Genomic DNA, 115343 nt, shown 5'->3' with positions numbered 1-115343 from the left:
CTCCGATTACAGAGATCCCACCTTCTCCCCGTGCCCGCAGTTTGCGCAGATAGTCTTCTGGGTCACCGTCGACGAGCACGCTATTCCAGGGGAGATCTTGGGAAAGCGTCGACGAGACGACATGCTTACGCACCGGATTGATCCACGCACCAAACGGATCCTCAGCCGTGGGCCAGTATTTCGCCCACTCCTGCCAGAGCTGGCGGCCGATCACCACATCGGTGACCGGAGAGATCATCTCCGACATCATCGTCCCTTCGTCGTCACCGAAGGAATCGAACTGCCAGAGATGGGGACTCTCGACTACTCCATTGAGTGAGTGAAAGAGGTGGGCGGTCACAGTGCGGCTCATGGCTACGCCTTTCGACAAGGGCGGTCGAGTGTCGCCCGTCACACCAGTACAGTTGATTCCGCTTCAGAAGGAAAGAGCTGCGCAACATTCCTGCACGTTTCAAGGTGCCCGTCCACTGCGTGACAAATTTTCGCACCGGTGATGACTGAATCAGTGTGTAGATGGCTCGCCGAACAAGGGCAGAGCGAAGGGGATCTTTTTGCCGCTTGGCACGTCAACGCTCGCAAGCGGAAAAGCGTGAGGCCCGGATCCGCACATAGGCGGAATTCCGGGCCTCACAAGGGCGGAGGATAGGGGATTTGAACCCCTGAGGGCGTGAACCCAACACGCGTTCCAGGCGTGCGCCATAGGCCGCTAGGCGAATCCTCCTTGGCGCCCTTGCAGCGCCTCATCAAGGAAACGCATCAAGAGCAGATACCAGCATAGCGGAGATGAAGACCGACACCAAAACTCTGGGCCGGAAGAGACGCACATCTCACCGGCGTCAGCTCACCAGGGCGTTGATCCGCTCAGCGGCCAGCATCTGCTGGGTCACCAGCGCGGAAGCACCCAAGACACCAGCACGCCCGTGCGTGGACGACCCGACGATCCGCAGATGCTGGGTGGCCAGTGGCAGAGAACGCGAGTAGATCTTCTCCCGAATTCCGGCGAGCAACTGATCCCCCGCCAGCGCCATACTTCCGCCGATCACAATGACCGAGGGGTTGAGCAGATTCACACACCCGGCCAGCACGGACCCGATCTGCCGACCGGCATGCCGCACCGCCTGCAGGGCCTTCGGCTCGCCTTCGGCGACCAGGTCCAGCAACTCGGCGTGACCCAACTGGTCGAATCCCTGATCCCGCAGTTTCCGGGCGATTGCCGGCCCGGAGGCGGCCGCTTCCAAACAGCCGACATTACCGCACCGGCAGAGGCTCTCATCGCCGTCGGGAACCGCGATATGCCCGAGGTCGCCTGCGGCACCTTGGGCTCCACGTTGTAATAGTCCGCCGCTGATGAGTCCGGACCCGACACCGGTGGCGACTTTGACGAACATCATGTTCGCCACGTCCGGGTGTACCGCCGCGTGTTCGCCCAGGGCCATGACGTTGACGTCGTTATCGACCAGAATCGGCACGGGGAACCGCTGTCGCAGATAGCCAGGAATGTCGAAGCCGTCCCAGCCGGGCATGATCGGCGGCGATGTCGGTCGACCGGTATCGAACTCCACCGGGCCTGGAACGCCCACACCGACACCCAGCAGCTCTCCGATCTCCCGACCGACCGAGGCGAGCAGTCCTTCTGCGGTCTCTGCGACGGCGTCCAACACGTTTTCTGGGCCGGAGGTGATGTCGAGTTCCTGCTCATGTTGCACCAGGATCCGTCCGTTCAGGTCGGTCACGGCGACCCGGGCATGAGTGACGCCGACGTCGACTGCGAGTACGGAACGGGTTTCGGGATTGAACGCGAAGGTGGCCGGTGGGCGCCCTCCGGTGGACGAGGACGGGCCCGTCGGTGCGATTAAACCAATACCCAGCAGCTCCTCCACCCGGGCGGCAATGGTGGAGCGGGCGAACCCGGTGGCGGCGGCCAGATCGGCACGGGTGCGAGGGCGCCCGTCGCGCAGCAATTGGAACAGTGCACCTGCGCTGCTGGGCGCAACCACCGTGGGAATGACGGAACCTGAAGCCTGCGACAGCTCCCCCGCTTGCTGAACTTCCGCGACCTGAGACATGAAAGCCAGTAAACCATCGCCGCTTCGAACTGTCACGAATCCATAAGTCCGTCGACCGGTTTTCAACTTTTGCTTGACCGCCGTCATAAGTCCCCCTACAGTGTGAGCATGGTCACAGACAGCCACGCCCGTGCTCTGCTGAGCATGACCGGCATCATCAAGCACTTCCCCGGCGCCAAGGCGCTCGATGGGGTCGATCTCGAGGTACGCCCCGGCGAGGTGCACTGCCTGCTGGGCCAAAATGGCGCTGGCAAGTCCACGCTGATCAAGACTCTGGCCGGGATGCATCGGCCCGACGGCGGTGAGGTTCGCTGGCAGGGCGAACTAGTCTCCATCCCCACTCCGACGGCGGCACTGCGTCTCGGCGTCGCCACGATGTACCAGGAACTGGATGTGGTGGACGGGCTCACCGTGGCGGAGAACATTTTCCTCGGCCACGAGCTCGCCTCCGCCGGGGTACTGCACCGCGGGCGCACGATCGCCCAAGCGCGTGAGCTCATGGCGAGGCTGGGGCACCCGGAGATTTCGCCGCACACCACCGTGGGACGCCTACCGGCCGCGGGCAAGCAGGTGGTCTCGATGGCGCGGGCGCTGTCCTACGACGCCCGGCTGATCGTGATGGATGAGCCCTCGGCGGTGCTGGACCCGGAAGAGGTTGAGAACCTGTTCCGCGTGGTACACACACTGCAGGAGCAGGGCGTGGCCGTCGTCTATATTTCGCACCGGCTCGAGGAGATCCGCCGGATCGGGGATCGCATCACGGTGCTCAAGGATGGCCGCACCGTGGCCACCGGATTGAGCGTGGCAGAGACCCCCACGACCGAACTGATTGAGCTGATGACCGGGCACGAGGTGCTCAGCGATTTCGGCGGCGCTCCCACTGGCGCGCTGGGCGAGGAACCGATTCTCGAGGTGGACGGGCTCGCCGTCGACGGTGTTTTCGAGTCGGTGAGCTTCAAGGTACGCCCCGGTGAGGTCGTGGGCCTGGCCGGGCTGGTGGGTGCCGGACGCTCGGAGATTCTGGAGACGGTGTTTGGCGCGCGCAAGGCGAGCAAGGGCGCGGTGAGGGTCCGCGGAAAAGCGCTGCGCCCGGGGTCCATTACTGCCGCGGTGCGCGAAGGCATCGGCCTGGCGCCCGAAGAGCGCAAGAGCCAGGGACTCCTACTCGAGGAGCCCGTGTACCGCAACATCACCCTGTCGACGTTCGCCCGGTTTGCTCGCGGCGGCTGGCTGAGTGAGGCGGCGGAGCGGCGCGCTGCGGCAGAGCAAGCGGCATCGCTGCGACTTTCGCCGCCGAACGTGGACCGGCCTATCCGGACCCTGTCGGGCGGCAACCAGCAGAAAGCCATGCTGGCGCGTTGGCTGGTGCACGGTTGCCGTGTGTTGTTGCTGGACGAGCCCACGCGCGGCGTCGATGTCGGGGCCCGCGCCGAGATTTACACCCTCATACGCCGACTGACCGCCCAGGGCGCAGCGGTGGTGTTGGTGTCCAGCGAGATCGAGGAAGTGCTCGGCCTGGCCGATCAGGTGCTCGTGATTGCCGATGGAACCGTGGTGCACCAGGCACCGGCCGATCAATTGGATGAACACCGGGTGCTGGACCTGGTGATGGAAGGAGCCCGCTCATGAGCACCGCACCCGACGTCGAGCGCGATTTGAGCCCGGCGGGCGCCGAGCACCAACGGCCGCGCCGGTTCCAGTTGAGCCTGGGGCACAGCCTCGGCCTGGTGGTGGCGCTGATCGCGCTGATCGTGATTGGCGCCGTGACCGGCGGCGACCGCTTCCTGAGCACGTCGAACCTGACCACGATTCTCAGCCAGGCTGCCGTCATTGGGGTCATCAGCATCGGCGTCACCTTCGTCATTACCGCAGGCGGCATTGACCTCTCGGTGGGCTCCGTGATGGGGCTGGCCACGGTGTGGGCCACCACCCTGGGAACCCAGGCACTGGCCAATGACGTGCACTGGCTGTTGCTGGTGCTCACCGCGCTGGCCGTCGGCACCGGCGCCGGACTCGTGAACGGCATCATCATCGCCTACGGGAAAGTAGTGCCTTTCATCGCCACCCTGGCCATGTTGGTGGCGGCCCGCGGCTTCGCCGAAGTGATCTCGGGTCGGCAAACCCAGATCGTGGACGTGCCCGGGTTCACCAGCGCGTTCCGGCGCTCCATCCTGGGACTTCCCGTGATCGTCTGGATCTTCATTCTGGTGGCCATCGCCGGCTGGTTCCTGCTAAATCGCACCACCTTCGGACGCCGGACCGTGGCCGTGGGCGGCAACGCCGAGGCAGCGCGCCTGGCCGGCATCAAAGTCGCCCGGCACACCATGTACGTCTTCGCGCTGGCCGGGCTGTGTGCCGGCATCGGCGCGGTGATGATGCTCTCCCGCACCACCGCCGGCGCCTCCACCCACGGCTACCTCTACGAGCTGGACGCCATTGCCGCCGTCGTGATTGGTGGAACTCTGTTGATCGGTGGCCGCGGCACCATCGTGGGCACCGTACTGGGTGTGATCATCTTCGCCGTGCTCTCCAACGTCTTCATTCAGAACAACCTTGACCAGTCCATGCAGTCGCTCGCCAAGGGCGCCATCATCATCGTCGCGGTGCTGCTGCAGCAGCGGTTCTCCCGCGAAGCCAAACGCACCTAACTCATCCACCGCACCACCTTCATCCCCTCTTTACCTTCACCCTCACCCACTGCCACAGGAGGCATCATGTCCCGCGCAACATCCCCCACCCCACGGTGGTGGCTCACCGCAGCCGCCCTCACCTCGGCCACGCTCATGCTCACCGGCTGTCTCTCCAATAACCCGGAAGCCGTGGGCGACGACGACACCAGCACGGCAGACGCCGCACCCGCGGGTGCGAACTCGGAGCCCGGCGAGGACGTCGTGATCGGCTTCTCCGGTCCGGCCGCCGGGCACGGCTGGATGGGTGCGATCACCCAGGCCGCCCAGGAGCAGGGCGACCAGTTCGACGATGTCGAGCTGCGCGTCTCCGAAGGCACCGATGACGTGAACCTGCAGATCAGCCAGGTCGAGCAGTTCATCAACGACGGCGTGGACGCCATCGTGGTGCTGCCCTTCGACGGCGCCGCCCTGACCGAGGTCGCTATCGAGGCCATGGAAGCAGGGATCCCGGTGGTCAACGTGGACCGCGAGTTCTCCTCCGAGTTCGCCGCCCGCACCACCATCCTCGGCGACAACTACGGCATGGGTGTTTCCGCCGGTAACTACATCTGCGAGCGCCTCGGCGATGATCCGGATGCGGTGGTCGCCGAGGTGGCCGGCATTGATTCGCTACCGCTGACCCAGGACCGCAGCCGCGGCTTCTCGGATGCCCTGGCCGAATGTGACCTCGAGGTCTCCCACCGCGTGGACGGCGACTTCACGGTGCAGGGCGGCGAGTCCGCCACCGCGAACCTGCTGCAGGCTGCCCCGGAAATCGACGCGCTGTGGAACCACGACGACGATCAGGGCGTGGGCGTGCTCGCCGCCATTGAGAACGCTAACCGCGATGAGCTGTTCATGGTGGGTGGCGCTGGCTCGGCCAACATGATGCGCGAGATCCAGGATCCGGATTCGGTGGTGGAGGCCACCGTGATCTACCCCTCGACCCAGGCTGCTGACGGTATTCGCCTGGCACGGCTGCTGGCCCAGGGCCGCGGCATGGACGACCTGGTGCAGGTCGAGGTGCCCCGCGAGATTCAGCTCTACGCGCCGGTGGTGACCTCGGACAACGTCGAGGATTACCTGCCGCACGCCTTCGAATCCTGATCAGCTAAGGAGCGCACGCGATGTCGACCACTTCCCCGTCTCCGCTGAGGGTGGCCCTGATCGGGCACGCCTTCATGGGGCGCGTCCATTCCCACGCTTGGCGCACCGCCCCGCGGTTCTTCGAGCTGCCGGTAGCCCCGGAGCTGACCGTGCTGGTGGGCCGCGACGCCGAACGCAGCGCGGCTGCCGCCCGACAGTTGGGTTGGGCGGAATCTGCCACGGATTGGCGCCAGGTCATCGCCCGGGACGACATCGACGTCGTCGATATTTGTACCCCGGGTGACAGCCACGCCGATATTGCGGAGGCAGCGCTGCGGGCGGGCAAGCACGTGCTGGTGGAGAAGCCGATGGCCAACACGGTGGCCGAGGCCGAGCGGATGGCGGTGGCGGCCCGCGAGGCAGCTGGGCGCGGGGTGCGTGCCATGGTGGGGTTCACCTACCGGCGCACCCCCGCGCTGCAGTTGGCGCAGAAGCTGATCCGCACCGGGCGCATCGGCACGGTTCGACAAGTCCGGGCACAGTACCTCCAGGATTGGCTCTCCGACTCGACGAGCCCGCTCACCTGGCGGCTGGACAAGAACCGGGCCGGTTCCGGGGCGCTCGGGGACATCGGGGCGCACCTGATTGATATGACCTGCTTCCTCACCGGGGAACAGTTCGCCGGGGTGTCGGGAGCGCTGCAGACTTTCGTCCCGCAGCGCCCCGTGGCCGAGGCACCGGGCAGCCCGCTGGGCCCGGTCACGGTCGACGACGCCGTCCAGGCGATGGGCACCCTCACCGGCGGCGCCCCCGTGGTGCTGGAAGCATCGCGTGCCGCCTGGGGCCGCAAGAACGCGCTGCGTATCGAGGTCACCGGCAGCACCGGCGCCATCGCGTTCGATTTTGAGGACATGAACGTGTTGCAGGTCTTTGACCCGAACGCGCAGACCGAGGAGATCACCGGATTCACCCGGGTTCAGGTCACCGAGCCCACCCACCCCTACCTGAACGCCTGGTGGCCGCCCGGCCACGGGCTGGGCTACGAGCACGGTTTCACCCACCAGGTGGTGGACTTTGTCGAGTCCATTCACTCAGGCACCCAGCCCACCCCGTCTTTCGACGACGGCCTGCACGTTCAGCGAGTGCTGGACGCCGTGCAGCGCTCCGCCGCCGAGGCCAGCCGATACACTCCGATCACCACCTCTTCTCAGGAGCAGTGAGCACCTATGGCACGTCCCGTCACGTTGTTTACCGGTCAATGGGCTGATTTACCCTTCGAGGAGGTCGCCCGCCTGGCCGGGCAGTGGGGCTATGACGGCCTGGAGATCGCCTGCTGGGGCGACCATCTCGATCCCTGGCGGGCGGCCGAGGACGACGCCTATGTGCGCAACCGGCTCGAGATTCTCGAGCGCAACGGCCTCAGCGTTTACGCCATCTCCAACCATCTCAAAGGTCAGGCAGTGTGCGATGACCCGATCGATGCCCGGCACCGAGACATCCTGCCGGACCACATTTGGGGTGACGGCGCGGCCGAGGGCGTCCGCCAGCGCGCCGCCGAAGAACTCAAAGTCACCGCCAGGGCTGCCGCCCGACTCGGGGTCTCCACCGTCACCGGGTTCACCGGCTCCGCCATCTGGAAATACGTGGCCATGTTTCCGCCGGTCAGCGACGCGCTCATCGAAGCTGGGTACCAAGACTTCGCCGACCGCTGGAACCCCATCATGGACGTCTTTGACCAGGAGGGCGTGCGCTTCGCCCTGGAACCCCACCCCTCCGAAATCGCCTATGACTTCTGGACCACCCAGCGCACCCTGGAGGCGATCGGCCACCGCGAAGCGTTCGGGCTGAACTGGGACCCCTCGCACATGGTGTGGCAGGGCCTCGACCCGGTGAGCTTCCTCTGGGACTTCCGCGACCGCATTTACCACGTGCACTGCAAAGACACGAAGGTGCGGATGAACAATGGTAGAAACGGCCGGCTCGCCTCGCACTTGCCCTGGGCGGATCCGCGCCGCGGCTGGGATTTCATCACCACCGGCCGCGGGGATGTGCCCTGGGACGACGCCTTCCGCATGCTCAACGCCATCGGCTATCAGGGTCCGCTCTCCGTGGAGTGGGAGGACGCTGGCATGGATCGGCTCCTCGGAGCACCGGCCGCCCTGGAGTTTGTACGCGCCAGCGCCGTCGAGTCTGCAGACGCCCGGTTCGATGCGGCATTCTCCCTGCGCGACTGCTAGACTGGTTCGCGGCCCCTCACGTGGTGTCATCTTACTGAACTCCCCCAGGGCAGGAATGCAGCAAGGGTAAGTGAGCTCTGGCAGGTGCGTGAGGGGCTCTTTCGTTATCCCCTCCCCCGATCAGCCACGGCCTTGGGAGCTGACATGAGCGCTGGACGCTACGCACCGAGCCCCACCGGCCAGCTGCATCTGGGCAACCTGCGCACCGCCCTACTCGCCTGGCTCTTCGCCCGCAGCACGGATCGCGAGGTGCTCTTACGCATCGAAGACCTGGACCGGGTGCGATCCGGCGCCGAAGCCCAGCAACTGATTGAACTTCAAGCCATGGGGCTGTCCTGGGATGCTCCTCCCGTGCGCCAATCAGATCGCACCGGGCTCTACGACCAAGCCCTCGCCCTGCTCGACGAGCAGGGTCTCATCTATGAGTGCTATTGCTCGCGCAAAGACATCGCCGAGGCTGCTTCCGCACCGCACCCCGATCCGAGCCTGCCGCCCGGGGCTTACCCGGGCACCTGCCGGAATCTCACCGAAACCGAACGCTCCCAGCGTCGCACCGAGCGTCCCGCCGCACTACGTATCGACGCCGCTCGGGCGGCCGGACCCGCCGCCGGAACCGGCCCCGTCCATGAAGTGACCGATCTGTTGCATGGGCCGGTCAGTGCCACGGTGGACGACTTTGTGGTGCGTCGCAATGATGGCACCTACGCCTACAACCTCGCCGTCGTCGTCGATGACCTCCACCAGGGCGTTGACCAGGTGGTCCGCGGTGATGATCTGCTCACTTCCACGCCCCGCCAGGACTGGCTGGCCCAGCTGTGGTCACGGCTGTCGGGGCTGCCGGGACCGGCCACCGAGTACGCGCACGTGCCGCTGGTGCTCAACGAAGAGGGACAGCGACTGGCCAAACGCGATGGCTCGGTGACCCTGGAGGATCTTGGCGTGATCAACGACGACGCCATCGACACCGAGCGCGCCCACGCCGTGCGGGCTAAGTTGCTGGAGTCTCTCGGCCTGCCCGGTGACTCACTGGAGGCCGCACTCGAAGCCTTCGACCCCAGCGCTCTGCCCCGCGAGCCCTGGATCTTCCGGGGACTGTGACCTCTATTTGAGGTTCCTTAGACCACCTGGGCGGCCTGGTCGAAGGTCAGGCGACCGGCGCGCGGGCGCTGGGCATTTTCGTCCTCAGCGTTCGGTGCCTGGCCGATATTCAGGGCCAGCAGGGTCTTCCAGCCGTTCTCGGTGTGGAACGCCTCGTCGACACCGGCGGCGTTGAAGCCGGCCATCGGACCCACCTGCAGGCCGTGGGCACGCAGCGCCAGCACGAAGTAGCCAATCTGCAACAGCGCGTTGGTGCGGCCCATGGCCTCGCGTGCTTCGGGCTTGCCCTCGAAGTCTTCGCGCAGGCCCTCGCGGTGCGGAGCCAAGTGCGGCATGTGCACGTGCCAGTTCGGGTCGAACGCAGCCACCACGGTCATCGGGGCAGCGGCGGTCTTTTCTTTGTTGCCCTCGGCCATCTGCTCCACCAGGGCTTCACGGGCATCGCCGGCGGGAACCACGGTCAGGCGCAGCGGCTGGATGTTCATCGCCGTCGGCGCCCAGCGCGCATCCTCATACACTCGGGCCACGAGCTCGGCGTCCACCGGCTCATCGCTGAACGCGTAGGTGGTGTAGGCCTCGCCGAAGAGCAGGTTGAGTTCCTGCTCGTCCAACGCTGCCGATGCGTGGTCCACGGTCTGCTGGGTCATGCTGAGTTACTCCTCGATCCAAAAATGGTGCCCCACTCGGGGCGTTCTTCGTGTGCCAACGAGAACGCGCTACAGAAGATTCCCAAGCCCGCACCGATCCCGCCGCGATTGGATCAAGATCACAGTCGCGGAACCACCGCAGTGCCGCCGCATTTCCGCTTCAGTGCCGCCGAATCGACAATGCACCGGGACCCGGAACCCGGTAGGGTTCTGTAGGTGACCACCGCACTGTACCGCCGCTACCGCCCTGACGCCTTCGAGACTGTCATCGGCCAGGAGCACGTCACCGAGCCCCTGATGACGGCGCTGCAGAAGAACCGCGTAAACCACGCCTATCTCTTCTCCGGGCCGCGCGGCTGTGGGAAGACCACCTCCGCCCGCATCCTCGCGCGCTGCCTCAACTGCGCGCAGGGCCCCACTCCGCACCCCTGCGGCACCTGCGAGTCGTGTGTGGAGCTGGCCACCGGCGGTTCCGGCTCCCTCGACGTCATCGAGATCGACGCGGCCTCGCACGGTGGCGTGGATGATGCCCGTGATCTGCGTGAGCGCGCCACCTTCGCCCCGGCACGCGACCGCTACAAGATCTTCATCATCGATGAAGCCCACATGGTCACTTCGGCTGGCTTCAACGCCCTGCTGAAGATCGTGGAGGAACCGCCGGAGCACATCAAATTCATCTTCGCGACGACGGAGCCCGACAAGGTCATCGGCACCATCCGTTCCCGCACCCACCACTACCCGTTCCGACTGGTGCCGCCCGAGCCGCTGATGAACTACCTGGAGCAGCTCTGCGCCCAGGAGAACGTCGAGGTGGCGCCGGGCGTGCTCTCACTCGTGGTCCGTGCCGGTGGTGGCTCCGTGCGTGACACCCTCTCGGTACTGGACCAGCTGATGGCCGGCGCCGGTAACCAGGGCGTGTCCTATGACCTGGCCGTGAACCTGCTCGGCTTCACCCCCGAGTCCCTGCTCGACGACGTCGTCGACGCCGTCACTGCCACCGATTCGGAGACCGTGTTCCGCGTGGTCGACCGTGTGGTCCAATCCGGACAGGATCCGCGTCGCTTTGTTGAGGACCTGCTGGAACGCTTCCGCGATCTGATCATTGCCAAGGCGATGCCGGATTCTGCCCAGGCCGTGCTGCACGGCATTCCGGAAGATCAGTTGCGCCGACTCCACACCCAGGCCTCCCCCTTGGGGCGTGCCGAAATTTCGCGCGCCGCCGACATCACCGCACTCGCCCTCACCGAGATGAGCGGGGCCACCAGCCCGCGACTGCACCTGGAACTACTGATGGCGCGCCTGATGTTGCCGTCGACCGACGAGACCGAACGTGGCCTGGCCGCACGGCTCGACCGTATTGAGCGACGACTCGACTACGGAGGCGCACCCACCAGCGCTCCCGCCGCGTCAACCGGACAAGCACCGGCACCCGCCTCGGCAGCCGACCAGCAAGGACTCTCCGGTGCCGCACTCGCTCGCGCCGCCGTGCGTCGCGACGCTGCCCCGGCCCCCACACCCGAACCAGCACAGCCGGAACCGGCTCAGCAGCAACAACCTCAGCAATCGCAGCCACAGCCGGTTCAGCAGCCGCCAGCGCAGCAGACGCAACCCCAGCAGCCTTCGCAGCCGGCCGCCCCGGCTCCTCAACAACGCGAACAGCCGTCGCCGCAGGAACAGCCGGCTCCCCAGCAACGCGAACGACCGGCACCGACGCCGGAACCACAACGTCCGGCCCAGCCGCAGTCTCCATCGGAACCACAGGCCCAGCCGGAACCGCAGCAACAGCCCGCACCCCAGGCTGAGCCCACGCAGGAGGCCCCGCAGGGCTCCTCCCAGCAGGGTTCTTCGCAGTTGGACATGGTGCGCCGTGCCTGGCCCGAGGTGATCAGTTACCTGGAGCAGAACTCCCGGCTGATCTGGATGACCATCAAGGACAACGCCTCCGTCGCTGGATTCGACGGACAGCTGCTCACCCTGAGCTTCTCCAACGACGGCCCCCGCAAAACCGTGATGGCCCGTGGCGGCGAACAAATCATCTCCGAAGCCCTCAACCAGGTACTCGGCATCCGCCCCCAGCTCGACCTCATCACCGGAGGGTCTGCCCCGGCAGGTGGTTCGGGCCCAAAAGCCGCTAGCCGTCCTGCGGCGGCACCGGCCTCCCCCGCTACCCCATCGCGCCCTGCCGCGGAGCCCACGCCCGCGCCCCAGCCTGAGTCCAAGCCGGAGCCGAAACCCGAGCCGACGCCGGAGCCTCGGCCCGAGCCCACTCCGGCACCTCGGCCCACGTCTGCTCCGGAACCAGCACCGCAATCTGAGCCCGCACCAGCGCCGCAGCAGCACGCGCCGCAACAGCACGCGCCGCAACAGCACGCGCCGCAACAGCAACCCCAGCCCCAGCGTGGGCCGCGCCCGGATGAGGAGCCCTACCCCTTCGAACCACCGGAGGATGAGAGCTGGCTGCCCGAGGACGACGAGTTCCCCGGCATTCCGGACTTCACCCAGACCGAGGAGTTCGCCGCATCCACCGCCGCCGAACAGCAACGCGCCTCAGCCCCACAAGGTCTCAGCGCACCCGACGCGGCACCGGCGGAGCCTGCCCGCGCCACGGATCCCACGCCCCCGGCGGAATCGCCTACCCCTGCCGAGACCCCTTCGCCGGAACCCGAGCCCGTCGCTGAGGACGGCTTCGCCGGGTTCATCCCGCGCACCGATCCTTCGGAAGCGTCCATCCCGGTATTCGCCAAATCCGAGGCCGAACTGCGCGCCGAATTCTCACAGCGCTTCGGCTCCACCATCCCCACCTCAGCTGCGTCGGTCGTCACCGGCGACGGTGCCAACACTCCACCGCGCAGTGAACCCAGCGCCGAGTCGGCTCCAGCGCCCACAGAGGAACCGCAGCATCACTCCCTGGCCACCACGGACGCTCACTCCGCGGCACCAGCACCGGAATCCCCCGTGGTCCCTCGGCCGGCACCCACCTCGCGCCCGGCCCCGGAGCCAACACCCCACACCGAGCCAGCCTCCGAAGCAGCCCCGAACACGGATACCCCGCATCAGCGCAAGGCCAGCCGCTTCCAGCAGATGATGGAGCAGTACCGCACCGGCAACACCGCGTCGGCACAGAATGGCTCCAGCCCCGGTGCACCCACCGCGCCGAACGGTGGCGCGCCCCGGCCCGAAGCCTCCACCGCCGTACACTGGGATGAGGAGATTCCCAGTGACGAGGACGAGACCATCGAGTCATCCGGCCTCGCAGGGCGCGCCGTCGTCGAGCGCCTCCTCAACGCGCGACTCATTGACGAGCGCAACCCCGACGGCTCCCCCAAGATCTAGACGAAAGGCAGCAGCCCACGGTGTACGACGGCTCAGTTCAAGACCTCATCGACGAGCTCGGCCGCCTCCCCGGCATCGGCCCCAAATCGGCCCAGCGCATCGCCTTCCACATCCTCGAATCCGAATCCGAAGACATGCTGCGGCTAGCCGACGCCATCCGCACCGTCAAGGAAAAGGTCACGCTGTGCACCATTTGCTTCAACGTCTCCGAGCACGAGACCTGCAGCATCTGCCGCGATGAAAAGCGCGATCAGGCCCTGCTCTGCGTCGTGGAAGAATCCCAAGACGTAATGGCCATCGAGCGCACCCGCACCTACCGCGGTCGCTACCACGTGCTCGGCGGCGCCATCAACCCCATTGGCGGCATCGGCCCCGACCAGCTCCATATCCGCGAACTGCTCACTCGACTCCAAGACGCCACCATCACCGAAGTCATCATCGCCACCGACCCCAATCTCGAAGGCGAAGCCACCGCCACCTACCTTTCTCGCATGCTGACCACCACCGGCATCACCGTCACCCGGCTGGCCTCCGGGCTGCCCGTCGGAGGCGACCTCGAATACGCCGACGAAGTCACCCTCGGCCGCGCCTTCGAAGGCCGCCGCGCCCTCTAGCTCACCGTTTCCTTTCGCGCAGAGCAAAAACACCGGCATATAACGACCTCTAACTAGCCTGTGCAAAGGCGCACCGTACACTGGAACCCGTCCGTACTGTCAACCACGAGGTGAAACCGGGCATGAGCCTGATCGTCCAGAAATACGGCGGTTCCTCCGTCGCCGACGCCGCTGGCATCAAGCGGGTCGCCGCACGCATCGTCGAAACACAGCAAGCCGGCAACCAGGTGGTCGCCGTGGTCTCCGCCATGGGGGACACCACCGACGAGTTGCTCGACTTGGCCGCCGAAATTACCGATCAGGCCCCTGCGCGTGAGATGGATATCCTCCTCTCCGCCGGTGAGCGCATGTCCATGTCGCTGCTCGCTATGGCCATTGACGCCGCCGGAGCCTCCGCCCAGTCCTTCACCGGTTCCCAGGCCGGCATGTTCACCGACTCCTTGCATGGCCAGGCCCGTATCATCGACGTCTCGCCTAACCGCGTGAAGTCCGCATTGGACCGCGGCCACATCGCCATCGTCGCCGGCTTCCAGGGCATGAGCCCAGAGTCCAAAGACATCACCACCATGGGACGCGGCGGCTCCGACACCACCGCCGTCGCCCTGGCCGCCGCCCTGAAAGCCGACGTCTGCGAAATCTACACGGACGTCGACGGCGTCTACTCCGCCGACCCGCGCGTGGTCTCCTCCGCCCGCAAGATCGACGAGATCACCTCGGAAGAAATGCTGGAAATGGCGGCCTCCGGCTCCAAGATCCTCCACCTGCGCTGCGTCGAATACGCGCGCCGCTTCGGAGTGCCGATCCATGTGCGCTCCTCTTTCTCCCACCACGAAGGCACCTGGGTCATCCCCGACCCGAACGACACGATTCATCTCGAGGAAGGCCAGCCCATGGAACAGCCCATCGTCGCCGGAGTCGCCCACGACCGCTCCGAAGCCAAGGTCACCGTCGCCGGAGTCCCCGACATCCCGGGCAAGGCCGCAGCGATCTTTAATGTCATCGCCGATTCCAACGCCAACATCGACATGATCGTCCAGAACGTCTCCCGCCTGGAGTCCGGCGTCACCGATATCACCTTCACCGTGCCGCTGAGCGAAGGCCCCGCCGCCCTGGAAGCGCTGCGCGCACACCAGGAAGAAATCGGCTTCCAGGACCTGGAGCTGGACAAGGAAATCGGCAAGATTTCGCTGGTGGGCGCGGGCATGCGTTCCAACCCGGGCATCTCCGCCAAGTTCTTCGGCGCCCTGCGCGATGCCGGCGTGAATTCCGAGCTGATCTCCACCTCCGAAATCCGCATCTCCGTCGTCACCCGCGAGTCCATGCTCGACGACGCCGTGCGCGCCGTCCACACGGCATTCGGTCTCGACACCGACGTCGAAGCCACCGTCTACGGCGGCACCGGGCGCTAAAACCGCACCGCACCACCGATCGTCCCCCGGTCTCGGCCACCCACCACGGGTTCCCGAGACCGGGGGACGACTGTGTTAAGACCTCCACCTCGCCTCAGCAAATGATCTACGCCATGGAAAATACCCCCGTGACTCATTCCGATATTAACTGTTTCTAAAGACCTTAGATTCAGCTCATCCCGCTGAGTCTGTGGTCCCTTGAGCGGCTCTTCGGACATCCGGTGGGGGTAGGGCTCGCCGGGTGATGGTTGGCGTGTAGGGGTCGAGGTCCCCGAGGATCAGAAGCGCTAACTCTCTGATCTACCCCGAGGACCTCGACATGCTTCACCCTACTTCGGGGTGCGCTTCGGCGCGCTCTGCTTGCTGTCCGTGTGCCCGCTGTGACCTGCTGGTCGGCCTTCCCGGTGTTCATGTCGAGCACGTCGACCGTCGCGACGGGCTGCTGGTCGTGACGGTCTCGAGCCCCGCCGCGCCTGCCGGGTGCCCGTCGTGCGGTGTCGTCGCGACAGGTCGAGGGCGCCGCCGGCGGGTGCTGCATGACGTGCCCGGAGCGACCCGGGTGCGGATCGTGTGGCGGCAGCGGGTCTGGCGATGCGACGACGAGGGCTGTCTGCGGAAGACGTTCACGGAGCAGCTGCCGTCGCTGGTTGCCCGGCGCGGGTCGATCACGACGCGCGCTATCGGCTGGGCGATCGGGCAGCTGCGTCGCGAGCATGCCACGATCGCGGGCCTGGCCCGGCAGCTCGGGACGTCGTGGAAGACGGTGTGGCGGGCCGTCGAACCCGAACTCGTCAAGCTGGCCGTCGATGAGACCCGGTTCGAGAACGTCACCACGCTCGGCGTCGACGAGCACATCTGGCACCACGTCGACCCCCGCAAGCGCGGCCCGAAGGAGTTGACCGGGATGGTCGACCTCACCCGCGACGAGCACGGAAAGACGCGGGCCCGGCTGCTGGATCTCGTCCCGGGCCGATCGGGGAAGGCGTATGCCTCCTGGCTCGGTGATCGTGGCGACGCGTTCCGGAAGAACGTGCGAGTGGCAGCTCTCGATCCGTTCGCGGGATACAAGACTGCGATCGACGACAAGCTGCAGGACGCCACCGCGGTGCTCGACGCGTTCCACGTCGTCAAGCTCGGCACCGCCGCCGTTGACGAGGTCCGCCGGCGCGTCCAGCAAGACACTCTCGGGCATCGCGGCCGTAAGGGCGACCCGCTCTACGGGATCCAGACCATCCTCCGCGCCGGCGCGGAGAACCTCACCGAGAAACAGCGAGCACGGCTCACCGCCGCGATCGAGGCCGACCCCGCGCACGACGAGGTGTTCGTCGCGTGGCAGTGCGCGCAGCAACTTCGCTCCGCCTACCACCAGAAGGACCTCGCCGCCGGGCGGCGGATCGCCGAGCAGGTCGTCGAGACGTTCCACACCTGCCCGATCCCCGAGATCGCCCGCCTCGGCCGCACCCTCCGCCGCTGGCGGGACGCGTTCGTGGCCTACTTCACCACCGGCCGCGCGAACAACGGCGGCACCGAGGCCGTGAACGGGATCATCGAGCTCCACCGCCGCCTCGCGAGAGGATTCCGCAACCGCGACAACTACCGGCTCCGAATGCTCCTCGCCGCTGGCGGACTCATCCCCTGACCCCACCGGATGTCCGAAGAGCCCCTTGAGCTCTGGAGGTTTCATGGCAGAAGTACTTGACTTGGCAGCATTCGTCACCCAGGCCGATTCGGCGCACTGGATGCAGAACCCATCGTCGCGATCCGAGAACTGCTCGGGGATGTGGGCGGCAGCGAACAGGCCATCGCCATGGCCGGCACCGCGAACAACGCGCTGCGCGTGACCCGCACCGGGGATCTAAGCCACTGAAAGGGCCTCGCCTACCCGGCACGTGTCCAAGGAGGGCTCCTGGTCGGCACTGCTGGCGTCCAAAAGCATGACCGGCCCGGCCCAGGTCGTCGAAGGCAACAATACCTTCAAGCAGTCCATCGGCGGCGATGGTCAGGATGACGGGTAATGAGGTCATGACGTGCTAGGCCAGTGAGCGATTAAAGGTCAAGGACAAACAACGGCTGACCGTAGTAAGGCCCTTTTGCACGGTGCAACGCTGGAATGTCGCTGTCTCGTGGTGCTGCCGCAATCACCTCGTGTGGTGGATATCCCGATTATTGACGTGGGCGGCTCCGCGTAGCGGATGCAGTAGCGCTTCGGCCGCCCATCCTGCCGCGTCCGAGATCTCCGCCGGGTTGTCACCGAATTGTCGGCGCAGCGCTACCCAGGCGCCAGCCGAATCTAGATGCGTCAGGGCCACAACAATGTCGCGGCGCTGACGTTGGGACGTCACCGGGGCTTCGTACTGAATCAGCCGGTCGAAGCGGTCCCGAGAGGCTGCTGGCTCTCCTCCTCCGGATCCACGCATGGCCGCCTCGGCGACCACATGAGCCAATTCGGGACGACGGCTGTACGCCTCCATGGACTGGCGCAGCTGCATCGGGAGATCGAAGATGGAGTTGAGCTCCGGTCGGACGAAGACGGTCTCCTCGATCCAATCCGCCACCGCGAGCAGCAGCTCGACCCGGGTCCGATAGTGCCGGAACACTGTGCGCTCCCCCACCCCGGCGCGTCGTGCGACGAGGCGGAAGGAGACGTCGTCGGTCCCCAGCTCCTCGATCAGCTCTGCGTATCCGGACAGGATCAGCTCCTGGGTGCGGGCGAGGTTCAGCCCGCCACCGGTGCGTGCCCCCGCGCGGTCGACGTCCCTCACGTGTGCACCGACTCGTCGTGCAGATGACTCTGTTCCGGAGCCCGCGGACTCGTTGCCAGGACCCGCGCTCGGGACGCGCGGGAGGAGTCGATGATCTCCTCGCCGTTGAGAGTGAATCCGATCCGACACCGCGCCCAGAATTGGGCTGAGGAGAGATAGCTCAGCGCCGCCACCATCCGTTGCGTGTCCCGACGGTTGAGCCCCGGCATGGTCTGCTCTATCAGCACCTCGATGGCATGGGCGACGAATCCGAGGCCCGTCTCGTCGATCGGAGAAACCGCCTCCGCCCGCGCCACCAGGAAGGCGAAATCGGGCAGTGCGTCGAACTCGCGAAATCGACGGCTGATCGCCGCGTCGAACTCGTGCCAGGTGCTGAAGGCGGCCGTGCGGAAATACTGTGTCTCAAGCCAGGCGGCGACGGCGGCGAGCAGATGCGAACGCGTCGGGAAATGCCGATAGACGGTCCGCTCGGACAGCCGCGTCGCTTCGCCCACGTGACGGTAGGTGATCTCATCAAACGACGAATCCGCCAGCAGACTGGCCACGGCCGCCAGGATCGCCTCCGATGTCTCGCCAGGATCTCTCATCGATCTCTCGTTCCGTCGTCCGTCTCCGCCGGTGTATCCGGGGGCAGCAGGTACGCATCTGACCCGGTGAGCGTCAACGCCAGCGAGGAGATGTACTGGGGCTGGCCGAACGGGCCGGTCTTGGTCGAAGCCAGCATATCGGGGCGCTCGAACAGGTATCCAGTGACATGACATCTCAGCTGTTGCGACGACGGGTTTCCGTCGTCGTCGAGCATCGGAGCGTGGATGCCGTCCGAGGTCCGGCGAAGGTAGAAACGACCTCGCGTGACCAGCGCCATCAGCGGGGTGACTACGGCGGCCGTCGCGATGGCCACGAGCACCGCGAAGGGCTGCAGAGCGTCGCCTAGGATTCCCGCAAAGACCGCCAAGGACAGGGTCGAGGACAGTCCCACCGAGACGAGCCCGACCGGATTCCAGTTCCACAGCATCCCGCGCCGGAACTCGGGCAGCTTCGGGGAGAGCCCCAGCAGGTGCTTGTTCACGACGATGTCGACCGAGACGGTGACCAGCCATGCCATCACGACGTTGGCGTAGAGACTCAACACCAGATACATCAGCGAGAAGACATCGAGCATCATCAGGCCGTAGGCGCCCGCCAGGTGGATGAGGACGAACACCGATCTGCCGGGGTAGCGCCGGGTGATGCGCGAGTACGCGTTCAACCATGCCAGGGACCCCGAGTACCCGTTGGTGACGTTAATCTTCACCTGTGCGGTGACGATGAGCAGCAGCGCCAGCACCAGCGCCAGCCAGTCGGGCATCAGCGCGCCATAGACGGCGAGAAACTGGAGCACCGGCTCGGCCGCGCGCGGCCCCAGATCCGGATCGATGCGCGCGAGAACATAGACGGCCAGGAACACACCCAGCACCTGCTTGATGCCGCTGATGATCACCCAGCCGGGTCCGGCCAGCAGCGTCGAGCCCCACCAGCGATGTCGATTCTCCTTCGTTCGAGCGGGCATGAACCGCAGGTAGTCCAGTTGCTCGGCCAGCTGCGGGGTGAGCGCGAAGCAGACAGCGGCCGACGCCACCACCGCACCCACGCTGACCCCTCCGCCGCCGGCACCGTCGAAGTCCAGAAAGATCTCGACCATCTCGGGCTCGATCACCACGATCCACAGCATCGGCACCAGTGCCAGCACCAGCCACAGTGGTGTGGTCCAGTTCTGGAACCGCTGCAGCGCGCGCATTCCGTAGATGACGATCGGGATGACGATCACCGTGGAGATCAGATATCCCACTGGCAGCGGGATCCCGGTGGCAGCATAGAGGCCCTGCGCCATGATCGCGCCTTCGAGAGCGAAGAAGATGCAGGTGAACCCGGCAAAGATGATCGTGGTGATGATCGACCCCTGATAGCCGAAACCAGAGCCGCGGGCGATCAGATCCACGTCCACGTTGTACCGCGCCGCGTAGTAGGCGATGGGCAGACCGATCACAAAGATCGTGACGGAGGCCACCACGATTCCTAGCATCGCGTTGACCGTTCCGTGTTCAAGGCCGATGCTGGCGCCGATGGCGAAGTCGACGAGAAAGGCGATCGACCCCAGCGCAGTGCCTCCCACCGCCACAGCGCTCCATCGGCGGAATCCGCGCGGCACGTACCGGAAGGCATAGTCCTCCAGGCTGTCGTCGGCCGCGCGGCGCGCATCAGAGGTGTCCGCCACGCGGGATTCCCCAGATCGGATTCGGCTGCACGGTTCTCAGATGGCCATGGCTTCGAGGACGTCGCTCTGCGCGCTCGCTCCGCCGTCGCCCGTCCGGGTGATCTGCCCGGAAGCCAGCACGAAGTAGCGTTCGGCCTCGCTCAGGGCGAATCCGATGTGCTGAATGGCCAGTAGGACGCTGAGTCCCTCACTGCGCGACAGCTCGACGATCGTCCGCTCGATCTCGGCGACCACCGACGGCTGGATCCCCTCCGTCGGCTCGTCCAGAATCAGCAGCTTCGGTTCGGTGATCAGCGCTCGGGCGATCGCCAGCTGTTGCCGCTGCCCACCGGACAGAAGCCCGGCCTTCTTGTGCAGGACCGCCTCCAATGCCGGAAACCGGCCGAGCGCGTCGTCAACCAACATCCTGCGCCGTGCCGCAGCCTTCTGATCGGCCACCACCTGCAGATTCTCCAGCGTGCTGAGCTGCTCGAAGGACTGCTGCCCCTGCGGAACGTACGCCATCCCCCGCGCGACGCGGGCATTCGGCGCCAGGTGGGTGATGTCCTCTCCTAGGAACCGAATGCGTCCGGAGGTAGGGCGCAACAGTCCGATGGCAGTGCGCAGCACGGTGGTCTTGCCGGCCCCGTTGTGCCCGAGCACGGCTGTGATGCCTGATTCAGAGGCGCTGATGTTCACGCCATGCAGCACGCGCGTGCGGTCATAGCCTGCTTCCACATCGGTGATCTCAAGCATGAGCGTACTCCGGTTCGTCGATGTCTTCGGTGGCGCCGAGATACACCTGCTGGACCCGTCGGTCGGCTTGCACCTCATGGATGGATCCGGCCGAGAGCACGCTGCCTTGATGCAGAACAGTCACATAGTCAGCGAAATCGCGGACAAAGTCCATGTCATGCTCGACCACCACGATCGAGCGGCCAGGGGCGATCCGGCGCAGCAGCTCTCCGGTGGCCTGTCGCTCATCAAAGCTCATGCCGGCCACAGGCTCGTCCAGCATCAGCACAGTGGCGTCCTGGACCAACAGCATTCCGATCTCCAGCCACTGCTTCTGTCCGTGAGACAGGACTCCCGCCAGCGTCCCCTGGAGGTCACGCAGCCCAGTGCTGTCCAGTGCCTCCTCGATCCGCTCGTCGACGTGTTTGCGCACCCCGAGAAGACTCAGCCATCGACGATGGAGTCCGGCGGCGATATCGAGATTCTGCAGGACCGAGAGACCCTCGAAGACGCTGGCCGTCTGGAAGGTGCGGCCGAACCCCTGACGGGCGATCTTCTGCACCGGAGTGCCGAGCACCTCACGGCCGTCGTGACGAACCGAACCGGTTGCCTTGGCGAGTCCGGTGATCGCATCGACGCAGGTCGTCTTGCCTGCCCCGTTCGGACCGATCAGGAAGTGAACTTCTCCGCGCCGGGCCTGAAACGATGCCGAGTCGACGGCGACGAAGTCCCCGAAGCGGACGCGAAGATTCTCGACGACCAGCCCCGCGGCGTCGGTGGTGTCTGCATGGATGGTGGAATTCTCCGTGGTCATGATGACCTCCTGTTTCGGTTGAAGCGGAGATAGCTGCGGTAGTTGCGGAGATAGTGCACCACCGAAGCCACGCCGCCGGGCAGCAGCGCGATGACGAGAATCAGCAGCAGCCCCTGGAAGTAGCTCCATCCAGAGGGGAAGGTCTGTGCCAAGCTGGATTCCGCCCAGGCCACGGCCAGCGCCCCGATCACCGGGCCGAACAGCGTGGCCCGACCGCCGATCGCCACACCGATGACGAAGGCGATCGAGGGCACCACCCCGATCTCGGCCGGGGAGATGATCCCGACGATCGGCACGAACAGGGCACCGGCGACGCTCGCCATCACGGCGGCGATGACGAAGGTGATGGTCTTAATCAGCGCGGGATCGTAGCCGAGGAAGCGCACCCGCTCTTCCGAGTCACGGGTTGCCACCAGGAGCTCGCCGAAGCGGCTGCGCATGATCCAGAAAGCGATCAGCACCATCACCAGCAGAACCGCCACCGCCACGTAGTAGAGCAGCCGCCGGTTGGCCGGATCGTAGAGGGAGAGCCCGAACCAGGATTGGAACCCGCTGAGCCCGTTGGATCCGTTCAGGGTCGTCTGCTGGCCCACCAGCAGCACCACGAAGGCCGCCACGAGCGCTTGGTTCAGAATCGCAAAGTAGGCGCCCTTCACCTTCCGCTTGAACACCGAGAATCCCAGTGCGAAGGCCAGCATCGCAGGAAGCAACAGAATCGCGACGAGCGTGAACAGCTCACTACGGAACGGCTCCCACCACCACGGCAGACTCGCCCCGAAGTTGCGCATGAACTGCGGCGCGTCCTCGCCGGCGAATCCGGCGTCGGCCAGCTGCATGTGCATCGCCATCACATAGGCGCCCAGTCCAAAGAACACCCCCTGCCCGAGGGTCAGCATTCCGCCTCGCCCCCAGGCCAGTCCGATGCCGACCGCGACCATGGCGTAGCAGATGAAGCGTCCCAGCTGCCCGAGCTGGAAGTCGGTCATCAGCGCCGGCGCCAGCACGGCGAGACCCAGTCCCAGCAGAATCAGGCCCACCATCGTGCCCTTCGTGCGGGGAACGCCTGGTGCGAGTCCGGCTCGACGTCGGGTGGTCACCGTGGTGCGCTGACGCTCTGGGGTGGTCGTTTCGATGGTCGCCGTCATGCCAGGCTCCTCGTTCGCACGGAGAACAGCCCCTGGGGTCGGAACTGCAGGAACGCGACGACGATCACCAGCACCAGGAACTTGGCGATGGAGGCCGTGGTCGAGTATTCGATGAAGGCCTGGAGCAGTCCCAGGCTGAAGGCCGCGATGACGGCGCCCTTGATCTTGCCGATTCCGCCAGCGACGACCACCAGGAACGCATCGACGATGTAGCTCTGCCCGATGGTCGGGCTGGTCGAGCCGATCAACGTGACCGTGACCCCAGCGATGCCTGCCAGCCCCGATCCCACGAAGAACGTCAAACGGTCAGTGCGCCGTGTGGAGATGCCGGAGGTCTCAGCCAGATCCCGGTTCAGCACGGTCGCCCGGATGCGTCGTCCCAGGCTGGTATACGCCAGCAGCGCCGACAGCCCGGCCACCACCAGGATGACCAATCCCAGAATGAAGATGCGCGACCAAGGCACGGCCGTTCCCAGGATCTCCACGCTTCCGCGCAACCAGGACGGGGTCTGCACATCGACGGCAGGAGCCCCGAAGAGGTCCCGTGCCACCTGCTGCAGTATCAGTCCGACGCCGAACGTCGCCAGCAGTGTGTCCAGCGGACGGTGGTACATGTGGCGGATCAGCGTCTGTTCGAGCACGAGCCCGAGCGCGCCGCCCACCACGAAGGCCACCGGGATGGACACCAGCAGGGAGAGACCGGCATGGCCGAGGACCCCTTGGGTGACGAAGGCGGTGTATGCGCCCACCATGATGAACTCGCCATGAGCCATGTTGATCACGCCCATCTGACCGAAGGTCAGGGACAGGCCGATCGCCGCCAAGAGGAGGATCGACCCGACGCTGAGCCCGGCGACGAGCTGAGGGAGCACGAAGTCCATCAGTCGTCCGACCCTTCATCGGCGTCGTCGCCCTCGCCGGCTTCCTCGGCGAACTCTTCGGCTTCCTCTTCGTCGGCCCAGGAGTAGGTCTCCAGGAAGGGATCGGGCTCGGTGAGCTCGCCCTCCCAGATGGTGTCGATGAGTCCGTCGGCGTTGATCCGGCCGATGCGCGGAGTCTTGGTCACATGCTGGGTCTCGCCATCGATGGTGACCGTGCCTTCGGGTGCATCGAAGGAGATGCCGTCGGCAACGTCGCGGATGTCATCGACGGCGAAGGAGTCAGCTTCCTCCACCATCGCCTTCCACAGGTACAGGCTGTTGTAGGCCGACTGCATCACATCCGAGGTCACCCGGCTGGCACCGTATTCCTCTTGGAATGCCTCGACGAAGGCTTCGTTCTCCGGAGTGTCCAGCGTCTGGTAGTAGTTCCAGCTGGTCAGCTGTCCTTCCAGGTTGCTCGCTCCGATTCCGTCCACTTCCTCCTCGGCGATCGAGACGGAGATGACCGGCATCGTTTCAGCGCTCAGGCCCAGGGAGTTGTACTGCCGGAAGAACGCGACGTTAGAATCACCGTTGAGCGTGTTGAACACGGCATCGGCACCGGATCGGGAGATCTGATTGGCGATGGTGGTGAAGTCCGTGGAGCCCAGCGGCGTGTAGTCCTCGCCGAGAATCTCGACGTCGTTCTCGTCGGCCCACTGTTTGATGATCATGTTGGCCGTCCGAGGAAAGACGTAGTCCGAGCCGACCAGATAGAGCGACTCCACTTCTTCCTCCTCCAGAAGGTAGTCCAGAGCCGGAATGATCTGCTGGTTGGTGGTGGCACCCGTGTAGAAGATGTTGTCCGACGCCTCCAGACCCTCGTACTGGGTGGGGTAGAACAGCAGCGAGTTGTTGCCTTCAAACACCGGAAGCATGGCCTGGCGCGACGCCGACGTCCAGCCGCCGAAGACGGCTGCCACGCATTCCTGCGCGATCAGCCGTTGCGACCTCTCGGCGAAGGTGGCCGGCTCCGAGGCGCCGTCCTCCTCGACGACCTCGAGCTCGTATCCGTTGACGCCTCCGGCCTCGTTGATCTCATCGGCGGCCAGATGCAGCACATCGTTGACCGTGGTCTCGCTGATCGCCATCGTGCCCGACAGGGAATTGATGAAGCCGATCTTGATGGAGTCGCCGCTGACGTCAACACAGGATTCTGACGCAGCGGACGTTTCTTCTCCCACGCGAGCGCCGCAGGCGCTGAGGGCCAGAAGGCTGGTGACAGCGGCCACGGCAGTGCCGGCGCGCAAGGCGATGTGGTGACGCTTGAGGTGATCTCCCATGAGAGGGACTCTCCGATCTCCGAAGGTGGTAGTGAAGGGACAAGCGGAGCTGTCGTCAGCGGGTGACGTTCAACCGTCCGCCTGTCTCAGCATCCTCCGGCGGCATTGCCCTGACGTTGCTCGACTATTTCAAGCGCGTTAATCGCGGGGAAGATCGCGTTACATCGTCGTGAAGTGGCAGAATCCTGTCAGCTCGTGACGCGGGCGAGCCACCTTTCTGTCTCGGGTGATGACGACCTCGGACGCACCGCGGTGATCAGGTGCTGAAGCTGTGGTTCATGACCCGGAACAGCCTCCCTGTGACGGTCGATCTCGTGCAGGGTAGTCAGCGGACGTGCCTGCACCTCGAGGAATCCGGCGTCGCGCATCAGTCGCATCGCCCCGGCCACCGTGTCTGTTTCAGCCAGGGGCAGCCCGTGGCGGACGGCTGCGTGGTAGTGCTGCGCGAAACCGCGCGTCGGGTTCTTCTCCAGTCCGGAGGGAAACCAGCTGGCGTCGGCCATCGCGAGCATTCCGCCCGGGCGCACGATCCGGTACCAGTTCGATATGGCTTCGTGGGGCCGGCACAAGGTCCACAGCAGGTACCGGCTGGTGATGACATCGATGCTGCACTCTGCGGCGTCCGGACGCACGGCATCGCCGTACTCGAATGTCGGCCTCGTCCCCTGCGGCGGCCCCAGCTCGTGCCGCGGACGCGGAATGTGTCCACGTGCCAGACGGAGCATGGACGGGGACAGATCGGTTCCGGTGACCTGATGGCCCAGATCGGCCAGCACCCAGGCTAAGAATCCGCTGCCGGTTCCGAGATCCAACACCCGAGCAGGAGGTTCAGGCAGCACGGCGCGAAACGCCTCCGCCCAGATCCTCCGGTCGTCGTCCCGACGATCGGGGTGCTGTTGGTAGCCGTGATACAGCGGAGCACGCTGATCCCAGTAGCGGGTGATGTCGTTCTGGATGGAGGAACCCGTCATGGTCTGCCCCTCGTCAGCACAAGAACCTCGCCATCCAGCTCCAGGCGTTTCACCGACACCGAATACACCGGCTCCAGATGCTCGGGTCTCGGAACGGTCCCAGCATCGGAGGTCAGGCGGCCGGAGAGCAGACGCAACAGCGTGGTCTTTCCGCTTCTGTTCGGCCCGATCAGCCCCACGACGTCCCCGGGAGCGACGTCGAGGGACACCTCCTTGAGGACCGTCCTGCGACGGTACGAGAAGCACAGCCCGTGCGCAGAGATCATTACGAGAACCTCTCCACGATGCGCTCCAGCCCTTCGACAGCGAGCGGGGTGGCTGGCTCGGTGAGGTTCATCGGCTGTGCCAGCATCTGCTCCGTTCGCACAGCGGCAATGGACTGAGCCCCGGGAAGGTCCGCCACCGCCTCGATGATCTGTTCCGGATCTCCCTGGGAGTACAGCAGAACGAGCACCTCGGGATCGCGCGCGATGAGTTCCTCGGGGCTGACCTCGAAGACGCGCTGATCGACGTCTTCGAACACGTTGGTGAAACCCGCCGCTTCCAGCTGCGGGTGCGCCATCGACCCGGTGCCGTAGGCGTAGGTGGAGCCTCCGCCAACCGTCGGGTAGAGCACGGCCGCCCGGCGAGTCTGTCCCTGTTCTCCGGCGGTAGTGGCCGCCTCCACGCGGTCTTCCAGAGCCGAGATCGCCTCTTCTGCACGGGCTTCGACATTGAAGATCTCCGCATAGACGCGCAGCTGGTCGCTCACACTGTCGAAGGACGGCGTTTCCTCGCCTCCGCTCGAACACAGGGCCGGCTCCTCGATCAACGGGATTCCGAATCGCTCGAGAGAGTCACGCTGCAGACCGTCCACCTCTCCCAGCACCAGATCGGGCTCCTGGGCGAGGACGATATCGCGGGAGATCTGCAGGTGCCCGGTCGGATCCAGCCGCTCCGAGAGCTGCGGGATGTCCTGTAGCTGGGCCACGACGTCGTCGTCATACTGCTCTTCCGGATAGGCACCGGCACGAGCCACGGCTCGGTCCAGCACGCCGAGCTCGTATAGAGCGGGAACGGAGGCGGCCTTCAGCAGCACCAACCGCTCGGGGTCCTCCTCGAACTCGACGGGCTGTCCGCAGTTGCTCACCGCGACGGGATAGTGCTCGACCGATTCCTCCGCCCCGGACCCATGACCCGCCGCCGAGGTCTCCGCGCCGTCTGAACAGCCGACCAGGCTCAGAGCCGCTGCCGTGGCAACCGCCGCTGCCCTGAGTGTGGCTCCGCGTCCGCGCTGGCCTTGAGCCGAGGTGTTCCTCGGGCGTTGGTTTCGTGTCATGTCATCGTCTTTCACGGAGTTCCGTGCGCTGAGATTTCGGTGTTCATCAGGACCGGTGGGCATGCAAGCGTCGAATCAGAATCAGCAGCAGGGGCGCGCCGAGCATCGCCGTCAGGATGCCGATGGGCAGCTCCTGTGGTGCGAGCACCGTGCGCGCCACCAGATCGGCCAGGACCATCAGCAGCGCTCCCATCAGCGCCGCGACGGGGATCACCCGACCATGGTTGACCCCGACGGCTCGTCGCGCCAGATGCGGGATGATGAGTCCGATGAATCCGATTGAACCGGACGCCGCCACGATCAAGCCGATGGTCAGCGAGATCAGCAACAGCAGCACGGTACGGGTCCGGTGCGGTGAGATCCCCAGCGACGCGGCCGTCTCATCGCCGAGCGTCAGCACATCCAGCGTGCGTCCGCGTGCGGTCAGCAGCGTCACCGTGACCACCACGACGATCCCGCAGAGCAGCAGCGGAGTCCCCCATTCCGCGAGCGCCAGCGACCCCAGGAGCCAGAACATCACCGATCGTGCGCCCTCGGCATCACCCGCGGCGAAGATGAGGAAGCTGGTCATCGCATTCAGCGCGTACCCCACGGCCACTCCGGCCAGAAGCAGACGTATCGACGTCAGCTGACCGGAAGTACGGGCCACACCATAGACCACCAGGCTGGCGGCCACGGCCCCCAGAAAGGCCATGGCCTGCAGCGGATGGTCCCCGAGGATGCCGCCGCCCCACCCCAACACGATCGCGGCGGCCGCACCCGTCGATGCCCCCGAGCTGATGCCGAGGATATAGGGCTCCGCCAGCACATTGCGCACCATCGCCTGCAAGGCTGTGCCGCAGACCGCAAGTCCGGCACCGACCGCCACGGCCAACAACACCCGCGGAAGCCGAACCTCCCACACGATCGCCTCGATCGTCGCGCTCCACGGTGGGTCCTCCGGGGGCCCGACCATCCGGGAGACGACGATGCGCAGCGCGTCTGCCGGAGTCACGGGCACGCTGCCAATCATCAGCGCTGAGACCGTGGCGGTCAGCAGGGCCACGCTCAACGCGAGAATCCACGCCAGGGTGGTGATGCGCCGACGCTGCTGGCCCAGGGAATCGGACGGCACTTCAATACTTCCTCAGCCGCAGAGGCGACTGTGCTCGGGTGCGCTGGCGCACCAGGTTGATGATCTGGTCATGCAGGGCGGAGATTTGTCGGGTACGGCAGGCCAGGGACCTGACACACCATCCCCGCATTCCGGCGAGAGCATCGCCGGCGCCGATCAGGCTCACCCCCGAAACGGTCTCCGAGGCGTCGATGAGATCGCAGACGAGAGCGAGCAGATCGTCGTCGAGCCGGGCATCGGCGATCAGCAACTGGCCGGTGTGACTGTGGCCCTCCATGATGCCGATCCCGTGCAGCGCGCCGTCCCGACCGGGAGCCAGGCGCAGATGGTCCACCAACAGCCGCCGCATGCCGCCCGGGGTCCGAACGCGCACCTCGGTGCGCAGCGACAGATCGTCGTAGGCGAACTCGGCACCCTCTGGGTCCCAGCCGGCGGTGATGATTTCGGAGAGCACCAGGGTGGCACTCGGCTCCATGTCGACGACGGTGCGCTGCCGATACGAACCGCCTCGATAGACGATGAGCTGATCGGGAACGTACTCCAGCACCGCCTCGGCGTCGAGCCGCACCCGCATGATCTGCTCGGCTGCTCCCTGGGGTGTGCGATAGACCTTGGTGGCGGACTGGGTGGTCAGCAGGGCCGAGGCCCCGGGGCCAACGGTGACATCCAGCAGGTAGCGATCGGCTCCCAGGTAGGCTCCTCCGGGATTGATCACCGTGTATGCGACCTGACCCGAGTCGTCCAGGTAGTGCGGTCGGAGCACCCGCAGCGCCCCCTCATGGAACTGCTCCGCGGCAAAACACCGTTGCCGCCCGGAACGCACCACGAGGCGCAGTCGCCCCGCCCACGCCGAGTCTGAATCGGGCTTCGTCGTCTCCACTCGCGTCGGCGTCACGTGGCCAGGTCCAGCATCAGAACCTCGTGACGGATCCAGTCCATTACCTGCCCCAGCCCTTCGTCGGTCTTCAGATTAGTGAAGGCGAACGGCTTGTTCTTGCGAAAAGACCGCGAGTCCTCTTCCATCACGGAGAGGTCTGCACCCACGTGGGGGGCGAGGTCCGTCTTGTTGATGATGAACAGGTCGGATTTGATCATCCCCTGTCCAGCTTTGCGAGGAATCTTCTCTCCCTGGGCCACGTCGATGATGTAGATGGAGAAATCCACCAGCTCCGGGCTGAAGGTGGCGGAGAGGTTGTCACCGCCGGATTCCACGAAGATGATCTGCAGGTCGTCGAAGGTCTTCTTCAGCTCGAGGATCGCCGCCTCATTCATGGACGTGTCCTCTCGGATGGCGGTGTGCGGACATCCGCCGGTCTCGATGCCCACGATGCGCTCCAGCGGGAGGACCGAGTTCTGCGCCAGAATCCGGGCGTCTTCGATGGTGTAGATGTCGTTGGTGATGGCGGCCATCGAGATCTCCTCGCTCATGGCCCGGGTCAGCCGTTCGATGAGCTGGGTCTTCCCCGATCCCACGGGGCCGCCGATGCCGATGATGACGGGTTCCATGCTGTTCTTCTCCTTCTGCTCAGCTCATGAAGAGACGAGCTCGTTGTCGTTGGTGCTGCATCTGAGCGATCTCGAGACCCGGGGCAATGGCGCCCAGATCATCGAGATCCAGCTCGCCGGACCGAGCCACAGCCCGCTCCACCCAGGGCTGGGCCTGCCGGATCACCCGTTGCCCCGCCGACTGCCCCAAGGGGATCGCCCGCACGGCGTTCTGGGTCAGCGAGATCACCGTCGCGTACAGATGTGAGGCGACCGCAGCATGGACGGGGACCGTCAGCTGCCGTGCCAGCACTGCCCAAATCGTCGCCTGGTGCCCCGAGAGTCGGCCCTCGTCAATGCCCACCCGGTAGTCCTCGACCCACGGGCCCGGGTAAGACTCCGCTCCGATGGCCAGTAGCCTCCTGCCCATGGTGATCCCGCTGTCACGGATCTGCTGCGGCAGCGCCTGCACGGTCATCAGCTCATCCAGATCCGCCACCTCGTCGAACGTGTCCGCCTGGTAGACCAGCCGAATCGCCAGGGCGTCCGCGGTGGTCAGCGACTGCGCGATGAACATCTCGAGCCACGCCCCGAAGTCGGCTTCTCCCCGGATGGTCTCGCGGTCCATGTAGGTCTCGAACCCGAGAGAATGGCTGAACGCGCCGGTCGGCAGCGCGGAATCGGACAGCTGCATCACCGCCAGCAGCACGCTGAGTTCGTCCACAGGTCTCAATGGGTGTGGGCGGCGTGCCGGAACGGTGTCGGCATCACCCGCTGCTGGCGCTCGTAGTATGCCTGATGATGATCGAGAAAGTCGCGCACCGTGTGATCGTCCTGCACCACCATGACCTCAGAGCCGTATTCGCTGTCCGCGCCGAAGAACTGCGCTTGCAGATGCCGGTTGCCCAGGCTGTGCGCGATGAAGGCCATCTCTACGATCGACTGCGCCGAGATCACCAGCACCTCGGTCGGCAGCACCGAGACGACGATGGCGTGGCCCCGCTCCCCGGCATCGTCCAGATACAGAATGTCGCCGTCGCGCAGATCCTCAGCATCAGCGGGCAGCCTCAGCCCCAGCTCGCGGCCGTGGTCGGTCTCCAGGCGCTGGATGCGCTTAACCAGATCTGCGCTGTCCAGGGCGACCTTCTCGACGTGTCGGTCGCCGATCAGCTGGGCGCCGTCGTCGTGGCGGGTGTTGCCGAGCGTGGTGGTCACGATCATCGTGAACCTGCCTTTCTGCGTGAGTTGTGCTGCGCTGGTGTTGCGCTCGGATCAGAAGAGGAAATATCGCTGCGCCATCGGCAAAACCTCTGCGGGCGCGCAGGTGATGAGCTCGCCGTCGACTCTGACCTCATAGGTCTGGGGATCCACCGTGATCTCCGGTGTTTCGCCGTTGTGCTTCAGATCCTTCTTCCTCAGGTCGCGGATCCCGCCGCAGGCTCGCACCTGCTTGCGCAGGCCGAGCTGTCCGGGAACGTCGGCGTCGAGAGCAGCCTGGGAGACGAAGGTGATGGATCCGGTGCTCACCGCTGCACCGTAGGCGCCGAAGGCTCGACGGTAGGTGCGCGGCTGCGGAGTCGGGATGGAGGCGTTGGGATCGCCCATCACGCCGTGCACCATCTGACCGCCCTTGAGGATCAGATCCGGCTTGACGCCGAAGAACTTCGGCTCCCAGAGCACCAGATCGGCGAACTTGCCCTCCTGGATCGATCCGACGGTGTCCGCGATGCCCTGGGCGAGGGCGGGGTTGATGGTGTACTTCGCGATATAGCGCTTGATCCGGGCGTTGTCCCCGACGCGGTCTTCATCACCGGGCAGCGGGCCGCGCTGCCGCTTCATCGAGTCGGCCGTCTGCCACGTGCGCAGGATGACCTCTCCCACGCGGCCCATCGCCTGCGAATCCGAGGAGGTCATGGAGAAGATGCCACGATCCTGCAGGACATCTTCGGCGGCGATGGTCTCTTCGCGGATGCGCGAATCGGCGAACGCGACGTCCTCCGGGATGTCCGGGTTGAGATGGTGACACACCATGAGCATGTCCAGGTGCTCTTCCAGCGTGTTGCGCGTGAAGGGCAGAGTCGGGTTGGTCGAGGCGGGAAGGATGTTCGGCTCTCCGGCCAGCTCGATGATGTCGGGGGCGTGACCGCCGCCGGCACCCTCGGTGTGGAAGGTGTGGATCACCCGGCCGCCGATGGCCGCACGGGTGTCCTCGACGAATCCCGCCTCGTTGAGGGTGTCGGTGTGGATGGCCACCTGGATGTCGTACTCGTCGGCCACGGTCAGCGCCCGGTCGATGGACGAGGGTGTGGCGCCCCAATCCTCGTGGATCTTCAGGCCGATGGCGCCGGCCCGGATCTGCTCGGCCAGCGGCTCCAGTGCGGACGCGTGTCCCTTGCCCAACAGCCCGAAGTTCATCGGAAACTCCTCGAAGGAGCGCAGCATGTTGTGGATGTTCCACTCGCCCGGGGTGATCGTGGTGGCTTTCGTCGACTCGGAGGGGCCGGTGCCGCCGCCGATCATGGTGGTGATCCCCGAGACCAGCGCCGTCTCGATCTGGTCGGGACTGATGAAGTGGATGTGGGTATCGATGCCGCCGGCCGTGAGGATCTTGCCTTCACCGGCGATGACGTCGGTGGAGGCGCCGATGGTGATCGTCACGCCGTTCATCGTGTCGGGGTTGCCGGCCTTGCCGATGCGGTGAATATGGCCGTCGCGCACCGCCACATCAGCCTTGTAGATCCCGGTCCAGTCGATGATGACGACGTTGGTGATCACTAGGTCGGCCACGTCGTCGTCGCGCACCGCGGTGCCGTGCTGACCCATGCCGGCGCGCACCACCTTGCCTCCGCCGAAGACCGCCTCTTCGCCCGGCGTCGTCAGGTCAGCCTCGATCTCGGCGAAGAGCTCGGTGTCGGCCAGGCGGATAGCATCGCCGGTCGTCGGCCCGTAGAGACTGGCGTATTCCTGGCGGCTGAGGTTGAAGCTCATCGGGGCTCTCTCTGGATGGTGCTGTCTTGGGTGCTGTCATCGTCTGGAAGAATCCGCCGGGTCATGAGCGCTCCAGCTCTCCGTTGACCTGGTCCCGGAAGCCGGAGACGACACGGCGCCCTCCGAAGGGGATGAGCCGGACGGTGGTGGCGTCTCCGGGCTCGAGTCGCACCGCGGTCCCCGCCGGCAGGTCAAGGCGATGCCCCCGGGCGGCCTCGCGGTCGAAATCCAGGGCCGGATTCGTCTCGGCGAAATGGAAATGCGAGCCGACCTGAACCGGACGGTCGCCCCGGTTGGTCACCTCGAGTTCGATGGACTCCCGATCGACATTGCACGTCACGTCGTCCTGAGCGAGGAGGTACTCTCCCGGGATCATGCCGAGACCGCCTCACGGATGGGATGGTGGACCGTGACGAGCTTGGTCCCGTCCGGGAACGTGGCCTCAACCTGGACGTCGGAGATCATCTCCGCGACACCGTCTTGAACGTCATCGACGGTGAGGATCGTGCTCCCCCAGCTCATCAGATCCGCGACCGTTCGACCGTCTCGGGCTCCCTCGACCAGCTCATAGGTGATCACGGCGATGGCTTCGGGGTAGTTCAGCCGCAGTCCTCGGCGCCGTCTCCGGTACGCCAGATCCGCAGCCACCACCACCATGAGCTTGTCGTAGTCCTTGGGTTGCAGGTGCATCGACGGTGCCTCCTCAGGTCTGAACCTCGCTCGCTCCGAGAGGGCGAACTGTCGGTCCACGTTTCCAGCCGCAGATTTCCGTCCGCCGTCGATCTTGTTTCACAGACGTAAACTCGCCCCGCGCGACGCTCGATCGCAGCTTCTAGAATGGAGACCATGGCCCCCACCGATGTCACCGCGTTGCACGCCGAGCATTCCACCGTGCTCTCGGCCGCGCAGTGGCAACCGCGCGCGGAAGCCCATGCGGAGCGCATCGGTGCGTTCACGGATCCGCTGGTCGCCCTGCACGACGACGGCATGAAACATCCGGTGTACGACTTCCTGTTCTCCTACTACTCGCTCTCCCCCGCCGCGCTGAAACGCTGGCACCCGGGACCCGGCGTCGTCGTCGCCAATCGATCCCAGGAGGAACAGGCACCGCACTCCCAGTGGAAGTTCTACCGCCGAGTGGAGCCCGACGCCGCAGCGGGCCTGCCCCACGGTGGCTGGACCGTGGACGTGATGCGGTTCCGCGAAGAGCGGGCCTCGATGATCGATTTTGCTCTGCGGTTGCTGCCAGCGACCCGCGAGCGCACCGCCCGGCTGAGTTGCTTCGGGCTGCACGAGTGGGCGATGGCCTACCGCTCGGATCTCCACGGCATCCGGCATTCGACCGTGCCGCTGCGGTTGGGCGCCTCCGGGACCGACGCGGTGGTGGAGGACCACCAGATCTCCTGCTCGCATTTCGATGCCTTCCGGTTCTATGCGCCGGAAGCCCGCGGGTTCAACCAGCTGCAGCCCACCCGCGCCTCGATGGTGGAGTTGGAGCAGCCCGGCTGCTTGCACGCCAACATGGATCTCTATAAATGGTGTGGCAAATTGCTGCCGCTGGTGGATTCCGAGCTGCTGGCGGAGTGCTTCGAGCTGGCCTGGGAGATCCGCGTGATGGACATGCAAGCGTCGCCTTATGATCTGGCCGACTGGGGATTCGAGCCGATCCGCATCGAGACGCCCGAGGGCAAGGCGGAGTATGTGCGGGCACAGCGGGCGTTCTCCGAGCGCAGCCAGATGCTGCGCGAACGGATGATCGCCGCACTGGAAGTCCATGGAGTCTCCGGTGGCTGAAGCGGAGCGCGGTCGGCGCATTCTGAGTACGGACCGGCTCGAGCTGCGCGAGATGACGGGCGAGGACCTGCCCGCGCTGCGCGGGATCCTGCAGGATGAGACCACGATGACCCACTACGAGGGCGCCTTCAGCGGCGACATGGTGGACGCGTGGCTCACGCGCATGCTTCAGCGCTACCGGAACGACAGGTTCGGGCTGTGGGCCGTGGAGCTGCGAGCGACCGGGGAGATGATCGGCCAGTGCGGGATCACCCGGCAGCCCCAGGCTGAGACCACGGTGGACGAGGTGGGCTATCTCTTCCACCGCGACCACTGGCGCCGTGGCTATGCCACCGAGGCCGCACGGGCCTGCCGGGACTTCGCGTTCAACCAGCTGGGCGTCGAAACGGTGTGGGCGCACGTGCGCGACACCAATCTGGCGTCGATGAATGTGGCCATCCGGCTGGGCATGACGGTACGCACTCGATTCGTGAAGCACTATCGCGGAGTGGAGATGCCGCATCTGGGATTCGCCGTGGACCGCGAGTGCGACTGACCTAGGATGAACTCAGCAGCCCACCACCGCGAAGGATCCACGATGCCCCAGCCCGTGACCGAGGCACCGGAGTCCCCGACCGCTGACACTGACGACGCCGCGGAAGACACGGGCGCCAGCATCCGACCGTTGCCGGAGAACTGGCTGCGCACCGATGTGACGGTGGCCCTCGTCGTCGCCGCGTTCGGCATTCTCACCGGGTTCTTGAGTATTTACTCGCCGTTCTATGTGGAGCTGGAATGGACGAGCATCGATGTGATGATCGGTGCCGGGCTGCTCGCCCTGCCCCTGATTTTTTACCGACGCTACCCGCTGGTGATCGCCCCGCTGACCTGCACCATCTACTTCTGCGCGGGAGCGTTTCTCGGGTTCGAGGCGAACAGCGCACAGGTGGTGCTCTTCCTCTCGATATACGCGCTGGGGGCCTGGGAACACCGCCGTCGGATCGCGTTCTGGATGCGCCTGGTCATCATCATCCTGATGGCCGTGTGGTTGGCCTGGGCCACGCTGGAGTCACTCACCGGAGAGGCCCCGGTGTCGGGTCCGCTGGTGTCCGGGATCCTCGTGCAGTGGCTGATCAACCTGGTGTTCTTCGGTGCCGCCTGGATCTTCGGCGACCGGGCGTGGGATTCCGCCATGGACCGGCTCGAGCTGGAGCGGGCCCACGCGGAGCTGCAGTCGGCCCAGTCGGTGATCGCGGAGCAGGCCGTGGAGTTCGAGCGGCTGCGCATCGCCCGGGAGCTGCACGACGTCGTCGCCCATCACGTCACCGTCATGGGCGTCCATGCTGCCGCCGCCCGGCGGCTGCTCAGCACCGATCCTCCGCGCTCGGAGGCGGCCGCGAGCCAGCTCACCCACGTGGAGGACGCCTCCCAGGAAGCCATCGGCGACCTGCGCACCCTGGTGTACACCCTCCGTGACAGCGCCGGCAGCGCGGGACCGCTGCCCGGGCTCGAAGATCTGGCGGAGCTCACGGAGCGCGCCGACGACACCACCCAGACGGTCACCTATGACCAAGTGGGCGAGGCCGTGCCGGTGGGACGGGCAGTGGAACTGACCCTGTACCGGGTCGCCCAGGAAGCACTGAGCAACGCCCGCAAACACGCCGGCGCCACGGCGAGCGTGCACGTGCGTCTGCGTTACGGCACCGATGCGGTGGAGCTGGAGGTTTCGGACGACGGGCGCGCTCAGCCGCTGCAGCGCCCCGGCACCGGCACCGGGCTGCAGGGCATGCGCGAACGGATCAACGCCATCGGCGCCACCATCCATATCGGACCGAAATCCCGCGGCGGCTGGCTGGTCCGCGCCCGGGTTCCCTACAAGGCACAGGAGAGCGCGTGACCGACACCGAGAACATCCGGGTACTGCTCGTGGATGACCAGCCGCTGATCCGCACCGGGTTCGCCACCATTCTCGACACCGAGCCCGGCATCGAAGTGGTCGGTGAAGCCTCCAACGGGCTGGAAGCGCTCGAAGCCGTGGAGCGACTCGACCCGGACGTGATCTGCCTCGACGTGCAGATGCCGGTGCTCGACGGCATCGAGACCACCCGGCGGCTCACGGCCGAAGACACGCGCGCCGCCATCCTGATCCTGACTACCTTTGATCACGACGAGTTTCTGTTCCAGACCCTGGAAGCCGGGGCTAGCGGGTTCATGCTCAAAACCGCGGGCCCCGAGGAGCTGATCAGTGCGGTGCAGAAGCTCGCCGCCGGAGACTCGCTTCTCGCTCCTGAAGTGACCGGGCGAGTGCTCTCCCGGTTCTTGGGTCGCGACGACGGCGCTGCGGACTCCTTCTCACGGTCGACGCCGGGCGAGTCGGCGGCAACAGCAGACTCCGCCCCGGATCTCTCTCGCTTCACGGAGCGCGAGCGCGACACCCTGGTGCTGGTGGCGCAAGGCAAATCCAACTCCGAGATCGCCGAGGAACTCTTCGTCGCCCCAGCCACCGTGAAGACCCACGTGTCCAACATCCTGATGAAACTCGGGGTCAAAGACCGCCTCCACGCGGTGATCTGGGCCTACGAGCACGGCGTCGTCAACGGGAGCTGATCGGCGAGAATATCCGCCACCCGTCTCCCCCGCAGGGTGGAAGTCAGATCGGCCGGGACTGCCTAGGCTGAAATCATGATTTCACTACGGTCGATCCACAAGAGCTTCGGAGACCATCACGTCCTGAAGAACATCACCTTCGACATCAAGCCGGGTCTGATGACGGGATTCGTCGGCGGCAACGGCGCCGGCAAAACCACCACCATGCGCACCATCCTCGGTGTGCTCACCCCCGATTCCGGGTCCATCGAGGTTAACGGAGCCCCCATCACCGCCGACTATCGGGCGGCCATCGGCTACATGCCCGAGGAGCGCGGACTCTACCCCAAGATGAAGGTCCTGGAGCAGCTGGTATACCTCGCGCAGTTGCACGGCATGCCGGCCGCCGAAGCGAAGCGCCGCGGTGCCGACCTGCTGGAGCGGCTGAACCTGGACCTGCGCGCCAACGACAAGCTCGAGGAGCTCTCTCTGGGCAACCAGCAGCGCGCCCAGATCGCGGCAGCCCTCATCCACGACCCGGTGGCGCTGGTGCTGGATGAGCCTTTTTCCGGGCTGGACCCGCTCGCGGTGGAGACCACCGTGGAGGTGCTGCGTGACACCGCCGATGCGGGTGCCCCCGTGCTCTTCTCCTCCCACCAACTGGACCTGGTCGAGCGGCTCTGCGATGAACTCGTCATCGTCGCCGCCGGCGAGGTGCGCGCCGCCGGAACCCGCGAGGAAATCCTGCGGGCTTCCGCCACACCGGAATGGGAAATCCGCTCTGCCGCTGATGCCGGCTGGATCCGAGAAACCGGCGTCGACGTGTTGGAATTCGATGGCGGCTGGGCCCGCTTCTCCGCCGATTCTCTCGAGCACGCCAACCAGGTGCTCGCCCAGGCGCAGCAACGCGGCACGGTCGAGTATTTCGGCACCGTGAACCACACCCTTCATGACATCTTCAAGGAGACGATCCGATGAGCACCCTGCAGACGTCGACGCCCCGTTCCACCACCCCGCACGGTACCGGTTCGGCACCGGTGCGCGGACGCACCCCGTTCTGGACCGCGGTCCTGGTGATTGCCAAGCGCGAGATCACCACCCGGCTGAAGTCCAAGGGGTTCGTCACCCCCACGCTGATCGTGCTGGCCTTGATCCTGCTGGGCTCCGTGCTCGGCCCGCGCCTGGGCGACATGTTCTCCTCCACTGACCAGGTCGCCGTCACCGCCGAGTCGGAGTCCGCCATCTCCGCCCTCGGGGAGGACTTCGAGACGGTCGCCTTCTCCGGCGTGGACGAAGCGCGTGAAGCAGTGGCCGACGGCGAGGTCGACTACGCCGTCGTCCCGGATGAAGCCAACCCCACCGGGCTACAGGTCATCGCCGACCGCGAGGCACCGAGCGGCGTCATGAACATGCTCTCGGTGTCTCCGGAAGTCGAAATCCTGGATCCGAACGCCCCGAACCCGTTCATCGTGTACCTCATTGGTATCGGGTTCGGGCTGGTCTTCTTCTTCCCGGCCATCACCTTCGGCATGACCATCGCCCAATCCGTGGTCGAGGAGAAGCAGTCGCGCATTGTCGAGATCCTGCTGGCCACCGTGCCAGCGCGCGCCATCCTCTCCGGCAAGGTGCTGGCCTGCTCCGTGTTGGCCTTTGCTCAGGTGACCCTCTACGCTGCAGCAGCCATCATTGGGCTGATGCTCAACGGCCAGCAGCTCAACCTCGAGGGTTTGACCGCACCCATCATCTGGTTCGTGGTGCTGTTCACGCTGGCATTCATCTCGTTGGCCGCCCTCTACGGCGCTGCCGCCTCGCTGGTCTCCCGTCAGGAAGATCTGTCGGCTGCGTCGAGCCCCATCATGATGCTGATCATGTTGCCCTATTTCCTGATCATCGCCTTCTCGAACAACGAGACCGTGCTGGCCGTGATGAGCTACATTCCGTTCTCCGCCCCGGTGGCGGTGCCGATGCGCGTCTACCTCGATAGCTCGGCCATGTGGGAGAACATCGTGGCGGTGGGCATCGTTGCGGTGACTGCGGTGCTGGCCATCATGCTGGCGTCGCTGATCTACGAGCGCTCCGTGCTCAAGATGGGTGCCGCCGTGAAATGGTCGCAGGCGCTGAAGAAGTAATCTCGGCATTCCACAGCAGACGCATCGGGCTCGAACGGATTCTTCCGTTCGAGCCCGATGCGTTGGTGCGTTCTTGGGTGAGGCCCCAGCTATGCCCCGGACCAGAGCGGCGACAGCGCGTTGATCAGCTCGTTGAGGCCCAGGGCCACGAAAATCGCGGCGGTGAGTGCGAGCAGAATGTTGCGGATCCAACCGTTGCGGAACTGCTTCGGCACGAACTTTTTCTGATTGTTCAGGAACAGCAACGTGACCGCCAGGAACGGCATGAACAGTGCACCCAGCGTTCCGTAAAGCAGGATCAGGAAGATCGGCCGATCCAGGAACAGCAGCGCCATCGGCGGGATAGTCAGCCACAGCAGGAAGAACCGGGACTGCTTGGACTTCAGCGACGGGGCGTCGTCCTGGTCCAGCTCGTCGGCGGGACGGCGGAAGTTGGCCCAGAAGTCACCGAACATCAGGGACACGCCGTGCCACACACCCAGTAGCGAGGAGAACGATGCGGCGAAGAAGCCGATGAGGAAGACGGTGGACCAGACCTCGCCATAGCGATCCGCCAACACGGTGGAGACATCCAGCAGGCCTCGGTCCCCGGCAGAAATGGCAATGCCAGCCGAGTGAAGCAGCTCCACGCCCATGATCATGGTGGCGATCACGAAGATACCGGTCAGCACGTAGCTGGTGCCGTTGTCGAAGCGCATGACCTTCATCCACTTGGGCTGGTTCCAGCCCTTCTCACGCAGCCAGTAGCCGTAGGCACCCAGGGTGATCGTGCCGCCCACACCGCCGGCCAGGGCCAGCACGTAGAACATCGCACCATCTTCGGAAGGAATGCGCGGGATGAAGCCGGTCACCAGATCGCCGAGGTTCGGCAGGGTCAGCGCGGCCGAGAGCAACACGGTGACGAACATGACGCCGATGAGCACCGTCATCAGCTTCTCGATGAGGTGGTACTTGTTCAGCCAGACCAGGCCCAGCCCGATGAGTCCGGCGGCGATCGCGAAGATCTTGGCGTCCACCGCTGGGAACATGGCGGCCAGCGGCAGCGCCGTCGAGCTCATCGCGGTGGCGCCGTAAACGAAGCCCCAGATCAGGATGTACGGGCCGAAGTACCAGCTGGTCCAGGAGCCCAGTGTGCGCCAGCCCTGGAAGATGGTCTTACCGGTGGAGAGGTAGTAGCGTCCCACACCTTCGACCAGCACGATCTTCATGATGACGCCAACGACGACAGCCCACAGCAACATGTAGCCATAGCGGGAACCTGCAGTCAGCGTGGCGACAAGGTCGGCGGCACCAACACCCGTGGCGGCGGCGACGATGCCCGGGCCCAGCGAATTCCATTTGGGCTTGACTGCGGTTTCGTTGATTTCAGCATCGGTAAAGCCAACGATGCTGGGGTTGTGAATGTGCGTGCCAGCAGCAGGCACACCCTTCGATGACCGAGACGCACCCGCGTCTGCAGCGCCCGAAGAACCGGACATAGGAAACCTCCTGAGTTGAATGACGCACTTCACAGTAGGGCCTCCATCACACCCGCGCCACTTTGGCGGGAATGTTCTGCCTTGACCATTCCCCTGAAGGCCTGTAAATGCAAGAATGTGGGCATGAATAACGTGGGGAAGATCACGCCGCACCTCTGGTTCAACGGCAACGCCGACGAAGCAGTCCACCTCTACATTGACCTCTTCGGCGCCGATTCCACCATCCTGACCACCACCCATTACCCCACCGAGGGCCTGCTTGATTTTCAGGAGCCCCTGGCAGGAGAGTTACTCAATCACGATTTCACCCTGCGCGGGCACCGTTTTATGGCAGTGAATGCGGGCGACGAATTCCGCCCGAATCCGGCGCTGTCATTCATGGTCAATTTCGACCCGCTGGATTACGACGGCGACGTGGACGCCGCACGCGCCGACCTGGATCAGATCTGGGCCGGTCTCATAGACGGCGGAACAGCATTAATGCCGTTGCAGGAGTACCCGTTCAGCGCCCACTATGGCTGGGTCGAGGACCGTTACGGGGTCTCCTGGCAGCTCATCCTTACCGACCAGGAGGGCGAGCCGCGTCCGTTCATCATGCCGGCGCTCCTCTTCGGAGGCGAGAACCAGAACCGAGCTAAAGATGCCGTTGACTTCTGGACTGCTCTTTTCCCGAACTCAGAAGTCGGCATCCAGGTGCCCTACGGCGAAGACACGGGCCCAGCCACCGCCCGGTCGCTGATGTTCAGCGACTTCACCCTGGACGGCAAGTGGTTCGTAGCATCCGACTCCGGCGTCGATCAGGATTTCACCTTCACCGAGGGCGTCTCGCTCCTCGTTGAATGCGAAGACCAGACCGAGATCGACCACCTTTGGGCGGAACTGTCGGCTCATCCCGAGGCCGAAGCGTGCGGGTGGTGCAAGGACCGGTTCGGCGTCTCCTGGCAGATCAACCCGAAAAACATGGGCGAGCTGATGAAGCGCCCCAACGCCTTTGAAAAAATGCTGGGCATGAAGAAGCTGATCATCGACGACTTCTAAGCCACGCTCCAGCACGATCGCTACCGGTCACGTGACGAGAGCACGCAGAACTCATTGCCCTCCGGGTCGGCCAGCACCGTCCACGTCACCTCGGACCCATCTTGACCGACGTCAACCCGCCGCGCGCCAGCATCGATGAGCCACTGAATCTGCGCGTCTCGATCATCTTCCAGGTGCGGCGCCAGGTCGATGTGCAGCCGATTCTTCACGGTCTTGCCCTCCGGCACCGGCACGAATACTAGTCCCGGCGGCACGTGATGCCAGCGGTGCGCTGGGACAGGTTCTTCCATATCTAGGTCCGCGGGCATGTCATTCGGGATGATGACCGCCTCGTCGTCTGCCTCGAAGATCAACCGCCAATCCAAAACGTCGGCCCACCAGCGCGCTTGCGCAGCGACGTTGTGGCAGTCAATGACGATGCTGTACCAGCGCAATTTCATGACAGCGGCCTCTCCGTTGTGCGGACACCCGGGCAGTACCCACAGGTCCACCCATGGTGACGGACGCCACACCTAGATCTCAAGCGCCCGTGGACCACGGAAAATCAAAAGTAAAAGACACTTGACGTCAAGTATGTTTTACAGTCATGCTGAGGTGACCACGGTTCCCCACGAGAAAGCGAGACAAGATCATGTCTCACACCGACACCTCCACGAAGCATCTCTTCGGGCTCAGCCGCTTCGGCGGCGGCCCGGCAACACTGATCCTCACCAGCCTGCTCGCCGGCCTCGTCACCTCAATGCTCATTGCCGTCGTCGCTGTATGGCTGGATCCCACTGGCACGCGCTCACCGCTGCTTCTCTTCATGGTGGTTACCCTGGCCACCCTCGGACCGGCCAGTGCCGGATGGTGGGTGGCCTTCGTCGACCGCTCCACCCTGCGCGGAGCGACCCCTCGCCCGGAGGAGTCCGTCGAGGGCCTGTGGCTGCAACGATCCCTGGCGGCAGCTTTTGGTATTTGTTTCGCCGTCGTGGGCCTCGGCTCCGGAGTGATCGCCGTGGCGCACTGGAGCGTGCCTTCGGATGTGCTGCTACTCAGTGTCTGCGCTCTGATGATGCTGTCCGCGGCGGGCAGCTACCTTGTCATCCGCGCCAAGGAATCCTGATGCGCAATGACATCCGCGAGTTCCGTGCCCGCACCGGCTGGTCGCAGCAGGCCCTGGCGGATCGGCTCGGCGTCTCGCGCCAGACCGTGATTTCCCTGGAAAAGGGGCGCTTCGACCCATCGCTGCCGCTGGCCTTTCGGTTGGCCGAGACCTTCGATTGCCGCATCGAGGACCTCTTCTTCCCGAACGAAGAAACGGAAGACCAGTGACCGGCATCGCGACCGACAGCGACGCGCAGTCACAGCACCTTCCAAAGCGGGCTAGACTGGTGGCGCAAGCACGCGGAGCACTCGGCAGCTCACCTCATTCTCGGCTCTGACCACACCAGAACAGATCTTGGAACGGGTTCGCTGAGCGTGAGACGGCACCGATGGCACACCGCGCGCAGATCACGTCAGCACCACCGTGTACAGGAGCATCGAATGCCCACCATCGTCGTTGATGTCATGCCCAAGCCAGAGATCCTGGACCCTCAGGGCAAGGCCATCGCCGCCAACCTCCCCCGCCTCGGATTCACCTCGTTTGAGTCCGTTCGCCAGGGCAAGCGCTTCGAGCTCACCGTGTCCGGTGAGGTCACCGAGCAGGTTCTCGCCGAAGCCCGCACCGTCGCCGAGGAGATGCTCTCCAACCCGGTGATCGAAGACGTGGTGAACGTAGCGGTGCTCTCCGACGATGCTGGAGAGGCCTGATGTCCACCACAGCGAACGAGCTGCCCCTGATCGGCGACTACTCTGCGGCTGAAACACCGCTGTCGGGTGCGAAAATCGGCATCGTCACCTTCCCCGGAACCCTCGACGACGGCGACGCCGCGCGAGCGGTGCGCTTGGCCGGTGGCGAGCCTGTGTCCCTGTGGCACGCCGACACTGACGCCGCACGCAGCCTGGCCGGCGTGGACGCCGTCGTCATTCCCGGCGGATTCTCCTACGGCGACTACCTGCGTGCCGGAGCAATCGCCCGCTTCGCCCCCATTATGGAAGCGATTATCAATGCCGCCGGCGGCGACACCGGTGACGGTTCCGAGGTCGCACTGCCCGTGCTGGGCATTTGCAACGGCTTCCAGATCCTCACCGAGTCGCACCTGCTGCCCGGCTCGATGATCAAGAACGACCACCTGCGCTTCATCGCCCGCGATCAGCCGCTGCGCGTGGAAAACATCAACACCGCCTGGACCTCCGGCTTCGCCCAGGACCAGGAGATCACCGTCGTGCTGAAGAACCAGGACGGCCAGTACGTGGCCGACACGAACACCCTGGATGAGCTAGAAGGCGAAGGCCGCGTCGTGTTCCGCTACGTCGGCTGGAACCCGAACGGCTCCCGCAATGACATCGCCGGCATCACCAACGGCGCCGGCAACATCGTCGGCCTCATGCCCCACCCCGAGCACGCCGTGGAAGCCGGATTCGGCCCCGATTCCGCCGCCGGCCTGCGCACCGGCACCGACGGGCTGACCGTGTTCACCTCGGTGCTGTCCGCCGTCGCCCAGACTTCCGGAGGAACCCTGTGACCACCGAGTTCAACATCGACACCGTCGTCAATGCAGCCTCGACCCCTGAGACCGAGCTGCCCTGGGCCGAGCTGGGCCTGAAGGAGAACGAGTTCGAGGAGATCAAGCGTATTCTCGACCGTCGCCCCACCGCGGCCGAGCTGGCCATGTACTCGGTGATGTGGTCGGAGCACTGCTCTTACAAGTCCTCCAAGGTGCACCTGCGCCAGTTCGGTGACAAGCTCACCGAGGAGATGAAGAAGGACCTGATGGTCGGCATCGGCGAGAACGCCGGTGTGACCGATCTCGGCGACGGCTGGGCCGTGACCTTCAAGATCGAGTCCCACAACTCGCCCTCCTACGTGGAGCCCTACCAGGGTGCGGCCACCGGTATCGGCGGCATCGTGCGCGACATCATCTCCATGGGTGCCCGCCCCGTCGCGGTGATGGATCCGCTGCGCTTCGGCGACATCGACCACCCCGACACCGCCCGCGTCATGCACGGCGCCGTGGCCGGCATCGGCGGCTATGGTAACTCGCTGGGCCTGCCGAACATCGGCGGCGAAATGGTCTTTGACTCCACCTACCAGGGCAACCCGCTGGTCAACGCCCTGGCCGTGGGCGTGCTGCGCCACGAGGATCTGCGCCTGGCCAACGCCTCAGGCGTGGGCAACAAGGTGGTGCTCTTCGGTGCCCGCACCGGCGGCGACGGCATCGGTGGCGCCTCCGTGCTGGCCTCGGAGTCGTTCGACGACACCAAGCCCTCGAAGCGCCCCGCCGTGCAGGTGGGTGACCCCTTCTCCGAGAAGGTCCTCATCGAGTGCTGCCTCGAGCTGTTCAAGGGCTCCCTCGTCGAAGGCATCCAGGATCTCGGTGCCGCCGGCATCTCCTGCGCCACCTCCGAGCTGGCCTCCAACGGCGAAGGCGGCATGCACGTCGAACTCACCGACGTGCTGCTGCGCGACCCCACCCTGACCCCGGGCGAAATCCTGATGTCGGAGTCCCAGGAACGCATGATGGCCGTGGTCACCCCCGAGAACGTCGAAGCGTTCGAAGCCGTGATGGCCAAGTGGAACGTCGAGTTCTCCTGGCTGGGCGAGGTCACCGACACCGGCCGGCTGATCATCGACTGGAACGGTGAAACCATCGTCGACGTCGACCCCCGCACCGTGGCCCACGACGGCCCCGTGTACGAGCGCCCCTACGCCCGTCCCTCCACCCAGGATGCCCTCGAGGCGGACACGTTCCGCTCCTCCGAGGCCGCCCAGTCGCTGCCCAGCACCGGCAGTGAACTGCGCGAATCCCTGCTGGAGCTGATGAGCCAGCCGAACCTGGCCGACAAGTCCTGGGTCACCTCCCAGTACGACTCCTACGTGCGCGGCAACACCGCCCTGGCTGCCCCCGACGACGCCGGCGTGATCCGCGTGGACGAGGAAACCGGAATGGGTATCGCCGTCTCCACCGACTGCAACAACCGCTATTCCTATTTGAACCCCTACGTGGGTGCACAGCAGGCGCTGGCGGAGTCCTACCGCAACCTCGCCACTACCGGCGCCGTGCCCAAAGCCGTCTCTGACTGCCTGAACTTCGGTTCCCCGGAAGATCCAGACGTGATGTGGCAGTTCGCCGAAGCCGTGCGTGGCCTCTCCGACGCCTGCCTCGAGCTCGGCATCCCGGTGACCGGCGGCAACGTGTCCCTGTACAACCAGACCGGGGCCACCGCCATCCACCCCACCCCTGTGGTCGCCACCCTGGGCCAGTTCGACGACGTCGCCCGCCGCACACCCTCGGGCTTCCAGCGCGACGCCGATGGCCAGGCCGTGTACCTACTCGGCGTCACCCGCGATGAGCTCGACGGCTCCGAATTCGCCAACATGCGCGGCCACCTCGGCGGCGTGCCCCCGCAGGTGGACCTCGCTCAGGAGCGGCTGCTCGGCGAGCTGCTGATCAACATGTCGCGTGACGGCATGATCGACGCCGCCCACGACCTCTCCGAGGGCGGCCTGGGCGCCGCACTGTCCGAGACGGTGCTGCGCTTCGGCGTCGGCGCCCGGGTGAACCTGGCCGAGCTCACCGAGCGCGACGGCATCGACCCCTTCACCGCACTGTTCTCCGAGTCCCAGGCACGCACCCTGGTCTCAGTGCCCCGCAGCGAAGAGGTCCGGTTCAAGGACATGACCACCGCGCGGAACTTCCCCGTGCTGCGCCTGGGCGTCGTCGACGTCGAGTCCGAAGCACTGGAGATTCAGGACCAGTTCACCCTGCCGATCGCCGAACTCCGCGAGCGCTGGGCCAACACCCTGCCACAGCGCTTCGGCCTGGCTGACCAGGGCTGATCCAACCCCATCTCATCACCACACCAGTCACGGCGGGCGTCTCCACACCGGAGACGCCCGCCGTGGCGATGAGCTACGTCACCATCTCCCCGCACCTCTTGAAGTCGGAGGGTTCCTTCCGTAGGTTCTACCCTGTCGGCTGGAGCGCACCCGGAGCCGATCCGCCCCTGACACGTCGCAGGTTGCTTGTTGCAGCCTGCCTCCTCGAGAGGATCGCCATCCTGCATTCCCCCGCTCCATCCTCTTCCTGCTTCTGGCCTGCCTGCGACCGGCACCCGCACGCACCACAGCCGGGAAACTCCACCTCGTCCTTGGCCACCGGGCAGCGCTCCCGATCCGTGATTCACGTGCGCTGGATAGGGCCCGATGCGGACCTCGATGCCTCATTCAACGTGCTGCAGACGACGGCGCCTGTACACCAGCGCCGGGCCCGGCTCCCCCTGCATGTGCTCTTGCAACGCTGTGCCGCCACGGTGCTGGTGATCACGGGAGTGTCCGTCACCCTCGCCGCTGGCGTACTGATGGTGGCGATGACGTCTGGTGGTCCTCTCTAGCCACGTGGAGCAGGGCATCCTCTCGATAAAAATTTAGACGAAAGTCTAGACCTGGCCACTTTCCATTGCGACGCCACTGAGCTTCAACTTACTGTCGAAGAACACACACCCTCGATCCATGAAGAAGGGCCATTTCATGAGCAAGCACGTCGATGCGAAACAGCAGCGCACCGCCTTGATCATCCTGAGCGCCATGACGGTGGTGCTGCTCTACTGCCTCCATATCGCCGGCGCTTTCAGCGGACCCCTGATGACCGCCATCGTGTGGTTCTTCGGCATGGGCCTCGCTGCGTTCTTGCTTCTCAAGGCCGTTCTGCCGCTCCTGGCAGATCATCGCGGTTAAGTGACTATCCTGACCGCGGAGAACCCGATGCCCCAGCCCAACGTTGCACCCATCCGAGTCGTTGTTGCCGACGACCAGCCGCTGATGTTGCGCGCACTCGCGGAACTGATTGAACGAGCACCACAAATGGAAGTCGTGGGCCGGGCGTCTCATGGTGTCGAAGCGTTGGAGCAGGTGCAGGCAACGGAACCGGATGTCGTCCTGACTGATCTGGACATGCCCGAACGCAATGGGGTCGAACTGATCGAAGATCTTCAGGCCTACCCGGCCATCAAAACCCTTGCGCTCACGACGTTCTCCTCCACCGATTGGGTCATCGCGGCATTGCAGGCCGGAGCTTCCGGCTACCTCGTCAAGGACGCCGCACCCGACGAGATCGTCGATGCTATCCGCCAAGTGCTCACCAACACCATGGTGGTGTCTCCCGCCGTGGTCAAATTGCTCTCCCAGCACGTTATTAATCAGCGCGGAGGGGCGGCGAATCCACCTCCCGGAGGCGTTCCTCAACTCAACGATCGCGAGCAAGCGGTGGTCGAACTTCTCGCCATGGGGATGAGCAACCGCGAGATCGCCGACGAGCTCTTCCTCTCAGAAGGCTCCGTCAAGCTGCAGTTACGCAATGCCTGCCAAAAACTTCACGTCCGCGACCGAGTTCAGCTCCTGGTGCGCGCCGTGGAATGGGGCATCGCTTCACCTCGCCTGGGCAAAGGCCGCCAGCACCTCGCTGGCCGCTTCTAAAGGCCCACCAACACCAGAGAAAAGGCACCACCATGTCACTCACCTCAACTCTCGCTTCCTCCATTGCCGCCGTTACCCTGGCTGCTTCGAGCCTGACCGCTCTGCCAGCCACTGCGGAGGCAAACAATGTCACAGCCAACGTCGCTCCGGCGGCAGTCAACGTGGTGGCTCCCATGTGGATCCATCGGACCGTCTGTCAGTTGCTTCGCCCCATCTACAGGGGCTGCTAAATCTGACCACCAGAAGTGAATAAAATTCGCCGACACAACTGAGGAGTCACACGACTAGAGTTGATCGTGTGATCCTCAAACCTTTTCGAAGCCGCAACGACTTCGCTGAGTGGAACCGTGACACCAGCGCGGGTTCCCTGTCTCCCTGGATCACCATCGTCCTGGCCGTCTTCGCCGCCGTCATGACGACGGATGTATTGAGGGACCGTTCACTGGAAGACCCTGTGGACGCGTTTGTGATTCTTACGACGCTGATTACTTATGCGGCCGCATCTGTAGTCACCCGCCGGCCGTGGACGGGCATGATCATCTTCCTTGCCAGCAGCGTGACCTTGGCGTGGCTCGTCGAGTCCGGAGTTGCGCTTTTACTCGCCTTCGCCGTGACTTTAGCCATGATCTTCATCTGTGGCACCGCTCTGTTGCAGGTCACCACGACGGTGTTGTTCACGGCTTGGCCCTTCGTCGTGTCTCTCTTGGTGCATGATGATCTATCCCTCGTTCACGCTGCCGCAGTCATCGGAGTTCCGGTAGTGTGCATCGGTTACGCTATCGGTCGATTTCGTCGTGCCATGGTTCTCGCAGAGAAGAGGAACCAGGAGCTCGAGGAACAGAAACTGCACATCCGAGCGCGTGAACGCGAATCACTGGCGCGCGATCTGCACGACATCGTTGCGAATCAGCTCACCAGCATGACGCTGGTAGCAGGCAGCCGCGCCCACAGCGATCGGCTCGAAGACCTGCAAGAGGCACTCACCGAAATCAAGGGACTGAGCCGGGAAGCCCTGATCGAGCTACGCAAACTGCTGGATGTCTTGCGCACGAATGAGTCCCCAGCCGGCCCTGGCGACGGCAGCCGTTTGGACTTCCAGGGCATCGAATCTGGACTCCAGCACGTGGTGACTCGCCTCGAAGAGTTCGATTTCACGGTCGAGCTGACCTCGAATCTGTCCCAGAAGTCACCACTGAGTGCATCGACCGTGGACGCGATTCTGCGCATCCTGCAGGAGTGCTCCACTAACGCCATGAAGTACGCACGCTCCTCATCGACGATCCAGGTCTACTTGGAGCGTGACAAGGAAAAGGTGAGCCTGAGCTTCACCTCCGCACTCCCCCAACACATCCGGACTCGGCGCCGAAGCCTTGAGCTGTCTTCGGGCCAGGGGCTCCTCGGCATCCGCGAGCGCGTAGCGCTCCTGGGCGGTGAAGCGAGCATCGGCCCAGTCCATGAAAGATGGGTCGTTGAAGCGTCCTTCCCGGTCTGAGGCATCTGTGAACGCGAACTACCGCTTCGTTTTGTCCTTCCAGTAGCCCGACGAGTACCCGTCGGCTTTCTCCAGTTCCCACGTCTCACGCATCCAGCGCCTCAGTGGTCGGATTGCTGTCGATTCAGCGGCGATCCAGGCGAAGGCCTCCCCCTCAGGACGCGGCAGTTTCATGACCGCTGCACTGAGGTTGTCCTCCCGGCTGAGCCACGTCACGGTCATTCCAGGTGGCGCAGACAGCTGCTGGAACGACCCCGGGCTGGGCGCCTGGACGAAAACATGTCCCTGAGCCGTACTGGGCAATTGCTCAAGCCACCGAGAGACACCGGGCAAGCCGGTCTCGTCGCACACCATCAGGTAGAAGTCGTAGTCATAGGACACGCGGTACCCCGATTTCGGCCCGAGCACATAGGTGGTCTCGCCCGGGAGCACCGAACGGGCCCAATCGGTTCCGGGGCCCTTGTCGTGAAGGGTCACGTTGATTTCGATTGCACCCGATTCTGGCCAGAACTGACGAATCGTGTACTTCCGCGACGGCGGAGCCGGCTTCGCCCACACCGGCCATTCCCCGTGCTTCGTTTCGCGCCACTGGGGTTCCGGAATCTGAGCGGCCCCGCTCGGAGGCACCACCACACGCACGTACTCTCCCACCAGTTGCCGGGATTCCGGACGACGTTCCGGTTCGACCGGTGCCAGCACAATACGTTGCACCGTGGGTGACAGTGGTTCGGTTTCCTGCACCGTCATCGCAGCAATCCCCGAGCGCAAGCCCACCTTGCGGATCGGGCGCGGGCGATCAGAACGGCGAGCCTGTTCTTCCCCATGTTTCGCCTTCTTCAGCTTCTTCGAGGACTTCTTATCTTTCTTGTCGCTCTTGTCTTTTTTCACTGTCGAGCCCTTGCCTACGATGCCGCACCTCCACTACTCGCTGCGGCCGACGTCGTACGACCGGTTTCTCCCATTATCCGCCTGATTTCACCTCACTCGACATTAAGTCGGCCAGGGCCTGGCGACGAGAAGAGCTCGTCTTCAGGAGCGACAACCTGGTAATACTGACCCGTGGACAGTGCATACGGACTTTCGGAGCGACCACTGTGAATCAGACCCCAGCATCTGGCGCGACAACAGCAAACTCGATGGTGCCGACCAGCACAAGACGTCGCGGCACCTTAGTCAGTGTCGGGCTCGGCATGATCTTGTTGCTCGCGGCTGTTGTCTTGATCTTTGCCCCGCCATCGGGTGACGAAGTGGCGGACAGCGACTGGACTATCACTGTCTCCTGTGCCTCCGCAGCCCTTGGCGACGACAGAGTCCAAGGCAACGCCCCTAGCGAGCGGTTCGACGGGCTCTCCACTAACCTGCGAATGACCTGCATGACCGGACGTCAGCAGCACAGCGGAGCAGCACTTCTGCTGACCGTGCTCGGCAGTACATCACTCATCATCGGCGCCACCCGGCGCTCCTGATCAGCTCTCTCCGGCGTCATCGGGCAATACCGACCAACCGTTTAGGACCGTCAGGCGCAGGTAATATCTGCGGCGGCCAGGTAGATTCTTTCCCAGACCTGTCCCACAACAAAGGAGAATCCATGGCTGCTCCCAGCCCCGGCTATTCGATCACCGCCCGTGTGTCGACCCCCGCCACCTTCACTGCCACTTCGGACGTCACCAACGCGATCGCCGCCACCGGCGCCCAGATCACCGCGGTCGACGTCGTGGAATCATCCCACGCAGGACTGACCATTGATGTCTCCTGCAACACCCGCGACCGCGCGCACGGTGATGAGATCCGCGCCGCCGTCGACGCGCTGGACGGCGTCACCGTCGGCAACATCTCCGACCGGACCTTCCTCATGCACCTGGGCGGCAAGCTCGAGACCACCGCACGCGTGCCGCTGCGCAACCGTGACGACCTTTCCCGCGCCTACACCCCCGGCGTGGCCCGCGTCTGCCAGGCCATAGCGAAGAACAAGGCCGACGCCCGCAACCTGACCATCAAGAAGAACACCGTCGCCGTCGTCACCGACGGAACCGCGGTGCTGGGCCTGGGCGACATTGGTCCCGAGGCCGCCATGCCGGTGATGGAAGGCAAGGCTGTGCTGTTCAAGCAGTTCGCCGGCGTCGACGCCTGGCCGGTGGCCCTGGACACCAAGGACACCGAAGAGATCATCGCGATCTGCAAGGCTATTGCGCCCGCCTACGGTGGCATCAACCTGGAGGACATCTCCGCTCCGCGCTGCTTCGAGATTGAAGCGCGCCTGCGCGAAGAGCTCGACATTCCGGTCTTCCACGATGATCAGCACGGCACCGCCATCGTCACCCAGGCCGCCCTGGTGAACGCGCTGAAGGTCGTGGACAAGAAGATCGAAGACATCCGCATCGTGGTGTCCGGGGTGGGCGCGGCAGGCACCGCCATCATCAAGCTGCTGCAGGCCTCCGGCGCGAAGCACATCACTGCGGCGGGTCGCTCCGGTGTGATCGAGCGCGGTTCCGAGCATGCCGATGCTCATCGCAACTGGCTGGCTCAGAACACCAACGAGGAGGGCTTCTCCGGCACTCTGAAGGAGGCCGTGGTGGGAGCTGACGTCTTCATCGGTGTGTCCGCACCGAATCTGCTGGACGCCTCTGACATCGAGAAGATGAACGACGGAGCCATCGTTTTCGCTATGTCCAACCCGGACCCGGAGGTCTCCCCCGAGGCCGCTGCCAAGCATGCTGCTGTGGTGGCCACCGGTCGCTCGGATTTCCCGAACCAGATCAACAACGTGCTGGCCTTCCCCGGATTCTTCCGTGGACTGCTGGATGCCGGCGCCAGCGACATCGTGGACGAGATGCTGGTGGTGGCCGCCGAGGCGATCGCTTCCTGCGTATCCGATGAAGAGCGCAACCCGAGCTTCATCATCCCCTCGGTGTTCGACCCTGAGGTGTCCACCCGCGTGGCAGAAGCTGTGGCCAAGGTCGCCCGCGACCAGGGTGTGGCCACGCTGTAACCACCGAAGCTGCACCCCGCCCCGCCCTGTGCGTGCGGTGCCTCTATTCGTCACTCACATAGAGCGACTCGACGTCGAGAGGGTCCGTCGCCATGCCGTACTTCAACATCAAGTCATAGACCTGCTGAAGAGTCTCCGTCGGCAGATCCGTGTGTGCAGGCTCGAGGCGAATGCGCTGGGCCACAGCCTCGTCCATGTTCAATGACGAGGCGATCGAAGAACGCAGCGCGTCCTCGTCTTCCCAAGCGGCCTCCGTGGATTCCGTCAACGCGTCTGTAAATGCCTGGATCACCTCCGGATTTTCTTCCGCGAAGGCCGACGAGGTGAAGGCGATCGTCAGCGGCATGCTCTCCATGGCCACCTGGTTCGGATGACCCACCACGACATTCTCAGGGTCCTCTAGTGCCATTCCCAAGAACGGATCCGGTATCCACACCGCGTCGACGTTCCCCTCTTCCAGCTGCGGCAGCATGTCAGGGAAAGCCATCTCGTTGAAGCGCACGCTCGACGGATCTCCGCCTTGCTGATCCACGGACTCCAAAATCGAAAGATCACCGAGAGTATGCAGGGCGTTGACGGTGACCACCCGGTTCTCCAGATCGGTGAACTCTTCGATTCCCGAATCCGCACGCGTCACCACGGCGTTGATGTCCTCCCCGGACGCCGACGACCACGAATATCCGGAGATCACCTTTACATCGAGTCCCCGCTCCGCCGCCGTGAGCACTGACATGGGGTTGCCAACCGCGATCGCCAGCGATTGATTCTGCACGGCAGGCAACAGCTCTGCCCCGCCTTGTCCTTCCACCAACTCGACGTCGAGTCCATGCTCGGCGAAGATTCCCTCGCTCACTCCGAACCGCAGCTCGGCTGACGAGGCGATGGGGAGCGTGCCCACCGAGATGGTGGTCAGTTCCTCGGCGCCACTGCCATTCGCAGTCGGGCCATCATCCCCGGACGGAGACCCATCGCCGCATCCCGTCAGGATGACTATCGCACACCCTGCTACGGATCCAAGCAGGAGACGTCGGTGACGGACATCCTTCTCCACTCGGTTGGCCGATTTTCTCATCACTCTCTCCTGTCTCTGCTGATGCGGTCTCATGGCTCAAACCTCGAGCCTGAACACGTCTAGTGCGATGTCTTCGAAGAACGCCTTCTTCTCCGCGCCAGACAGCGGTAGATTGTCCTGCTCGACGACTTCCGCGACGTCGAACTGGTAGGGGTAGTCCATGGCATACATGACGCGATCTGCACCGACCACGCTGCGGACGAACATGATCTGCTCTGTCCAGGGCATGCCGCTGGTGGTGATCCAGATATTCGACCTCAGATACTCCGAGGGTTTCTTCTCCAGTGGCCGAATAGCGTCGTACCGTCCCGAAGCGACTTGTTTCGCGTGCATATGATCGATCCTGGGGGCCCAGAACGGCAGCGCCTCTCCGAGGTGACCAACCACCACGCGAAGTTGCGGCAGGCGATCGAAAAGTCCCGAGGTGATCATCCGGAGAAGGTGGAATCCAGTCTCAACGCCGAAGCCGAAAACGGCTCCGTCCAAGCCGGCCTGATGAAACGGCTCGATCATCGCATTGGGAGGCGTGCTCGGATGCAGATACAACGGGACGTCCAACTCGACGCACCGCTCCAGCACCGGGAAGAAGTCCGGGTGGTCCAAATATCGTCCACGAATGTGCGAGTTGGCGATCAGGCCTTTCAGCCCCAATTCGGTGACGGCGCGCTCCAACTCACCGGCGCCAGCGTCCTCAGACTCGAAGCTCACGGCGGCCAGAGCTGAAAACCGGTCAGGGTGGTCTTGGCATGCCTCAGCGAGTCGATCGTTCGTCAGGGAGGCGATTCGACTGCCTTCGTTGGCATCCAACACCTGAGTTCCCGGTGCGGTCAGCGCTAGCACTTGATGGTCGATTCCAGACTCATCCATATCGCGAATTCGTCGTTCGCCAGCATCCTGGAGTCGAGCGACCACATCGCGCGGCTGCGGATGCTCGCTGCCGAGGAAGTATCCGACCAGGCTATTGAAGCCGAGGTCCGGGTTGGTGCCGTCACGCAACTGCTGGCGGTACAGCTCGTACATCTCGGGCAATGCGTAGGCCTCTTCGGTCGCAATACGCAGATAGCCTCGGTCACCTCCAGCACGCAATTTCTCGGGCGTTGAGGGCGCTGGATCTGTCATGGTGTCTCCCTTGATCACGGTCATGTCCGAACGAGATGTCCGGCTGAACCGAAGTCTAGGGAGACGGCGAATCGAGGAAGTACGTCCGGGTGCAGATTCCTGAATTAGGAAGACTTCTGTCCACCACACCGGGAGAAGTGAGCACGACCCCCTTGATTATCCGTCATCCCAGTGGTCCAATTTCCACAATCAGGAAATGGGGATTCCATGCTTCAAACAGCCGAACGAACGCTCCACACCGTGAAGCTGGTGGCCACGCGAGGTCACATCACGTTGACCCAGCTGGCCCACGAACTCGACATCAGTCCATCGATGGCGCACCGAATACTGTCGACCTGCGTCGCCCAAGGCTTCCTCTCCCAGTCCGGGCGCGGGACCGCGTACGGCGTGGGCTCTGCGCTGCGCCAACTCGCCATCAACGTCGATCGCGGCACAGATCTGACCGCAACATTGGAACCCACGCTACGAAAAGCGGCACGGAAACTGCTGGAAACCTGTCATCTGATGGTCCTGGAAGGAACCGACATTCGGTTCATCCTGTCTGTTGAAGGCTCGCATCTGGTTCGGATCTCCCGCCCCATCCGCCGCACGACACCAGCCCACGCCACTGCAGGGGGCCGCGCCATCCTCGCTGCGCTGCCCGAGGCTGAACTCCGGCGACGATTCTCGAATCACGATTGGAGCGGAGCGCCCCACTCCCACGTCCAGAATCTTGAAGAGCTGGAGGCGGAGCTTGCCCGTGTTCGACGCCGCACATTCGCCCTGCAGGTCGGCGAAGCTCAATCTGGAGTGGCCGCGGTCGCGCTCCCCGTACATGACTGGTCTGCGAACGTCGTTGCGGCTGCCTCCGTGACCGTCCCCTACCAGCGCATGGCTCAACCCACGGATGCTCACAGTCTGATTGAGCAGCTGCGCCCCTTCGTCGCGCGGATGGAGGAACTCCTGAGACCATCCAACATATTGTGACACTCGTCACCATCACGTAAAGTCGTCAACTATGGAGAATGACAACGTTCTGACGCGCACGTTGGTGGACGAGGCCACTGCCGAAGGCTATGGCCAGTACCGAACCCACCTCGCGCTGATGGACCAGGTGATGAAGACCTTCGATTTCAACGACAACGTCCTATTGCGATTCAGCGAGCGCATCAAGGACGCGCTGGATCCAAACTCCATCATGGCTCCGGGCAAATCCGGGATCTGGGGAGCGCGCTACAGCGACGCAACCCACCAACGTCTTTAACCCATCCACCCACTCATTAAGGAGCTTCACCATGGTCGCAATGACACTGCCGTCTCATCTGCAGCACGCCCAGCATTGGATCGACGGCCGCGAAACACCCAGCAGCGGCGCTCAGCGGATCGACGTGATCAACCCGGCGAACCAGTCGGTGATCGCGTCCACACCTGCCGGCACGATTGCCGACGTCGACGCCGCCGTCAGCGCAGCTCAGCGCGCATTCCGTGCCGGTTCTTGGTCTCGGATTTCCGGCCGAGAGCGTGCTGCGGTGCTGTTACGTGCTGCCGCAGCACTACGCCAGCAGGCTGATCAGCTCGCGCAAGTCGAGAGCATGGACGTCGGCAAGCCGATCAGCTTTGCCACCGCCGTTGACGTCAATACCGCGGCGGAAACTTACGAATATGCCGCAGCACTGGCGCAGCAGCTTGACGGCGCCGTCCGGCGCACCCCGTTGCCGGCGCATGCGTACACCCAGCGGGAACCACTGGGCGTCGTCGCCGCCATTACGCCGTTCAATTTTCCGCTGATTCTGTCCACCACCAAGATCGCCTTCGCCCTGGCCGCCGGCAACACGATCGTGCACAAACCCGCGGAAGATACCCCGCTCTCGGCACTGTTCGTGGCTCGCATTCTGACCGAGGCTGGGGTTCCTGACGGGGTCTACAACCTGGTCACCGGCTATGGGCGAGAGATCGGGGAACATCTGGTGACCCATCCGGACGTCGCCAAAGTCGCCTTCACGGGTTCCAGCACCACCGGAGCGCACCTGGCCGAGCTCGCCGGACGCCACCTCCGTCCGCTGACGGCCGAGTTGGGCGGCAACGCAGCCAATATCGTGTTCGCCGATGCCGACGTGGAGCAAGCCATTCAGACCACGATCTCCGCGTTCGTGTTCAACACCGGCCAGTTCTGCATGGGAGGACCTCGCCTTCTGGTTCAGCGGGATCTGCTCGAGCCGATGCTGGAAGCACTAGCCGCGGCGCTGCCTCATGTTCCGCTGGGTGATCCGTCGCAGCCGGAGACGGTTATCGGCCCGGTGGCCACGTCGCGGCAGCGGGAGAAGATCGCGTCTGCGGTGAAGCAGGCGGTCGACGCGGGGGCAACGCTGGTGACCGGCGGCCAAGCGCTGGATCTGGACGGTGGCCTGTACTTCCAGCCCACCGTGCTGACGGGAGTGGATAACTCTGCGGAAGCCGTCCAGGAGGAGATTTTCGGACCGGTACTCACCGTGCAGGCCTTCGACACCGAAGCCGAGGCGATCGAGCTGGCGAACTCCACCCGCTACGGTCTGGCAGCAGGGGTGCAGACCACCGATATCTCACGCGCTCACCGCGTCGCCGACGCCCTGGAGGCCGGCATCGTGTGGGTGAATAGCTGGGCCATGCTCGACCCGGCCATGCCCTTCGGTGGTGTCAAAGACTCTGGGTGGGGACGTGAGAATGGACCAGAGCAGATGGAATCCTATACCCGCACCAAGTCCGTCATCATCGCGCTGGCTCCGGATCCGGAAGCCGAAGCATCGAACTGAGCGTGCTAGAGAACCACGAAGTTTTCGTCGAGATTCACGCCACCGGCCTACGCCACACCGACCTGAGTGTGGCCAGCGGAGGTCAGCCGGTCTTGGTTCCCTCGACCGGGTGACCTTGCTCGCCGCGCTGACTCACCGGAACCGGTTTGTGCGGTCGTGACGCCCGCGTCGATTCAGTCGGCGCGGGCGTTTCCGTCCGCCCTGAACCACGAGGCCCATGATGCAGCACCAGGCGCCCACGGCGGCGAGCCCGCCAAAAATCCATTGCCCGACCGGCCAGTCCGGGGTGAGGAACAATCCCAGGATGCCGACGACGAGCAGGGCGGACCCCAAGCCAACCAGGCGGGACGGTTTCTCGATGAAGGACATACCTTCAGCCTATCCGGCGGGGCGAGGGAATGCTTCCCCTCGCTCCGGGCGTTGTGCTGAAGGTGACCACCTTTGATCGCATCCCCGCCACGGCCCGGGTGCCCCTGTCTCTGCTGGATCGCGCCAACACCCGACGTCGGGGCGGCGTCGCCGTCGAACCCAGCCAGATCCTCGCTGACGTTATCACCCGCGCCCAGGCTGCGGAGGCGCTGGGCTTCCACCGTTTCTGGGTGGCAGAGCATCACGCAGTGCCGGGAATCGCCGGCTCAGCGCCCACCGTGCTGATGGCGGCACTCGCCGCGCGCACGGAACGCATCCGTATCGGCTCCGGCGGCATCATGTTGCCGGACCACCAGCCACTCGTAATGGCTGAACAGATCGCTACCCTGCAAGCCCTCGCCCCCGGCCGCATCGACGCCGGGCTCGGTTCCTCGGTCGGATTCACCGCGCCCGTGCCTCGGGCGCTACGACAGGACGATTCGGCCCGCTTTGACGCCGGCGACCAGGCACGCGAACTGATCGCCTACCTCGATGATCGTCACGACGACGGCGCCGAAGTCACCGCCCAGCCGGCAGATCGGTCACAGACCCCACTGTTTGTTCTGGCGTCATCACGGTCCATCCCGCTCGCCGCGCAACTGGGTACTGGGGTGGTGGTGGGCGGCCCTGGTCTCATGGCAGCTGCACGGGACGCCGACCCGGGGGAACACCATGAGGGCATTGCCACTTACCGGCGAGATTTCGTCCCCTCGGAGCACCGGCGCCAGGCACCGTGGGTGGTGGTGGCCGTCTCGGTCGCCGTCGCCGACAAAGCCGAAGACGCGGCCCAGCTGGCACTGCCGGAAGCCTGGGCACTGACTCGTTCGCGCACCGTCGGTTCTTTCGAGCCGTTGCAACCGGTCGACGAGCTAGACCTCGCCGGCTTGAGTGACCGCGAGCGTCGTCGTCTTCATGAACACCTGGATCAGGTCATCACGGGCACACCCGACCAGGTCCGTGAACAGCTTGAGCGGCTCATCGACTTCGCCGGTGCGGACGAGGTGTTGGTGAGCGGTGGCATGGCGGACCCCGCAGCCCAACGGCGCAGCGACGAACTTCTGGCCCAGGTGTGGGGAGTCTGAGGGGATTCTCACCGTATTCTCAGCGCACCGGTCATTGACCTTTACCGCGGCGACTCGCAAAAATGGGGCAGAGTAACGGGATGGAACAACCCATCTCGTCGTCTGTGCGAAAGATAGAGGTAGACCATGAAGCTTTTCAGCGTCCGTCGACTGTTCACCCTCGGTGCGGGTGCCGCCATCGGCTACTTCGCCGGCTCCCGTGAAGGCCGCCGCAAGGCCGAAGAGATCGCCCGCCAGGCTCAAGATTTCTGGACAGACCCGAAGACCCAGCGTCAGGTCCACGATGTGGCGGAGAAGGCCACCGACGCCGTCAAGGAGAAGGCTCCCCAGTTCGGCGATGCCGCCGAGAAGGCCGCCGGATTCGTGGACAAATCCACCGGCTACTCCTCCGATGACGCTGCAACGGTCGCTGACCCGGACACCGTTTCCGATCCGGCCGAATCCCTGGAAGCAGAAGGCGGCGGCAACCCGGAGGCACCGGGTAAGCACACCGCCGGTAGCTGATCCGGCACACCGTTCATTCAATGGCGGGGGGGGGGGGGGGGGGGGGGGGGGGGGGGGGGGGGGGGGGGGGGGGGGGGTTGGGGGGGGGGGGGGGGGGGGGGGGGGGGGGGGGGGGGGGGGGGGGGGGGGGGGGGGGGGGGCCGCCCCCCCCCCCCCCCCCCCCCCCCCCCCCCCCCCCCCCCCCCCCCCCCCCCCCCCCCCCCCCCGCCATTGGTCTAGCCGTATTTGGGGCGTGATCAGGCGTTCACACGGTTCCGGAGGATGAACTTCGAGGCGTAGTGGTTGTCCTTGAAGTGATCGCCCTCGCCATGCAGCTTGTTGCGCAGCGTACCCTCGGTGTATTCGGTCTTGTAGCGGCCGAGCTTCTGCAGCTCCGGCACCACGTACTCGACGATGTCCTCGAAGGTCCCCGGGGTGATGTGGTACGCCAGGTTGAAGCCGTCGACGTCGGTCTCGTCCTGAATCCGGACCAGCTCCTTGGCGACCGTCTCGCCGGAACCGATGATGACGGGGCCGAATCCGCCCACGCCGCACCATTCGGCCAGCTGACGCACGGTCCACTCGTTGCCTTCATCGCCGGACGCCTTCTTGAAGGTCTCCACGGCCGACTGGATGGCGTTGGATTCGATCTCGCCGATCGGCTCGTCCAGCTCGAATTTGGAGAAGTCGGCGCCCATCCAGCCGCTCATCAGCACCAGGCCACCCAGCGGATCCACGTACTGGGTCAGCTCGCGGTACTTGGCCCAGGCGTCCTCATCGGTGGCACCGGTGACAATGGTCTGCATGGAGAAGATCTTCACGTCGCCGCCATCGCGGCCGGCATCAATAGCAGCCTGGCGGATCTTCTTCACGGTGCCGGAGATCAGCTCGTCCGTGGGCGAGTTGATGAACACGGCCTCGGCGTGCTTACCGGCAAAGGCACGGCCGCGGGTGGAGGCGCCGGCCTGGTAGATCACGGGGGTGCGCTGCGGCGAGGGCTCGGTCACGGCGATGCCAGGGGTCTTGAAGTAGGTGCCCTCGTGCTCGATGTTGTGCACCTTGGTGTGGTCGACGAAGACGCCGGACTCCTTGTCGTAGAGCACCGCGTCGTCCTCCCAGGAGGATTCGAGCAGCTTGTAGACGACGTCGAGGTACTCATCGGCGTGGTTATAGCGCTCGTCGTGCTCCATCTGGTCGTCCTGACCGATGTTCTTCGCCGCCGAGGGCAGATACCCGGTGACCACGTTCCAGCCCACACGGCCTTCGGTGAGGTGATCGAGGGTGGCCAGGCGGCGAGCGAAGGGGTACGGGTGCTCGTAGGCGGTGCCTGCGGTGACGCCGAAGCCGAGGTTCTGGGTGACCGCCGCCATGGCGGAGACCAGCAGAAACGGGTCGTTCACAGGGGTCTGGGCGCCGGAGGTCAGCGCGGCCTCCGAGCTGGAACCGTAGACGTCGTAGGGGCCGAGCACGTCGGCGATGAACAGCCCGTCGAAGAGCCCGCGCTCCAAAATCTGGGCGAGGTTGGTCCAGTAGGACAGCTTGTTGTAGTCGCGGGCGTGGTCATCCGGGTGGCGCCACAGGCCGGGTGACTGGTGGGCCACGCAGTTCATGTCGAAGGCGTTGAAGAGGATCTTGCGCTGATTCGAGGTTGCGTCGGGCATGAGGAATCTCCTTCCATCGGTTCTGGCATGAGCACCTGCCGGACGGTCCGGTGGTTGCTGCGGCGTCGTGGAGCCAGATCTCTCGGCCGCTCTGGATGGGTACTGTCCGATTCCATCACACATGGGTGGGGGCGGAATGCACTGTGTTGCTTCGTGTATCGATCTGAGGATGGGGCTACCGGACTAGTCGGTCTCCTCATCGTCGGTTTCGCCGACGCCGAGAAACGGCACCGGTTCCACTCGGTTGACCTCCCAGTCGCCGATCATCCGGGCCATGAACGCGGCCGGGTCGTGGGAGGCCAGGGTGCGGGCGTTGCGCCAGTGCCGGTCGAGCTGTAGCTCGTTGGAGGTGGCGGAGGCACCCAGGGTGTCGAAGATGCGGGTACAGATGTCGAGCACCAGGCGCGGGATGACCACGTGGGCCCGCTGGGCGGCCAGGCCGGCCTCGCGCAGTAGTTCCGCGCGCTGGGTCGCAGCCTCCTCGCCGGCGGCCTCGGCATCAGCGGCCAGGTCGAGGTCGCGGCCGACAGCGCGCACCAGCTCCTCGACCGTGTGCTGCTGGGCGGAGAGCTCACCGATGATGCCAAGCAGCTGGTCGTCCTCCCGAGCTCGGACCCCTCCGCCGGTGTTGAACACCCGGGATCGGTTGCGGGTGAGTTCGATTCCTTCCTTCAATGCGGCGCGGCCGATTCCGGCCATCAGCGCGAGCAGGGTGATTTCGTGATGGATCGGGACCAGCCCGTTGGGTGGCGGCGGATCGAGGAGGTCTTCCACCCCGGCACCCTTCATTTCGAGGGTGCCGGTGCCGGTGAGGCGTTGGCCGAAGCCGTCCCAGTCGTCTTTCACCTGCACCCGCGGCTGGCGTACTCGCACGAGGGCGAGGGCACGGGCGGCCGAAGCGGAAGTGACCCCGGTGTCGCCGCGACGACGCTGCCGGCGCACGCGGCGTGAGGCCAGCGGCTTGTCGACGAGGGCATTGACGAGGGTCCAGGTGGAGAAGATGGTGCCGGTGGTGTAGTACTTCTCCCCGGTGATGAGCAGGGATCCGGCGTCGTCTTCCCACACTTTGGTGGAGGTGTCGCCGAGCCCGGCGCTGGTCTTCTCGGAGAGGGCGGACCCGCACCATTCACCGTCGATGATGTGGCGGAACCACTTGCGACGCAGCTCGGCGGAGGCCTGCATGCGCACGTGCTCGACGAAGATCAGCTGGCTGCGGGCCAGGTGGGCGGTGTTGGCGTCGAGCTCGGCGAGATCGATCAGCAGGCGCAGCGCCGTCTCGTGACCCGCGCCGGCGCCGCCGTCCTCGGTGTCCACCGTGAGCGCACCGAATCCGCGTGAGCGCAGGGACTCCATCGGCGAGAAGGGCAGGTGGCGTCCGGTTTCGCGGGCGAGCTCGCCGCGGGCGATGTCGTCGAAGATATCACGATACTGCTCGCGCAGGCGACGGTAGTCGTGATCGGCGGGGGACGCGATGCGGGTGGTCATCGGGGTGCTTCGCTCCTTCGAGTGGCTCAGACGTCAGGGGTGGGACGGACTGCTCAGTCGGTGGCTTTCGAGAATTCCGCCCAGCTCTCGGCGGAGCTCTCCACGGTGATCGAGCCTTCGTAGGTGACCACGCCGCCGCCCAGGTACTCGTCGTACCACTGCTGAACTTCTTCGGATTGGTAAGCCTCCTGCAGCACCTGAGCTGCTTCGGTGTCGCGGAACTCGGGCTGGGCGGCCACCACCACGGTGAAGGGCACCTTCACTTCGGGGTCTTCTTCGAGCAGCAGCACGGTGTCGTCGATGTCGTAGCCGGCGTCAGCGATGGAGCGGATGAAGCCGAACCCGGCGTCGACGTCGGGCAGTGACTGGCCCAGGGACTGCTGGTCGATCTCGATGAACTCGATGTTCTTCGGGTTGGCGGTGATGTCGCGCTGGGAGAGCTGGGTGACTTCCTTGGTCTCGTCGACCTCGATCACTCCGCCCTCGGCGAGCAGTTTCAGGGCGCGGCCGTTGTTCGAGGTGTCGACGGGGATCGCCACCTGGGCGCCGTCGGGGAGCTCATCCAGACTGTCGTACTCCAAGGAGAAGATCCCGGAGTGCGTGTAGTACACCGAGAACAGGGACTCGACCTCGGTGCCGTTGTCCTGGTTGAACTGGCGCAGGTAGGCCTGGTGCTGGAAGAAGTTCACGTCGTACTCACCGTTGTTCACCGCCTCATTGGGCAGCACGATGTCGGTGACGTAGGTGGTCTCCAGGGTCCAGCCCTGTTCTTCCAGCTGTTCCTTCACGATCTCGGTGGGGTCCTGGTAGGGCGCCGATTCGGTGACGATCATCGAGATCGTCTGGTCTGCATCGGCATCGGAGCTGGCGTTGACCAGTCCGCAGGAGCTCAGGGTCAACAGGGCAGCCATTCCCAGGGTGAGGGTGCTGACGAGGGTGGTGCGGCCGGTGGTGCGAGTGTTCATGATCGGGTTCTTTCGTGTGGGAGACGGAGGTCTGGATTATTCGGCGGTGTAGTCGGACCAGGTCTGGGCGGAGTTCTCGATGGTGATCTGGTCGGTGTAGTCCAGGACCCCGCCCTGGTAGTCGGCGAACCATTCGGCGATCTCCGGCGACTGGTAGGCCTCCTGGAGCACCCGGGCGGCTTCGGTATCGCGGAACTCGGGCTGGGCGGCGATGCCGTTGGTGAAGGGCAGCTCCACCGCCGGGTCGGATTCCAGCACCAGGGCGGTGTCTTCGGTGTCGTAGCCGGCTTCGGCCACGAGCCGGACGAAGCCGAAGGCGGCGTCGACGTCGGGCAGGGTCTGAGCCAGGGACTGCTGGTCGACCTCGATGAACTCCAGGTTCTTGGGGTTGGCGGTGATGTCGCGCTGGGAGAGCTCGGTGGGTTGCTTGGACTCGTCCACCTCGATGACTCCGGCGTCGGCCAGCAGAGCCAGGGCGCGTCCGTTGTTGGAGGTGTCCACGGGCACGGAGACCTGGGCGCCGTCGGGCAGGTCCTCGAGGGTGTCGACAGTCAGGGAGAACACCCCGGCCCGGGCGTAGAAGACCGAGAAGATCGGCTCGACCGCGGTGCCGTTGTCCTGGTTGAACTGGTTGAGGTAGGCCAGGTGCTGGAAGTAGTTGACGTCGTACTCGCCATTGCTCACGGCCTGGTTGGGCTGAATGATGTCGGTGACGTAGGTGGTCTCCAGGGTCCAGCCCTGTTCCTCGAGCTTCTCCTTCACGATTTCGGTGGGCTCTTGGTACGGCGCAGATTCCGTGAGGATCATCGAAATGGTCTGGTCTTCGTCAACCGAGGATCCTGCATTGGCCAGTCCGCAGGAGGTCAGGGCGAGGCCGGCGACGAGGCTGAGTCCGACGGTGGACAGTCCGCGTGCACGGCGAGACGGGGCAGCGGAGATGGGCGAGGATGACATAGAGGGGTCCTTTCAGGGACGCTGAGATGTTTTTCGGCGCCACGAAGAGTGCGCAGCGGGTACGGCGGTGACGGTACATGGCGCCGGCGCAGGCGCGGGTGCAGCTGAGGAGTGGCCGCGAGGACCAGGAGAGTCAGGCCAGGCGCTTGTCGGTGACGCGCACCAACCGGTTCCCGATGACCTGGACGGCAGTCACCAGCAGTAGCATGATCGCGATCGCCACCAACATCACCTCGGTTTCGTACCGGTAGTAGCCGTAGCGGATGGCGAAGTCGCCGATACCGCCGCCACCGACGAGCCCCACCATCGCCGAGTAGGAAATGAAGGAGACGGTGGTGATGGTGATCGAACCGATCAGGGCCGGTCGGGCGTCCACGAGCATCACGGAGCGGATGATCTGGCCGCGGGTGGCGCCCATGGCGCGGGCGGCCTCAATGGGCCCGGTGCCCAGCTGGTTGATGTTCTGCTCCACCAGGCGGGCGAAGTACGGGATGGCGTTGACCGTCAACGGGACGATAGCCGCCGCGGTGCCCACGGTAGTGCCCACCACGAACCGGGTGAACGGGATGATCGCGATGAGCAGAATCAGGAACGGGAAGGAGCGCACCGCGTTGACGATGGCGGAAACCACCCGGTGCAGCTGCGGCGAGGGTGAAATCCCGCCGGGGGCGTGGTTGACGAGCCAGATGCCCAGCGGGGTGCCCAGCAGCACCGCAATCGGGATGGCGACCCCGATCATGGCGAAGGTTTGCAACAGCGCTGCGGTGAATTCGGGAAGCAGTTCAATGATGCGTTCCATGTCAGTTCCCCACCTTCTGCAGCGTCGTTGCGGCGTCGTCCGCCGTAACAGAGGCGGCGTCGACGTCCTCGTGAGTGGCCAGCGTGGCGGGCACCTCGAGAGTTCCCGTGCGGCCCTTATCCACCGAGATGCCCTCGGAGATCAGGTAGGAGCCGATCGCGGTGTGCGGCCGGAAACTGTCGGAACGCAGCTGCTCGGTGGTGAACTGCTCGACGATGGCGCCGGATTCCATGACGGTTACGTCGTCGGCCAGGGCCTTGATGACCTCCATCTCGTGGGTGACGACCACGATGGTGATGCCCAGCTGGGCGTTGATGTCGGCCAGGTACTGAAGCACCGTGGCGGTGGTGAATGGATCCAGTGCGGAGGTGGGCTCATCGCAGAGCAACACATTCGGCTTGGTGGCCAGGGCGCGGGCGATGGCCACACGCTGCTTCTGCCCACCGGAGAGCTGAGCAGGGTAGGCCTTGGCCCGGTCGGCCAGGTCCACCAGCTCCAGTGCCTCCAGGGCCCGACGACGACGCTCACGCCGGTTCGTCACGCCCGCGAAGGTCAGCGACAGTTCCACGTTGGCGACGGCGGTGTGATTGTTCACCAGGTTGAAGCCCTGGAAGATCATGCCAATCTGGTGGCGGCGCTGGCGCAGCTGTTCCGCGCTGAGCCCGGTGAGCTCTTCGCCGTCGACCCAGACCTCACCGGAGGTGGGGCGCTCCAGGAGGTTGATGTTGCGCAGCAGTGTGGATTTGCCGGCCCCCGAGAAGCCGATGATGCCGTGGATCGAGCCACGGCGCACGTCGAGACTGACGTCGTCGACCGCAGTGATGTCACCGCCTTTGAACGTGGTGGTGACGTGGCGCAGGGAGATCATGAGAATCCTCCATCGTTGCTGGCATTAGCACCTTCGCCTCGTGGGGCGGGTTGCTGCGACGTCGACGAGCCAGGTCTCTCGGTCGCTCTGGATGGTTACCGGTCCATTCAAACACGGGGACGAACCGCGTGTCATGACGAACCATGACGAGCGTCATGCATCTCGTCATACGGTTCACAAACGCTCTGCAGCGATCACGAACCGTCGAAGATGACGTTATGTGACGTCATTCTTGAGTTGGTGCGGATGCTGCCGCTGAGGCCGGCGCATCGCCGATAGCGGACAGCCCTTGCGGCAGGGTGCCGTTGATGAACCAGTCGCCGACCTGCCGGGAGCGGAAGACGATGGGGTTGTGCGTGGCCACGGTCTGGGCGTTGCGCCAATGCCGGTCCAGCCCCTTCTCGACAGCGGTGTTGGACGCCCCGCCGGTGAGGAAGAGTTCGGAGGCGACCCGGATGGTCTGCTCCGGCACGGTGATCTGCGCCTGCTGGATGGCCAGTTCGGCGGTGTAGAACTCGGCGGGCACCGCTCCGCTGTGGTCGTGGCGGTCGGCGCCAGTGCGCGCAGCCTCGGCCAGGGCATCGTCGAAGGTGCCGGCGGCGTGCAGCACGGTGGCTTCCACGGCGAAGGCGGTGGCCGCGATGTTACCCGTGGCCTCCTGGATCAGCGGATCCTCGCGGTAGGGCAGCCCCAGACCGGTGTTGAAGGTGCGCTTGCGTTCGCGCACCCCGGTTGCTGTCTCCTCGCGCACGGCGCGGGCGATGCCGGCCAGCACGGCGAGCAGCACCAGCTGGAAGAACGAGGCCTCGAAGACCGCTTCCGGCGTGCCGATCCGCCGCGGCAGCACCGCCAGGGGCTCCACCTCGACCTCGTGGAAGCGGGCGGTGCCGGTGGCGGTGAGCTTCTGGCCGAAGCCGTTCCAGTCGTCCTCGAGCTCCACCCCGGCCGCCGTGGTGGGCACGACAGCGAAGGAGCGTTCACCGGTGACGTCACCACCGGGTCCGGTCAGGCTGGCCGAGACGCGGGTGTGGGTGGCGAACAGGGAGCCGGTGGCGTAGAACTTCTCGCCGTCGAGCACCCACGTCGCATCCTGGTCGGCGCCGCCCGAGCGCTGGGTGAGCACCGTATTCAGGGTGCCCAGGGCATTGCCGCCCTTCTCGGTGGACGCGTTGCCCACGGTGGCGCCGGCGCGCAGCTGGGCATACCAGTGGCGGGAACGATCGTCGTCGAGGAAGCGCAGCGACTCCACAAATCCGGCGTGGGAGCGGTATTGATGGGCCACGTTGGAATCGGCGGCCGCCAGGTCGATGAGCAGCCGGATGTAGGTGCGCACACTGGCACCGACTCCCCCGTGCTCGCGGGGTACCCGCAACAAGGCGAATCCGACTCGGTTGAGCGCGGCGATCTCGGCGAAGGGCAACTCGCGATGCAGGTCGCGGTCTCGCGCCCCGGCGGCGATGCGTTCGAAAAGTGGGGCGAAGTGGGCTGAGAGGCTGGGGTAGTCCGATCCGGATGGAAGCTGCGGCGGTTCCAGTTCTTCCAATCGCGGCGTCGCGGAGACGGAGGCGGTGGGGGCGGAAGTGGCAGAAATGACAGACACGAGGATGCTCCTTTCCATCGGTTCTGGCGGTAGCACCGTCCCGGTCTCGGATTCCCCGAGGTCGGGTGGTTGCTGCGACGTCGTGGAGCCAGATCTCTCAGTCGCTCTGGATGGGTTTCGTGACACATTTAACCACGACTGCCCGGCCGCGAAGCAACCCGGACCGCGCGCCTCGGGGCCGAAAGCACCCTTGTGTGACCCCGCATGACCCGCATCTGGTGCCGTATTGATACTCGGCGCGTCCGGATCGAGACGAATTCCGTCCTTCTGCGCTCTGCGGGCAGTACCTAGACTGGAGAGAGCATCTGTGATTTACATCACATGGTGGGCAGGGTCTCGCTCACCGCACCGGCGAGACTTCCTGATCCAGAAGGGGCACGTGATGACCGACGACACCATGCCTGCCGACGACGCGGCAACGACGCCCCACCCGACCGCGCCCGCATTCGCTTCTTTCACCACCGAACGGATCCCGCACCGCGAGCGCATCGAGTTCTGGGAGGCGCACAACACGAATGCCCTGATCGGCCTCGATATTCGCACCCTGGACGACAGTCCCCTGCGCGCCGAGGAACGGAATCTACACCTTCCCACCTTGCGGTTCGCCCACGTCCGCGGCTCGCCGCAAGTCGTCGAGCGCTCCCAATCGACAATCACCGCACACCCTACCGAGGACGTCGCGCTCTTCCTCTGCCTCGACGGCGAATCGTTCTTCCATAGCGACCAGGGCACGCATGTCCTGCACCGGGGTCAGGCCCTACTCTGCGATGCCGACTCCCCGTTTCTGCGCGGATTCAGCGTCGGAGTTCACGAACTCGTCCTCACCCTGCCCAAGAGCACCTTCACCCAGATCTCCCGAGGCGCAGATTTGCGCCAGCCGCGCACCGTGAACTTCTCCGCAAGCGCGGCACAGGGTAGCCCCGAATGTCAGAGCGCCCTAGAGATGGCCCGACTCATCCTGGGAGCCTTCAAGCGCCCCGACCTGGACTCTCAAACGGCCGAGGACCTCACCGTCGAGCTCATGGAACGCACCCTGCACGGCGCCGGCCCGGATTATCGCTCGACTCACGAGCGAGCACTGCGCGTCATCGACCATCACCTCGCCGACCCGAACCTCAATCGCGCCCAGACCGCCCGGGCAGTGGGTGTCAGCGAGCGCCAGCTCAGCAGGATCTTCGCCGACCAGGGAACAACGTTCAGCGAAACGGTCACCCGTCAGCGCATCCACCATTCCCAGAAACTCATGGAAAAGCAGCCCCAGCTGAGCATCAGCGAGGTGGGCCTGCGCAGCGGATTCCCTTCCGCCTCGCATTTTTCGCGCACCTTCCGGGAGCACACCGGGCTCAGCCCGCGCGAGGCACGCGCCGCCGCACAGCCCTGAATTCTTGACGGATTCGGCCATCGACTTGCCCGTACGGGACAGAGAGTCGAACCGGGGAACCCCTCACCGCCAGCATGGGCAGTGACGCACATCACACACTACAGCGTCCGCACCGTGAGTCCCCTGAGGAAAGCACCGAATCATCATGAATGCGACGAACACCGCCCCGGCCCCCATCGAGGAGCCGCTCGAAAACACCTTCACCTCGCGAGATCTCCGTAAAACCTTCGGCAAATTCGGCACCGGCGTCACCGTGGTGACCTGCCAGACCCCGGAAGGCACGCCGCACGGAGCCACCGTGAACGCCTTCACCGCCGTGTCACTGGATCCGCCCCTGGCGCAGGTCACGCTGATCCGCGGCAACAAGGCGGGCCAGTACCTGGAGGATTCGCCTTTCGCTATCAACATCATGTCCGTCAACCAGCTAGATGTCTGCCTGAACTTCGCCGGAAAACCCATGAAGGGCTCGCCCGCGTGGCGCTGCGAGGACGGCATCCCCGTGCTCGAGGGCAACGCCGCAACGCTGGAGTGCAAGCCCTGGCGCATCTACGACGGCGGCGATCACCTCATCGTGATCGGCGAGGTCATCGCCCTGGAAGTCAACGACGTCGAACCACTGCTCTTCGTCTCGGGGAAGTTCCGCGAAACGGGACGCTTCGCCCAAGGAGCGCCCTGGGATGCCTCCGGAGACAGTCTGGCGATGGGGTGGTTCGAAGGATCGACCTCCTTCGACTCCCTCTAAGCCGACGCGCACACCCTCAGAGACCCAAGAAATTTCCACATCGATCAAGGAGGAATCGCCATCATGACGATCACCGACATGTCCACCCGTACTACTCCGGCCAACCCGCAATTGCCGATGACCGGTGATGAGTACATCGAATCCTTGCGCGACGGCCGCGAGATCTACATCCACGGTGAGCGCGTGGAGGATGTGACCACGCACCCCGCCTTCCGCAATTCGGTGCGCATGGTGGCCCGCATGTACGACGGCTTCCACCAACCTGAGCACGCCGACAAGCTGCTCGTTCCCACCGATACGGGCAACGGCGGCCTGACGCACCCCTTCTTCAAGGTGCCCCGCTCCGTCGAGGACCTGAAGGAGTCACGCACCGCCATCGAGGAATGGGCGCGAATGAGCTACGGCTGGTTCGGACGCTCCCCCGATTACAAAGCGGCTTTCCTCGGCACCTTGGGCGCGATGCCCGAGTTCTACTCCCCCTACCAGGAAAACGCTCAGCGCTGGTACCGAGAATCCCAGGAGAAGATCCTGTATTGGAACCACGCGATCATCAACCCACCGGTGGATCGGCACCTGCCGCCAGACCAGGTTGAAGACGTGTTCATGCGGGTCGAGAAGGAGACCGACAACGGGGTGATCGTCTCCGGCGCCAAGGTGGTGGCCACCGGCTCGGCCATCACCAACTTCAACTTCATCTCCCACTACGGCCTGCCGATCAAAAAGAAGGAGTTCGCGATCATCTGCACCGTGCCGATGGACGCACCGGGCATTAAGCTCATCTCCCGCACCTCCTACGCGCAGAACGCGGCGGTGACGGGGACGCCGTTCGACTACCCGCTGTCGTCGCGGATGGATGAGAACGACGCCGTGTTCATCTTCGACAAGGTCCTCGTGCCTTGGGAGAACATCTTCGCCTACGGTGACCCGGATCAGATCAACGGGTTCATGCCGCAGACCGGGTTCATTCAGCGGTTCACGTTCCAGGGCTGTATCCGGCTGGCCGTCAAGCTCGACTTCATCGCCGGACTGCTACTGAAGGCCCTGGAGATCGCTGGCACCAAGGATTTCCGCGGCGTACAGGCCCGCGCCGGCGAAGTCATCGGGTGGCGCAACATGTTCTGGGCACTGGCCGACGCGATGATGCTCAACCCCGATGAGGGCCCCAATGGGTCGGTGCTACCGAAGATGGACTACGGCATGGCCTACCGCATGTTCATGGCGCAGGGGTACCCACGCATCAAGGAGATCATCGAGCAGGATGTCGCCTCCGGACTGATCTATCTTCCCTCCGGTGCACTGGACTTCAAGAATGCTCAGATCCGCCCCTACCTCGACAAGTATGTGCGCGGCTCCGACGGCATCGAGGCGGTCGACCGGGTGAAACTCATGAAGCTGCTCTGGGATGCGATCGGCTCCGAGTTTGGCGGTCGACACGAGCTCTACGAGCGCAACTATTCCGGCAACCACGAGAACGTGCGCGTCGAGATGTTGATGAACGCGATGAACAACGGCACCACCAACGTGATGAACGGAATGGTCGAGCAGTGCATGGCCGAATATGACCTCGATGGCTGGACCGTGCCGGACCTGTTCAACAGCAACGACATCAATGCCTATATGAAGCGCAGCTAAGCCCGCACAACTTAGTGCCCGGGGTGGATCTTCACGGATCCGCCCCGGGCATTGTTAACGCGTTTTTGACCCGCACCCCCTTAATCCGTCTAGGATGAACGGGTAACCATCCAGAGCGGCCGAGAGATCTGGCTCGTTGACGCCGCAGCAACCCTCCGCAGTCGAATGCGTTTTCCTACCGTCGACTTCCGGGCAAGGGTGCTACCGCCAGGAACGATGGAGTGTGATCTCAATGTCTTCGGTGTCATCCGTCAACTCCTCGACCCAACTCTCGGTCGAATTCCGCCAGGTAGGACGCGCCTTCCCGGTCGGCGATTCTCACCGCACCGTGCTGCGCGACGTCGATCTCGATGTCCGCCCCGGTGAGGTGCTCTCGATCATCGGCGCCTCCGGCTGCGGGAAGTCCACCCTGCTGCGCACCGTCGGTGGCCTCGATACTGAGAACTCGGGTCAGGTACTCATCGACGGTTCCCCGGTCCGCGCCCACGATGAGCGCACCGCCGTCGGTTTCCAGGAGCCGCGGCTGCTGCCCTGGCGCACCATCCACGCCAACGTCGCCCTCGGGCTCCCCCGTGGCACCTCAGCCTCGGACGGTCGCGCCCGGGTGGACGAACTGCTCAGCCTGGTGGGGCTCAGCCATGTGGCCGACCACCGGCCCCGCGAGGTCTCCGGTGGCATGGCCCAGCGCACTTCCCTGGCCCGGGCGCTGGCCCGCCGCCCCGGCGTGCTGCTACTGGACGAGCCCTTCGGCGCCCTCGATGCGCTGACCCGGCTCAAGATGCAGGACCTGCTGCTGGATGTCCATGCCCGCACCGGCACCACCATCCTGCTCGTGACCCACGACGTCGACGAGGCACTGCAGCTCTCAGACCGGATCCTGCTGCTGGGTCGTGCTCCCGGCTCCGACGCGGAGGGTGCGACCGTGCAGCGCATCGTCGAGGTGCCCGGCACCCGCCCCCGCGACCGCGCCTCGGCCGAGCTGGCCGCTCTGCGCGCCGAACTCTTCGACGGCCTCGGCGTCGACACCCATCATTCCGCTCGCTCATCCGCCGCTGACACTAGCGACATCCCCTCGGAGGTCTACGCATGACACAGTCCACTCGCACCCTGATCACATCCATCGCCGCAGTGGCCGCCGCGGCGTTGACCCTCACTGCCTGCGCGGGAGAGGGTGGATCCGGCGAGAACACCGGGGACGGGAACGGCTCCAGCGTCGACACCCTGAGCATCGACTACGCCACCTATAACCCGCTCTCGCTGATCATCAAGGAGCAGGGCTGGCTGGAAGAAGAGCTGGAGGCCGACGGCGTCGACGTCGAGTGGGTGTTCTCCGCCGGATCGAACAAAGCGAACGAGAACCTGCGCGCCAACGCCATCGACGTCGGCTCCACGGCCGGCTCGGCCGCGTTGCTCTCCCGCTCTACGGGCACCCCGATCAAGACCATCGACGTGGTGGGCAACGTGGAGTGGACCGCGCTGGTCGCCGCCGAGGATTCCGACATCACCGAGGTCACCGACCTGGAGGGGTCCTCCGTGGCCGCCACCCGCGGCACCGACCCTTACTTCTTCCTTGTCCAGGCGCTCGACGAGGCCGGGGTGGACCTGAACAGCGTGGAGGTGCAGAACCTACAGCACGCCGATGGCCGCACCGCCCTGCAGAATGGCTCGGTCGACGCCTGGGCCGGGCTGGACCCGATCATGGCTTCCGCCGAGTCCGAGGGGGCGAATCTGTTCTACCGCAATGTGGATCTGAACACCTACAGCTTCCTCAATGCCACCGAGTCCTTCATCGAGGAGTCCCCAGAGTTGGCACAGCTGGTCGTGGACACCTACGAGCGTGCCCGCGCATGGGCGCTGGAGAACCCCGATGAGACCGCACAGATCCTGGCGGACGAAGCGGATATTGACCTTGAGCTGGCCCAGACTGTGATCGGCGAGCGCTCCGGTTTCGATATCAGCCCGGTGCCCGGCGACGACCAGTACGCGGTGCTGGAGCGCATCGCCCCGATCTTCGTCTCCACTGGCGACGTCGACGACCAGGCCACCATCGACACCGCGCTCGAGGAGCTCTTCGAACCGCGCTTCGCCGAGGCGGCTGCTGATCCGGCCGACGCCGACGATACCGAGGAGTGAGCCCGATGAGCGCCACCATTCAGAACCCGGCGCCCGCTACTGATCCGACGTCGGAGTCAGGATCCACCGTCGCGCCCCCGCGCAAACGCAGCTCGTTGTTGAACCGGCGCGGTGTGGCCGTGCTCGTGGGTGCCGTCGTGCCCCTGGCGCTGCTGGCGCTCTGGTGGGCGGTCACGGCCGCCGGGGTGTTCTCGGCCGTACAGCTCCCCTCCCCCTCCTCCGTGTTCAATGCCGGGCTCAGTCTGATCGAGCGCGGCGAGCTCTGGCAGCACATCGGCATCTCGGTGCAGCGCGTGCTGCTGGGCTTCGGCATCGGCGCCGTGCTGGGGCTGACCTTCGGCTCCGCGCTGGGCCTCTCCCGCTGGGCGGATGCCCTCTTCTCACCGTTGCTGGGCGCACTGCGCGCCGTGCCGTCACTGGCCTGGGTGCCGCTGCTGATCCTGTGGCTGCAGATCGGCGAAAACTCGAAGGTCACCCTGATCGCGATCGGCGCGTTCTTCCCCGTGTTCACCACCCTGTACTCCGCGCTACGCCATGTGGACCCGCACCTGGTCGAAGCGGGCCGGGCCTTCGGCTACCACGGCACCCGGCTGTTGCTCACCGTGCAGTTGCCCGCTGTCGTTCCGGCGATCTTCTCCGGGTTGCGACTGGCACTGGCCCAGGCCTGGCTCTTCCTGGTGGCCGCGGAACTCATCGCCTCCTCCATGGGGCTGGGCTTCCTGCTCACCGATTCGCAGAACAACGGTCGGACCGACCGGCTCATCCTGGCCATCATCCTGCTGGCCGTCATCGGCAAGATCACCGATGCCCTGCTCGGGGTGCTTGAGCGCTGGGCGGTGCGTCGCTGGGCCTGAAGCACTCTTCAGAATCTCAGAACACCCTGATTCATACGCTCAGGCTCTGAGTCTGAGAGTAGAAGGTATTTCTATTCCTCCTCACCGCGTCCTAACCTGGAAACATACACCCTATGATGCGGATCACACCATAGACGGCGTGGGATGCCCGTGTGAAACGCGTCGCGGGGCCTCACCATCGCACCCGTTCTATACGTCTCACACGGAGACATGAGGAGATCGAGATGACTCAGGACACCACCGAAGCCAGCGCAGCCGCCTCGGGCGCTTCCGCCACTGACACCTTCCGCCGCTCCGGCAAACTCTCGAAAGTCGAAGCCTCCCAGGAGCGCGTCAACGAACTGGCCAGCGCCCTGGTGGGTGCCGCTAACCAGATCATCCTGGACAAAAAGGTCAGCTACGACGAGTTCAACGCCCTGAAGGCGTGGCTGATCAAGGTCGGTGAAGACGGCGAATGGCCGTTGTTCCTCGACGTCTGGCTCGAGCACTCGGTCGAAGAGGTGGCCACGGAGCACCGCGAAGGTAACAAGGGCTCCATCGAAGGCCCCTACTACGTGCCGGAAGCGCCGCAGCCCGCGGACAACCGGACCATGCCCACCCGTGATGACGAGCCCGGCACGCCGCTACTCTTCCAGGGCCAGGTTCGCTCCACCGACGGTTCCGTCCTGCCCGACGCGAAGGTGGAACTGTGGCAAGCCGACGCCGAGGGCTTCTACTCTCAGTTCGCACCGAACCTGCCCGAGTGGAACCTGCGCGGCACGTTCACCGTTGATGAGCAGGGCAACTACGCCATCGATACCATCCAGCCCGCGCCATACCAGATCCCCACGGATGGCGCCTGCGGTCAGCTGATCGCCGCGGCCGGGTGGCACGCCTGGCGTCCCGCCCACCTGCACCTGAAGGTCTCCGCACCCGGGCACGAGCTGCTCACCGCGCAGCTCTACTTCCCCGGCGACGAGCACAACGACGACGACATCGCCTCGGCGGTGAAGCCGGAGCTGATGCTCGACATCCAGCCGGCCGAGGGCCAAGGCAACCAGACCACCTACGACTTCGTGCTGGACCCGGAGCGCTGATCACCCGCCAGATCCCCACTCTGGTCATCACACTGACTATCGCTGCCCCGGCCGCTCCGGTATTCGTACCGAGCGGCCGGGGCGGTGCTATGTCCTGATGTTGCGGCCAGGTTGCGCCCCCCTCGACGCGATCCTGGCATCACCCTAGGCTGGCACCCATGACGACTTTCGCAGATGCACCCTCCGTAGAATCCTCCGTTTCTCACCGCACCTCCGGTGTCTGGCACGGCAGCGCCCAGACCACCGTCACCGCCGGCGGCTACTCATTCCTCGTGGATGAGCCCACCGAAATGGGCGGCAAGAATGAGGGCCCGAACCCCATGGAATACATCATCGGAGCGCTCAACGGCTGCGTCTCTGTGGTGATCGAAGCCCAGGCCGGCGCCCGGGACCTGCCACTCGACGGCGTCCACACTTACGTCTATGCGGCCCAGGACCTGCGTGGCCTCGAAGGCAAGGCCGACGTCCAGCCCCACTTCCACACCCTGCAGCTCAACATCGTGGTCGCCACCTCCGAACGCGACGAGCAGAAACTCACCCAGTTCGCTCGCGACGTCGAGCACACCTGCCCCGCCATCAATCTGATCCGCTCGGCGGCCGGCTCCGAGGTCACCGTGCAGTGGCAGTTCGCAGAGAAGGTCGTCGAGTTCGATGCCGAAAACGCACTGAACAACGCACTGGGCTTCGAGAACCGCAACCAGGCCGTCGACGCCCCCACACCGTTCCTCACGGTAACCAACGCCGACGCCTGACCCGCGCGAACGCCTTCACGAGAGCCGCTGAGCATCCCCGATGCCTGCGGCTTTCGTGCGCCCCGATGAAGGTGGCAGATCTGCAGATGGACCCTGGCAAATCTGCAGGTGAATGAACATCATGCCCTGTCAGAGCAGTTTTCCGCTGTAAACAACCTACGACGATGAGGCCAGAGCACCTCACCCCGGTCCCGACGATCACCGCCCCTCGATGACCACGCGTGACCGGCTTCACGTGCTACCCATTTCGTCACTGTGGAGCTGAGACACAGCCTCGGTTTGTAGACTGGAATCTGACCATCCCGAGCGGCCGAGAGATCTGGATCGACGACGCCGCAGCAACCCTGCCGTGAATTTTCGCGGGCGAGGGTGCTACCGCCAGAAACGATGGAAAGAGGTTTACTCCCGTGTCTTCTGCACCCGCCGATCAGGCCACCGTCACCTGGCCCGCAGGCCTGGCCGCCGAACTCTTCACCGAGCAGTACCAGCATCGTCCGCAACGCCAGCCCGGTCCCCTGCCCGCAGAAATCGTCGACGCCGCCGACGCCGATGTGCACCCGGGACGCCCAGCCGACAAGCTCCACGGCGGACGGGGTGACGGTCACCCCGTCGACGAGGCCCATCGCATCGCCTTCTGGGAGGCCGCCGCTCAGCGCATGGACTGGGAGACCCCGTTCGATACCGTCCACTCCTGGACCGCCCCGAACCCTGCCGAAGAGCGGGGACCGGTGATGGAGTGGTTCACGGGTGGCACGCTCAACGTGGCCGTGAACTGCGTGGACCGCCACGTCGAGGCCGGCCGCGGCGACACCGTCGCCCTGTACTTCGAGGGTGAACCTGGCGACCGCCGCGCCGTCACCTATGCGCAACTGCAGAAGGAAGTGAACCAGGCAGCCAACGCGCTGGAGGCCCTCGGCGTCGGCCGCGGCGACCGCGTCGTCATCTACCTGCCGGTACTGGTGGAGACCGTGGTGATCACCCTGGCCTGCGCCCGCATCGGCGCGGTGCACTCCCTGGTGTTCGGCGGCTTCTCGGCAGAAGCGCTGCGATTCCGGGTGGAGGACACCGGGGCGAAGCTGCTGGTCACCACCGACGGCCAGTTCCGCCGCGGGCAGGCCGTGCCGGTGAAGGCCAACGCCGATGAAGCGGTGTCGGGCGAGAACAACATCGAGCACGTCCTCGTCATCGACCGCACCGGCCACCGCGACACCATCAACTGGGTGCCCGGTCGCGACGTGTGGTGGCACGACGTCGTCACCACCCAATCCGAGCAGCACACCCCGGAGTTCTTCGACGCCGAGACCCCGCTGTTCATCATGTACACCTCCGGCACCACCGGCCAACCCAAGGGCCTGGTGCACACCTCCGCCGGCTACCTCACCGCCGCCTCCTGGACATTCGACTACCTCTTCTCCAACCCCGACGTCACCCAGCGCGATCGTGACGTTCACTGGTGCACCGCCGATTTGGCTTGGGTCACCGCCCACACCTACGAGCTCTACGGGCCGCTCTCCAACGGCGCCACCCAGGTGATTTACGAAGGTGTGCCCAACGCCCCGCACCCGGGCCGACATTTCGAGGTCATCGAACGCTACGGGGTCACCAGCTACTACACCGCCCCCACCTTGCTGCGCTCTCTGAAGGGCTGGCACGCCCACGGTATCCCCGCCGAATACGACCTCAGCTCCATCCGGCTCATCGGCACCGTGGGCGAAGCGGTCAACCCCGAGGCCTGGGGCTGGGCTCGGTCTCAGATCGGCCGCGATTCCCGCCGCATCGACGATCCCGCAGACCCGTCGGTGGGCGTGCCCATGGTCGACACCTGGTGGCAGTCCGAAACCGGGGCCACCGTGATTTCCCCACGCCAAACCGACACCCGGTTCAAGCCCGGCTCCGGCTCCCGCCCGCTGCCCGGCATGGCCACCGCCGTCGTCGACGATGACGCCCAGCCCACCCCGGCGAACGTGCAGGGCAAGATCGTGGTCACCCGCCCCGTCCCCTCCATGGCGCGCACCGTCTGGAATAACCCATCGCGGTTCTTCCACTCCTATTGGAAGGATTACGTGGAGCAGGGCTGGTTCCTGGCTGGCGACGGCGCAAAAATCGACGACGACGGCGACATCTGGATCCTGGGCCGTATCGACGACGTCATCAACATTTCCGGGCACCGCCTCTCCACCATCGAAATTGAGTCCGCCCTGGTCACCCACCCGCTGGTCACCGAGGCCGGGGTCTGCCCCGTGACCGACCCGAAAACCGGCCACGCCGCGGTGGCCTTCGTGGTGGCCCGAGACGGTTTTGGCGCCGACGGCGCAACCGGACCCGAAGAGGCCACCGCCGAGCTACGGAATCTGGTGGCCAAGGTGATCGGGCCGGTGGCCAAGCCCCGCGATGTGGTGTTCGTCCCCGATGTCCCCAAGACCCGCTCCGGAAAGATCATGCGCCGGCTGCTCACCCAGCTCTACCAGGACGACACGCTGGGCGACACCACCAGCCTGCAGAACGAGCCCTGCGTGGCCCAGATCGCCGAGGTACTGCGCCAGCGCTGATCCAGCTGAGGATCGTCCCGAACTCACGTGCCTCAGCTGCAACGTTGTTGAGTCCTTACAGCACCGGAACCATTCCTCCGTCGACTCTGAGCGTTGTCCCCGTGACGAACGCTGACTGCTCACTCGACAAGTAGGCCACGGCAGCGGCGATCTCTTCGGGGCGCCCGAGACGTCCTGCTGGGATCTTTGCTACCGACTCAGCCAACACCTTCTCGGCCGGTACGCCCCGACGCTGTGCCGTTGATTCGTCAACCTGACGTACGCGATCTGTCGCAATCCTGCCTGGGAGCACCGCGTTCAACGTCACACCGTCAGAGGCAACTTCAGTGGCCAATGTCTTCATCACCGACACCAACGCCGGCCGCCCCATGTTCGACAAAGCCAAGTTATCCAAGGGCGCGACAACGCTGGACGAGCTAATCAGCACGATTCGTCCCCACCGTCGCTCTTGCATTCCAGGTAGGAGCTCCTGCATCAGTGCCTCCGGCGCCACGACCAGCGATTCCAACGCCTCACGTACATCGTGAGTTCCCTGCCCTACAGCAGGGCCCGCGTGCGGCCCAGGGCCATTGAGAACCAGAATATCGATGTGGTCCAGTTCCTTGAGGGCCTGCCGCGCAAGATCCACGGCACCGTCAGCAGTCGTCAAATCACCGCCGATACCAATAGCTGATTCCCCCAGTTCGGCCGCTTTCGCTTCCGCTCGAGCGTGGTCACGACCGTTGACGGCCACCCGAACGCCTTCAGCGGCCAACGCTTGTGCACTGGCCCATCCCAGCCCCTTGGTAGACGCGCACACCAGCGCTGTCCGACCTTTTAGTCCTAAATCCATGATTTCCTCTAATTCGTCGTATCCGGTCCGACCAATCACGCCTGTCATCAGCGACCGTCTCGTATGTGCAATGAAGAATCAGCTACCAACTGACGTCGAGGTCGGCAGGTCCTCGTCCACTTTCGCCTTCTTGGGCAGCAGCGCCCGAATTGCCTTCGAAATCAGCGGGAACAACAACACCAGAGCCGTCAGTCCGATCAATATCGCAGACACTGGCCGGGTGAAGAACTGCAACAGATCCCAGTTGGTCTTGATGACTGACTGCATGAAGTTCGCTTCTAGGTTCGGTCCCAGGACGATTCCAAGTACAACGGGGGCCAGCGGAACGCCATAACGTTCGAAGAAGAAGCCCACCACAGCGAGACCCACCACGACGCCGATCTCCAGGTAGGACATATTGATGGCATATGCACCCGTCACTGACAGTGCCACGATGGTGGCCATCAGCACCGGACGCGGAAGCTTGAGAATCAGCCCCGATGTGCGAATCGCCATCAATCCCAGGGGAATCAGCAACAGGTTAGCCAGAATGAAGATGACATAGAGCGCGTACAAGGTATCCGTTTGAGTCAGGAAAAGGTTCGGGCCGGGTTCGATACCTTTCACCAGAAGGACACCAATGAGGATGGCCGTGATGGTGTCGCCGGGAATACCGAAAGCCAGGGTCGGAATGTAGGAGGACCCCAGCGCCGCATTGTTGGCACCACCGGCAGCCACCAGCGGCCCAGTGTTATATCCCTTCTCCGAGGGGTCCTTCTTCGAGGTATTCTTCCCGACGGCGTACGAGATCCAGGAAGCGATATCCGCGCCTGCACCGGGCACGGCGCCCACGATGGATCCGGTCACGTTGCCTTGTACCAAGGAGCCCTTGCGCTTCCAGAGAATGCGCGAGGCCGCTCCGAAGGATCCCTGTTCGCTGGACTTCTTCGACATCGAAATGCCGATAGGTTGGGATACCTTCTTCTCGGTGACGTTCCGCAGCACCTCAGAGATACCAAAGAGTCCGATCATCGCGGGAATGAAGTGAATGCCCTGGTATAACGCCGGCTGGTCGAAGGTGAACCGAGGATATCCCAACGCCACGTCCAGCCCCACCGTAGAGATCAAGAGCCCGGTCATCAGGGCGATCGTGCCCTTAATCTGAGACCCCTGAGAGACGATGACCGCTGCGGTCAGGCCCAGCACCGCCACCCAGAAATACTCGTAGGAGGTGAATCCGAGGGCGAACTCGCCCACTACCGGCGCCAGGAGAATCAACACGATGGAGCCGCCGAGGCCACCAATAACCGAGGCCAGCAGAGAAATGGTCAAACCGGTCCTGGCTTTGCCCTGCCGGGTCATTTCATACAAATCGGAGACATACGCCGCCGAGGACGGTGTTCCCGGCATACGCAGAAGCGCCCCCGGGATGTCACCAGCAAAAATGGCCATGGCCGACATCGTGATGATCGAAGCGATCGCAGGAATCGGGTCCAAGAAGAAGGTGAAGGGAATCAGCAACGCTGCACCCAACGTGGATGTCAGCCCTGGAAGGGAGCCGATCACGATACCCAGCAGCCCTGATAGGACCACCACCAGGATCACGAAGGGGTCAGCCACCATGCCCAGTGCGTCTGAGAAGTTGTTAACCATGATTCACCACAGCAATCCGTTGGGTAGCTGAACTTGAAGGCCGCGTTCGAATATCAGCCACATGCCGAATGAGAGCACGAGCGAGGTGACGATCGCGGACACCGGCTTCGCTTTCAGCAGCAGCATGATGACGAGGCTGACAAGGAACATCGTGATGATGAATCCAAGGGGCTCCGCTAACATGATGTACCCGACGATGCTCGCCAGCATGACAACACCGTTGACCCAAGCCCGACGCGTGGACACGGTCTCCTGGTCGATTTCCATTCCATGTGGAGCCGCATCCGCGTTTCCGGATCCTGTTATGGGTATGTCTGGCGACTCGTCCTGGACGTCGCTCACAGTTGCCTCAGCGCTGTCAGCACGGCGGCTGGTCACGACCGTACGGAACAGGAGCGCGAGGCCGAACAAAATCAGCCCAGAGGCGATGATCCCCGGGAAGAGGCCTGGCCCCGGACGCCCGTCGCCCAGTGTGGGAAGGCTCAACGCGTAAATGAGCACGATCGCACCAACGCCTACCGCACTGAGGCTCAAGTACAGATCTGGGTTCTTGCCCACTGGCCTCGTTGTGGTCAGGGTGGTTGACGTCATTCAGCCAGTCCTGCCTCGCGGATAATATCGCCTTTGGTGACGTCATCTTCTTCAGCGAAGGTCGCGAATTCTTCAGCATTCCTATAGAGCATTCCCAGGCCAGCGTCCTCCATGAACGTGGTGTAAGCCTCGGACTCTGCGATCTGACCCAGATGGCACTCCAGCTCTGCCACAATGTCCTCATCCATATCAGCCGGTCCCGCGATGCCTCGCCACGTACCCATCGAGAAGTCGATTCCCTGCTCCTGCAGCGTTTCAACCTCATCGAAGCCCGGCGCTCGCTCCTCGTCCATCACACCCAGAGCCTTGGCCCGGCCTGCTTCGATCATCGTACGGTTCTCGGCCAGTGACGCGGTTGAGATATCCACGCCACCGGCGACAACCTCTTGCAGCGCCGGAGCTGCTCCTTCGGAAGGGACCCAACGAATAGCATCGGCATCAACGTCCTCAGCAAGCAGCATGCCTGCCAGCGAGACGTGCCAGATCCCTGCCTGCGCGGTTCCTGAGGCAACCAGGTCGCCTGGATTCTCGCGCGCGTGGTCGATGACGTCTGAGACGGACTCAAACTCTGAGTCTGCCGCGACGGTCAAACCAGCAGGGTCTGCGTTCATCTGCGAGATCGTCGTCACGGACTCGGGGCTTACGTCTGTCAGCCCTAGATGGTGGAGCATAGCCAATTCAGCAGTGACCAGCCCGATGGTCTGCCCATTGGGGTTGGCGGTTGCGATGGCCTGGTGACCGACCACACCGCCACCGCCGGTGCGGTTGACGACGTTAATCTGGGCGTCCATTGCGCTGCCCAGTTCCTCAGCGATGAGCCGCGCCACAGAATCGGTGCCACCGCCGGCGGCGAACGGCACCACAAGTTCAATCGGGCCACTGGGGTATTCGGCTGAGATGTCGCAGGTGTCGCCGTTCGCTGCGGCGTCTCCGCCAGCCTCCTCGTCGCCGCTATTTGAACAACCCGCCAGCACCAGCGCTGCAATGGACAGTACTGCCCCGGCAGCAATGCCGCGACGACGGAACAAAATGGAACTCGTTGCAGTAGTCATGATGAAGGTCCTTCCGCTTCATGATGTGAGTCATGCCTGTGAGCCAGGTAACTTTGAATTAACTGATGTCCTCATCCTGTTGAACGCAGAATTCGCAGTCAACGCCATAAACCGGATATCAACATCGCCGAATCCAGATACTGATTCTGAAGAAGAGGAACCATGCCACGAGACGAACAGCCCGAGTGGCTGGAATCTTTTCTTGCCGTTGTCGATGAACAAAGTTTTTCTGCCGCTGCCGACAAGATCCACCGTTCTCAATCGCGAGTTTCATCGCACGTGGCTGCACTTGAGCGGAGCGTGGGTGCCGTCCTTTTCGATCGACGCCACCGCCCAGTGCAACTCACGGACGCTGGCGAACTGTACCTTCCCTTCGCCCGAAAAACGATTGAAACATTGGACCGCGGCGCCGAAGCGATTGCAGAGATGTCGCAGCAAGTCCGTGGTGTTGTGGTGGTTGGCTCGCATCCCAGTGCCAGCGCAGGGTTCCTGGTGCCTATCATCGCGCAGTTGGCTGAGGCGTACCCCAATGTCCGGATTGAACCAGTAGAAGGCACAACCACGGCGTTGTCCGACAAACTTCAAGCCGGAACAATCGACATTGCGATACGTGGAGCCTGGCCTCCGCAACCGGACACTTCTCTGTCCTACCACCCGCTGTGGCAAGAACCACTGGTCGCGCTGATTCCGGCGGGTCACCCCCTGGCCGGAACAACGGATCCGCTTGACCCGATCGATCTAGCTGAGTATCCAGTGGTGTGCGTCGGATTGCCTGGCGGACAGATCGAGCCCGAGATCACCAGGGCAGCTGACACCTGGGGTATCTCGCTGAGCCTCGCTTATCACACACAACAGCCACAAACCCTCGTCCAAATGGCACGAGGCGGCCTGGGGCTCGGGCTAGTCAATGAGATGGCTGCCCGGGTGTCCAACACCGAAGGACTCGTCCAGCGACAGGTGGGGGCCATCGAGCATGGCCGCGTAGTCAGCTTGTGGTGGGACCCGAAACGCTACAACTCAGCCGCTGCGCGAGTCGTCATCGAGCACATCCGCAATGCTCCTATCCCGCAGGGGGCTCACCCACTGGCAGGACGAGGCCATCGCCCAGACTCAGTGTGACGCCTTAAGCCGCTCCTCGTATTCGACCTTCTCGACGACGTACTCGGCGATGATTTCCGGCGAAATCTGCACGTCGAGAAGAAGTGTCCCTGACGCATCCGAGGTAACGAATTCGGTGATCACGTCCAGTTGTTCCAGCTCAGTGACACGCACTCCACGTGCACCCACTGCCGCCGAAATTCCTGCAAAGTCCACGTTGGAAAAGACCATCGGCTCTTCGTCGATGCCACGCTGGTGGTATTGATGAATCTCCATGCCGTACGCCGAATCGTTGAAGACAACGACGATTGATTTCGGTACCTCACGGACCAGGGTTTCCAAGTCGGGCAGCGTCATCATTCCGCCGCCGTCACCGCAGGTCAGGACTGTGAGCCGGTCTGGTCGAGCCAGTGCGGCCCCCACTGCGGTTGGGAATCCGAAACCAATTCCGTGGAAGGTGAGCCCGGGATGCTGTAGCCCATGAGGGTCCGGGGAGTCGGCGTACATGGCCAGCCAGCCAAGGAAGTGGCCGCCATCCTGCACGATGGTCCGCTCCGACGGGAGCAATTCATTGAGCCGCCATGCCAGCGCCCGCGGATTGATACGGCCTACCGAATCCGTTTTCTTGAGCTCCAGCGGCCGATGAATCGATTGATCGGCGACTTCAGGGTGTTCGGATCGCCAATCTGAATTGGCGTGATGATCCACCAGGTGCGAGTCCAACGACCGAGCAAACTCGGCGATGTCTGAACGAATGTGGAAAGTCACATCTGGGTGGGTTGGCTGTTCCTCCAGGTTCACCTGAATGATCTCTCGGGCTCCTGGCAACAACGTGCCATAGCGCATTTGGAACAGGTTCATGCTGGCGCCTAGCACCAATACGACGTCGGCCTGGCGCATTAGCTCCACAGCCCCGATCGTGGCGAAACCGCCGGCGATGCCCAAGTCCCAGTCCGAGCCAACGTAATTGCGCGCCATCACCGAGGAGGCGAAGAGGGCATTGAGCTTGTCTCCGACAGATTTCACCTCATCACGCGAGTCAGCAAGGAGGGCGCCGCGGCCGGTGATGATCAGCGGGCGCTGTGCCCCCCGGAGCAGTTCTGCGGCGCGCGCGACGTCGCCGGCGTCCGGACGCACCGTGACCTTGGGTTCGATCTCCCCGCGAGGTTGCTGTGAGGCGGCCGGAATTTCAGCGATGTCGTAGGGAATCGAGACGATGACGGGTTTCAGATCCCGCGCAGCCAGGTCGTACGCTTCGTGGGTCAACCGAGCTGCGTTCGATTCATCCACGGTCAGGGTGGTCACGCCCATCGCAGTGGCGACCGCGGTCTGGTCGATGTCGAAAGCCCGAGGAGTTCTCGGCCCCGCGCCCACCACCAGCACCATCGGAGTCTTCGCCAGCGCCGCTTCGGCAAGCACGGTCAGGGTGTTGGTGTACCCGGGACCATAGGTGGTCGTGGTGGTGGAAACACGGCCCGTAGATAGATAAAAACCCTGTGACATGGACATGGCACCGGCCTCATGGCGTGCTTTGACATAGCGATGCCCGAGGTCGATGAGTCGGCCCACGAGAAAAGCGTTTCCATTCCCCATGATGCCGAAGGTCACCTCCGAACGCTCAGCGATGACATCGGCAACAACGTGGGAGACCAGGGGGCGCTCGTGGGCAGGCGCAGTTACGGTGCTCATGATCCTCGATTCTGTGGCGTGCGTGTCGACCGGTCGGCGTGTAGGACGTCGGAGCGCTTTATCCTGGGATGTACTTGACGCTCGAGACAACCGACAGATCGTTGTCAGACTCATCTTTTTCTTCCCACGAGGAAAGATCAAGAGAATCACGTTCGGCATACCGGATACAGGTCATTCGAAATACCCATGAACGACTTCGGCAAAATCCCGCTGATCGTGTTGTGACTCACCTCGCGGATTGACATAGTTACCTCATGTCAGCGCAATCCCCAGAATTTCTCTGTATCGGTGAGACCATGACCCTGGTCTACCCAGAACCATCACTCCCTCTCGAAGAGGCCTCCACATTTCGCATGCACATCGGTGGGGCGGAGTCGAACACTGCCCTGTATCTCGCGAGCCTCGGGCACTCCACCGGATGGGTCAGCAGGGTTGGCGATGATCCATTCGGCCGACGCATGACTTCTGAACTACAACGCTTTGGAGTCGATACCAGCGCGGTCTCTACCGACCAGAACGCTCCCACCGCCGTGTACTTCAAAGACCCCACCCCCCAGGGCACCACGGTGCACTACTATCGTCGTGGCTCAGCGGCCTCACGAATGGACGCTACCGACATCGACCGAGTCAGCTTTAACGGCGTCAGAGTGGTTCACCTCTCAGGTATCACGCCGGGACTATCCGACAGTTGTGCGTCGATGGTGGACTACGCGATCAGAACGGCACGTAATCACGGCACCCTGGTCTCATTCGACGTAAACTATCGCCCTGGGGTGTGGGATGTCGAAACGGCATCGCCGGTGCTAGCAGACTTGAGCCGTCGCGCAGATGTGGTCTTCGTCGGTCGTGACGAAGCCGAAACGCTGTGGGGAACTGCGACGTCTGACGACATCGCCAACTATCTGAAGCTCTCAGGGTCATTGATCGTCAAAGATGGCGACGTCGGAGCCACGGAATTCACTGACGGTGTCAGGACGTTCGCGCCCGCGGTTCCAGTGTCAGTTGTGGAGCCAGTCGGTGCCGGCGATGCGTTCGCAGCAGGCTACCTCTCGCGTCTCGTTGCGGGAGACACCGTCGCATCAAGACTGGAACACGGTCACCAATTGGCGGCACGTGCGCTGTCCTCGCTGTCAGATTTCAATCCTCTCGACTAAATACATCACCGATCCCACTACTGCACGCCGACAAAGGAACATGACAATGGCACAAAGCACCTGGTTCGATCAGCACCTCTTGGGGTGCCCGATTATGGCTATCCTGCGCAACTTTTCGGTCGAAGAAAGCCTCGAACTCTCCCACCGCGCATGGGATCTCGGTATCGAGCACGTCGAAGTCCCCATTCAGAATCAGCAGGGTCTCGATGCACTGGCAGCTGTGGTGGAAGCCGGAAATTCCCGGGGAAAGTACGTCGGCGCCGGCACCGTCGATTCCTCAGAAAAGGTTTTCCAGGCTCAGGAGATCGGGGCCGCTTACACCGTGGCTCCTGGTCTAGATGACGACGTCGTCGAGGCAAGTAGTCGAGCTGATCTGCCTCATCTACCCGGAGTGGCGACCGCCAGTGAGATCCAGCGTGCGCTGGGCCATGGCCTCACCTGGATGAAAGCGTTTCCCGCTCACACTTTAGGACCCGCTTGGTTCACAGCAATGCGGGGGCCCTTTCCTCAGGTGAATTTCGTTGCCACTGGTGGTCTGGATACCACCAACGTTGAGGCGTATTTGAACGCAGGTGCGAAGGTGACCGCCGTCGGGTCGGCATTGCAGCAAGAGGATCAGATCAGTCGCCTCAGTCAACTCATCACAGCACCGTCCGACGGAGCATGAACCGACGAACATCTCGAGCATTGTCTATAGTGCGCAGGGACGGTCGACCTAGGTCGACCGTCCCTGCATCGTGTTGAGACCGCTCCGATCAGCGCTACACCTACTTGGTGCGGATCGCGGCTGCCTTCACACGGGTGTAGAAGGTCAGAGCATCGTGGCCCTGTTCTTTGTACCCGGAGCCAGAATCCTTGAACCCACCAAATGGATGGTGAATATCCCAGCCCGTGGTCGGCTGATTAATGGAGACCTGACCGGTGTCCACCCCGTAAAGGAAATCGAAAGCCTGACCCAGATCACGCGTGAAGATCGAACTGGACAGGCCATACACCGAATCGTTGACTAGCTCGATGGCCTCATCCAGGGTGTCTACCTCGACCATGCCCAGCACCGGCCCAAATACCTCTTCAGCCCACAGATCCTGGTCCGGGGTGATCTGCAGAAACGTCGGAGCCACGAAGAAGCCCGCTTCTGCAGCTGCGCCACTCAGCTCATTTTCGGCCACCACTTCGGCGCCCTGCGAACGAGCACGGCTGATGTGCTCACGGATGGAGGCCTGCGACGCTTCATCCACGACCGGGCCCATGTCGGCCCCTTCGGTCTCACCAGGGGCGACGGTCAGCTGTCGTACGGCATCGGCGATCAGCTCGCGCACCCGGGCAGCCACCCCTTTCTGCACGATCAGTCGGCTGGTCGCGGTACAACGCTGACCCGCCTGAGCAAACGCACCGGCGACAATGGTCGGCACCGCTAACTCGAGATCGGCGTCGTCCATGATGACGGCAGCGTTTTTGCCACCCATCTCAGTCTGCACACGCACGCCTCGGGGCGAAAGCCGGTGTTGAATGTCTTTGCCCACGGCAGTGGAACCAGTGAAAGAAACGGCCTTGAGCTGGTCGAATTCAAAGAGCGCATCACCAATCTTGGATCCGCGGCCTGTGACCGTGCCCAGGACGCCGGCAGGCAGACCTGCCTCGTGGAGAATCTCGGCCAGCCTCAGAGTGATCAGTGGCGTCACCGTGGCTGGCTTGATGATCACGGCATTGCCAGAGATCAGGGCGGGACCCAGCTTGCGTGCCGGGGTGAGCAATGGGTCGTTCCACGGAGTGATCAGCAGCACCACACCCAGTGGTTCGACTAGCCGCGCAGCGAATGTTTCGGGACGTCCGTCCGGCAGAAACTGGCCGAATTCGTCACGACCCATCGAGCCGTAGTACTCAAAGAACTCAGCAGTCTTACCTACTTCGCCAGTGGCCTCTGCTGTGGTCTTGCCCATTTCCGTGACGATGGTGGAGACGAGTTCATTCTTGCGCTCCCGAATCAGCTCTGCCGCGCTCAACAGTACTTTGCCGCGCTCCAGCGACCCGGTGTTCTTCCAGGTCCTGGCGCCCACGGCGGCTGCCGCGAAGACCCGCTCCAAGTCTTCCTTGGGCATAGACGGCACTGATCCGACCTTTTGGTCGGGCCGTGCCGGGTTGAACACATCAATACGCTCCGAGGTGGAGGCCTCTACGAATTCTCCGTTGACGAGATTCTTCAGGTTCTGTTCCATGTATCTTCCCTAACGCTGTTGGATGTTCGTCGGCTATGGGGTTTGAGGTATGTCATCGCGCCGTAATGGCAAAGGCATCGTCAAGATCGCCGGTCTGCATAGATTCAAAGAGAGCCGCGATCTTGCTCTCGTCGAAGGCCTCCGGGTTGGTGGGACGCGGGTAGGAACCAACGCAGAGTTGGGCCATCTCGGGGATGGCCTGCGCATCCACTTCTGCCTCGGCCAAGGTGGTCGGCAGACCCAGACGCTTCACCAAGTCCTGGACGTACCCCGCCGCGTCACGGATCTTGTCGCTGGCGCCGCGAGTCAGGCTACGTGCCAACCGCTGCGCCAGCTCGGGCGCCAAGTTCTGGTTGTAAGCAATGCAGTACGGCAATGCGATGGCGCAGCTGACGCCATGGGGCATGGGCCGGACATTGGCCAGGCAGTAAGCCAGGGAATGGCCGATCACCACACCGGCGTTGAGTGCCTGCCCGGCCAGGTGGGAGCCCCACATGACGTAAGCCAGCGCTTGCTTGTCACCAGCGTATGCCGCTTCGATGTTGTCGGTGATCAGCTCAATCGCACGTAGCGAATGCGTCGAGGAGAGAATCGAGGCGTTCGTCCCCATCAGGCTCTCGGCAGCATGCGCGAGTGCGTCCATGCCCGTGGCTGCGATGACCGATGGCGGCAGCGAGGCAACCATCTCAGGGTCGACGATCGCTATGTGCGGAATAAACAAATCACAAGCAGAAACGCGCTTGGCACCGTCGATGGTAACCATCGCAATCCTGGTGGTCTCAGACCCTGTCCCGCACGTGGTAGGGATCAAGATCATCGGTGCCACGCCGTTCTCCGGGCTCACTGTTCCGATCCAGTCGGCACAGCTACCTTCGTTGCGCAGCATCAGCGCGATCATCTTCGAGGAGTCCAGCACAGATCCACCGCCCACGCCAACGACCGCTATCGCTTCCGCGTCACGTGCTTCGTTGATGATCGGGTCCAGCACGTCGGAATTTGGCTCCGCACCAAACCCGCCGTGCGTGACCACAGAGAAACCGGCCTCTGTCAGAGACGCCTCGATCGGATCGGTCAGCCCGGCTGAGCGGACGGCATCGTCGACCGCCAGCAACACGGTGCCGCCAGTGACGCCGAGGCGATCGCGCAGGGCCTCCCCTGTTGTACGGGCGGCCCCGGCTCCTCCGATGACAGCCGAAGGGGCGAGGAAAACGGATTCTTCCGTAGGTGATGGATTCCAGTTCTTGCTGCTCATTGCACTCCGGCTTTCTCGTGATTGTTCTTGATGATCATCTGTCCTCCGAGCGCCTGCCCAGGAGTGACGATGGCTTTGATGATCTGACCTGCGGCCGTGTTTCGCAGGGCCTCCTCTGCCCGCTCCAGGGGATAGCTGCTCACCATGCGGGCCAGATCGTCCTGTTGTTCGTCGATGAACTCGGCGGCTCGGTGGAAGTGCTCGGTCCGATAGCCATAGCTGCCGTGCAAGGACATGCCACCGCGCACCAGAAGGTTCATTTCCACTTCCGGCAACCGCCCAAACAAGCCGGGAACGGCGATGCGGGCTTGGTTCGCGCAAGCGCGTATTGCGCGGTTGAGCCCATCTGCAGACCCAGAGGCTTCCACCCAATAGTCGGCCGGTGCCGTTTCCTGGCTCCGTCCCACCGCCAGGCCCAGTTTCTCGGCGCACGTGAGACGAATCTCGTCGGCGTCGGGGCGCCCATATATGGTGACGTTGGCACCGCGGCGCTGACATTCCATCGCGGATATCAGACCGATGGTTCCGGGGCCCGTGACACCAACCGAAGCCCCTTCCAAAGAGTCGGGCAATGCTTCAAGCGCATGTAACACAATGGCCACAGGCTCATGCAATCCAGCGAGCCCCAGATCCAGGTCCGGATCGATAGCAACCACGCGCTGTGCCGCGATGGTGAAGAACTCGGCGAGGCCGCCATCGCTATGTAATCCGAGACAGGTGCGTTCCGCGCAGTAGTTGACTTGTCCTGCCGCGCAGATTTCGCAGTTCAGGCACCCCTGGATTGCGATCATGGCTATTCGTGTCCCGACCCAGTCCTGTTCCAGATCCGGATGTTGCCCGATGACTGTTCCGACGGTCTCGTGTCCCAGCGTGACCGGAGGACGCATCCATTCATATCCGGCGTCACCGCGGCAAGCATGTACGTCTGAGCCGCACAACCCCACGGCTTCACTTCGGACAAGCAGTTCTCCTGGATCGGGAACTGGGACCGCAACCTCGTCGAGAGAGATGTCCCAACCATCAAGGGAATGCACCCGCAACGCGTGCATCGTCGATCCGGCCTCTTCGGATGTCTGTTGGATCACCGTCTCACGACCCGAAGTAGGATTCGCGCACCGTATCCGAGTTGCGTAATTCCTCCGCGGTTCCGGATACCCGGGTCTTGCCCCCGTCAATGATCGTGGCGAAGTCGGCGACCTCCAACGCGTGCTTAACGTGTTGCTCCACCAGAAGCACGGTCATCCCTGTATCCGCAATGTCGCGGACGATCTGAAACATCTGGGTCACGATCACCGGCGCCAACCCGAGCGACATCTCATCAATCATCAGCACTCGGGGGTCCGCCATCAGTCCACGGCCCACAGCACACATCTGCTGCTCACCGCCCGACATCAGGCCGGCTTCCTGTTTACGCCGCTCCGCCAGTCGCGGGAACAGATCGTATACTTTTTCCAATCGCTGGGTCGTCTTACGATCCTTGCGTTTGGAGTAGCCACCCAGGATCAGGTTGTCTTCCACCGTCATAGACCCGAAGAGCCGGCGTCCCTCGGGAACGTGCACGATTCCGAGATTCACTCGTTCAGCCGGGCTCATCTTCGTAATGTCTTGCGATTCGAGGCTCACCGAACCGCTGGCGGCAGCAACGGTTCCAGAGATCACGCGTAGCGTGGTCGATTTGCCTGCTGCGTTGGGGCCCAGCAGTGCCGTGACCTGGTGCGGTTGCAGCGACAGCGATACGTCTTCCAGTGCCTGGGCATCTCCGTAGAAGGCAGAGATGTTCTTGACGTCCAACATGATTCGTCTCCTTTAGCCTTCTCCGAGGTAGGCCTGAACGACCTGGGGGTCTTTGATGACGGTTTCGGGGTCGCCCTCGGCAATGGTCTGCCCGCGGTCCAGCACCATCATCCGATCGGATACTTCCATGACCGCCGACACAATGTGCTCGATCATCAGGATTGCCACACCTCGGTCGCGAACACGTTTAACGAAAGGCAGTACCCGAGTAACCTCGTTGCTGTTCAATCCCGCGAGCACTTCGTCCAGCAGCAAAAGCTTAGGATCCGTGGCTAATGCGCGTGCCACCTCAACGCGCTTGCGTTGTGCCAGAGTCAGCGCTTCAGTCGGTGTCGTGGTCAGATGCTCGATCCCAAGGTCAGCGAGTAGCTCACGCGCTTTGTCATGCGCTTTGGACACTTTGGCGTCATTGACCAGCAGGGGAACCATCACGTTCTCCACCACGGTCATCCCGCCGAAGGGGCGCACCACCTGAAACGTCCGACCAATCCCCACACGGGCCCTGTCGGCCGATCCCATTCGGGTGATGTCTTGACCGTTTAAGTGCACGCTTCCCTCGTCTGGGATGAACATACCGGAGACGAGATTGAAGAACGAAGTCTTGCCTGCTCCATTCGGCCCGATGATGCCGATGATCTCCTGCGGCTGCAGTTCCAGGGATACCCCGCCCACAGCCTGGACACCGCCGAATCGCTTAGTAACGCTGTCAACGCGTAGCACTGGTTGGTTCGCGCTCATCGTTCGTTCTCCTTCTTGTCGGTGCTGGCTGCCGCCTCCGCTGCAGGCTCAGGCCGTTTTTTGCCCTTCAGCCGACGGATCACCGCGTGGTATCCGTCTACGAGACCACCCGGAAGCATTCTCACCATGACGATCAAGACGATGCCGTAGATCATGAAGTTCACGCCCTGAGCGGCACCCGAGAACGTGACACGCAGCCACTCGCCCAACGGCGTCATCACGATGGCGCCCACAATCGGGCCAGCAATAGTCCCCATGCCGCCAATAATTCCGTTGAGCGCCGGCTGGATGGAATAAAGCGAGGCGTTGAACTGCGTGGCCGGGTCGATAACGAAGAAGTAGATGGCCGCGAAGGCCCCGAAAACTCCTGTCATCGATGCCGAGATGACCAGTGCCAGAACCTTGATGCGGTTGGTCTTCACCCCGAGCGCCTGAACCGCCTCTTCATCGGAGGCGATGGCACGCAGGTGATAGCCAAGTTTCGAGCGGTAGATCCAAATGGAGGCCCAGATGGCCAGCACCGCCATCGCCATCACGATGTAGTAGTACGGTTCCCGGTCTTGGAAAGCGATGTAGAGGAAGCCCTCATCGGCGGGAGTGGTGATACCTACGGATCCGTTAGTCACGGGAACTGCCCAGATAGCCAACAGGCGGAGTACCTCGACAAAGGCCAGGGTGGCCAGGGTGAAGAACGGCCCGCGCAAGCGCACCATGGGGATCGCCAGGAACAAAGATCCCAGCCCCGCCACGAGGCCGCCGGCGACGATCCCGATCCACGGGTTGACGCCAAAGTCCACGTACAGGATCGCCACCGTATAGGCGCCCAATCCGAAAAAGGCCGCGTGTCCCAGAGAGAGTATTCCGCCGAACGCGAGGATGTTCCACGCGACAGTAATCCCGATGTACATCAGCACGAGTACGCCGATGTGGAGCAAATACTGATCTGAGGTGACGAGGGGAAACAGTAGCGCAATTGCTGCCGGGACGATGATCCAAGGGAGTGACAGTTTTTTCATTTCAGGCCCACCTCCGCGTTACGGGCCGCGCCACCGAAGATGCCTTGAGGGCGCACGATCAGCACGATGATAAAGACAATGAACACTGCGACCTGCTGCAGGCCCGGGTCGAGATAGGTTCCGGTCAATGTTTCGACGACGCCGAGAATCAGGCCGCCCACCAGGGCGCCTCCCATGTTTCCAAGGCCGCCGAGGACGACCACGACAAATGCCATCAGCGTGAAGTGTGCACCGGCGAGTGGGTAGGCAGCTTGGAACGGGATGATGAGGCTTCCGGCTACACCGGCCAGTCCAACACCGAGTCCCATGGCCAGCAGGTAATACCGACGAACGGGGATGCCAATGGTTCCAGCGGTCTCGCGATCCTCGACGATCGCGTTGAGGACTTTGCCCGTGAGGGTACGCTTCATCAGGTAGAACAGTCCGAAAACCAGGAGCAGGGCGACGAGGAATGCGGTGACGCGTCCGTAGGTCACGCTGATCCCCAGGATCGTGAGGTTCTGTTCCGCCCACGGCACGTTGACCGTGCGGAACTGCCCTCCGAACATAAAGAGTGCGAGGTTCTGCAGGAAAACGGACAGACCCAGCGTCAAGAAGATTTTCATCAACGGGGATGAATTGATCATCGGCCCCACTAGGAACTGCTGGATCAGAACTCCCAAGAGGAACGTCACCGGTGCCACGATGACCAGGGATAGATACGGGTTCAGATCAAAAGTGAGCCAGAGCCACCATGTCAGGTACATACCCACGAGCACGAGCTCGCCATGGGCGAAGTTGATGATCTTCACCACGCCGAAGATCAGATTCAGGCCGACGGCGATGAGCGCATACACACCACCGAGCATCAGGCCCGCAACCACGATTTGAATCATTTGTTCCATCGCTGGTTCCTTTCCGTCACAGGCCGAACGGCGTGATCATTTGGGGTTCGCGAACGGCGGCCTCCGGCGGCCACACGGTTTCAAGATTTCCGTCGTTCCATTGCATGACGTACATCTCCCCACGAGTGTTTTGGTTGTTCTCGTCGAGCTGGTAACCCCACCCGGCCGTGGTCGAGGCGGGAGGCAATGACATCGACTGCGCTGCAGCGCGGAATGTATCCGGGTCATCGTTTCCACCGGCGCGCTCGAGAATGTCGAAGACAAGATTGGCTCCGCTATAGTTCGCCATCGAGTGCCCAGAGGCCGGGTCGCTGCCAAAACGCTCGTGATAGCTTTCCACGAATTCGTCAATGCCCGGGGTGTAGTCCGGGTTAATATGAATCTGAGCAAAGTCGACGTCATATACGCCGTCCGTCAGTGACCCCACTGAATCGTAGAAGCTGCGCAGAGAGTGTCCGCCGCCGGTGCCGATGAACGCGCCGAGCTTGACGTTGTTGTCCCGGATCTGGCGCGCCAGCAACACCGCGTCCGCGGCGTAGGAGACCGCCAGGACGATGTCCGGGCTCATCTGCCGCAGGCGCAGCACAGTGGATGAAAGGTCCGTTGAGGTGGCGCTATAAGCTTCGCCACGGAAATTTGTCAGACCGATCGCTTGGGCTTCCTCCGCCGCCAAGTCGATAATGGACTGGCCGTACGAGGAATCTTCGTGCAACATGACGACGTTGAGCTCCGAAACCGGTTTACCCAACTGGTCGGCAAGGTAATTCTCAATGAAATCCATGTGGCGAATCGTCATATCACGGGCCGTCGGATTCATGCGGAAGACGTTGTCGTATCCGCGCGCGGTGATGGCTTCCGAGACGGCGCCCAGCTCTACATACGCGTTACCGGTGCGTGCGAAGACCTCAGATGCTGCTAGTCCCAGCGAAGAACTATATGCGCCCAGCCCCAGCTTGGTGTTCTGGTTGAACACGAGCCGCCGTGCTTCAGATGCCGCGGCAGCCACGTCGGGTATGTCGGCGAAGATCAGCTCGATCTCTTTACCGGCAATACCCCCCTGACGATTACGCAGGTCTGCGGCGATACGAACTCCTCGCCAGGATTCCTCCCCGAGCAGCGCATTGGGCCCGGTAACGGGGAACATGGCGCCCAGCCGAAGGGTCGATTCGTCTGTTCCGGGCCCGGCGCAGCCGGACAGCATGGGGACCGCCGCGGCTGTGACCAGCCCGGCTCCGGCCCACTGCAGAAAACGGCGGCGTCCGATCCCTGATGTTGCGTTGGACATTGATACTCCGATGTGTGAATGGTGATCAGTGAGGGTCTAGGCCCCGTGGCCTACTGATAGTGATTCGCTGGGTCAATAGGTCGTCCACCCGCCGTCGACCATCAGCATTTGGCCCGTGACATAGCTCGCAGCGTCAGACGCCAGAAAGACAGCGGCCCCCACGAGTTCCTCTGGGTTGCCGAAGCGTCCCATCGGGATCCGGTCGAGCATCTTCTGGTAGCGCTCCTTGTCTCGAAAGAGCGGCTCAGTCATCTCGGTGCGGAAGTAGCCGGGGCCAATGGCGTTGGCTCGAACACCGGAACCGGACCATTCACCGCTGAGGGAGCGTGTCACTCCGTCGATGCCAGATTTAGTCGCCATATACGCGGCGACGTTGGGAACAAAATTTCTGCTCGTGACCGAGCCAATAAAAATGTGACTGCCGTGGCGGCCATCCACCAGCTGGCGCCGTCCAATTTCCTGTGAAAGCAGGAACGGTGCCGTCAGATTCACGTGCAGCAACTGCTCCCAAGCAGAGCGGTCGAATTCTTCGGCTGGCTGCCGGTGCTGAATTCCTGCGGCGTGCAGAACCACGTCGACGGGACCGTCCAGGACCGATTCAACGCGGTCTAACAGCTTTGCAGGGTCTTCCGTTCCCACATCGCCGGGCAGGCCCACTGCCCGAGACCCGATGCTGCGGGCTGCAGCGTCAACCTGCTCTGGAGTCCGAGAGACCAAGGCGATCTGCCCGCCTGCGTTGTGGAGACCCTCAGCCAAAGCACGTCCGAGGCCACGGCCACCGCCTGTCACGAGAATTCGCTTTCCCTGAAGCGAGAAGAGATCTGTACTCACGTGCGCTTCACTTCCCTGTCGTTGGAATGGATCCGACTTCTGACTTTTCAGGCTCGTCTCAAGCGCACCACGGGGGAAACGCTCCATCAACTGCACAATTGGATCCAATTGAGTTACATGCAACCAGAGAATGTGATCTACGTCAACACCGAGAAATTGGCCTGTGAAGATCGAGGCACGCCGTATTCGCTTCTACAGCGCGTGTTTCAGGCGATCCAGCCAGAACGACTAGGGCCGATTCATGAATCATCGCCAGGAGTCCCGATTGGGCGCCTTGGATCCAAGGAACAGTTTTTGCGCACGACTAGGAACGCCGACGCGCGTCAGCGTGTCTACAATGACGTCGAGGGTTAGGTGAAGATTTCCACCGACTCCGAGATCGTCTGCCGAGTACGGTTGATGTGCAGTCGAACCAGTGCTCGCGCTGCTTCCTGGTCACGTCGACGCACAGCGTCAAGGATGAGAGCGTGGTCGTGATCCGTCATCTGCGCACGGCTTTGGTCCAACCGATAAGAGAGCGCCCGTCGGTAATGTTGCGTGGTGTTCCACAGCCGTTCAACCTGCAAGCGCAAAGGCTCGTACTGCACCCCGGCATAGGTGAGCAGATGAAACTTGCGGTCCAGCTCCAGAAACTCCTCGATCTTCACCTGCGGCAGCGTCGCCTCATGCAATTGCTCAGCAATCGCGCCAATTTCGTCAAGTTGCTCCGCAGTGAGATGCAAGAGCGATTCCGCTATAGCCAGCGGCTCCAAAGCCTCGCGCATCTTATAGACCTGCTCGAATTCGAAACGATCCAGCTTCGACACCCACGCCCCACTGTGAGCGACCGTCGTGACCAGCCCTTCCGCCTCGAGCTGACGCAACGCCGTTCTGACAGGCATTCTGGACGCGTTAAACCGCGACGCCAACAACTCCTGACCCAAGCGCTGCCCTGGGGTAAATTCCCCCGCCAGAATTTCAGCACGCAATCGATCGGTCACGGACTCCGCAGTGGCGGGCGCACTGGGCAACGCCGAAGCATGCCCCGGCTCGTCAATGGCGTCTAGGGATGCCACAGCAGTACCTCCGCGTCACGTTCATAAGATTTTCCTTCCGGGAAAGAGACTAGCTCGAATTGCATTCCCCACGGTGAAGTGAAGTACACCCAGCGCTGCCCCAGACTCGCACCGGAACTGGCACTCGGCTCCCCCATCACATCAATGTCGCGTTCACGCAGATACGACACGGCGTCGTCAAGGTCATCCACATACAGAGCGATGTGATGTCCTCCCATGTCGGAGTTCTTGGGTCGCTCATACTCCTGGCCAGGAGCGTCATAGTGGAAAACCTCGAAGTTGGACCCATTGAAACAGCGATAGAAGCGAATCTCTAGAATCTGCGCCTGCGGATGCACGCCAATCCGCACCGCCATCAGTTCTTCATCCTGCGGGTACGGACCGAGGGAGTAGACAAAGTCACACCCGATGACGTCCACCAAGAAATGATGGGCTTGCTCCATATCGGGGACAGTGAAACCAATGTGATCAGTCCCCCTCAGCCCGGGAATACCACGACCGGTCGGCATGAGCGCAACTCCTCCTCTGGGTTCCAAGACACGTGTTTCGTGTCATGAATGCGTTGAGGATATCAAACCCCACTTTCGTGAATGGATCCAAAACGGTGCACTTTGCACCAATAAGGGCACTCAAGTCCTTGAATTGGATCCAATGACGATGCTACGGTGTGATTCAAACCACGAGCGCCTGGTGTCGATGCAACGGATGTATCGAACCCACGACCCTTCGGAGAACCATGCCTGAGAATGTGCCCCTCGATTATTCGACCGACGTGACGCAACTGCGAACCACACCGGAGGATTGGGATAGCGTCGATCCGGCCCTCCTGGAGTCGATGCTGGTGGAGATGCAGGCGATTCGGTCCTTCGAAGAAGCTGTGCTGAGACTGGCTGGTTCCGGATTAGTGCACGGGCCGGCACACTCCAGTATCGGCCAAGAAGGCGCTGCGGTCGGCTCTGTGATGGCCTTGCGTGCGGCCGACGGCGTCAACGGCACCCACCGGGGTCATCATCAGTTCATCGCCAAAGGACTGCATTACCTTCGACCTGAGGGATATCGCACGGTAGATGGCATCAAAGGCGATGAGATTGTGGAGTTCCTGCAACGGACCTTGCAGGAGGTTCTCGGACTCTCGGGCGGGTTCTCCGGTGGTCGCGGCGGCTCCATGCACTTGCAGTGGATGGAGGCGGGCGCACTAGGCACCAACGCCATCGTCGGCGGCGGGGTACCGCTAGCCGCTGGAAACGCGTGGGCGCAGCGGCACGAACAACGACAGGATGACGCAGGCCAAGATACCGGCGGCGTCACCGTCACTTACTTCGGCGACGGTGCCTCCAATATCGGGTCCACGTTAGAGACCTTCAACCTGGCGGCTGCCTGGAAGCTACCGTTGTGCTTCTTTGTTGAGAACAATCACTACGCAGTTTCCACCCATGTGGACGAAGTCACCGCCGAGTCCCGGCTGGCGCTACGTGGCCCCGGATTCGGGATTCGATCGTGGTACGTCGATGGCATGGATCCCCTCGCGGTCTACATGGCCCAGCAACAAGCCGTCGAGCATATGCGTTCCGGCGCCGGCGCGACCCTGATCGAAGCAGACACCTACCGATATTTCCACCAGAACGGTCCCTTCCCGGGCAGTGCCTTCGGTTACCGGACCAAGGATGAAGAGAAGCAGTGGCGGCAACGAGACCCGATCCAGCGCGTCATCACAGAGATGCAACGCCGAGACCTTTTGTCTGATGGAGACACCCGCGACCTCATCCAACGCATCGATGAGACCGTCGAGGAGATCGTCCAGAATCTCACCGAAGACGATCCCACGAGCGAACGGGCCCAGGCTCGGCGCATTCGGCCAGAGCTGTGGCCGGATCCGAATACGGTGGACCATGGGATCCGCTCCGAGCCAGATCTTTCCAACGAGGTGGCCATCCTCGATGATCTAGCTCACGATCCTGTCACCCCTGTTCGGTTCGTGGATGCCATCGCCGACGTCTTGCATCACCGGATGTCGGATGATCCGGGCATCGTGGTGATGGGCGAAGACATCCACCGTTTAAAGGGCGGCACCAATGGTGCGACACGGGGTCTCAAAGAGGCTTTCCCCGAGCGAGTGCTCGGCACCCCCATCTCCGAGAATGCCTTTGCCGGCCTGGCCGGCGGGTTGGCGCTGACCGCCCGGTTCAAGCCCGTCGTTGAGTTTATGTACTCAGATTTCCTGTTCGTCGCCGCCGACCAAGTTTTCAACCAGATCGGCAAGGCCCGACATATGTTTGGTGGGCAGACATCTATGCCGGTCGTCCTCCGATCCAAAGTCGCGATGGGCGCGGGCTACGGGTCCCAGCACTCCATGGATCCGGCGGGAATCTTCGCCACCAGTCCCGGCTGGCGCATTGTGGCACCGTCAAACGCTGCGGACTATATCGGGCTGATGAATTCAGCTTTGGACCTCGACGATCCAGTCCTCGTGCTGGAGCACGTCGATTTGTATGGGCAGGAATCGACGGTGCCCGATCGAGCTCCCGACTATCGACTTCCGGTGGGACAAGCGGCCATCCGTCGGGAAGGGAAAGACCTGACCGTGCTTTCCTATCTCAACATGGTGGAGTTAGCGCTGCAAGCGTCGGAGGAGCGTGAGGATCTGGATGCCGAGGTGATCGATCTGCGATGGCTCGATCGCGCGTCCTTCGACTGGGCCACCGTGGGCGAGTCGATCAAGAAGACGAACAACGTTCTGATCGTCGAGCAGGGACCGTTGGGCACCTCATACGGCACGTGGGTGGCCGAAGAGATTCAACGCCGGTTCTTCGACCACCTGGATCAGCCCGTAGAACGTGTAACGGGACGAGAAGCCGCCCCATCGATCTCGAAGGTGCTCGAGGCAGCAGCCAACGCCGATCTGGATGACGTTCATCACGGGTTCGATCGCGCCGCACGAAATCTTGGGCTGTCACCGAAGCGCTAATCCATTTTTTCCTTTCGACCGGATTTCCGAAGACAGCACAGAAAAGCTGAGGACACCTTCCATGGCAAGTATCATCACCCTCCCCGCCATCGTGGCGGACGCAGCCGACGCCGTCGTGCAGAGCTGGCTCGTGGCCGTCGGCGACACCGTATCGCGAGGCCAGGCTGTGGCCGATATCGAAACAGAAAAGGCCACCGTCGAACTCGAAGCAGAGGCTTCCGGAACGGTGAGTCGGATATTGGTCGAGGCCGGTTCGACGGTCCACGTCGGTGCCCCCATTCTCCTGCTCTCCGACGGGTCAGAAACCAACGAGGAACTGGAAGCATTCCTCTCCAACGCGGCGGCACCGAACGAGCCGCAATCAGACTCTACGGACGCTGATGCTGATGCTCATGCACCCACTCAACCGGCTCCCGGAGCCCCTCCTGAGCCAGCAAACAGCGTTGCCGAGGCGCCACGGATTTTGATCTCTCCTCTGGCACGACGCCGTGCCCGCGAGCGCGGCATCGATATCAGTACGGTGACCGGGTCCGGACCGGGCGGCCGAATCATACGCCGCGACGTTGAGAACGCCGTCAGCACGGCGCACGTGGACCAGGTCAACAACGTCGTCCATGAGGAGTCCGGTGATAGCAGCTTCGACAGGGTCGAGTTGACCCCCATGCGTAAGGCCATCGCCCGCCGCCTGACAGAGTCCAAAACTCAGGTGCCGCACTTCTACGTTAGTGTCGACATCGACATGGACGCTCTGCTCGAACTGCGCGCGAAAATCAATACCTCACTGGCAGCAGATATTGAACGTGGCTCCCGGTCGAAGGTCTCGGTCAACGACTTGTGTGTGAAAGCGCTCGGGTTAGCCCTTCGCGACGTACCAGAGGCGAATGTTGCCTGGGGCGGAGATCATGTGCGCCATTTCAGACAGGCCGACATCGCTGTCGCCATCGCCACCGACGGCGGGCTACTGACGCCCGTCGTCCGGCAGGTGGAATCACTGTCGATCTCAGCGCTGACGGAAACACTGTCGGACTACAAGCAGCGTGCCGTCAGCGGAAAGATCCGCCAGCAGGAGTTGGAAGGCGGCACGTTCAGTCTGTCCAATCTCGGCATGTTCGGCACCAAAGAGTTCTCTGCCATTTTGAACCCTCCGCAAGCCGGGATTCTCGCTCTGGGAGCCGCAGAGAAACGCGCCGTGGTACGCACGGACCAACTGCACATCGCCACCCAGATGACGGCAACTTTATCTGCCGACCATCGGGCCATCGACGGCGCTGTCGGTGCCCAACTTCTCGCTGCGTTCAAGCAGCGCCTGGAAAACCCGCTGGGCCTGCTGGTCTGAGCACGAGAGGAAGACGACCATGAGCACTACATCCCACCCCGCCGTCCTGCCCCAGCCCGGGGCCATCATGGCAGTGACCGGCGGAGCTTCAGGTATCGGCTTCGCCACCGCCCAGCTGTGGTGCGCTCGCGGCGGTCAAGTCGTGTTGTTGGATCTCAATGCCGACCAAATGGAGGCGGCCATTGGTGCATTGAATCGGGACTACGGACCCGGTCGTGCCCGTGGCGTGCACTGCGATGTCACCGATAAGGCAAGCGTGGACGCCGCCGTCGACTCCATCCAGACCGTTGAAGGGCGCCTCGACGCGCTGGTGAACAGCGCTGGCATCGCCCGTCCGACTCCTGCCGAGCACACCACCGATGAGGATTGGAATGTCGTGGTCGATATCCATCTCGGTGGCACGATGCGCGTCAGTCGTTCCGCGTTTCCGTTGCTTGCGGAGTCAGGCGGCGCCATCGTCAATCTCTCCTCCGTGGCGTCGGTGGTCGGCATGCCGCACCGACTCAGTTACACCACCGTCAAGGCAGGCATGGGAGGACTGACCCGAACGCTGGCCGTCGAATGGGCGCCACACGGTATCCGTGTGAACTCGGTGGGACCGGGCTACGTCGACACTCCGCTGAACCAGGCGCTGGTCGATCAGGGACAATTGCGCGCAGATCTGATCGAGGCGCGGACTCCGCTGAAGCGTTTCGCCCAGCCGGTGGAGATCGCCGAACCGATTGTGTTCCTGTGTACCTCGGCAGCGTCATTCATCACCGGGCACACGTTGATGGCCGACGGCGGACTCACGGTAGATGGGGCCTGGTACGGCCACGAACAGGGCATCCCGAACAGGAGGGACAGCTGATGATGGTGCAGTATGACTTCTCTGGACGTCGCGTCCTTATTACCGGCGCCGCCGGCGGTATTGGTTGGGACTGTGCACGACTCTTGGCTGCTGCCGGTGCCGAACTGGTGCTGGTCGACCGCGACGAAAAAAGGTTGCACGAGCTGCTAGAGAAGCTGGGCACAGATCGCGGGCACCAGACGGTAGCCGGAGATCTCGTCGAGTCGGCCACGCTCCAACAGGTGATCACCATCGTCGAGCAGGGCCCCGGGCTGGACGCGCTCATCCCAGCCGCCGGCATTTATCGCGATCAGCCCGTCGCTGAGATGACCTGGGACCAGTGGCGGCACACGATCTCCGTGAACTTGGATGCCGTGTTTACCGTGACCCAAGCGGTACTCCCCTATCTGAACGACCACGCGAGCATCGTCAATTTTGATTCGTTAGCCGGAGCCAGGGGCAGCCGCACCCACGCACACTACGCCGCAACGAAGGCTGCGGTCACGGCTTTTGGACGTAGCCTGGCGCTTGAAGTGGGGCACCGTGGCATTCGTGTGAACTCAGTGGCACCGGGCATCATCCGTACCTCCATGACCGACCGGCTTGTTGATGGCTCGGGCGAGGCGCTGTTAGCGCAAACCCCACTGGGACGGTTCGGCACGGCGGAGGAAGTGGCCTCCGTCGTGTTGTTTCTCTGCTCGGATGCGTCCTCGTTCATCAACGGTGAGGTCATCCACATCAACGGCGGCCTCTATATGCAGTAGGGCGCCCATCACCGCCCCGAGCCGTGTGCTGCACCGGGGTACCGGATACGCTGAAAGGGTGGTAATGCGGCTGTTGCAGCACTCTTCCGACGCTGAAAAGAGGTCATCCTGCGAGGACTTCTCATCCGCACCGCCATCTACCTCGGTAGCGCCGCCCTCGGTCTCGGTGCCGCGGCCCTACTGTTCGACGACTTCCGGGTGACCTTCTTGGGGTTTCTGACAGCCACCGTCATCTTCGCCGTGGCCCAGACCATTTTCACCCCAATCATCATGAAACTGATCGAGCGCTACGCCTCGCCACTGATCAGCCTCATCGGGCTGCTCTCGACTTGGGTGGCGCTGTTCGTGGCCACCTTGTTCGCAGGCGGGTTGCAGATCACCGGGTTGAGCACCTGGATTGCCGCCACCGTGGTGGTCTGGGTGGTCACCGCGGTCGGCTCGTGGGTGCTTCCGTTGATCTTCCTGCGCGACAAGGACAACAAAGACAAGAGGGGCAAGAAGAAGGCTCAGCCCTCCGCCGACGCCTCCGCCGCATAACGCGAGGCCGCCTCGGCCACCTGGTTCTGGTACTCCACCGAGTCGTTGTAGGAACGGATCGCCGCGATCCAGGAGCTGGAGTCTTCCAGTCCGCTGCGCGACCGGCACAGGTAGCTGGCCGCAGTCAGCGCAGCATCGTCGATCTGGTGCGGGCTGGCCACGCCATCGCCGGAGCCGTCCACGCCCCAGCGGTTCCATGTCTCCGGGATGAACTGCATGGGCCCCACGGCGCGATCGTACTCAGGGTCGCCGTCGAGCACCCCGTCGTCAGTGTCCCAGATCAGGGCGGTGGTGGTGCCGTCCAGGGCGATGCCGATGATCTCCGGTCGAGCCACCCCGTCGGCCTCAATGGTCCCGCCCTGCAGGGTGCCGTGCCGGGATTCCACGAACCCAATTCCGGCCAAGGTGTTCCATCCAACCGAGCAATTCTGGGTCTGCCGCAGGTGTGCATCGGCCCCGGCGTAAGCAGCCAGCGCGCGAGAGGGAATGCCCGTGGCCTCTGACACCTCAGCCACCCAAGCAGGGTCCACCAGCTCAGAAATAGCCCCTTGCTCCTCGGCGCTGACACCGGCCAGCAGGTCCTCGCCATCGGAGCTCAGCGGCTGCTCGGTGGCCAACTCCCCCGGAGCCGCGTTGGGGTCCCGGCTGACCTCATAATCCTCCGGCTGCGACGATTCGACCACCAGGCGCACCGCCAGGTAGCCGCCCACCACCACGAGACCGAGCACGACGACGCTCACCGCGGTGATCACGAAGAACAGCACAGTGGACAGCGCGAAGGAGCGAGAGGCCGACATCTCCTCCATTATCTCTCACGTTTCTGCTGCTGCTACCACTCAGTATTCACCGGAGTCAGGCTGGTTCAGTACTGCAGACCCTTCTCGTCGTAGATCTGACCAATCGGGGTGCTCTTCTCCGCTTGGAACGCATCTTCGGCGCGACCAAAGGCCCAGTACGCGGACAGGGATAGCCTCGCACGCTCGACGCCGCGCTCATCGGTCAGGTACCTGCGCAGCCCCTTCATCACTTCCCGCTCGCCGTGGATGAAGGTCTGCACGACGCCATCGCGCCAGGGAGTGTTGCGCACCGCCGGTCCCAGCCGTGAGGTATCGGGAGTGAATGCTCCACCGCGGTGATGCCAGATGATCTCCACGCCGGCCGGAGCGATCAGGTCCCATTCGTCGTCGGCGGTGGCGACCTCGATGTGGGCCACACCCACGGCGTCGTCGCTCATGGCTTCCAGTGCCGCGGCGATGGCTGGAAGCGCAGCTTCATCGCCGGCCAGCAGATGCCAATCAGCATCGGGGTCCGGATGGTATTTTCCGCCGGGGCCACCGAACTGCACCTGCTCCCCCACCTGAACGCGGGCTGCCCACGGACCGGCTACGCCGTCGTCGCCGTGCAGGACAAAATCGACGGTCAGGGTGCCAGCTTCGGTATCCACCGAACGCACGGTGTAGGTGCGGCGCACGGGCAGCTGCTCCTTGGGCAGTTCGGCACGCAACGCGTCCAGGTCGAAGGGCGGCGTCAAGCCCAGCGAGGGGTCCGGCGGCATTAGCAGCTTGATGTACTTGTCGGTGGCATCAATGTTCTGGAACGTCTCGAATCCGGGACCACCGAAGGTCAGGCGCTGGAAGTGCTCATTAATGCGCTCGGTCGCGACAACGTCCATCACCACTTGCGGCTTCCGCTTCCGCGTGACAGCGGGGGTTGGGGATGCTGATTCGGTCACAGAGACCTCCTCGTCTCGTCGGAGAATCTGCGCCACAGTGACGGCGCCGGTCACCTCCACAATAAATCACTCGGAAATTGGAGATTGCAGTAAGGCTTCCCTCTCGACATAATGAGGCTGTTATCACCACGGCTTCATTGCCGGGTGTTCATCACCAAGCAGGTTGCAGGTTCCCATGACACGACACTCCCGCCTCGAGCACCCCGAGTCCTTGTCCGTGCGCGTGCGCACGATGACCGCCGAAGACCACCAGTCTGCCGAGACCGTTTCCTTCATCACCCAACTGATGAGCGGAAAACGTTCGGTGCGCGACTACGCCCTGCTGGTCAGCCAATACTTCTACATTTACAACGCCCTCGACGATGCTGCTGACCAGTTGCGGGCGACTACCGAGGTCCCCGGGGTGGCTGAGCTGCTGGATCCGCGACTGGACCGCCGGGCTGCGATTCGCGCCGATCTGGATGCACTACTGCCTGCCGCTGGTTTGAACCGAGAGCCAGTGGAGCTCTCGTCGACCGCCGAGTACGCCCAGCGCCTGCGCGAGGTGGCGAACGATCCGGCACGGCTGACCGCACACCACTACCTGCGCTACCTCGGTGACCTGTCCGGCGGTCTGGCGATCGCCCGTCTGGTCCAGCGTCACTATGAGGTCAGCGACGACCAGCTGAACATGTACACCTTCGCTTCGATCGAAAAGCCGAAACTGTATAAGGATGCCTACCGGGATCAGCTCGATGCCCTGGGCCTCACGCCCGCACAGCAGGATGAGTTCATCGCCGAGGCCAATCGCGGATTCACCTACAACAAGACGGTCTTCGAAGAGCTCGGTACCTACTCGGATTCACTGGCTCCGGCCGGAGTCTGAGCCCAGAGTTCCTCGGTTTTCGTTCCGATCAGTCAGCCTCGATGATGGTGACGTCGGCGTCGCGGCGGGTGTCGCGGGCGCCGATGACCTCTCCGGCGTCGTAGTCGATTTCTAGCGCCTGGACGGAACCGAACACGGCATCGGCACGGGTGGTCACCTGGGTGTCCCAGCCGTTGTTGCGGATGAGGTCGGCGACCTCGGAGCTGGGTTCGGTTTCCAGGGCGAGCACACCGTTTTGCAGGCTGTGCCGCGGACCGGCGACAGCTTCCTCGAGCGAAGCGCCCTGCAGCGCCCACGGCACCAACACAGCGGTGAGAATGTTCGGAATCTGGCGCCCGCCGGGGGTGCCGATGCCCAGTACGGGGCGGTTTTCGGCGTCGAGCAGCATCGACGGCGCCGACCAACTCACGGATTTTCGACCCGGCTCTGGCTGATTGTTCGGGGTATCGATGGCATTGAATCGGCTGAGCTGATCGTTGAGGAAGAACCCGCCGACGTTCTCGGAGGCGGAACCGCCCCAGAAGCTGGTTAGCGTGTTCGTCATCGACACCATCATCCCGGTGTCATCGACCACGGTGAGGTGCGTCGTGTTGCCCGGTTCCACAGGGTCGCGTTCTTCCGACGAGGTGCTGGACGTGCGGAGGCTCGCGTTCTGCGCCAGGGACTGATTGGCCTCGGCGTCGACCAACTCGTCGACGGGGACGTCCACGAAATCCGGGTCGCCGAAGTGCTCGCTCACCGAGGCATCGGCGACGAGCCAGGCACGCGAGAGCGCGTCAATGTAGTCAGCACTGCCGGGCTGCGCACTGGCGGCGTCGAGGCCCTCACTGACCTGGAGCTGCTGAATGACGGCGGCACCGGGCAGCGGCGGGGCGGCCGAGAGTACCTCGTACTCCCCCACCGTCCCGCTCACCGGGGTAGTGCGTTCCGGCTCATAGTTTTCCAGGGTGGCGGCGTCGAGCCCATCGACGTGGGTGAGTTGCTCCGCGAGCTCACCGGTGTAGAACGATTCGGCCCCCTGTTCTGCGAGCGTGCTCAGAGTCTGGGCGAGCTCGGGTTGGATGAGGGTGTCGCCTTGGGCGAGTGGCTGGCCGGCGTCGTCGTGAAACGCATCGAGCCCCTGGATGGAAGCGGGCCCAAAATCACTGCGTAGCCGCTGGGCTAGCAATTCGGTGACGGTCGATCCCTCAGCAGCGAGTTGCTGGGCTGGGGTGATCAGGTCCGACCATTCCAGGCTGCCGTGCTCTTCGTGGAGCGCGGCCATGCCGGCCACCATGCCGGGAACGCCGGTGCCGGAGGCTGGAATCTCGCCGTTTTCGGCCACCACCTCTCGGTAGTCCCAGGCTTCCGGGTCATGCTCCGGGCCGGCGATGAGGGCTGCTCCACCGCCGCCCACCCCGGAGGCGTAGGGTTCCACCACGCCGATAGCGAAGGCGGCGGCGATGGCGGCATCCACGGCATTGCCGCCGGATTCCAGCACGGTAATCCCGGCCGCCACGGCGTCGGGATGAGCCGCGGCCACCCCCTCCTGGTTCAGCACGGAGGCGGCCTCGGGTGAGGCGTCGGGTGAGGCGGTGGTCGGGGTGTCCGTGGGACTAGGCGCCGCGGTACCGGATGCGGCGGCATCCGTGGTCTCGGACGGTCTCGGCTCCGGCTCGGTGGGGGCACAGGCGGTGGCGACCAGGGCCAGACCAGCCAGCGTCAGCCAGGCGGGCCCGGTTCGGGTGGCAAAGCTCATCGGGCAGGATCCTTCTGCATTCGCGGACAGACTCGCCACACGGTAACACGCCGAGCAGAACATTCCGAGGTGCGGCGGCTAGACTTCCCTGTGCACCTTGACCTCGACCCTCGACGAGCCTGCGATGACCCCATCTGACCCAGATCCAACCGAGCCCGCCCGCTCCGCCTCCGCCGCGGGAGGCGCCAGCACGGTGGGCGGGCGGCCAACGCGCCGCCGTATGGTGGGACTGGACGCGGCTCGCGCGCTGGCCATTATCGGTATGCTTGCGGTGAACGTGGGGCCGGACCTCAATGACGAGGTGGCCGGGCTGATCTACGAGCTGCCGCGGGGACGAGCCTCGCTGTTGTTCATGATCCTGGCCGGAATCGGGATCTCCCTGATGACGCGCGCCGCACGAACCGAAAGGGCGCCACTGCCCTGGCGGACACTCCTCTGGCGTGCCGTGCTGTTGCTGGGTCTAGGCCTGGGGTTGCAGCTGCTGGGCCACGAGGTGAGCGTGATCTTGGCGTGCTATGGGGTGCTGTTTCTCATCGGGCTGCCGCTGGCGCGGGCGCCGGCATGGCTGCTGGTGGTGATCACCGTGGTGATGCTGGCGCTCGGGCCCGTGCTGTGGATTCAACTGCAGGTGTGGACCGGGGTGACCTACGATTTCAATCCGGCCGCGCTGACGGATGCCCCGGGGCCGCTACTGCACAAGATCTTCTTCTCCGGTGCCTACCCGGTGGTGGTGTGGGTGGTGCCGTTTGTGTTCGGCATGGCGCTGGGCCGGGTCGATCTCAGACGGCGACGCACGCAGTGGACGCTGCTAGCCGGCGGTGTGGCTGCTGCCGTGATCGGGTTCGCGGTGTCCCGGCTGCTCATCGGGATGTTCGGCCAACCGGGCGAGGACCCGGGGCTGGACCGGCTGTGGAGCGCCGTCGACCATTCCCAGATGCCGTTGTGGCTGATTTCTGGCTCGGGTTCCGCCGTCGCCGTCATGAGCTTGTGCCTTCTGCTGGAGGAACCGCTGCGCCGCTGGGGCGCGGCACTGGTGTCGGCAGGGCGGCTCTCGCTGACACTGTATGTGCTGCATCTGGTGTTGCTTGCCGTACTCGTGCGGCCCGGGCCTGACACCCTGGCCGGCGGGTACGCGGTGACCGTGACCATGTCGCTCGGACTGATCCTCGGGGCTCACCTGTGGTGGAGGCGCTGGGGCGTGGGCCCACTGGAGCGGCTGCTGACGTGGCCGCCGCTACGCCGTCGCTCATGAGGCACCAGACACAGGGATTGTGACCCGACTCACGTTGTGTATCATGGATCAACGAACCGACCGCTCGGTCAGTAAGTCATCCAGTACTCGCACACCTTTTGGGGAGACGTCATGACCACATCCGTGGCACCACAGGCCGGCACGAACCGCCGCACACGCGAAGAGAAGAAGGTCCTCGCCGGCACGCTCGTCGGCACCACCATCGAGTGGTACGACTTCTTCATTTACGCCCAGGCGGCAGCATTCGTGCTGGCTCCGCTGTTCTTCACACCGCTCGGCGCTGACAATGCAGCGCTGGCACAAATTGTCTCGTGGGCTTCGCTGGGCATCAGCTTCCTGTTCCGCCCGCTCGGGGCGATCATCGCCGGGCACCTCGGCGACAAGCACGGCCGCAAGGTGGCTCTGGTTCTCACCCTCGTGGGCATGGGCGTGGCCACCGCACTGATCGGCCTGTTGCCGACCTACGCTCAGATCGGCATCTGGGCACCGATCCTGCTGATTCTGCTGCGCATTGTGCAGGGCTTCTCTGCCGGCGGCGAGTGGGGCGGTGCGGCACTGATGTCGGTGGAGCACGCACCCCGCGACAAGCGCGGCCTGTTTGGCGCGTACCCGCAGATCGGCGTGCCGCTGGGCATGCTGCTGGCGACCAGCTTCATGTTCATTCTCACCACCTCGATGTCGGAGGAAGCGTTCCTGACCTGGGGCTGGCGGATCCCGTTCCTGTCGTCGGTGGTGCTGATCGTCGTCGGGTATCTCATTCGTCGCTCCGTGGACGAGTCCCCGGTGTTCAAGGAGATGCAGAACCTCAAGAAGGAAGCCTCCGCCCCGCTGGGCGACCTGTTCAAGGGGCACACCAAAAACGTGGTGCTGGCGATGATGATTTTCGCCGGCAACAACGCGGTGGGCTACATGGTGATCGCGTTCTTCGCTGCCTACGGTGCCAATGTGCTGGGCTTCAGCCGCCCGGAGACCCTGGTGGCGTCGCTCATCGGCGGTTTCGGCTGGCTGGTATTCACGATGTTCGGCGGCTGGATTTCGGACAAAATCGGACGCAAAGTCACCTTCACGATCGGTTACGGCATCTTGATCGCGTGGGTGATCCCGATGTGGTGGCTGATTGACTCCGGCGTGCTGTGGCTGTTCACCCTGGCCATCGTGGTCGTGACCATCGGCCTGGGGCCCTCCTATGGCCCTCAGTCGGCCCTGTATGCGGAGATGTTCCCGGCCAAGGTGCGCTACTCGGGGGCTTCTATCGGCTACGCCTTCGGTTCGATTATCGGCGGCGCATTCGCCCCGATGATCGCGGAGATGCTGCTGGGCAACACCGGGATGTCCTGGACTATCGGCCTCTACCTGGCCGGGGTCTGCACGATCTCGCTCATCGGAGTGTTGCTGGTGCCGAAATCCGTGGAGAAATCGGACCTGCACCCGGAGGCTCGGGTGGACGCGATCCACTGATCGCTCAGCGTCAGCCCATCACCCCGCACTGCACGGCGCCGCTTCTCGAGCTCCTGGCTCGAGGGCGGCGCCGTTGCGTTACTCAGCACCTCTCGGCGATGCGCTGCAGCAGCGGAGCGGTGCGATAGGGCTGCAGTTCCTGCAGCGCCACCGAGGTGGACGTGCGCACCACGCCGGGCACCGCCACGATCTCATTGGTCACCCGGTACAGATCAGCCGGGTCCTTGGCGACCACACGCAGGCGCAGATCGGCATCGCCGGTGGCCGCATGGATTTCCACCACCTCGGGAATCGCGCTGAGCCCTTCACGGGCGACGACGTCGCGCCCCTGCTGCACCGAGACCCCCAGAAAAGCGGTGAGGCCGTAGCCGAGCGCTTCCGGGTTCACCCGGCGGGCAAACGAGGTGATCGCACCTTGCTCCTCGAGCCGCCTCAGCCGGGCCTGCACGGTGTTGCGGGCAATCTGCAATCGCTGTGCGAGAGCGACAACGGTGGCGTGCGGGTCGTCATTGAGCGCGAGCAGCAGTCGGGCGTCCAGGGCATCCACCATGGTGACACCGGTCCTTTCGCGACGGACACACCAGAACGAACATCACCCGGGTGCGCATATTGTCATAGTTTTCGCGATGAAGAATACGTTCTGCTCAGATTATCGCATCGATATTGTGCGACCTGGCCAGCCTGACGCACAGTGTGATCATGACGATCACCACCGATTCCGCCCGCGCCCAGCACTCCGTCGACGAACCGGCCGCCCAGCCCACCGTGGCCATGGCGATTGCGGCGGTGATTCGCGAGCGCACCGACCACCTTTTCGGGCTGATGGGCAACGGCAACGCCCACGTGATCTCCGAGCTCACCCACTCCGGGTTCCCCTACACCTCGGCACGCCACGAGGTGGCGACGGTGACCATGGCGGATGCGTATTTCCGGGCCAGCGGGAAGATCGCTGCTGCCACCACCACCTACGGCGCCGGCTTCACCAACGCACTCACCGGTCTGGCCGAGGCGCGACTGGCCCGGATTCCGCTGGTGTTACTGGTGGGCGACCGCCCCAGTAGCGGGGCGCGGTTCTTCGACATCGACCAGACCCTGGTGTGTGAGGGGCTCGACGTCGAGGTCATCACGGTGAACGAGACCGAGGTGACCGCCCAAGCGCACCGGGCCTTTGATCGCGCCGAACAGACCCAGTCGCCGGTGGTACTGGCGCTGCCCTATGACCTGGCGACCGCGCCGGTCGAACGCGCCGACAGCGACGCCATCGACTCGGCTGCCCCGGAACAGACAGGGCAAGCTGGGCGAACCATTGAGGCGCCCGCCCTTACCGAATCACAGCGCGCCGGACTCTCCGAGGCTGCGGAGCTGCTGCGTGCGGCACACCGTCCGCTGATCCTCTCCGGCCGCGGCGTGGTGCTTTCCCATACCGGTAACACTCTGGAACAGGTGGGCGACCACCTGGGCGCGCTCTACATGAACTCCTTCACCGCCTGCAATGTGGTCGACTCCCCCTGGAATCTCGGCATCGCCGGGGGCTTCACCCGCCGCCACCGTCTCGAAGTGGCGCGCCAGGCCGACGTCGTCGTGGTGGCCGGCGCCTCGATGAACACTTTCCAGCTGCGTTACGGCACCCTGTTCGCCGCTGATGCTACCGTGATCCGGCTCGAGTCCGACCCGCACGCACCCGCCCCTGCCCTGGAGAATCCGCTACACACGGTGCACGGGGACCTGGCCGCGTTGGCGCCAGCGCTGCTCGACCTGGTCGCTGCGACTCCGTCCCCGGAGAACACCTGGCGCGATGAGGTAGCGTTCGTGACCACCCCCGAATTCGGCGCGCTAGCACCCGTGGAGGACACCACGGAGCTGGGTCCGGACGGGCGGCTCAATCCGCGTGTCGTGTTTGCCGCGTTGGAGCACGTGCTGCCGCAGCGCCGCTCCCTGGTGATGGACGGCGGACATTTCCTCGGCTGGGCGCCCATGTACCTTTCGGTTCCGGATCCGCGCGGCCTCATCGCGGTGGGCACCGCATTCCAGTCCATCGGCCTGGGATTCGGCTCGGCCGGCGGGGTCACCGTGGCTCGGCCCGACCACACCACCGTGATGATCACCGGCGACGGCGGCGGGCTGATGGCCCTGGCCGACCTGGAGACCGTGATCCGCACCGCGCGGGCCGCAGGCACCCGGGCGATCGTCGTCGCCGTCAACGATGCTGCTTATGGTGCCGAGTTGCACCAGTACGCCGTCAAGGGGCTGGACGATGAAGCCATGCTGATCGACGACGTCGACTTCTCCGCACTCGGCCGGGCCCTGGGTGCCGACGGGATGCGCATGCACCGCCTGGCGGACCTGCAGCGACTGCGCGAGTGGATCGACACCCACGAGACCGGCGTGTTCGTGCTGGATGTGCCGGTGTCGCAGAGTTTCGTGGCGGAGTACATGCGGGAGTCGGTGTTCGGACCCAACGCCTGAGCCGGGCTCGTTCTTGCGCGCGGACGCGCCGATCCATACCCGTTTTGGCACAATACCCAGCACCCCTGGACGCCACGCGCGGGCTCACCTTAGGTTGAGCACCAGTGCCGCCCCGTTCCCTCGAGCGGGCCTGACGCGGTATCCTCGTCAGCAGAGACTTAGTGACCGATTGGTCAGTTTTTACCTGAGCATCGGTCGCTGATGACCGCACCCGTTCCTTGAGGAGTCTAAAGATCATGACCGCATTCGTTCCCTCCGCCGCACCGGCAGCGTTCCTGGTCGGCGGCAAGCGCACCCCAGTCGGCCGCTACGGCGGCGCCCTGAGCTCTGTGCGCCCCGATGACCTGGCGGCGCTGACCATCAAACAGGTGGTCACCGACGCCGGCATCAACCCCGCTGACGTGGATGAGGTGATCCTCGGCAACGCCAACGGCGCCGGAGAGGAGAACCGCAATGTGGCGCGCATGGCCTGGCTACTCGCCGGGTTCGACGACACGGTTCCAGGCATCACCGTGAACCGCCTCTGCGCCTCGGGCATGTCCGCCATCACCATGGCCTCGCAGATGATCAAGGCGGGCGAGGCCGACCTGGTGCTCGCCGGTGGCGTGGAATCCATGTCGCGGGCCCCTTGGGTGATGGAGAAGCCGCGCACCCCCTTCGCCAAGCCCGGCGAGGTGTTCGATACCTCTATCGGGTGGCGTTTTGTGAACCCGAAGTTCACCTCCGGGGAGCTCGCCCGCGACGGCAAAGCCACCTTCTCGATGCCGGAGACCGCCGAAGAAGTCGCCCGGGTGGACGGGATCACCCGCGAGGAAGCAGACGCGTTCGCCGTCGAATCACAGCGTCGCGCGGCCGAGGCCGTGGCAGCAGGACGCTTCGCCGCCGAGATCGTGCCGGTGGAGATCACCGACCGCAAGGGCAACGTGAC

General features: G+C 63.9%; 111 protein-coding genes, 1 tRNA gene, 1 other RNA gene and 5 riboswitches (2 of these 118 only partly in view). Of the genes, 57 read left to right on the top strand and 56 right to left on the bottom strand.

From position 1 onward, the window contains the following. The 3 genes from P8192_RS02895 to P8192_RS02885 all read right to left on the bottom strand — a co-directional run. Positions 1-352: the 5' portion of a dihydrofolate reductase family protein gene (locus P8192_RS02895; protein ID WP_278158357.1), read on the bottom strand. It extends 191 nt beyond the left edge of the window; the window shows 352 of its 543 coding nt (coding positions 1-352); the start codon lies at positions 350-352; its stop codon lies beyond the left edge, outside the window. A 284-nt stretch (positions 353-636) separates the two neighbouring features. Then, positions 637-721, bottom strand: a tRNA-Ser gene (locus P8192_RS02890). A gap of 115 nt (positions 722-836) precedes the next feature. Beyond that, positions 837-2066: an ROK family protein gene (locus P8192_RS02885; protein WP_278158355.1), complete on the bottom strand. Its 1230-nt coding sequence runs from the start codon at positions 2064-2066 to the stop codon at positions 837-839. Between the two features lie 108 nt (positions 2067-2174). Here P8192_RS02885 and P8192_RS02880 point away from each other — a divergent pair, with 108 nt between their 5' ends. From P8192_RS02880 to gluQRS, 7 genes are all read left to right on the top strand, one after another. Beyond that, positions 2175-3695, top strand: coding sequence for a sugar ABC transporter ATP-binding protein (locus tag P8192_RS02880; RefSeq protein WP_278158353.1), 1521 nt, complete (start codon positions 2175-2177; stop codon positions 3693-3695). After that, positions 3692-4714 (top strand): ABC transporter permease, encoded by a 1023-nt coding sequence (locus P8192_RS02875; RefSeq protein ID WP_278158351.1) that lies wholly within the window; start codon positions 3692-3694, stop codon positions 4712-4714. Before P8192_RS02880 ends, P8192_RS02875 begins: the two co-directional genes overlap by 4 nt. A gap of 66 nt (positions 4715-4780) precedes the next feature. Next, positions 4781-5842 carry a substrate-binding domain-containing protein gene (locus P8192_RS02870; RefSeq protein WP_278158349.1) on the top strand — a complete coding sequence of 354 codons (1062 nt, stop codon included), beginning with the start codon at positions 4781-4783 and terminating at the stop codon, positions 5840-5842. A 20-nt stretch (positions 5843-5862) separates the two neighbouring features. Further along, positions 5863-7041 (top strand): Gfo/Idh/MocA family protein, encoded by a 1179-nt coding sequence (locus P8192_RS02865; RefSeq protein WP_278158347.1) that lies wholly within the window; start codon positions 5863-5865, stop codon positions 7039-7041. Positions 7042-7047: 6 nt separating this feature from the next. Then, positions 7048-8058, top strand: a complete 1011-nt coding sequence (locus P8192_RS02860; RefSeq protein WP_278158344.1) for a sugar phosphate isomerase/epimerase family protein — start codon at positions 7048-7050, stop codon at positions 8056-8058. 7 nt (positions 8059-8065) lie between these two features. Beyond that, an RNA gene (gene ffs, locus P8192_RS02855) (signal recognition particle sRNA small type) lies at positions 8066-8162 on the top strand. 40 nt (positions 8163-8202) lie between these two features. Continuing rightward, positions 8203-9156: a tRNA glutamyl-Q(34) synthetase GluQRS gene (gene gluQRS, locus P8192_RS02850; protein WP_278158342.1), complete on the top strand. Its 954-nt coding sequence runs from the start codon at positions 8203-8205 to the stop codon at positions 9154-9156. A gap of 17 nt (positions 9157-9173) precedes the next feature. Here the strand turns inward: gluQRS and P8192_RS02845 are convergent, their stop codons facing one another. Continuing rightward, entirely contained in the window at positions 9174-9803 is a 630-nt protein-coding gene (locus P8192_RS02845) for a malonic semialdehyde reductase (RefSeq protein ID WP_278158340.1), read from the bottom strand. 216 nt (positions 9804-10019) lie between these two features. On the opposite strand from P8192_RS02845, the gene P8192_RS02840 reads away from it, so the two are divergent. The 5 genes from P8192_RS02840 to P8192_RS02820 all read left to right on the top strand — a co-directional run bounded on the left by P8192_RS02840 (position 10020) and on the right by P8192_RS02820 (position 17174). Further along, positions 10020-13136 (top strand): DNA polymerase III subunit gamma and tau, encoded by a 3117-nt coding sequence (locus P8192_RS02840; protein ID WP_278158339.1) that lies wholly within the window; start codon positions 10020-10022, stop codon positions 13134-13136. Between the two features lie 20 nt (positions 13137-13156). Further along, positions 13157-13750, top strand: a complete 594-nt coding sequence (recR, locus tag P8192_RS02835; protein WP_270106246.1) for a recombination mediator RecR — start codon at positions 13157-13159, stop codon at positions 13748-13750. A 122-nt stretch (positions 13751-13872) separates the two neighbouring features. Further along, positions 13873-15159 (top strand): aspartate kinase, encoded by a 1287-nt coding sequence (locus P8192_RS02830; protein ID WP_278158336.1) that lies wholly within the window; start codon positions 13873-13875, stop codon positions 15157-15159. A 319-nt stretch (positions 15160-15478) separates the two neighbouring features. Beyond that, the gene (locus tag P8192_RS02825; protein WP_278157375.1) at positions 15479-16798 is read left to right on the top strand and encodes an ISL3 family transposase; all 1320 of its coding nucleotides are present in this window, start codon (positions 15479-15481) and stop codon (positions 16796-16798) included. 250 nt (positions 16799-17048) lie between these two features. After that, positions 17049-17174 carry a hypothetical protein gene (locus tag P8192_RS02820; RefSeq protein ID WP_278158335.1) on the top strand — a complete coding sequence of 42 codons (126 nt, stop codon included), beginning with the start codon at positions 17049-17051 and terminating at the stop codon, positions 17172-17174. Positions 17175-17297: 123 nt separating this feature from the next. Here P8192_RS02820 and P8192_RS02815 read toward each other — a convergent pair whose 3' ends face one another. The 19 genes from P8192_RS02815 to P8192_RS02725 all read right to left on the bottom strand — a co-directional run bounded on the left by P8192_RS02815 (position 17298) and on the right by P8192_RS02725 (position 33617). Further along, positions 17298-17921 carry a TetR/AcrR family transcriptional regulator gene (locus P8192_RS02815; RefSeq protein WP_278158333.1) on the bottom strand — a complete coding sequence of 208 codons (624 nt, stop codon included), beginning with the start codon at positions 17919-17921 and terminating at the stop codon, positions 17298-17300. Then, on the bottom strand, positions 17918-18466 hold the full coding sequence (locus P8192_RS02810; RefSeq protein ID WP_278158332.1) for a TetR family transcriptional regulator: 549 nt from the start codon (positions 18464-18466) through the stop codon (positions 17918-17920). The genes P8192_RS02815 and P8192_RS02810 overlap by 4 nt, the downstream gene beginning before the upstream one ends. Positions 18467-18504: 38 nt before the next feature. Next, positions 18505-20175, bottom strand: a complete 1671-nt coding sequence (locus tag P8192_RS02805) for a purine-cytosine permease family protein (protein ID WP_278158330.1) — start codon at positions 20173-20175, stop codon at positions 18505-18507. A gap of 36 nt (positions 20176-20211) precedes the next feature. After that, positions 20212-20910 (bottom strand): ATP-binding cassette domain-containing protein, encoded by a 699-nt coding sequence (locus P8192_RS02800; protein ID WP_278158329.1) that lies wholly within the window; start codon positions 20908-20910, stop codon positions 20212-20214. Then, the gene (urtD, locus tag P8192_RS02795) at positions 20903-21703 is read right to left on the bottom strand and encodes an urea ABC transporter ATP-binding protein UrtD (protein WP_278158327.1); all 801 of its coding nucleotides are present in this window, start codon (positions 21701-21703) and stop codon (positions 20903-20905) included. The genes P8192_RS02800 and urtD overlap by 8 nt, the downstream gene beginning before the upstream one ends. Next, complete coding sequence (gene urtC, locus P8192_RS02790; RefSeq protein WP_278158325.1) at positions 21700-22848, bottom strand: urea ABC transporter permease subunit UrtC; 1149 nt, start codon at positions 22846-22848, stop codon at positions 21700-21702. Before urtC ends, urtD begins: the two co-directional genes overlap by 4 nt. After that, positions 22845-23729, bottom strand: a complete 885-nt coding sequence (urtB, locus tag P8192_RS02785; RefSeq protein ID WP_278158323.1) for an urea ABC transporter permease subunit UrtB — start codon at positions 23727-23729, stop codon at positions 22845-22847. Before urtB ends, urtC begins: the two co-directional genes overlap by 4 nt. Continuing rightward, the gene (gene urtA, locus P8192_RS02780) at positions 23729-25051 is read right to left on the bottom strand and encodes an urea ABC transporter substrate-binding protein (RefSeq protein ID WP_278158321.1); all 1323 of its coding nucleotides are present in this window, start codon (positions 25049-25051) and stop codon (positions 23729-23731) included. Before urtA ends, urtB begins: the two co-directional genes overlap by 1 nt. A gap of 188 nt (positions 25052-25239) precedes the next feature. Further along, positions 25240-26022, bottom strand: coding sequence for a class I SAM-dependent methyltransferase (locus P8192_RS02775; RefSeq protein ID WP_278158319.1), 783 nt, complete (start codon positions 26020-26022; stop codon positions 25240-25242). Further along, positions 26019-26288: an ATP-binding cassette domain-containing protein gene (locus P8192_RS02770; RefSeq protein ID WP_278158317.1), complete on the bottom strand. Its 270-nt coding sequence runs from the start codon at positions 26286-26288 to the stop codon at positions 26019-26021. Before P8192_RS02770 ends, P8192_RS02775 begins: the two co-directional genes overlap by 4 nt. After that, a complete protein-coding gene (locus tag P8192_RS02765) occupies positions 26288-27340 on the bottom strand; it encodes an ABC transporter substrate-binding protein (protein WP_278158316.1) in 1053 nt (350 codons plus the stop codon). The genes P8192_RS02770 and P8192_RS02765 overlap by 1 nt, the downstream gene beginning before the upstream one ends. A gap of 46 nt (positions 27341-27386) precedes the next feature. Beyond that, positions 27387-28454, bottom strand: a complete 1068-nt coding sequence (locus P8192_RS02760; RefSeq protein ID WP_278158314.1) for a FecCD family ABC transporter permease — start codon at positions 28452-28454, stop codon at positions 27387-27389. A 1-nt stretch (position 28455) separates the two neighbouring features. Further along, the gene (locus tag P8192_RS02755; protein WP_278158312.1) at positions 28456-29349 is read right to left on the bottom strand and encodes an urease accessory protein UreD; all 894 of its coding nucleotides are present in this window, start codon (positions 29347-29349) and stop codon (positions 28456-28458) included. Next, positions 29346-29960: an urease accessory protein UreG gene (gene ureG, locus P8192_RS02750; protein ID WP_278158310.1), complete on the bottom strand. Its 615-nt coding sequence runs from the start codon at positions 29958-29960 to the stop codon at positions 29346-29348. Before ureG ends, P8192_RS02755 begins: the two co-directional genes overlap by 4 nt. A 19-nt stretch (positions 29961-29979) precedes the next feature. Further along, positions 29980-30633, bottom strand: a complete 654-nt coding sequence (locus P8192_RS02745) for an urease accessory protein UreF (RefSeq protein ID WP_278159711.1) — start codon at positions 30631-30633, stop codon at positions 29980-29982. A gap of 35 nt (positions 30634-30668) precedes the next feature. Continuing rightward, the gene (ureE, locus tag P8192_RS02740) at positions 30669-31160 is read right to left on the bottom strand and encodes an urease accessory protein UreE (protein WP_278158308.1); all 492 of its coding nucleotides are present in this window, start codon (positions 31158-31160) and stop codon (positions 30669-30671) included. 51 nt (positions 31161-31211) lie between these two features. Continuing rightward, complete coding sequence (gene ureC / locus P8192_RS02735; RefSeq protein ID WP_278158307.1) at positions 31212-32927, bottom strand: urease subunit alpha; 1716 nt, start codon at positions 32925-32927, stop codon at positions 31212-31214. 61 nt (positions 32928-32988) lie between these two features. Beyond that, on the bottom strand, positions 32989-33303 hold the full coding sequence (locus tag P8192_RS02730) for an urease subunit beta (RefSeq protein WP_278158305.1): 315 nt from the start codon (positions 33301-33303) through the stop codon (positions 32989-32991). Further along, positions 33300-33617 (bottom strand): urease subunit gamma, encoded by a 318-nt coding sequence (locus P8192_RS02725; RefSeq protein WP_278158304.1) that lies wholly within the window; start codon positions 33615-33617, stop codon positions 33300-33302. The genes P8192_RS02730 and P8192_RS02725 overlap by 4 nt, the downstream gene beginning before the upstream one ends. Positions 33618-33773: 156 nt before the next feature. Between P8192_RS02725 and P8192_RS02720 the strand changes: the two genes are divergently transcribed. The 6 genes from P8192_RS02720 to P8192_RS02695 all read left to right on the top strand — a co-directional run bounded on the left by P8192_RS02720 (position 33774) and on the right by P8192_RS02695 (position 39415). Continuing rightward, positions 33774-34721, top strand: coding sequence for a 3-methyladenine DNA glycosylase (locus tag P8192_RS02720; RefSeq protein WP_278158302.1), 948 nt, complete (start codon positions 33774-33776; stop codon positions 34719-34721). Further along, positions 34714-35256, top strand: coding sequence for a GNAT family N-acetyltransferase (locus tag P8192_RS02715; protein WP_278158300.1), 543 nt, complete (start codon positions 34714-34716; stop codon positions 35254-35256). The genes P8192_RS02720 and P8192_RS02715 overlap by 8 nt, the downstream gene beginning before the upstream one ends. A gap of 42 nt (positions 35257-35298) precedes the next feature. After that, positions 35299-36597, top strand: a complete 1299-nt coding sequence (locus P8192_RS02710; RefSeq protein ID WP_278158299.1) for a sensor histidine kinase — start codon at positions 35299-35301, stop codon at positions 36595-36597. Next, entirely contained in the window at positions 36594-37307 is a 714-nt protein-coding gene (locus tag P8192_RS02705; protein ID WP_278158298.1) for a response regulator, read from the top strand. The genes P8192_RS02710 and P8192_RS02705 overlap by 4 nt, the downstream gene beginning before the upstream one ends. Positions 37308-37382: 75 nt before the next feature. Then, positions 37383-38264, top strand: coding sequence for an ABC transporter ATP-binding protein (locus P8192_RS02700; RefSeq protein WP_278158297.1), 882 nt, complete (start codon positions 37383-37385; stop codon positions 38262-38264). Continuing rightward, a complete protein-coding gene (locus P8192_RS02695) occupies positions 38261-39415 on the top strand; it encodes an ABC transporter permease (RefSeq protein ID WP_278158295.1) in 1155 nt (384 codons plus the stop codon). The genes P8192_RS02700 and P8192_RS02695 overlap by 4 nt, the downstream gene beginning before the upstream one ends. Positions 39416-39504: 89 nt before the next feature. Here P8192_RS02695 and P8192_RS02690 read toward each other — a convergent pair whose 3' ends face one another. Continuing rightward, complete coding sequence (locus P8192_RS02690) at positions 39505-40893, bottom strand: Nramp family divalent metal transporter (RefSeq protein WP_278158293.1); 1389 nt, start codon at positions 40891-40893, stop codon at positions 39505-39507. A 123-nt stretch (positions 40894-41016) separates the two neighbouring features. On the opposite strand from P8192_RS02690, the gene P8192_RS02685 reads away from it, so the two are divergent. Continuing rightward, the gene (locus P8192_RS02685) at positions 41017-41931 is read left to right on the top strand and encodes a VOC family protein (protein ID WP_278158292.1); all 915 of its coding nucleotides are present in this window, start codon (positions 41017-41019) and stop codon (positions 41929-41931) included. Between the two features lie 20 nt (positions 41932-41951). On the opposite strand, the gene P8192_RS02680 is transcribed toward P8192_RS02685, so the two are convergent. Further along, positions 41952-42371: a VOC family protein gene (locus P8192_RS02680; RefSeq protein ID WP_278158291.1), complete on the bottom strand. Its 420-nt coding sequence runs from the start codon at positions 42369-42371 to the stop codon at positions 41952-41954. Positions 42372-42562: 191 nt separating this feature from the next. On the opposite strand from P8192_RS02680, the gene P8192_RS02675 reads away from it, so the two are divergent. The 9 genes from P8192_RS02675 (at position 42563) to P8192_RS02635 (ending at position 49982) form a co-directional block, all read left to right on the top strand. Further along, complete coding sequence (locus P8192_RS02675) at positions 42563-43036, top strand: hypothetical protein (protein WP_278158289.1); 474 nt, start codon at positions 42563-42565, stop codon at positions 43034-43036. Further along, the gene (locus P8192_RS02670; protein ID WP_278158287.1) at positions 43036-43245 is read left to right on the top strand and encodes a helix-turn-helix transcriptional regulator; all 210 of its coding nucleotides are present in this window, start codon (positions 43036-43038) and stop codon (positions 43243-43245) included. The genes P8192_RS02675 and P8192_RS02670 overlap by 1 nt, the downstream gene beginning before the upstream one ends. Positions 43246-43458: 213 nt before the next feature. Further along, positions 43459-43725, top strand: coding sequence for a phosphoribosylformylglycinamidine synthase subunit PurS (gene purS / locus P8192_RS02665; RefSeq protein WP_270106259.1), 267 nt, complete (start codon positions 43459-43461; stop codon positions 43723-43725). Next, a complete protein-coding gene (purQ, locus tag P8192_RS02660; RefSeq protein WP_278158285.1) occupies positions 43725-44540 on the top strand; it encodes a phosphoribosylformylglycinamidine synthase subunit PurQ in 816 nt (271 codons plus the stop codon). Before purS ends, purQ begins: the two co-directional genes overlap by 1 nt. Further along, a complete protein-coding gene (gene purL / locus P8192_RS02655) occupies positions 44537-46855 on the top strand; it encodes a phosphoribosylformylglycinamidine synthase subunit PurL (protein ID WP_278158284.1) in 2319 nt (772 codons plus the stop codon). The genes purQ and purL overlap by 4 nt, the downstream gene beginning before the upstream one ends. A gap of 311 nt (positions 46856-47166) precedes the next feature. Beyond that, positions 47167-47409, top strand: a complete 243-nt coding sequence (locus P8192_RS02650; protein WP_278158282.1) for a hypothetical protein — start codon at positions 47167-47169, stop codon at positions 47407-47409. 136 nt (positions 47410-47545) lie between these two features. After that, on the top strand, positions 47546-47752 hold the full coding sequence (locus tag P8192_RS02645; RefSeq protein ID WP_270106263.1) for a hypothetical protein: 207 nt from the start codon (positions 47546-47548) through the stop codon (positions 47750-47752). Further along, positions 47753-48490: a response regulator gene (locus tag P8192_RS02640; protein ID WP_270106264.1), complete on the top strand. Its 738-nt coding sequence runs from the start codon at positions 47753-47755 to the stop codon at positions 48488-48490. 298 nt (positions 48491-48788) lie between these two features. After that, positions 48789-49982 (top strand): sensor histidine kinase, encoded by a 1194-nt coding sequence (locus P8192_RS02635; protein ID WP_278158279.1) that lies wholly within the window; start codon positions 48789-48791, stop codon positions 49980-49982. An 18-nt stretch (positions 49983-50000) separates the two neighbouring features. Here P8192_RS02635 and P8192_RS02630 read toward each other — a convergent pair whose 3' ends face one another. Beyond that, complete coding sequence (locus P8192_RS02630) at positions 50001-50870, bottom strand: siderophore-interacting protein (protein WP_278158278.1); 870 nt, start codon at positions 50868-50870, stop codon at positions 50001-50003. A 302-nt stretch (positions 50871-51172) separates the two neighbouring features. Here P8192_RS02630 and P8192_RS02625 point away from each other — a divergent pair, with 302 nt between their 5' ends. Both P8192_RS02625 and P8192_RS02620 read left to right on the top strand, forming a co-directional pair. Beyond that, on the top strand, positions 51173-51448 hold the full coding sequence (locus P8192_RS02625) for a hypothetical protein (RefSeq protein WP_278158276.1): 276 nt from the start codon (positions 51173-51175) through the stop codon (positions 51446-51448). A gap of 122 nt (positions 51449-51570) precedes the next feature. Beyond that, positions 51571-52971 (top strand): NAD-dependent malic enzyme, encoded by a 1401-nt coding sequence (locus tag P8192_RS02620; protein ID WP_278158275.1) that lies wholly within the window; start codon positions 51571-51573, stop codon positions 52969-52971. Positions 52972-53014: 43 nt separating this feature from the next. Here the strand turns inward: P8192_RS02620 and P8192_RS02615 are convergent, their stop codons facing one another. Then, positions 53015-54043, bottom strand: coding sequence for an ABC transporter substrate-binding protein (locus P8192_RS02615; RefSeq protein WP_278158274.1), 1029 nt, complete (start codon positions 54041-54043; stop codon positions 53015-53017). A gap of 36 nt (positions 54044-54079) precedes the next feature. Next, positions 54080-55162 carry an amidohydrolase family protein gene (locus P8192_RS02610; RefSeq protein ID WP_278158272.1) on the bottom strand — a complete coding sequence of 361 codons (1083 nt, stop codon included), beginning with the start codon at positions 55160-55162 and terminating at the stop codon, positions 54080-54082. A 207-nt stretch (positions 55163-55369) separates the two neighbouring features. Between P8192_RS02610 and P8192_RS02605 the strand changes: the two genes are divergently transcribed. Genes P8192_RS02605 through P8192_RS02595 form a run of 3 tightly spaced genes read left to right on the top strand, consistent with a single transcriptional unit; the run spans position 55370 to position 57930 of the window. Then, a complete protein-coding gene (locus tag P8192_RS02605; RefSeq protein WP_278158270.1) occupies positions 55370-56128 on the top strand; it encodes an IclR family transcriptional regulator in 759 nt (252 codons plus the stop codon). A 31-nt stretch (positions 56129-56159) separates the two neighbouring features. Beyond that, a complete protein-coding gene (locus tag P8192_RS02600; RefSeq protein ID WP_278158269.1) occupies positions 56160-56405 on the top strand; it encodes an FAD-linked oxidase C-terminal domain-containing protein in 246 nt (81 codons plus the stop codon). Between the two features lie 31 nt (positions 56406-56436). Continuing rightward, positions 56437-57930 carry an aldehyde dehydrogenase family protein gene (locus tag P8192_RS02595; RefSeq protein ID WP_278158268.1) on the top strand — a complete coding sequence of 498 codons (1494 nt, stop codon included), beginning with the start codon at positions 56437-56439 and terminating at the stop codon, positions 57928-57930. Positions 57931-58062: 132 nt separating this feature from the next. On the opposite strand, the gene P8192_RS02590 is transcribed toward P8192_RS02595, so the two are convergent. Continuing rightward, positions 58063-58299 (bottom strand): hypothetical protein, encoded by a 237-nt coding sequence (locus P8192_RS02590; protein ID WP_270106276.1) that lies wholly within the window; start codon positions 58297-58299, stop codon positions 58063-58065. A 62-nt stretch (positions 58300-58361) separates the two neighbouring features. Here P8192_RS02590 and P8192_RS02585 point away from each other — a divergent pair, with 62 nt between their 5' ends. Both P8192_RS02585 and P8192_RS02580 read left to right on the top strand, forming a co-directional pair. Continuing rightward, positions 58362-59420, top strand: a complete 1059-nt coding sequence (locus tag P8192_RS02585; protein WP_278158265.1) for an MsnO8 family LLM class oxidoreductase — start codon at positions 58362-58364, stop codon at positions 59418-59420. Between the two features lie 126 nt (positions 59421-59546). Continuing rightward, on the top strand, positions 59547-59924 hold the full coding sequence (locus P8192_RS02580; RefSeq protein WP_278158262.1) for a hypothetical protein: 378 nt from the start codon (positions 59547-59549) through the stop codon (positions 59922-59924). Between the two features lie 236 nt (positions 59925-60160). Here the strand turns inward: P8192_RS02580 and P8192_RS02575 are convergent, their stop codons facing one another. The 7 genes from P8192_RS02575 to P8192_RS02545 all read right to left on the bottom strand — a co-directional run bounded on the left by P8192_RS02575 (position 60161) and on the right by P8192_RS02545 (position 68235). Further along, positions 60161-61564 carry an LLM class flavin-dependent oxidoreductase gene (locus P8192_RS02575; protein ID WP_270106279.1) on the bottom strand — a complete coding sequence of 468 codons (1404 nt, stop codon included), beginning with the start codon at positions 61562-61564 and terminating at the stop codon, positions 60161-60163. Between the two features lie 10 nt (positions 61565-61574). Beyond that, positions 61575-61666: riboswitch (SAM riboswitch) on the bottom strand. Between the two features lie 81 nt (positions 61667-61747). After that, on the bottom strand, positions 61748-63049 hold the full coding sequence (locus P8192_RS02570; protein ID WP_278158260.1) for an acyl-CoA dehydrogenase family protein: 1302 nt from the start codon (positions 63047-63049) through the stop codon (positions 61748-61750). A gap of 53 nt (positions 63050-63102) precedes the next feature. Further along, positions 63103-64014: a MetQ/NlpA family ABC transporter substrate-binding protein gene (locus P8192_RS02565; protein ID WP_278158259.1), complete on the bottom strand. Its 912-nt coding sequence runs from the start codon at positions 64012-64014 to the stop codon at positions 63103-63105. A 36-nt stretch (positions 64015-64050) separates the two neighbouring features. After that, entirely contained in the window at positions 64051-64968 is a 918-nt protein-coding gene (locus tag P8192_RS02560) for a MetQ/NlpA family ABC transporter substrate-binding protein (RefSeq protein WP_278158258.1), read from the bottom strand. Between the two features lie 133 nt (positions 64969-65101). Further along, on the bottom strand, positions 65102-65767 hold the full coding sequence (locus tag P8192_RS02555; RefSeq protein WP_270106283.1) for a methionine ABC transporter permease: 666 nt from the start codon (positions 65765-65767) through the stop codon (positions 65102-65104). Between the two features lies 1 nt (position 65768). Beyond that, positions 65769-66635 (bottom strand): methionine ABC transporter ATP-binding protein, encoded by an 867-nt coding sequence (locus P8192_RS02550; RefSeq protein ID WP_278158255.1) that lies wholly within the window; start codon positions 66633-66635, stop codon positions 65769-65771. Positions 66636-66641: 6 nt separating this feature from the next. Next, a riboswitch (SAM riboswitch) is annotated at positions 66642-66733 on the bottom strand. Positions 66734-66861: 128 nt separating this feature from the next. Then, positions 66862-68235 carry an acyl-CoA dehydrogenase family protein gene (locus P8192_RS02545; RefSeq protein ID WP_347403422.1) on the bottom strand — a complete coding sequence of 458 codons (1374 nt, stop codon included), beginning with the start codon at positions 68233-68235 and terminating at the stop codon, positions 66862-66864. 11 nt (positions 68236-68246) lie between these two features. After that, a riboswitch (SAM riboswitch) is annotated at positions 68247-68352 on the bottom strand. 265 nt (positions 68353-68617) lie between these two features. Between P8192_RS02545 and P8192_RS02540 the strand changes: the two genes are divergently transcribed. The 9 genes from P8192_RS02540 to acs all read left to right on the top strand — a co-directional run bounded on the left by P8192_RS02540 (position 68618) and on the right by acs (position 79354). After that, positions 68618-69616: a helix-turn-helix transcriptional regulator gene (locus tag P8192_RS02540; RefSeq protein ID WP_278158253.1), complete on the top strand. Its 999-nt coding sequence runs from the start codon at positions 68618-68620 to the stop codon at positions 69614-69616. 145 nt (positions 69617-69761) lie between these two features. Further along, positions 69762-70358, top strand: a complete 597-nt coding sequence (locus tag P8192_RS02535; protein ID WP_278158251.1) for a flavin reductase family protein — start codon at positions 69762-69764, stop codon at positions 70356-70358. Between the two features lie 63 nt (positions 70359-70421). Then, the gene (locus tag P8192_RS02530; protein WP_278158249.1) at positions 70422-71990 is read left to right on the top strand and encodes a 4-hydroxyphenylacetate 3-hydroxylase family protein; all 1569 of its coding nucleotides are present in this window, start codon (positions 70422-70424) and stop codon (positions 71988-71990) included. 103 nt (positions 71991-72093) lie between these two features. Next, positions 72094-72213, top strand: a riboswitch (SAM riboswitch). Positions 72214-72222: 9 nt separating this feature from the next. Continuing rightward, positions 72223-73080 (top strand): ABC transporter ATP-binding protein, encoded by an 858-nt coding sequence (locus tag P8192_RS02525; protein ID WP_278158247.1) that lies wholly within the window; start codon positions 72223-72225, stop codon positions 73078-73080. Beyond that, positions 73077-74123: an aliphatic sulfonate ABC transporter substrate-binding protein gene (locus tag P8192_RS02520; RefSeq protein WP_278158245.1), complete on the top strand. Its 1047-nt coding sequence runs from the start codon at positions 73077-73079 to the stop codon at positions 74121-74123. The genes P8192_RS02525 and P8192_RS02520 overlap by 4 nt, the downstream gene beginning before the upstream one ends. A 5-nt stretch (positions 74124-74128) precedes the next feature. After that, complete coding sequence (locus tag P8192_RS02515; RefSeq protein ID WP_278158244.1) at positions 74129-74977, top strand: ABC transporter permease; 849 nt, start codon at positions 74129-74131, stop codon at positions 74975-74977. Positions 74978-75201: 224 nt separating this feature from the next. Continuing rightward, positions 75202-76053: a catechol 1,2-dioxygenase gene (gene catA, locus P8192_RS02510; protein WP_278158242.1), complete on the top strand. Its 852-nt coding sequence runs from the start codon at positions 75202-75204 to the stop codon at positions 76051-76053. A 158-nt stretch (positions 76054-76211) separates the two neighbouring features. Continuing rightward, on the top strand, positions 76212-76805 hold the full coding sequence (locus P8192_RS02505; protein ID WP_278158241.1) for an OsmC family protein: 594 nt from the start codon (positions 76212-76214) through the stop codon (positions 76803-76805). Between the two features lie 294 nt (positions 76806-77099). Next, a riboswitch (SAM riboswitch) is annotated at positions 77100-77199 on the top strand. Positions 77200-77356: 157 nt separating this feature from the next. Beyond that, complete coding sequence (gene acs / locus P8192_RS02500; RefSeq protein WP_431521157.1) at positions 77357-79354, top strand: acetate--CoA ligase; 1998 nt, start codon at positions 77357-77359, stop codon at positions 79352-79354. Positions 79355-79409: 55 nt separating this feature from the next. Here the strand turns inward: acs and P8192_RS02495 are convergent, their stop codons facing one another. Genes P8192_RS02495 through P8192_RS02480 form a run of 4 tightly spaced genes read right to left on the bottom strand, consistent with a single transcriptional unit; the run spans position 79410 to position 83461 of the window. Then, complete coding sequence (locus P8192_RS02495) at positions 79410-80234, bottom strand: SDR family oxidoreductase (RefSeq protein WP_333481994.1); 825 nt, start codon at positions 80232-80234, stop codon at positions 79410-79412. A 30-nt stretch (positions 80235-80264) separates the two neighbouring features. Continuing rightward, positions 80265-81818: a tripartite tricarboxylate transporter permease gene (locus P8192_RS02490; protein ID WP_278158240.1), complete on the bottom strand. Its 1554-nt coding sequence runs from the start codon at positions 81816-81818 to the stop codon at positions 80265-80267. Between the two features lie 3 nt (positions 81819-81821). Further along, positions 81822-82376, bottom strand: a complete 555-nt coding sequence (locus P8192_RS02485; protein WP_278158238.1) for a tripartite tricarboxylate transporter TctB family protein — start codon at positions 82374-82376, stop codon at positions 81822-81824. A 29-nt stretch (positions 82377-82405) separates the two neighbouring features. Continuing rightward, positions 82406-83461, bottom strand: a complete 1056-nt coding sequence (locus P8192_RS02480; protein ID WP_278158235.1) for a tripartite tricarboxylate transporter substrate binding protein — start codon at positions 83459-83461, stop codon at positions 82406-82408. A gap of 162 nt (positions 83462-83623) precedes the next feature. Between P8192_RS02480 and P8192_RS02475 the strand changes: the two genes are divergently transcribed. Continuing rightward, entirely contained in the window at positions 83624-84580 is a 957-nt protein-coding gene (locus P8192_RS02475) for a LysR family transcriptional regulator (protein ID WP_278158233.1), read from the top strand. Here the strand turns inward: P8192_RS02475 and P8192_RS02470 are convergent. Then, positions 84572-86248 (bottom strand): thiamine pyrophosphate-binding protein, encoded by a 1677-nt coding sequence (locus tag P8192_RS02470; RefSeq protein WP_278158231.1) that lies wholly within the window; start codon positions 86246-86248, stop codon positions 84572-84574. The two genes, P8192_RS02475 and P8192_RS02470, sit on opposite strands and share 9 nt — an antisense overlap. Before the next feature lie 254 nt (positions 86249-86502). Here P8192_RS02470 and P8192_RS02465 point away from each other — a divergent pair, with 254 nt between their 5' ends. Together P8192_RS02465 and P8192_RS02460 are read left to right on the top strand one after the other, a co-directional pair. After that, positions 86503-87402, top strand: coding sequence for a sugar kinase (locus tag P8192_RS02465; protein WP_278158229.1), 900 nt, complete (start codon positions 86503-86505; stop codon positions 87400-87402). A 46-nt stretch (positions 87403-87448) separates the two neighbouring features. Continuing rightward, the gene (locus P8192_RS02460) at positions 87449-88069 is read left to right on the top strand and encodes a bifunctional 4-hydroxy-2-oxoglutarate aldolase/2-dehydro-3-deoxy-phosphogluconate aldolase (protein ID WP_278158228.1); all 621 of its coding nucleotides are present in this window, start codon (positions 87449-87451) and stop codon (positions 88067-88069) included. Between the two features lie 100 nt (positions 88070-88169). Here P8192_RS02460 and P8192_RS02455 read toward each other — a convergent pair whose 3' ends face one another. From P8192_RS02455 to P8192_RS02405, 11 genes are all read right to left on the bottom strand, one after another. Then, a complete protein-coding gene (locus P8192_RS02455) occupies positions 88170-89618 on the bottom strand; it encodes an aldehyde dehydrogenase family protein (protein WP_278158226.1) in 1449 nt (482 codons plus the stop codon). A gap of 52 nt (positions 89619-89670) precedes the next feature. After that, positions 89671-90870, bottom strand: coding sequence for an iron-containing alcohol dehydrogenase (locus P8192_RS02450; protein ID WP_278158224.1), 1200 nt, complete (start codon positions 90868-90870; stop codon positions 89671-89673). After that, positions 90867-91919, bottom strand: coding sequence for a zinc-dependent alcohol dehydrogenase (locus P8192_RS02445; protein WP_278158222.1), 1053 nt, complete (start codon positions 91917-91919; stop codon positions 90867-90869). Before P8192_RS02445 ends, P8192_RS02450 begins: the two co-directional genes overlap by 4 nt. A 40-nt stretch (positions 91920-91959) precedes the next feature. Further along, positions 91960-92664, bottom strand: a complete 705-nt coding sequence (locus tag P8192_RS02440) for an ABC transporter ATP-binding protein (RefSeq protein WP_278158220.1) — start codon at positions 92662-92664, stop codon at positions 91960-91962. A 12-nt stretch (positions 92665-92676) separates the two neighbouring features. Beyond that, positions 92677-93402, bottom strand: a complete 726-nt coding sequence (locus tag P8192_RS02435) for an ABC transporter ATP-binding protein (RefSeq protein WP_278158217.1) — start codon at positions 93400-93402, stop codon at positions 92677-92679. Continuing rightward, a complete protein-coding gene (locus tag P8192_RS02430) occupies positions 93399-94418 on the bottom strand; it encodes a branched-chain amino acid ABC transporter permease (protein WP_278158216.1) in 1020 nt (339 codons plus the stop codon). Before P8192_RS02430 ends, P8192_RS02435 begins: the two co-directional genes overlap by 4 nt. Beyond that, the gene (locus P8192_RS02425; RefSeq protein WP_278158214.1) at positions 94415-95302 is read right to left on the bottom strand and encodes a branched-chain amino acid ABC transporter permease; all 888 of its coding nucleotides are present in this window, start codon (positions 95300-95302) and stop codon (positions 94415-94417) included. Before P8192_RS02425 ends, P8192_RS02430 begins: the two co-directional genes overlap by 4 nt. A gap of 16 nt (positions 95303-95318) precedes the next feature. Beyond that, the gene (locus tag P8192_RS02420) at positions 95319-96587 is read right to left on the bottom strand and encodes an ABC transporter substrate-binding protein (RefSeq protein WP_278158212.1); all 1269 of its coding nucleotides are present in this window, start codon (positions 96585-96587) and stop codon (positions 95319-95321) included. 72 nt (positions 96588-96659) lie between these two features. Further along, positions 96660-97505, bottom strand: coding sequence for an SDR family oxidoreductase (locus P8192_RS02415; RefSeq protein WP_278158211.1), 846 nt, complete (start codon positions 97503-97505; stop codon positions 96660-96662). A gap of 263 nt (positions 97506-97768) precedes the next feature. Then, positions 97769-98398 (bottom strand): GntR family transcriptional regulator, encoded by a 630-nt coding sequence (locus P8192_RS02410; protein WP_278158209.1) that lies wholly within the window; start codon positions 98396-98398, stop codon positions 97769-97771. Positions 98399-98460: 62 nt separating this feature from the next. Continuing rightward, a complete protein-coding gene (locus P8192_RS02405; protein WP_278158208.1) occupies positions 98461-98982 on the bottom strand; it encodes a VOC family protein in 522 nt (173 codons plus the stop codon). Positions 98983-99209: 227 nt separating this feature from the next. On the opposite strand from P8192_RS02405, the gene P8192_RS02400 reads away from it, so the two are divergent. The 5 genes from P8192_RS02400 (at position 99210) to P8192_RS02380 (ending at position 104904) form a co-directional block, all read left to right on the top strand. Beyond that, positions 99210-101438: a dehydrogenase E1 component subunit alpha/beta gene (locus P8192_RS02400; RefSeq protein ID WP_278158207.1), complete on the top strand. Its 2229-nt coding sequence runs from the start codon at positions 99210-99212 to the stop codon at positions 101436-101438. Beyond that, positions 101377-102774 carry a dihydrolipoamide acetyltransferase family protein gene (locus tag P8192_RS02395; RefSeq protein ID WP_278158205.1) on the top strand — a complete coding sequence of 466 codons (1398 nt, stop codon included), beginning with the start codon at positions 101377-101379 and terminating at the stop codon, positions 102772-102774. Before P8192_RS02400 ends, P8192_RS02395 begins: the two co-directional genes overlap by 62 nt. A gap of 19 nt (positions 102775-102793) precedes the next feature. Next, positions 102794-103624, top strand: a complete 831-nt coding sequence (locus tag P8192_RS02390; protein WP_278158203.1) for an SDR family NAD(P)-dependent oxidoreductase — start codon at positions 102794-102796, stop codon at positions 103622-103624. After that, positions 103624-104367 carry an SDR family NAD(P)-dependent oxidoreductase gene (locus tag P8192_RS02385; protein ID WP_278158202.1) on the top strand — a complete coding sequence of 248 codons (744 nt, stop codon included), beginning with the start codon at positions 103624-103626 and terminating at the stop codon, positions 104365-104367. The genes P8192_RS02390 and P8192_RS02385 overlap by 1 nt, the downstream gene beginning before the upstream one ends. Positions 104368-104574: 207 nt before the next feature. After that, a complete protein-coding gene (locus tag P8192_RS02380; protein ID WP_278158200.1) occupies positions 104575-104904 on the top strand; it encodes a hypothetical protein in 330 nt (109 codons plus the stop codon). Here the strand turns inward: P8192_RS02380 and P8192_RS02375 are convergent. Both P8192_RS02375 and P8192_RS02370 read right to left on the bottom strand, forming a co-directional pair. Beyond that, the gene (locus P8192_RS02375; RefSeq protein ID WP_278158199.1) at positions 104874-105701 is read right to left on the bottom strand and encodes a lytic transglycosylase domain-containing protein; all 828 of its coding nucleotides are present in this window, start codon (positions 105699-105701) and stop codon (positions 104874-104876) included. The genes P8192_RS02380 and P8192_RS02375 overlap by 31 nt on opposite strands. 65 nt (positions 105702-105766) lie before the next feature. Beyond that, complete coding sequence (locus P8192_RS02370; protein WP_278158197.1) at positions 105767-106636, bottom strand: siderophore-interacting protein; 870 nt, start codon at positions 106634-106636, stop codon at positions 105767-105769. A 175-nt stretch (positions 106637-106811) separates the two neighbouring features. On the opposite strand from P8192_RS02370, the gene P8192_RS02365 reads away from it, so the two are divergent. After that, positions 106812-107501 (top strand): heme oxygenase (biliverdin-producing), encoded by a 690-nt coding sequence (locus P8192_RS02365; RefSeq protein ID WP_278158195.1) that lies wholly within the window; start codon positions 106812-106814, stop codon positions 107499-107501. A gap of 28 nt (positions 107502-107529) precedes the next feature. Here the strand turns inward: P8192_RS02365 and P8192_RS02360 are convergent, their stop codons facing one another. After that, positions 107530-109239 (bottom strand): gamma-glutamyltransferase, encoded by a 1710-nt coding sequence (locus P8192_RS02360; protein WP_278158193.1) that lies wholly within the window; start codon positions 109237-109239, stop codon positions 107530-107532. Positions 109240-109363: 124 nt separating this feature from the next. On the opposite strand from P8192_RS02360, the gene P8192_RS02355 reads away from it, so the two are divergent. Together P8192_RS02355 and P8192_RS02350 are read left to right on the top strand one after the other, a co-directional pair. Then, positions 109364-110491 (top strand): acyltransferase family protein, encoded by a 1128-nt coding sequence (locus P8192_RS02355; protein ID WP_278158191.1) that lies wholly within the window; start codon positions 109364-109366, stop codon positions 110489-110491. A gap of 111 nt (positions 110492-110602) precedes the next feature. After that, positions 110603-111949 (top strand): MFS transporter, encoded by a 1347-nt coding sequence (locus P8192_RS02350; RefSeq protein WP_278158189.1) that lies wholly within the window; start codon positions 110603-110605, stop codon positions 111947-111949. An 82-nt stretch (positions 111950-112031) separates the two neighbouring features. Here P8192_RS02350 and P8192_RS02345 read toward each other — a convergent pair whose 3' ends face one another. Then, complete coding sequence (locus tag P8192_RS02345) at positions 112032-112499, bottom strand: Lrp/AsnC family transcriptional regulator (protein ID WP_278158188.1); 468 nt, start codon at positions 112497-112499, stop codon at positions 112032-112034. A gap of 149 nt (positions 112500-112648) precedes the next feature. Between P8192_RS02345 and P8192_RS02340 the strand changes: the two genes are divergently transcribed. Then, positions 112649-114415 carry a thiamine pyrophosphate-binding protein gene (locus P8192_RS02340; RefSeq protein WP_278158186.1) on the top strand — a complete coding sequence of 589 codons (1767 nt, stop codon included), beginning with the start codon at positions 112649-112651 and terminating at the stop codon, positions 114413-114415. 236 nt (positions 114416-114651) lie between these two features. Further along, positions 114652-115343, top strand: partial view of a thiolase family protein gene (locus P8192_RS02335; RefSeq protein ID WP_278158184.1) — the 5' portion only. Its footprint extends 547 nt past the window's final position; only the first 692 of its 1239 coding nucleotides appear in the window; it begins with the start codon at positions 114652-114654; its stop codon lies beyond the right edge, outside the window.

Origin of the sequence: Citricoccus muralis (assembly GCF_029637705.1) — a bacterium.
Lineage (GTDB): Bacteria > Actinomycetota > Actinomycetes > Actinomycetales > Micrococcaceae > CmP2.
The sequence above is the reverse complement of the archived record's forward strand: the minus strand, read 5'-3'. Positions and strand labels throughout refer to the sequence as shown.

Bases quoted from the DNA above. Each gene is read 5' to 3' on its own strand.
- ureC (WP_278158307.1), bottom strand. From the start codon at position 32,927: ATGAGCTTCAACCTCAGCCGCCAGGAATACGCCAGTCTCTACGGGCCG.
- P8192_RS02700 (WP_278158297.1), top strand. From the start codon at position 37,383: ATGATTTCACTACGGTCGATCCACAAGAGCTTCGGAGACCATCACGTC.
- P8192_RS02570 (WP_278158260.1), bottom strand. From the start codon at position 63,049: ATGACCACCCGCATCGCGTCCCCCGCCGATCACGACTACCGTCGCCTG.
- P8192_RS02615 (WP_278158274.1), bottom strand. From the start codon at position 54,043: ATGAGAAAATCGGCCAACCGAGTGGAGAAGGATGTCCGTCACCGACGT.
- P8192_RS02680 (WP_278158291.1), bottom strand. From the start codon at position 42,371: ATGAAATTGCGCTGGTACAGCATCGTCATTGACTGCCACAACGTCGCT.
- P8192_RS02720 (WP_278158302.1), top strand. From the start codon at position 33,774: ATGGCCCCCACCGATGTCACCGCGTTGCACGCCGAGCATTCCACCGTG.
- urtB (WP_278158323.1), bottom strand. From the start codon at position 23,729: ATGGACTTCGTGCTCCCTCAGCTCGTCGCCGGGCTCAGCGTCGGGTCG.
- P8192_RS02620 (WP_278158275.1), top strand. From the start codon at position 51,571: ATGGCTGCTCCCAGCCCCGGCTATTCGATCACCGCCCGTGTGTCGACC.
- urtA (WP_278158321.1), bottom strand. From the start codon at position 25,051: ATGGGAGATCACCTCAAGCGTCACCACATCGCCTTGCGCGCCGGCACT.
- P8192_RS02605 (WP_278158270.1), top strand. From the start codon at position 55,370: ATGCTTCAAACAGCCGAACGAACGCTCCACACCGTGAAGCTGGTGGCC.
- P8192_RS02420 (WP_278158212.1), bottom strand. From the start codon at position 96,587: ATGTCCAACGCAACATCAGGGATCGGACGCCGCCGTTTTCTGCAGTGG.
- P8192_RS02355 (WP_278158191.1), top strand. From the start codon at position 109,364: ATGACCCCATCTGACCCAGATCCAACCGAGCCCGCCCGCTCCGCCTCC.
- P8192_RS02610 (WP_278158272.1), bottom strand. From the start codon at position 55,162: ATGACAGATCCAGCGCCCTCAACGCCCGAGAAATTGCGTGCTGGAGGT.
- P8192_RS02480 (WP_278158235.1), bottom strand. From the start codon at position 83,461: ATGACTACTGCAACGAGTTCCATTTTGTTCCGTCGTCGCGGCATTGCT.
- P8192_RS02350 (WP_278158189.1), top strand. From the start codon at position 110,603: ATGACCACATCCGTGGCACCACAGGCCGGCACGAACCGCCGCACACGC.
- P8192_RS02395 (WP_278158205.1), top strand. From the start codon at position 101,377: ATGACGTTCATCACGGGTTCGATCGCGCCGCACGAAATCTTGGGCTGT.
- P8192_RS02875 (WP_278158351.1), top strand. From the start codon at position 3,692: ATGAGCACCGCACCCGACGTCGAGCGCGATTTGAGCCCGGCGGGCGCC.
- P8192_RS02470 (WP_278158231.1), bottom strand. From the start codon at position 86,248: ATGAGCACCGTAACTGCGCCTGCCCACGAGCGCCCCCTGGTCTCCCAC.
- P8192_RS02490 (WP_278158240.1), bottom strand. From the start codon at position 81,818: ATGGTTAACAACTTCTCAGACGCACTGGGCATGGTGGCTGACCCCTTC.
- P8192_RS02530 (WP_278158249.1), top strand. From the start codon at position 70,422: ATGACGATCACCGACATGTCCACCCGTACTACTCCGGCCAACCCGCAA.
- P8192_RS02730 (WP_278158305.1), bottom strand. From the start codon at position 33,303: ATGATCCCGGGAGAGTACCTCCTCGCTCAGGACGACGTGACGTGCAAT.
- P8192_RS02830 (WP_278158336.1), top strand. From the start codon at position 13,873: ATGAGCCTGATCGTCCAGAAATACGGCGGTTCCTCCGTCGCCGACGCC.
- P8192_RS02860 (WP_278158344.1), top strand. From the start codon at position 7,048: ATGGCACGTCCCGTCACGTTGTTTACCGGTCAATGGGCTGATTTACCC.
- P8192_RS02565 (WP_278158259.1), bottom strand. From the start codon at position 64,014: ATGAACACTCGCACCACCGGCCGCACCACCCTCGTCAGCACCCTCACC.
- P8192_RS02575 (WP_270106279.1), bottom strand. From the start codon at position 61,564: ATGCCCGACGCAACCTCGAATCAGCGCAAGATCCTCTTCAACGCCTTC.
- P8192_RS02555 (WP_270106283.1), bottom strand. From the start codon at position 65,767: ATGGAACGCATCATTGAACTGCTTCCCGAATTCACCGCAGCGCTGTTG.
- P8192_RS02515 (WP_278158244.1), top strand. From the start codon at position 74,129: ATGAGCGCCACCATTCAGAACCCGGCGCCCGCTACTGATCCGACGTCG.
- urtD (WP_278158327.1), bottom strand. From the start codon at position 21,703: ATGACCACGGAGAATTCCACCATCCATGCAGACACCACCGACGCCGCG.
- P8192_RS02710 (WP_278158299.1), top strand. From the start codon at position 35,299: ATGCCCCAGCCCGTGACCGAGGCACCGGAGTCCCCGACCGCTGACACT.
- P8192_RS02440 (WP_278158220.1), bottom strand. From the start codon at position 92,664: ATGTTGGACGTCAAGAACATCTCTGCCTTCTACGGAGATGCCCAGGCA.
- P8192_RS02580 (WP_278158262.1), top strand. From the start codon at position 59,547: ATGAAGCTTTTCAGCGTCCGTCGACTGTTCACCCTCGGTGCGGGTGCC.
- P8192_RS02880 (WP_278158353.1), top strand. From the start codon at position 2,175: ATGGTCACAGACAGCCACGCCCGTGCTCTGCTGAGCATGACCGGCATC.
- P8192_RS02405 (WP_278158208.1), bottom strand. From the start codon at position 98,982: ATGCCGACCGGTCGTGGTATTCCCGGGCTGAGGGGGACTGATCACATT.
- catA (WP_278158242.1), top strand. From the start codon at position 75,202: ATGACTCAGGACACCACCGAAGCCAGCGCAGCCGCCTCGGGCGCTTCC.
- urtC (WP_278158325.1), bottom strand. From the start codon at position 22,848: ATGACGGCGACCATCGAAACGACCACCCCAGAGCGTCAGCGCACCACG.
- P8192_RS02400 (WP_278158207.1), top strand. From the start codon at position 99,210: ATGCCTGAGAATGTGCCCCTCGATTATTCGACCGACGTGACGCAACTG.
- P8192_RS02455 (WP_278158226.1), bottom strand. From the start codon at position 89,618: ATGGAACAGAACCTGAAGAATCTCGTCAACGGAGAATTCGTAGAGGCC.
- P8192_RS02825 (WP_278157375.1), top strand. From the start codon at position 15,479: ATGCTTCACCCTACTTCGGGGTGCGCTTCGGCGCGCTCTGCTTGCTGT.
- P8192_RS02590 (WP_270106276.1), bottom strand. From the start codon at position 58,299: ATGTCCTTCATCGAGAAACCGTCCCGCCTGGTTGGCTTGGGGTCCGCC.
- P8192_RS02475 (WP_278158233.1), top strand. From the start codon at position 83,624: ATGCCACGAGACGAACAGCCCGAGTGGCTGGAATCTTTTCTTGCCGTT.
- P8192_RS02360 (WP_278158193.1), bottom strand. From the start codon at position 109,239: ATGAGCTTTGCCACCCGAACCGGGCCCGCCTGGCTGACGCTGGCTGGT.
- P8192_RS02495 (WP_333481994.1), bottom strand. From the start codon at position 80,234: ATGACAGGCGTGATTGGTCGGACCGGATACGACGAATTAGAGGAAATC.
- P8192_RS02870 (WP_278158349.1), top strand. From the start codon at position 4,781: ATGTCCCGCGCAACATCCCCCACCCCACGGTGGTGGCTCACCGCAGCC.
- P8192_RS02845 (WP_278158340.1), bottom strand. From the start codon at position 9,803: ATGACCCAGCAGACCGTGGACCACGCATCGGCAGCGTTGGACGAGCAG.
- P8192_RS02625 (WP_278158276.1), top strand. From the start codon at position 51,173: ATGATCTTGTTGCTCGCGGCTGTTGTCTTGATCTTTGCCCCGCCATCG.
- P8192_RS02425 (WP_278158214.1), bottom strand. From the start codon at position 95,302: ATGGAACAAATGATTCAAATCGTGGTTGCGGGCCTGATGCTCGGTGGT.
- P8192_RS02885 (WP_278158355.1), bottom strand. From the start codon at position 2,066: ATGTCTCAGGTCGCGGAAGTTCAGCAAGCGGGGGAGCTGTCGCAGGCT.
- P8192_RS02865 (WP_278158347.1), top strand. From the start codon at position 5,863: ATGTCGACCACTTCCCCGTCTCCGCTGAGGGTGGCCCTGATCGGGCAC.
- P8192_RS02390 (WP_278158203.1), top strand. From the start codon at position 102,794: ATGAGCACTACATCCCACCCCGCCGTCCTGCCCCAGCCCGGGGCCATC.
- P8192_RS02525 (WP_278158247.1), top strand. From the start codon at position 72,223: ATGTCTTCGGTGTCATCCGTCAACTCCTCGACCCAACTCTCGGTCGAA.
- P8192_RS02670 (WP_278158287.1), top strand. From the start codon at position 43,036: ATGCGCAATGACATCCGCGAGTTCCGTGCCCGCACCGGCTGGTCGCAG.
- P8192_RS02415 (WP_278158211.1), bottom strand. From the start codon at position 97,505: ATGGAGCGTTTCCCCCGTGGTGCGCTTGAGACGAGCCTGAAAAGTCAG.
- P8192_RS02770 (WP_278158317.1), bottom strand. From the start codon at position 26,288: ATGATCTCTGCGCACGGGCTGTGCTTCTCGTACCGTCGCAGGACGGTC.
- P8192_RS02595 (WP_278158268.1), top strand. From the start codon at position 56,437: ATGGTCGCAATGACACTGCCGTCTCATCTGCAGCACGCCCAGCATTGG.
- purQ (WP_278158285.1), top strand. From the start codon at position 43,725: ATGTCCACCACAGCGAACGAGCTGCCCCTGATCGGCGACTACTCTGCG.
- P8192_RS02725 (WP_278158304.1), bottom strand. From the start codon at position 33,617: ATGCACCTGCAACCCAAGGACTACGACAAGCTCATGGTGGTGGTGGCT.
- P8192_RS02385 (WP_278158202.1), top strand. From the start codon at position 103,624: ATGATGGTGCAGTATGACTTCTCTGGACGTCGCGTCCTTATTACCGGC.
- P8192_RS02645 (WP_270106263.1), top strand. From the start codon at position 47,546: ATGAGCAAGCACGTCGATGCGAAACAGCAGCGCACCGCCTTGATCATC.
- P8192_RS02775 (WP_278158319.1), bottom strand. From the start codon at position 26,022: ATGACGGGTTCCTCCATCCAGAACGACATCACCCGCTACTGGGATCAG.
- P8192_RS02745 (WP_278159711.1), bottom strand. From the start codon at position 30,633: ATGCAGCTGTCCGATTCCGCGCTGCCGACCGGCGCGTTCAGCCATTCT.
- P8192_RS02690 (WP_278158293.1), bottom strand. From the start codon at position 40,893: ATGTCCGGTTCTTCGGGCGCTGCAGACGCGGGTGCGTCTCGGTCATCG.
- P8192_RS02695 (WP_278158295.1), top strand. From the start codon at position 38,261: ATGAGCACCCTGCAGACGTCGACGCCCCGTTCCACCACCCCGCACGGT.
- P8192_RS02505 (WP_278158241.1), top strand. From the start codon at position 76,212: ATGACGACTTTCGCAGATGCACCCTCCGTAGAATCCTCCGTTTCTCAC.
- P8192_RS02540 (WP_278158253.1), top strand. From the start codon at position 68,618: ATGACCGACGACACCATGCCTGCCGACGACGCGGCAACGACGCCCCAC.
- ureE (WP_278158308.1), bottom strand. From the start codon at position 31,160: ATGATCGTGACCACCACGCTCGGCAACACCCGCCACGACGACGGCGCC.
- P8192_RS02600 (WP_278158269.1), top strand. From the start codon at position 56,160: ATGGAGAATGACAACGTTCTGACGCGCACGTTGGTGGACGAGGCCACT.
- P8192_RS02375 (WP_278158199.1), bottom strand. From the start codon at position 105,701: ATGTCGGCCTCTCGCTCCTTCGCGCTGTCCACTGTGCTGTTCTTCGTG.
- P8192_RS02800 (WP_278158329.1), bottom strand. From the start codon at position 20,910: ATGCTTGAGATCACCGATGTGGAAGCAGGCTATGACCGCACGCGCGTG.
- P8192_RS02685 (WP_278158292.1), top strand. From the start codon at position 41,017: ATGAATAACGTGGGGAAGATCACGCCGCACCTCTGGTTCAACGGCAAC.
- P8192_RS02345 (WP_278158188.1), bottom strand. From the start codon at position 112,499: ATGGTGGATGCCCTGGACGCCCGACTGCTGCTCGCGCTCAATGACGAC.
- ureG (WP_278158310.1), bottom strand. From the start codon at position 29,960: ATGGAACCCGTCATCATCGGCATCGGCGGCCCCGTGGGATCGGGGAAG.
- P8192_RS02340 (WP_278158186.1), top strand. From the start codon at position 112,649: ATGACGATCACCACCGATTCCGCCCGCGCCCAGCACTCCGTCGACGAA.
- P8192_RS02435 (WP_278158217.1), bottom strand. From the start codon at position 93,402: ATGAGCGCGAACCAACCAGTGCTACGCGTTGACAGCGTTACTAAGCGA.
- P8192_RS02445 (WP_278158222.1), bottom strand. From the start codon at position 91,919: ATGCACGCGTTGCGGGTGCATTCCCTTGATGGTTGGGACATCTCTCTC.
- P8192_RS02550 (WP_278158255.1), bottom strand. From the start codon at position 66,635: ATGATCTCCCTGCGCCACGTCACCACCACGTTCAAAGGCGGTGACATC.
- gluQRS (WP_278158342.1), top strand. From the start codon at position 8,203: ATGAGCGCTGGACGCTACGCACCGAGCCCCACCGGCCAGCTGCATCTG.
- purS (WP_270106259.1), top strand. From the start codon at position 43,459: ATGCCCACCATCGTCGTTGATGTCATGCCCAAGCCAGAGATCCTGGAC.
- P8192_RS02765 (WP_278158316.1), bottom strand. From the start codon at position 27,340: ATGACACGAAACCAACGCCCGAGGAACACCTCGGCTCAAGGCCAGCGC.
- P8192_RS02365 (WP_278158195.1), top strand. From the start codon at position 106,812: ATGACACGACACTCCCGCCTCGAGCACCCCGAGTCCTTGTCCGTGCGC.
- P8192_RS02430 (WP_278158216.1), bottom strand. From the start codon at position 94,418: ATGAAAAAACTGTCACTCCCTTGGATCATCGTCCCGGCAGCAATTGCG.
- P8192_RS02535 (WP_278158251.1), top strand. From the start codon at position 69,762: ATGAATGCGACGAACACCGCCCCGGCCCCCATCGAGGAGCCGCTCGAA.
- P8192_RS02450 (WP_278158224.1), bottom strand. From the start codon at position 90,870: ATGAGCAGCAAGAACTGGAATCCATCACCTACGGAAGAATCCGTTTTC.
- P8192_RS02675 (WP_278158289.1), top strand. From the start codon at position 42,563: ATGTCTCACACCGACACCTCCACGAAGCATCTCTTCGGGCTCAGCCGC.
- P8192_RS02465 (WP_278158229.1), top strand. From the start codon at position 86,503: ATGTCAGCGCAATCCCCAGAATTTCTCTGTATCGGTGAGACCATGACC.
- P8192_RS02460 (WP_278158228.1), top strand. From the start codon at position 87,449: ATGGCACAAAGCACCTGGTTCGATCAGCACCTCTTGGGGTGCCCGATT.
- P8192_RS02560 (WP_278158258.1), bottom strand. From the start codon at position 64,968: ATGTCATCCTCGCCCATCTCCGCTGCCCCGTCTCGCCGTGCACGCGGA.
- P8192_RS02520 (WP_278158245.1), top strand. From the start codon at position 73,077: ATGACACAGTCCACTCGCACCCTGATCACATCCATCGCCGCAGTGGCC.